General features: G+C 59.0%; 94 protein-coding genes (1 of these 94 running past the window's edge). 44 read left to right on the forward strand and 50 right to left on the reverse strand.

Features of this window, described 5'->3' with window-relative positions:
• The first annotated feature begins 160 nt into the window (after positions 1 to 160).
• Together rfaE2 and E8M77_RS00010 are read left to right on the forward strand one after the other, a co-directional pair.
• Positions 161 to 1,654, forward strand: a complete 1,494-nt coding sequence (gene rfaE2, locus E8M77_RS00005) for a D-glycero-beta-D-manno-heptose 1-phosphate adenylyltransferase (protein WP_137128557.1) — start codon at positions 161 to 163, stop codon at positions 1,652 to 1,654.
• Complete coding sequence (locus E8M77_RS00010) at positions 1,647 to 2,180, forward strand: HAD family hydrolase (protein ID WP_137128558.1); 534 nt, start codon at positions 1,647 to 1,649, stop codon at positions 2,178 to 2,180. Before rfaE2 ends, E8M77_RS00010 begins: the two co-directional genes overlap by 8 nt.
• Positions 2,181 to 2,198: 18 nt before the next feature.
• Here E8M77_RS00010 and E8M77_RS00015 read toward each other — a convergent pair whose 3' ends face one another.
• Positions 2,199 to 2,720, reverse strand: coding sequence for an invasion associated locus B family protein (locus tag E8M77_RS00015; RefSeq protein WP_137128559.1), 522 nt, complete (start codon positions 2,718 to 2,720; stop codon positions 2,199 to 2,201).
• Between the two features lie 472 nt (positions 2,721 to 3,192).
• Between E8M77_RS00015 and E8M77_RS23770 the strand changes: the two genes are divergently transcribed.
• The 7 genes from E8M77_RS23770 (at position 3,193) to E8M77_RS00050 (ending at position 23,831) form a co-directional block, all read left to right on the forward strand.
• Positions 3,193 to 13,371: a hypothetical protein gene (locus E8M77_RS23770; protein ID WP_170975682.1), complete on the forward strand. Its 10,179-nt coding sequence runs from the start codon at positions 3,193 to 3,195 to the stop codon at positions 13,369 to 13,371.
• Between the two features lie 202 nt (positions 13,372 to 13,573).
• The gene (locus tag E8M77_RS00025; RefSeq protein ID WP_246659067.1) at positions 13,574 to 15,325 is read left to right on the forward strand and encodes a tetratricopeptide repeat-containing sulfotransferase family protein; all 1,752 of its coding nucleotides are present in this window, start codon (positions 13,574 to 13,576) and stop codon (positions 15,323 to 15,325) included.
• Entirely contained in the window at positions 15,318 to 16,748 is a 1,431-nt protein-coding gene (locus E8M77_RS00030) for a tetratricopeptide repeat protein (RefSeq protein ID WP_137128560.1), read from the forward strand. Before E8M77_RS00025 ends, E8M77_RS00030 begins: the two co-directional genes overlap by 8 nt.
• A 228-nt stretch (positions 16,749 to 16,976) precedes the next feature.
• A complete protein-coding gene (locus E8M77_RS00035; RefSeq protein ID WP_170975683.1) occupies positions 16,977 to 17,681 on the forward strand; it encodes a class I SAM-dependent methyltransferase in 705 nt (234 codons plus the stop codon).
• A gap of 353 nt (positions 17,682 to 18,034) precedes the next feature.
• Positions 18,035 to 19,426: a hypothetical protein gene (locus tag E8M77_RS00040; RefSeq protein WP_137128562.1), complete on the forward strand. Its 1,392-nt coding sequence runs from the start codon at positions 18,035 to 18,037 to the stop codon at positions 19,424 to 19,426.
• An 8-nt stretch (positions 19,427 to 19,434) separates the two neighbouring features.
• The gene (locus tag E8M77_RS00045; RefSeq protein ID WP_137128563.1) at positions 19,435 to 22,071 is read left to right on the forward strand and encodes a hypothetical protein; all 2,637 of its coding nucleotides are present in this window, start codon (positions 19,435 to 19,437) and stop codon (positions 22,069 to 22,071) included.
• 5 nt (positions 22,072 to 22,076) lie between these two features.
• Positions 22,077 to 23,831 (forward strand): glycosyltransferase, encoded by a 1,755-nt coding sequence (locus tag E8M77_RS00050; protein ID WP_137128564.1) that lies wholly within the window; start codon positions 22,077 to 22,079, stop codon positions 23,829 to 23,831.
• 82 nt (positions 23,832 to 23,913) lie between these two features.
• On the opposite strand, the gene E8M77_RS00055 is transcribed toward E8M77_RS00050, so the two are convergent.
• Entirely contained in the window at positions 23,914 to 25,128 is a 1,215-nt protein-coding gene (locus E8M77_RS00055) for a LysR family transcriptional regulator (protein ID WP_205910433.1), read from the reverse strand.
• Positions 25,129 to 25,348: 220 nt separating this feature from the next.
• Here E8M77_RS00055 and E8M77_RS00060 point away from each other — a divergent pair, with 220 nt between their 5' ends.
• From E8M77_RS00060 to E8M77_RS00070, 3 genes are all read left to right on the forward strand, one after another.
• Positions 25,349 to 26,095, forward strand: coding sequence for a PIG-L deacetylase family protein (locus E8M77_RS00060; RefSeq protein WP_137128566.1), 747 nt, complete (start codon positions 25,349 to 25,351; stop codon positions 26,093 to 26,095).
• A gap of 102 nt (positions 26,096 to 26,197) precedes the next feature.
• Positions 26,198 to 26,869: a 4-carboxy-4-hydroxy-2-oxoadipate aldolase/oxaloacetate decarboxylase gene (locus tag E8M77_RS00065; RefSeq protein ID WP_137128567.1), complete on the forward strand. Its 672-nt coding sequence runs from the start codon at positions 26,198 to 26,200 to the stop codon at positions 26,867 to 26,869.
• Positions 26,862 to 27,926 (forward strand): 4-oxalomesaconate tautomerase, encoded by a 1,065-nt coding sequence (locus E8M77_RS00070; RefSeq protein WP_137128568.1) that lies wholly within the window; start codon positions 26,862 to 26,864, stop codon positions 27,924 to 27,926. The genes E8M77_RS00065 and E8M77_RS00070 overlap by 8 nt, the downstream gene beginning before the upstream one ends.
• 252 nt (positions 27,927 to 28,178) lie before the next feature.
• Here the strand turns inward: E8M77_RS00070 and E8M77_RS00075 are convergent, their stop codons facing one another.
• The 4 genes from E8M77_RS00075 to E8M77_RS00090 all read right to left on the reverse strand — a co-directional run bounded on the left by E8M77_RS00075 (position 28,179) and on the right by E8M77_RS00090 (position 32,024).
• Entirely contained in the window at positions 28,179 to 29,087 is a 909-nt protein-coding gene (locus tag E8M77_RS00075) for a transporter (RefSeq protein WP_205910434.1), read from the reverse strand.
• Positions 29,088 to 29,400: 313 nt separating this feature from the next.
• Positions 29,401 to 30,636, reverse strand: coding sequence for a styrene monooxygenase/indole monooxygenase family protein (locus E8M77_RS00080; protein ID WP_137128569.1), 1,236 nt, complete (start codon positions 30,634 to 30,636; stop codon positions 29,401 to 29,403).
• 32 nt (positions 30,637 to 30,668) lie between these two features.
• A complete protein-coding gene (locus E8M77_RS00085; RefSeq protein ID WP_137128570.1) occupies positions 30,669 to 31,448 on the reverse strand; it encodes an SDR family oxidoreductase in 780 nt (259 codons plus the stop codon).
• 36 nt (positions 31,449 to 31,484) lie between these two features.
• A complete protein-coding gene (locus E8M77_RS00090; protein WP_137128571.1) occupies positions 31,485 to 32,024 on the reverse strand; it encodes a flavin reductase family protein in 540 nt (179 codons plus the stop codon).
• Positions 32,025 to 32,204: 180 nt separating this feature from the next.
• Between E8M77_RS00090 and E8M77_RS00095 the strand changes: the two genes are divergently transcribed.
• On the forward strand, positions 32,205 to 33,194 hold the full coding sequence (locus E8M77_RS00095; protein WP_137128572.1) for an AraC family transcriptional regulator: 990 nt from the start codon (positions 32,205 to 32,207) through the stop codon (positions 33,192 to 33,194).
• 72 nt (positions 33,195 to 33,266) lie between these two features.
• Here E8M77_RS00095 and E8M77_RS00100 read toward each other — a convergent pair whose 3' ends face one another.
• The 7 genes from E8M77_RS00100 to E8M77_RS00130 all read right to left on the reverse strand — a co-directional run bounded on the left by E8M77_RS00100 (position 33,267) and on the right by E8M77_RS00130 (position 40,592).
• On the reverse strand, positions 33,267 to 34,838 hold the full coding sequence (locus E8M77_RS00100; protein WP_137128573.1) for an NAD(P)/FAD-dependent oxidoreductase: 1,572 nt from the start codon (positions 34,836 to 34,838) through the stop codon (positions 33,267 to 33,269).
• Between the two features lie 9 nt (positions 34,839 to 34,847).
• The gene (locus E8M77_RS00105; RefSeq protein WP_137128574.1) at positions 34,848 to 35,402 is read right to left on the reverse strand and encodes a VOC family protein; all 555 of its coding nucleotides are present in this window, start codon (positions 35,400 to 35,402) and stop codon (positions 34,848 to 34,850) included.
• On the reverse strand, positions 35,399 to 36,253 hold the full coding sequence (locus E8M77_RS00110; RefSeq protein ID WP_137128575.1) for an ATP-binding cassette domain-containing protein: 855 nt from the start codon (positions 36,251 to 36,253) through the stop codon (positions 35,399 to 35,401). Before E8M77_RS00110 ends, E8M77_RS00105 begins: the two co-directional genes overlap by 4 nt.
• Positions 36,246 to 37,118, reverse strand: a complete 873-nt coding sequence (locus E8M77_RS00115) for an ABC transporter ATP-binding protein (protein ID WP_137128576.1) — start codon at positions 37,116 to 37,118, stop codon at positions 36,246 to 36,248. The genes E8M77_RS00110 and E8M77_RS00115 overlap by 8 nt, the downstream gene beginning before the upstream one ends.
• Positions 37,115 to 37,972, reverse strand: a complete 858-nt coding sequence (locus E8M77_RS00120) for an ABC transporter permease (RefSeq protein ID WP_137128577.1) — start codon at positions 37,970 to 37,972, stop codon at positions 37,115 to 37,117. The genes E8M77_RS00115 and E8M77_RS00120 overlap by 4 nt, the downstream gene beginning before the upstream one ends.
• A complete protein-coding gene (locus E8M77_RS00125) occupies positions 37,965 to 38,972 on the reverse strand; it encodes an ABC transporter permease (protein ID WP_137128578.1) in 1,008 nt (335 codons plus the stop codon). The genes E8M77_RS00120 and E8M77_RS00125 overlap by 8 nt, the downstream gene beginning before the upstream one ends.
• A gap of 84 nt (positions 38,973 to 39,056) precedes the next feature.
• The gene (locus E8M77_RS00130) at positions 39,057 to 40,592 is read right to left on the reverse strand and encodes an ABC transporter substrate-binding protein (protein ID WP_170975684.1); all 1,536 of its coding nucleotides are present in this window, start codon (positions 40,590 to 40,592) and stop codon (positions 39,057 to 39,059) included.
• Between the two features lie 303 nt (positions 40,593 to 40,895).
• Here E8M77_RS00130 and E8M77_RS00135 point away from each other — a divergent pair, with 303 nt between their 5' ends.
• Together E8M77_RS00135 and E8M77_RS00140 are read left to right on the forward strand one after the other, a co-directional pair.
• Positions 40,896 to 43,049, forward strand: coding sequence for an indolepyruvate ferredoxin oxidoreductase subunit alpha (locus tag E8M77_RS00135; protein ID WP_137128579.1), 2,154 nt, complete (start codon positions 40,896 to 40,898; stop codon positions 43,047 to 43,049).
• A 12-nt stretch (positions 43,050 to 43,061) separates the two neighbouring features.
• Complete coding sequence (locus E8M77_RS00140) at positions 43,062 to 44,612, forward strand: indolepyruvate oxidoreductase subunit beta family protein (protein WP_137128580.1); 1,551 nt, start codon at positions 43,062 to 43,064, stop codon at positions 44,610 to 44,612.
• A 9-nt stretch (positions 44,613 to 44,621) separates the two neighbouring features.
• Here the strand turns inward: E8M77_RS00140 and E8M77_RS00145 are convergent, their stop codons facing one another.
• From E8M77_RS00145 to E8M77_RS00155, 3 genes are all read right to left on the reverse strand, one after another.
• Positions 44,622 to 45,125, reverse strand: coding sequence for a MarR family transcriptional regulator (locus E8M77_RS00145; RefSeq protein ID WP_137128581.1), 504 nt, complete (start codon positions 45,123 to 45,125; stop codon positions 44,622 to 44,624).
• Between the two features lie 71 nt (positions 45,126 to 45,196).
• Positions 45,197 to 46,783, reverse strand: a complete 1,587-nt coding sequence (locus E8M77_RS00150) for an NAD(P)/FAD-dependent oxidoreductase (RefSeq protein ID WP_137128582.1) — start codon at positions 46,781 to 46,783, stop codon at positions 45,197 to 45,199.
• A gap of 213 nt (positions 46,784 to 46,996) precedes the next feature.
• A complete protein-coding gene (locus E8M77_RS00155; RefSeq protein ID WP_137128583.1) occupies positions 46,997 to 47,779 on the reverse strand; it encodes a cyclase family protein in 783 nt (260 codons plus the stop codon).
• Between the two features lie 304 nt (positions 47,780 to 48,083).
• On the opposite strand from E8M77_RS00155, the gene E8M77_RS00160 reads away from it, so the two are divergent.
• The 6 genes from E8M77_RS00160 to E8M77_RS00185 all read left to right on the forward strand — a co-directional run bounded on the left by E8M77_RS00160 (position 48,084) and on the right by E8M77_RS00185 (position 53,535).
• Positions 48,084 to 49,436, forward strand: a complete 1,353-nt coding sequence (locus E8M77_RS00160; protein WP_170975685.1) for an amidase family protein — start codon at positions 48,084 to 48,086, stop codon at positions 49,434 to 49,436.
• Positions 49,437 to 49,445: 9 nt separating this feature from the next.
• On the forward strand, positions 49,446 to 50,279 hold the full coding sequence (locus tag E8M77_RS00165) for a LuxR family transcriptional regulator (RefSeq protein ID WP_137128585.1): 834 nt from the start codon (positions 49,446 to 49,448) through the stop codon (positions 50,277 to 50,279).
• A gap of 112 nt (positions 50,280 to 50,391) precedes the next feature.
• On the forward strand, positions 50,392 to 51,438 hold the full coding sequence (locus tag E8M77_RS00170; protein ID WP_170975686.1) for a nitronate monooxygenase: 1,047 nt from the start codon (positions 50,392 to 50,394) through the stop codon (positions 51,436 to 51,438).
• A complete protein-coding gene (locus E8M77_RS00175; protein ID WP_137128586.1) occupies positions 51,438 to 52,226 on the forward strand; it encodes an MOSC domain-containing protein in 789 nt (262 codons plus the stop codon). The genes E8M77_RS00170 and E8M77_RS00175 overlap by 1 nt, the downstream gene beginning before the upstream one ends.
• Positions 52,226 to 53,170, forward strand: a complete 945-nt coding sequence (locus E8M77_RS00180) for a PDR/VanB family oxidoreductase (protein ID WP_137128587.1) — start codon at positions 52,226 to 52,228, stop codon at positions 53,168 to 53,170. The genes E8M77_RS00175 and E8M77_RS00180 overlap by 1 nt, the downstream gene beginning before the upstream one ends.
• A gap of 26 nt (positions 53,171 to 53,196) precedes the next feature.
• On the forward strand, positions 53,197 to 53,535 hold the full coding sequence (locus E8M77_RS00185) for an SgcJ/EcaC family oxidoreductase (protein ID WP_137128588.1): 339 nt from the start codon (positions 53,197 to 53,199) through the stop codon (positions 53,533 to 53,535).
• A 61-nt stretch (positions 53,536 to 53,596) separates the two neighbouring features.
• Here E8M77_RS00185 and E8M77_RS00190 read toward each other — a convergent pair whose 3' ends face one another.
• Entirely contained in the window at positions 53,597 to 54,013 is a 417-nt protein-coding gene (locus E8M77_RS00190; RefSeq protein WP_137128589.1) for an Rrf2 family transcriptional regulator, read from the reverse strand.
• 389 nt (positions 54,014 to 54,402) lie between these two features.
• On the opposite strand from E8M77_RS00190, the gene hmpA reads away from it, so the two are divergent.
• Together hmpA and E8M77_RS00200 are read left to right on the forward strand one after the other, a co-directional pair.
• The gene (gene hmpA, locus E8M77_RS00195; RefSeq protein WP_137128590.1) at positions 54,403 to 55,572 is read left to right on the forward strand and encodes an NO-inducible flavohemoprotein; all 1,170 of its coding nucleotides are present in this window, start codon (positions 54,403 to 54,405) and stop codon (positions 55,570 to 55,572) included.
• A gap of 96 nt (positions 55,573 to 55,668) precedes the next feature.
• Positions 55,669 to 55,896 carry a hexameric tyrosine-coordinated heme protein gene (locus E8M77_RS00200; protein WP_137128591.1) on the forward strand — a complete coding sequence of 76 codons (228 nt, stop codon included), beginning with the start codon at positions 55,669 to 55,671 and terminating at the stop codon, positions 55,894 to 55,896.
• Position 55,897: 1 nt separating this feature from the next.
• Here the strand turns inward: E8M77_RS00200 and E8M77_RS00205 are convergent, their stop codons facing one another.
• The 6 genes from E8M77_RS00205 to E8M77_RS00230 all read right to left on the reverse strand — a co-directional run bounded on the left by E8M77_RS00205 (position 55,898) and on the right by E8M77_RS00230 (position 61,310).
• Positions 55,898 to 56,167, reverse strand: coding sequence for a hypothetical protein (locus E8M77_RS00205; RefSeq protein ID WP_137128592.1), 270 nt, complete (start codon positions 56,165 to 56,167; stop codon positions 55,898 to 55,900).
• A 162-nt stretch (positions 56,168 to 56,329) separates the two neighbouring features.
• The gene (locus E8M77_RS00210) at positions 56,330 to 57,061 is read right to left on the reverse strand and encodes a DUF1868 domain-containing protein (protein ID WP_170975687.1); all 732 of its coding nucleotides are present in this window, start codon (positions 57,059 to 57,061) and stop codon (positions 56,330 to 56,332) included.
• 10 nt (positions 57,062 to 57,071) lie between these two features.
• Positions 57,072 to 58,121: a sn-glycerol-3-phosphate ABC transporter ATP-binding protein UgpC gene (gene ugpC, locus E8M77_RS00215; RefSeq protein ID WP_137128594.1), complete on the reverse strand. Its 1,050-nt coding sequence runs from the start codon at positions 58,119 to 58,121 to the stop codon at positions 57,072 to 57,074.
• Positions 58,122 to 58,127: 6 nt separating this feature from the next.
• Positions 58,128 to 59,048: an ABC transporter permease subunit gene (locus tag E8M77_RS00220; RefSeq protein ID WP_137128595.1), complete on the reverse strand. Its 921-nt coding sequence runs from the start codon at positions 59,046 to 59,048 to the stop codon at positions 58,128 to 58,130.
• Positions 59,049 to 59,052: 4 nt separating this feature from the next.
• Positions 59,053 to 59,934, reverse strand: coding sequence for a sugar ABC transporter permease (locus E8M77_RS00225; protein WP_137128596.1), 882 nt, complete (start codon positions 59,932 to 59,934; stop codon positions 59,053 to 59,055).
• 71 nt (positions 59,935 to 60,005) lie between these two features.
• Positions 60,006 to 61,310 carry an extracellular solute-binding protein gene (locus tag E8M77_RS00230; protein WP_137128597.1) on the reverse strand — a complete coding sequence of 435 codons (1,305 nt, stop codon included), beginning with the start codon at positions 61,308 to 61,310 and terminating at the stop codon, positions 60,006 to 60,008.
• Positions 61,311 to 61,496: 186 nt separating this feature from the next.
• On the opposite strand from E8M77_RS00230, the gene E8M77_RS00235 reads away from it, so the two are divergent.
• From E8M77_RS00235 to E8M77_RS00280, 10 genes are all read left to right on the forward strand, one after another.
• Positions 61,497 to 62,657 (forward strand): ROK family transcriptional regulator, encoded by a 1,161-nt coding sequence (locus E8M77_RS00235; protein ID WP_137128598.1) that lies wholly within the window; start codon positions 61,497 to 61,499, stop codon positions 62,655 to 62,657.
• Between the two features lie 665 nt (positions 62,658 to 63,322).
• Positions 63,323 to 63,814, forward strand: a complete 492-nt coding sequence (locus E8M77_RS00240; protein ID WP_137128599.1) for a hypothetical protein — start codon at positions 63,323 to 63,325, stop codon at positions 63,812 to 63,814.
• Positions 63,815 to 63,971: 157 nt separating this feature from the next.
• Positions 63,972 to 65,345 (forward strand): radical SAM protein, encoded by a 1,374-nt coding sequence (locus E8M77_RS00245; RefSeq protein ID WP_281408166.1) that lies wholly within the window; start codon positions 63,972 to 63,974, stop codon positions 65,343 to 65,345.
• Complete coding sequence (locus E8M77_RS00250) at positions 65,342 to 66,421, forward strand: TOMM precursor leader peptide-binding protein (protein WP_137128601.1); 1,080 nt, start codon at positions 65,342 to 65,344, stop codon at positions 66,419 to 66,421. The genes E8M77_RS00245 and E8M77_RS00250 overlap by 4 nt, the downstream gene beginning before the upstream one ends.
• A gap of 1 nt (position 66,422) precedes the next feature.
• Positions 66,423 to 67,760, forward strand: a complete 1,338-nt coding sequence (locus tag E8M77_RS00255; RefSeq protein WP_137128602.1) for a YcaO-like family protein — start codon at positions 66,423 to 66,425, stop codon at positions 67,758 to 67,760.
• A 19-nt stretch (positions 67,761 to 67,779) separates the two neighbouring features.
• Complete coding sequence (locus E8M77_RS00260; protein WP_137128603.1) at positions 67,780 to 68,583, forward strand: SagB/ThcOx family dehydrogenase; 804 nt, start codon at positions 67,780 to 67,782, stop codon at positions 68,581 to 68,583.
• Complete coding sequence (locus tag E8M77_RS00265) at positions 68,583 to 70,742, forward strand: hypothetical protein (RefSeq protein ID WP_137128604.1); 2,160 nt, start codon at positions 68,583 to 68,585, stop codon at positions 70,740 to 70,742. The genes E8M77_RS00260 and E8M77_RS00265 overlap by 1 nt, the downstream gene beginning before the upstream one ends.
• Positions 70,743 to 71,005: 263 nt before the next feature.
• Positions 71,006 to 71,605: a hypothetical protein gene (locus E8M77_RS00270; protein WP_246659068.1), complete on the forward strand. Its 600-nt coding sequence runs from the start codon at positions 71,006 to 71,008 to the stop codon at positions 71,603 to 71,605.
• Positions 71,602 to 72,423 (forward strand): alpha/beta hydrolase, encoded by an 822-nt coding sequence (locus E8M77_RS00275; RefSeq protein WP_137128606.1) that lies wholly within the window; start codon positions 71,602 to 71,604, stop codon positions 72,421 to 72,423. The genes E8M77_RS00270 and E8M77_RS00275 overlap by 4 nt, the downstream gene beginning before the upstream one ends.
• Positions 72,413 to 73,201, forward strand: a complete 789-nt coding sequence (locus E8M77_RS00280) for a hypothetical protein (protein ID WP_137128607.1) — start codon at positions 72,413 to 72,415, stop codon at positions 73,199 to 73,201. Before E8M77_RS00275 ends, E8M77_RS00280 begins: the two co-directional genes overlap by 11 nt.
• 106 nt (positions 73,202 to 73,307) lie before the next feature.
• Here the strand turns inward: E8M77_RS00280 and E8M77_RS00285 are convergent, their stop codons facing one another.
• The 6 genes from E8M77_RS00285 to E8M77_RS00310 all read right to left on the reverse strand — a co-directional run bounded on the left by E8M77_RS00285 (position 73,308) and on the right by E8M77_RS00310 (position 77,958).
• On the reverse strand, positions 73,308 to 73,982 hold the full coding sequence (locus E8M77_RS00285; RefSeq protein ID WP_137128608.1) for a 4-carboxy-4-hydroxy-2-oxoadipate aldolase/oxaloacetate decarboxylase: 675 nt from the start codon (positions 73,980 to 73,982) through the stop codon (positions 73,308 to 73,310).
• A 105-nt stretch (positions 73,983 to 74,087) separates the two neighbouring features.
• A complete protein-coding gene (locus E8M77_RS00290; protein ID WP_137128609.1) occupies positions 74,088 to 74,924 on the reverse strand; it encodes an ABC transporter substrate-binding protein in 837 nt (278 codons plus the stop codon).
• A 31-nt stretch (positions 74,925 to 74,955) separates the two neighbouring features.
• Complete coding sequence (locus E8M77_RS00295; protein ID WP_137128610.1) at positions 74,956 to 75,723, reverse strand: amino acid ABC transporter ATP-binding protein; 768 nt, start codon at positions 75,721 to 75,723, stop codon at positions 74,956 to 74,958.
• Complete coding sequence (locus E8M77_RS00300; protein WP_137128611.1) at positions 75,720 to 76,475, reverse strand: amino acid ABC transporter permease; 756 nt, start codon at positions 76,473 to 76,475, stop codon at positions 75,720 to 75,722. The genes E8M77_RS00295 and E8M77_RS00300 overlap by 4 nt, the downstream gene beginning before the upstream one ends.
• Entirely contained in the window at positions 76,472 to 77,179 is a 708-nt protein-coding gene (locus tag E8M77_RS00305) for an amino acid ABC transporter permease (protein WP_137128612.1), read from the reverse strand. Before E8M77_RS00305 ends, E8M77_RS00300 begins: the two co-directional genes overlap by 4 nt.
• Positions 77,176 to 77,958, reverse strand: coding sequence for an SDR family oxidoreductase (locus tag E8M77_RS00310; RefSeq protein WP_137128613.1), 783 nt, complete (start codon positions 77,956 to 77,958; stop codon positions 77,176 to 77,178). Before E8M77_RS00310 ends, E8M77_RS00305 begins: the two co-directional genes overlap by 4 nt.
• Before the next feature lie 202 nt (positions 77,959 to 78,160).
• On the opposite strand from E8M77_RS00310, the gene nac reads away from it, so the two are divergent.
• Positions 78,161 to 79,066: a nitrogen assimilation transcriptional regulator NAC gene (nac, locus tag E8M77_RS00315; protein ID WP_137128614.1), complete on the forward strand. Its 906-nt coding sequence runs from the start codon at positions 78,161 to 78,163 to the stop codon at positions 79,064 to 79,066.
• Positions 79,067 to 79,090: 24 nt separating this feature from the next.
• On the opposite strand, the gene E8M77_RS00320 is transcribed toward nac, so the two are convergent.
• From E8M77_RS00320 to E8M77_RS00355, 8 genes are all read right to left on the reverse strand, one after another.
• Positions 79,091 to 80,296 carry a pyridoxal phosphate-dependent aminotransferase gene (locus E8M77_RS00320; protein ID WP_137128615.1) on the reverse strand — a complete coding sequence of 402 codons (1,206 nt, stop codon included), beginning with the start codon at positions 80,294 to 80,296 and terminating at the stop codon, positions 79,091 to 79,093.
• Positions 80,297 to 80,357: 61 nt separating this feature from the next.
• Positions 80,358 to 81,125 carry a 5-oxoprolinase subunit PxpA gene (locus E8M77_RS00325; protein WP_137128616.1) on the reverse strand — a complete coding sequence of 256 codons (768 nt, stop codon included), beginning with the start codon at positions 81,123 to 81,125 and terminating at the stop codon, positions 80,358 to 80,360.
• A gap of 35 nt (positions 81,126 to 81,160) precedes the next feature.
• Positions 81,161 to 82,156 (reverse strand): biotin-dependent carboxyltransferase family protein, encoded by a 996-nt coding sequence (locus E8M77_RS00330; RefSeq protein ID WP_137128617.1) that lies wholly within the window; start codon positions 82,154 to 82,156, stop codon positions 81,161 to 81,163.
• Positions 82,153 to 82,860 (reverse strand): 5-oxoprolinase subunit PxpB, encoded by a 708-nt coding sequence (pxpB, locus tag E8M77_RS00335; RefSeq protein ID WP_137128618.1) that lies wholly within the window; start codon positions 82,858 to 82,860, stop codon positions 82,153 to 82,155. Before pxpB ends, E8M77_RS00330 begins: the two co-directional genes overlap by 4 nt.
• Entirely contained in the window at positions 82,857 to 83,264 is a 408-nt protein-coding gene (locus tag E8M77_RS00340) for an acetyl-CoA carboxylase (protein WP_137128619.1), read from the reverse strand. The genes pxpB and E8M77_RS00340 overlap by 4 nt, the downstream gene beginning before the upstream one ends.
• Positions 83,261 to 84,658, reverse strand: a complete 1,398-nt coding sequence (locus E8M77_RS00345) for an acetyl-CoA carboxylase biotin carboxylase subunit (RefSeq protein WP_137128620.1) — start codon at positions 84,656 to 84,658, stop codon at positions 83,261 to 83,263. Before E8M77_RS00345 ends, E8M77_RS00340 begins: the two co-directional genes overlap by 4 nt.
• Complete coding sequence (locus E8M77_RS00350) at positions 84,658 to 85,089, reverse strand: acetyl-CoA carboxylase biotin carboxyl carrier protein subunit (RefSeq protein ID WP_137128745.1); 432 nt, start codon at positions 85,087 to 85,089, stop codon at positions 84,658 to 84,660. The genes E8M77_RS00345 and E8M77_RS00350 overlap by 1 nt, the downstream gene beginning before the upstream one ends.
• A 160-nt stretch (positions 85,090 to 85,249) precedes the next feature.
• Complete coding sequence (locus E8M77_RS00355; protein ID WP_137128621.1) at positions 85,250 to 86,164, reverse strand: helix-turn-helix domain-containing protein; 915 nt, start codon at positions 86,162 to 86,164, stop codon at positions 85,250 to 85,252.
• Between the two features lie 224 nt (positions 86,165 to 86,388).
• Here E8M77_RS00355 and E8M77_RS00360 point away from each other — a divergent pair, with 224 nt between their 5' ends.
• The 3 genes from E8M77_RS00360 (at position 86,389) to E8M77_RS00370 (ending at position 89,721) form a co-directional block, all read left to right on the forward strand.
• The gene (locus E8M77_RS00360) at positions 86,389 to 87,396 is read left to right on the forward strand and encodes a phenylacetaldoxime dehydratase family protein (RefSeq protein WP_137128622.1); all 1,008 of its coding nucleotides are present in this window, start codon (positions 86,389 to 86,391) and stop codon (positions 87,394 to 87,396) included.
• A 28-nt stretch (positions 87,397 to 87,424) separates the two neighbouring features.
• Positions 87,425 to 88,438 (forward strand): carbon-nitrogen hydrolase family protein, encoded by a 1,014-nt coding sequence (locus E8M77_RS00365; RefSeq protein ID WP_137128623.1) that lies wholly within the window; start codon positions 87,425 to 87,427, stop codon positions 88,436 to 88,438.
• Between the two features lie 374 nt (positions 88,439 to 88,812).
• Positions 88,813 to 89,721, forward strand: a complete 909-nt coding sequence (locus E8M77_RS00370; protein WP_205910435.1) for a transporter — start codon at positions 88,813 to 88,815, stop codon at positions 89,719 to 89,721.
• 677 nt (positions 89,722 to 90,398) lie between these two features.
• Here the strand turns inward: E8M77_RS00370 and E8M77_RS00375 are convergent.
• Positions 90,399 to 91,307, reverse strand: coding sequence for an FkbM family methyltransferase (locus E8M77_RS00375; protein ID WP_170975689.1), 909 nt, complete (start codon positions 91,305 to 91,307; stop codon positions 90,399 to 90,401).
• A 297-nt stretch (positions 91,308 to 91,604) separates the two neighbouring features.
• Here E8M77_RS00375 and E8M77_RS00380 point away from each other — a divergent pair, with 297 nt between their 5' ends.
• Entirely contained in the window at positions 91,605 to 91,814 is a 210-nt protein-coding gene (locus E8M77_RS00380; protein ID WP_137128625.1) for a hypothetical protein, read from the forward strand.
• 136 nt (positions 91,815 to 91,950) lie between these two features.
• On the opposite strand, the gene E8M77_RS00385 is transcribed toward E8M77_RS00380, so the two are convergent.
• A complete protein-coding gene (locus E8M77_RS00385; RefSeq protein ID WP_137128626.1) occupies positions 91,951 to 92,913 on the reverse strand; it encodes a helix-turn-helix domain-containing protein in 963 nt (320 codons plus the stop codon).
• Between the two features lie 125 nt (positions 92,914 to 93,038).
• Between E8M77_RS00385 and E8M77_RS00390 the strand changes: the two genes are divergently transcribed.
• Both E8M77_RS00390 and E8M77_RS00395 read left to right on the forward strand, forming a co-directional pair.
• Positions 93,039 to 93,890 carry an alpha/beta hydrolase gene (locus tag E8M77_RS00390; RefSeq protein WP_137128627.1) on the forward strand — a complete coding sequence of 284 codons (852 nt, stop codon included), beginning with the start codon at positions 93,039 to 93,041 and terminating at the stop codon, positions 93,888 to 93,890.
• A 391-nt stretch (positions 93,891 to 94,281) separates the two neighbouring features.
• Positions 94,282 to 95,343 carry an ROK family protein gene (locus E8M77_RS00395; protein WP_246659069.1) on the forward strand — a complete coding sequence of 354 codons (1,062 nt, stop codon included), beginning with the start codon at positions 94,282 to 94,284 and terminating at the stop codon, positions 95,341 to 95,343.
• Between the two features lie 17 nt (positions 95,344 to 95,360).
• Here the strand turns inward: E8M77_RS00395 and E8M77_RS00400 are convergent, their stop codons facing one another.
• Positions 95,361 to 96,092, reverse strand: coding sequence for a glucosamine-6-phosphate deaminase (locus E8M77_RS00400; RefSeq protein ID WP_137128628.1), 732 nt, complete (start codon positions 96,090 to 96,092; stop codon positions 95,361 to 95,363).
• 326 nt (positions 96,093 to 96,418) lie between these two features.
• Between E8M77_RS00400 and E8M77_RS00405 the strand changes: the two genes are divergently transcribed.
• On the forward strand, positions 96,419 to 97,636 hold the full coding sequence (locus E8M77_RS00405; protein WP_137128629.1) for an ROK family transcriptional regulator: 1,218 nt from the start codon (positions 96,419 to 96,421) through the stop codon (positions 97,634 to 97,636).
• Positions 97,637 to 97,695: 59 nt separating this feature from the next.
• On the opposite strand, the gene E8M77_RS00410 is transcribed toward E8M77_RS00405, so the two are convergent.
• A complete protein-coding gene (locus E8M77_RS00410; protein WP_137128630.1) occupies positions 97,696 to 97,944 on the reverse strand; it encodes a hypothetical protein in 249 nt (82 codons plus the stop codon).
• 119 nt (positions 97,945 to 98,063) lie between these two features.
• Here E8M77_RS00410 and E8M77_RS00415 point away from each other — a divergent pair, with 119 nt between their 5' ends.
• The gene (locus E8M77_RS00415; RefSeq protein ID WP_137128631.1) at positions 98,064 to 98,828 is read left to right on the forward strand and encodes a Crp/Fnr family transcriptional regulator; all 765 of its coding nucleotides are present in this window, start codon (positions 98,064 to 98,066) and stop codon (positions 98,826 to 98,828) included.
• Here the strand turns inward: E8M77_RS00415 and E8M77_RS00420 are convergent.
• The 4 genes from E8M77_RS00420 to E8M77_RS00435 are packed head-to-tail and all read right to left on the reverse strand — an operon-like array spanning position 98,804 to position 103,437.
• Positions 98,804 to 99,751: a carbamate kinase gene (locus E8M77_RS00420; protein ID WP_137128632.1), complete on the reverse strand. Its 948-nt coding sequence runs from the start codon at positions 99,749 to 99,751 to the stop codon at positions 98,804 to 98,806. The two genes, E8M77_RS00415 and E8M77_RS00420, sit on opposite strands and share 25 nt — an antisense overlap.
• 1 nt (position 99,752) lies before the next feature.
• Positions 99,753 to 100,754, reverse strand: coding sequence for an ornithine carbamoyltransferase (argF, locus tag E8M77_RS00425; RefSeq protein ID WP_137128633.1), 1,002 nt, complete (start codon positions 100,752 to 100,754; stop codon positions 99,753 to 99,755).
• 11 nt (positions 100,755 to 100,765) lie between these two features.
• The gene (gene arcA, locus E8M77_RS00430; protein ID WP_137128634.1) at positions 100,766 to 101,989 is read right to left on the reverse strand and encodes an arginine deiminase; all 1,224 of its coding nucleotides are present in this window, start codon (positions 101,987 to 101,989) and stop codon (positions 100,766 to 100,768) included.
• Entirely contained in the window at positions 101,986 to 103,437 is a 1,452-nt protein-coding gene (locus E8M77_RS00435; protein ID WP_137128635.1) for a YfcC family protein, read from the reverse strand. The genes arcA and E8M77_RS00435 overlap by 4 nt, the downstream gene beginning before the upstream one ends.
• 751 nt (positions 103,438 to 104,188) lie before the next feature.
• On the opposite strand from E8M77_RS00435, the gene E8M77_RS00440 reads away from it, so the two are divergent.
• On the forward strand, positions 104,189 to 105,445 hold the full coding sequence (locus E8M77_RS00440; protein WP_137128636.1) for a glycerate kinase: 1,257 nt from the start codon (positions 104,189 to 104,191) through the stop codon (positions 105,443 to 105,445).
• 131 nt (positions 105,446 to 105,576) lie between these two features.
• Here E8M77_RS00440 and E8M77_RS00445 read toward each other — a convergent pair whose 3' ends face one another.
• The 3 genes from E8M77_RS00445 to E8M77_RS00455 all read right to left on the reverse strand — a co-directional run bounded on the left by E8M77_RS00445 (position 105,577) and on the right by E8M77_RS00455 (position 109,729).
• A complete protein-coding gene (locus E8M77_RS00445) occupies positions 105,577 to 107,175 on the reverse strand; it encodes a bifunctional aspartate transaminase/aspartate 4-decarboxylase (protein WP_205910436.1) in 1,599 nt (532 codons plus the stop codon).
• Between the two features lie 18 nt (positions 107,176 to 107,193).
• On the reverse strand, positions 107,194 to 108,903 hold the full coding sequence (gene aspT, locus E8M77_RS00450) for an aspartate-alanine antiporter (protein ID WP_137128638.1): 1,710 nt from the start codon (positions 108,901 to 108,903) through the stop codon (positions 107,194 to 107,196).
• Positions 108,904 to 109,282: 379 nt separating this feature from the next.
• Entirely contained in the window at positions 109,283 to 109,729 is a 447-nt protein-coding gene (locus E8M77_RS00455; protein WP_246659070.1) for a response regulator, read from the reverse strand.
• Positions 109,730 to 110,046: 317 nt separating this feature from the next.
• On the opposite strand from E8M77_RS00455, the gene E8M77_RS00460 reads away from it, so the two are divergent.
• On the forward strand, positions 110,047 to 114,465 hold the full coding sequence (locus E8M77_RS00460; protein WP_137128639.1) for a CheR family methyltransferase: 4,419 nt from the start codon (positions 110,047 to 110,049) through the stop codon (positions 114,463 to 114,465).
• A gap of 164 nt (positions 114,466 to 114,629) precedes the next feature.
• On the opposite strand, the gene cydX is transcribed toward E8M77_RS00460, so the two are convergent.
• Positions 114,630 to 114,770 carry a cytochrome bd-I oxidase subunit CydX gene (gene cydX, locus E8M77_RS00465; protein ID WP_137128640.1) on the reverse strand — a complete coding sequence of 47 codons (141 nt, stop codon included), beginning with the start codon at positions 114,768 to 114,770 and terminating at the stop codon, positions 114,630 to 114,632.
• Positions 114,771 to 114,787: 17 nt separating this feature from the next.
• Positions 114,788 to 115,343 carry the final stretch of a cytochrome d ubiquinol oxidase subunit II gene (gene cydB, locus E8M77_RS00470; protein WP_137128641.1) on the reverse strand. 596 nt of this gene lie beyond the right edge of the window, so the window shows 556 of its 1,152 coding nt (coding positions 597-1,152); the start codon falls outside the window, past its right edge; the stop codon is at positions 114,788 to 114,790.

A 115,343-nucleotide genomic window follows, 5' to 3' on the forward strand; every position in this document is an offset into this window, starting at 1 on the left:
CTCCGGTTTGCAGTTCGCACCAGAGATTCTGATTCATTGCCGTTTGGGAAGCCCAAGAGTCGCAGTCAATGAGGACGCGTATTAGAGCACAATTTCAAAGGTTGCGTATATCAAGGGCCTGACGCAAGACTTCAGTCCGATCTTTTGATAAGGAAGACTCATGCTGACCGCCGCTGCCCCAGACCTTGCTACCCGTGTCAAGGCATTGACCTATTCGAGGGTCCTTTGTGTCGGCGATGTCATGATGGACCGCTATGTTGAGGGCCATGTCTCGCGCATATCGCCAGAAAGCGCAGCGCCCGTCTTTATCTATCGCGCGGAACATGTGCTGCCCGGCGGTGCTGCCAACGTAGCGCGCAATATCAGCGCCTTGGGTGGGCAATGCACCTTGATCGGCGTGATCGGTGATGATGTGGCTGCAACCACTTTGGTCGATTGCATCTCGAAATACGGCGACGTCAATTCGGTTATGGTGGTTAGTGATGACCGACCGACGACCGTGAAAACCCGATATGAAGTGCGGGGCCACCATTTACTGCGCGTCGATCACGAAGCCACATTCCCTGTTCCCAAAGCGTGTGAAGATGCCTGTATCGCAGCCATTGTCGAACATCTGCCCGCGCATGATGTCGTTGTTCTGTCGGATTATGACAAGGGTGTGCTCACCGAGCGATTGCTTGGCGAAGTCATGAAACGAGCACAGGCACTGAACAAACCAGTCATTGTGGATCCGAAATCATCCAATCTTGGCAAATATGCCGGTGCAAGCATCATGACTCCCAATGCCAATGAAACCAGGCAGGCTTGCGGAATCTATCCGGATACAGACGAAAAGGCAGAAGCTGCCGCCACGCTTTACATGGATGCCAGCCAGGCGCAGGCCGTGCTGATCACCCGTGGTGAACAAGGCATGACGCTCGTTTCGCGTGGCAAACCTGCCGTTCACATTTGCAGTCAGGTCAGCGAGGTTTTCGATGTGGTCGGCGCTGGTGACACAGTCGTGGCAACGCTGGGGGCCGCCATCGCGTGTGGCCATGATATCGGGACCGCGGCACAGTTTGCCAATGCAGCCGCAGGCATTGTTGTTGGCAAACGCGGAACAGCCACGACCTCGCCCGACGAACTTATGCTTGCACTGGAAAACCAGGGCGAACATCCTTCCCGTAAGGGAACGCCGATCATGCTGAAACGAGAGGAAGCTGCCCGCTATGCGCGGATCCGGCGGATGGAGGGTAAGATCGTCGGTTTCACAAACGGCTGCTTCGACATTCTGCACCCAGGCCATATCTCGCTGTTAAAGTTTGCCCGCGCCCATTGCGATTGCTTGATTGTCGGCTTGAACAGCGATGCCTCCGTCACGCGGCTGAAGGGGCCAAGCCGCCCCATCAACGTCGAATCAGACCGCTCTATCGTACTTTCCGCGCTGGGTACGGTGGATGCGGTGGTCATTTTTGAAGAGGAGACCCCCCTCGACCTCGTTAAGGCCGTCATGCCTGACATACTCATCAAAGGTGCAGATTACACCATTGAAACCGTCGTCGGTGCGGATGTCGTTTTGGCCAATGGTGGCAAGGTTTTGCTTGCGCCGCTCGTTCCCGGCAAGAACTCGACAACCACGATCGAAAGGCTGAAGCTTGCCCAATCGGATGCCTGAAGCAAGACCATGTGCCTTTCTCGATCGCGATGGGACGTTAATCGAGGAGTGCAACTATCTGTCTGACCCCGATCAGGTCGTACTCCTGCCCGGCGTCGTCGACGGCCTGAAGGCGCTGATGGAAAAAGGATTTCTTCTCGTCATACTCACCAATCAATCCGGCATAGGCCGTGGTTATTTCCCAGAAGCGGCGGCCCATGATGTAAACCAACGCATCATCGAGATGCTTGCGCTTGAGGGAATTGCCATTGCAGCCTGCTACATGTGCCCGCATGCGCCTGATGCGCAATGCCTGTGCCGCAAGCCGCTTGCGGGTTTGATAGACGAAGCCTTAAGCCGGTTCTCTGTCAACCTGACGTCTTCTATCGTCATAGGCGATAAGGACATTGACCTGCAGCTGGCGGGCAACCGAGGCCTGCGCGGGTTTCTGGTTACCACAGGGCACGCATCGGAGCACATTGACTGGGCACAAGACAACGGCTTTCCAGTCTTCCCGGATATTCTATCGATCGCCCGGCAATTGTGAGAATGCAGTGAGTGTCTTCTATTTGTCGTTCAGCGCTTTATAGGCATCGCGGATACCTTTCAGCGAGAGCGAGATTGATACGGGCGTCTGATTTGCGTCCTTGAAAACAAATGTCGCGGTTGTTGCCGAAAATAGCGCTTCGCGTTGCGGGTCGGTTAGCGGCGCACTGGCGAAACAGGATTGCAGGCAGCGTTTGAAGGTCAGGGCTGCGAAGTCTTTGTCGGCAATTTTGACTGAAACGCCGTCTGGCAGCCATACTCCTGCCGGCAGCTCGACGAGAACCCGATCCACTTTTTCGCCCTGTGGACGTCCGATCACGATCTGAGCAATATTGCCCTGCCCATTGCCGCCAGCGAAAGTCTGGGCCATTTCACAGGATCTGACATTCTCTTCACCACGCTTGGCACTCTCGCATCGTGCGACCCAATCTCCGTAATTCGCCGTCGTCCGGCTTGGCTCGGGTGCATTTTGCGCCTGAACAGCCGATAGGGGCGCGAAACCAATCAGTGTGGCTAGGAGAAGGATGCGACCAGACGTCAAAGCTGTCTCTCACTTAAAAATCAATTGCAGTTTATTGCCAAAATTTCCTGCCATAATTGTAAGTGCTCCGCAAGGATGAAGCGGGCGCGACGCTTTGTCTATCTCTACGCAAGCATCGATACTTGGTAAAAGCCGCCGATGCGGATGTCGGGGCCATCCGTGTGTAAGTCCTCTCAGCGAGAATCCTTAAATTGTTGCTAAATCGGCCAGTTTCGTTCTTGGGCCAGGGCCTTGCATTTGCGCTGTACTGGAAAGATTTCGGTTACAGGTTGTCTGTCTGGCTTGCCTTTTTATGACCCTTGTCTAAACATCTTTGCTGCGGTCTCTAGTAAATCGATTCACGCATAAGGTGTTGCTTGATGCGCTGGTTTTGGACTGGCGTGTCGATGTGTAGGGGGCCTCGGCGCATATGGTTTCGGCTTGGTGCAGTTTTCTGGAATTTAGCACCCGGAAATAGGTTTTGGCGGTAAAATTGAACATTCAGAACATGCCTGTGGCCGAGTTTGAGCGCCGCCGATTGTCCAGCCTGCTTCTGAGCAGTTGTTCAACGCTTGCCCTGATGCTGACACCGGTGGCGGTGACCTTGGGCGTTGCTCTGCCCAGCCCTACGCAGGCGCAGACCACAACGATCGGCAACACCAACTCAGGCTATGTGCTCGGGGCCTCGACCTCCGATAGCAGCTTCCTGGTTGTGAGTGGGACGACTATCAGCAATTCGGGCGTTGCCATCTCCGGCGATGGCTCGCGCTCCTGGACTGTTACTAATCAGGGAACCGTTGTCTCAACCGGGGGGGACACCGGCATTCTTGTGGACGACGGAACCGGCAATATCGGTTTGAATGTTATCAACAATGGCGATGCCAGCCACACCTCGGCCCTGATTCAGGGCCGTTATGGTGTTTACGTGAAGTATGGCTCTGCCACGATCACGAATTACGGTCAGATTACCGGAACCAGCTCAAAGGCCGCTTACATCTATGGCGGCGGCGGCGTGATTATCAATGCTGTTTCCGGCGTCATGTCCGGGGTGGGCGGTGGGGCCAACATCGGTGGCTCCTTTTCGGGTAATGCCACGCTCACCAACAGCGGCCGCATCATAACCACCGCAGGGTGGGGCGGTTCGATCAGCCAGGGGACGATCACCAATAACGCGCCGGGTACGGTTGCCGGCAGCGGGACCATTTCGGGTGGTGGCGGCGTGCAGCTGAGTGGCGGCACCGTCATCAACAGCGGCCTGATCATCGGCACAGATGCCGCCGGCACCGCCGTATTCGGGTTCTCGCCCGGCCCCCTCGCCGTGATCAATAACGCATCCGGCACGATCGTCAGCGCCACTTATGGCATCAATTTCGCCGCGGGTGGCACGCTCACCAACGCCGGCACCGTGTCCGCCACCGGCACGGCCGGCGTCGCCGTCAGGGTGAACGGTGCTGCCGCAATCTCCAACACCGGGGCGATCCTGGGCGGATCGTCGGGCACCGGCGTCTTTCTCGCCAATGGCGGAACCGTAACCAACAGCGCAGCGGCGGCGACCATCTCGGGCGGTTCGACGGGCATCGCCATCACGGGCGCGGCCGGCACGGTGGCCAATAGCGGCACGGTGAGCAGCAGTTCGGGCGTCGGCATCACCCTGTCGAATGGCGGTCGAGTGACCAATAGCGGCAGTGCCTCGGTCATTTCCGGCACCGTCGGCATCGTGAACTCCGGCGCCAGCGGCGCGGTGGTCAATTACGGTGCCATTATCGGTAACAGCGGCACCGCCATTCGCTTTGCCGGCAACTTCAACGATTCCGTGCAATTGCGGTCGGGCGCTGTGGTCACAGGCGTCATGGATGCCGGCGCCGGAACGGACGTCTTGCAGTTCACCGGCACCATAGCCGGCACCATTGCTAACCTGACCGCTACCAATTTCGAAACAGGCACCATCGCGACTGGAACGAACTGGACCTTTACCGGCTCCACCTCGCTGGGGTCGATCATCCTGACCAATTTAAGCCAGATGACGGTCGCTGGCACCTTCGCCAATAGCGGCACGCTGAACAATAGCGGCACCCTCACCGTGGCATCGGGCGGCCTGATCAACAACTCGGGCAGCTTTGCCAATGCTATCAGGCTCGTCATCGCCTCGGGCGGCTCGTTCACCAATACCGGAACCCTGACCAACAATACGACCCGGACGATTGCCAATGCCGGCCTGCTGACGATTACGTCCGGCACTTTCACCAATAATGGTCTGCTGACCAATACCGGCAGCATTTCCGGCACGGTGACGCTGACCTCTACCGGAACCTTGGACAACCAGCTCAGCGGCCGGATCTCCGCCACCGGCGCGGCGGTGGTGAACAGCGGCACCGTGGCGCCGACGCTCACCAACCTGGGCACCATCACCTCGTCCGGCGGCAGAGCCGTGACGCTGTCCAACGGCGGCAAGATCACCAACAGCGGCAGCGCCTCGTCCATCTCGGCCGCCATGTTCGGTGTGAACATCACCGGGGCCGTTGGGACGGTCATCAATGACGGCACCATCACCAGCACGGGCGGCTCTGCCTACGCCGCCGTCAACCTGGCGGGCGGCGGCAGCATCAGCAACACGGGCACCGCCAGCGTCATCGCCGGTGCCTATGGCATCTCTCTTAGCGGTGGCACGGGCACGCTGGTCAATCGCGGCACCATTTCGGGCACCACGGGGAATGCGGTGTTCTTCTCTAGCGGCGGCGCGGTCGCCAACCTCACCAATTACGGCACCATCATCAGCACGGGAGCCTCGGCCCTCTATCTACAGAGCGGCGGCGTGGTCACCAACGCGGCGGGTGCGACGATCGCTGGCAAGAGCGTCGGCGCCACCATCCTGAACGGTTATGGTGCCGGCTCCACCCTCACCAATGCCGGCACCATCATCGCAACCGATACGGCGTCTGGCATCGGCGTTTTCATCGATGTGTTCGGCCAGAGCAATACGGTGATCAACAGCGGCACCATCATCGGCAATGGTGGCACTGCGGTGCAGTTCGGCCGCAACACAGATGATGTGGTCAGGTTCCTGCCGGGCGGCGTCTTCACCGGCGTCGTGGATGGCGGCGGGGGCACCGACACGCTGGAGTTCGGCGGCACGGCGGCGACGAATTTCAACGGGCTCGGCGGCTCGGGCTTCGTCAATTTCGAGCGGGCCAGTGTGTTGTCCGGCGCCAACTGGACCTTCACGGGCGTCAATTCTGTTGCATCGTCCATGTCCATGACCAACAGCGGCAACATGATTGTTGCCGCTGCCGGCAGTTTCACCAATGCCGGCACCTTCATCAATGATGGCACGCTGACTGCCACTGGCACGATGCTCAACGCGGGCACCATGACCAATACCGGCAGCATTGCCGGCGCCGTGACGATCACCGGCACCGGCGTGCTGACGAACAGCGCGACTGGGACCATCACCGGCCCCGCGACTGGCGTGGGTGTGTTTGGTTTTGCGGGCGCCTCAGGCCCCGTCCAGAATTACGGGACGATCACCGGATACGAAGCCGTTTGGATGGATGGCAGCGGCATCGTCAATAATTTGGGGACCGGGTCGCAGCTTATCGGCTCATATATCGGTGTGGTCGGCTTCAGCGGCGCGGTCACCGTGACCAATGCCGGCACTATCCGGGCAACCACGCTGTCCTCTGTGGCCAGCCACGCCTACGGCATCTATGCGCGCGTGGGCGCAACCATCACCAATTCCGGCAGCGCGTCGTTGATCGCGTCAGTGGACCGTGGCATTCAGATTGCCACCGGCATCGGCGTCGTGAGCAACGCCGGCCAGATCACGGGCGCAAATTATGGCGTGCTGTTCGCCAGCGGCTCCTACAACAATACGCTGACCAACAGCGGCACCATCTCCGGCGGAACCAAGGCGGTGGCGTTCGGCTCCGGCAACGACCTCTTGACCCTGCGGGCGGGGGCCACCTTCATAGGCGTGGTGGATGGCGGCACCGGCACCAATACCATGGCCTTCGACGGCACCGGCGGCAGCTTCACCGGCCTCGGCAGTTCCAGCTTCACCAATTTCGGCATCGTCTCGGTCAACAGCGGCGCCAGCTGGACCTTCACCGGCGCCAACACCATTGCCTCTGGCATCACGTTTACCAACAGTGGCACCCTGGCCAATAGCGGCACGCTGACCAACAGCAGCACGCTCACCAACGCCGGCCTGCTGTCCAACAGCGGCACGCTGAACAATACCGGCCTGTTGACGGTGACCTCGGGCACCTTCCTCAACGGCGGGCTGCTGACCAATAGCGGCAGTCTTTCCGGCACCGTGACTCTGGCCAGCGGTGGAACGCTGGACAACCAGCTTACCGGCATCATGTCGGCTACGTCTTCGGTGGTGGTGAATGCCAGCGGCTTTGCGCCGACCCTCACCAATGCCGGCACCATTTCCTCATCCGGCGGCAGTGGTGTGTTATTGTCCGCCGGCGGCATGGTAACCAATAGTGGCACTGGAGCCAGGGTCACGGGTCTTGGCGGCGTCAAGATTTCCGGCGGTCTGGGCACTGTCGTCAATAGCGGCACCATCATCGCGACGGGCGCGTCTCCTGAAGCCGGCGTGGGGCTGGAAGGCGGGGGCACCGTCAGCAATTTGGGCAGCGCGAGCTTGATATCTGGCGTTCAGTTCGGCGTCCATGGTGGTGGTAGCGGCGTCGTCGTCAATTCCGGTACGATTACTGCAAATACCCAGGGTGTTCTGTTTACCTCCGGTGGAAATTACGGAACCATCACCAATTACGGCACCATTTCTGGCACCGGCACGTTCGGCACCGGCGTCTATCTGCAGAGCGGCGGCACCGTTACCAACGCTGTCGGCGCGGCGATGTCCGGCAAGCGTAATGGCATCTATGTGTATTCCGGCCCAGCGACCGGCAACACCATCACCAATGCGGGCACAATTTACGGCACGGATGCAGGATATGGCATCGGGATTGTCGTCAATGCGCCCGGCATTGCCAATGCACTGACCAATAGTGGCACTATCATCGGCAATAGTGGCACGGCGGTGCGGTTCGACGGCACCAGCGACGACAAGGTGCAGCTGCTGGCAGGTGCGGCGTTTACAGGCGTGGTGGATGCAGGCGCGGGCACAGACACCCTGGAATTCGGTGGTGCCGCGGCGACCAGCATCACCGGGTTGGGTGGCTCTGGCTTCATCAATTTCGAAGCGGCCAGCGTTGTAGCCGGGGCCAACTGGACCTTCACCGGCAGCAATACGGTGGTGTCCACGCTGTCCATGACCAACAGCGGCACCATGACCATTGCCTCTGGCGGCACCTTCACCAATTCTGGCACCTTCACCAATGCCGGCACGCTGACCGCCACCGGGACGCTGATCAACGGCGCCACCATGACCAATTCCGGCAGCATCGCGGGCACCGTGACCCTCACCGGTACCGGCGGGCTGACCAATCAGGCCGGCGGCATTATATCCGGCAGTGGTGTGGGCGTGATCGGTACCTTGAGCACCGGTAGTACGATCTTCAATGCGGGCACTATCACGGGTGCAGGTGGCACGGCGGTGCAATTCGGCACCGGCAATGATGTGCTGCAACTGGCTTCCGGTGCAAGTTTCGTCGGCCTCGTTGATGGCGGTGCTGGTGTTGACGCCGTGGAACTGGTGTCCGGCAACAGCATATTGAGCGGCTTCACCAATTTCGAAGCCTTGCAGATCAATTTGGGTGCCAGTTGGACTGCGACCGGCACAGAGACCTTTGCGACCATCACCAATGCTGGCACGTTGATCAATAGCGGTACGCTCGGCAATCTCGATGCCGTTCTCAATAATGGCACACTGCAAAACACTGGGCAGATCCTCAACACTGTGACTTTGTCAGGCTCTGGTGTGCTGACCAATGCTGCGGGTGCGCTGATTGAGGGGGCTACAGACGGCGTCACAGGCACTGGAGCCGTTGCGCGCAGTTTCACCAATTTCGGCACCATCACGGGCGCGAATGGTCGCGGTATTTATCTGTCCGCTGGCGGTGCCATCACCAATTCCGGCAGCGCTTCGCGCATTGGCGGGAGCGCAAGCGGCGTGCAGATCGCCGGCGGTTCCGGTACTGTGACAAACGGCGGCACGATCAGCGGCACCATCGGCATTGCTCTTTCCGGTAGCTTCAACAGCACCGTGACCAATAGCGGAACGATCATCGGCACTGGTGGCACGGCCGTGCAGCTTGGTGCTGGCAACGATGTGCTGAACGTGCTGTCAGGCGGTGTCTTCAACGGAGCCGCTGATGGTGGGGCCGGGACCAACACGCTGGCATTCGTGTCTGGCAGCGGCACATTGTCTGCGGCAAATTTCCAGTACGTGACCGTGGCGAGCGGCGCCGATTGGACGCTTGGCGGAAATCAGAACCTTACTGCGCTGACCAACAGCGGTAGCCTGACCAATTCTGGCACGATGTCTGTCAGCGGGACGCTGAGCAGTTCCGGCCAGTTGACCAATGGCGGCAGCATTGCCGGCACTGTGACGCTGACCAGCACCGGTCGTGTCACCAACCAAGCCGGCGCCAGCATCACCGGCACTCTTGCCGGCATCACGGGCGGTGGCGCGTCCGTGAGCAATGCTGGAGCCATCACCGCTACCGGCACGAATGGCACTGCCATTGCGCTCACTGGTGCGGCAAGCGTGAGCAATACCGGTGCTGCGTCCGTGGTATCTGGCGGTCTCTCCGCCATCTCACTGGGCGGGTTTGGAACCATTATCAATGCCGGCAGTCTTATTGGCGGGCTGGGTTATGGCGTGGCGTTGGCTGCGGGTGGCAGCCTTTCCAACAGCGGCAGAATCAGCGGCGCTGTGGCAGGTGTGCAGGTTGCCGATGGCACAGCAACAATCACCAATACCGGTACCATTGCGGGCACTGGCACATCTGGTGTCGGCGTGCTGTTTGCCGGTAGCGCCTCCGGCACGATTGATAATTTCGGGTTGATTTCGGGGGCAAGTGGTACGGCAATACAGTTTGCCGGCGGCACCAACCGCTTGATTCTACGAGGTGGCAGCACGCTCAGTGGCATTGCAGATGGCGTGCTCGGTGTGAACACGCTCGTGGTGCGCGACAATGCCATGCTTTCGGGTGTCAATGCGATTGGCTTCCAGTATGTCGGCTTTATCGATGCCACCAATGCGGTTGATGCCAATTCGACCATCACCAATCCCACTGTGATTGCCGGTACGCTGACCAATCAGGGCGTGCTCAACGGTATTGTGACGGTGGACGCGGGCGCGGTCCTGAATAGCAGCGGCATCGTCTCTGCAGGCGATAGTTCGACCAATTCTGGCACGATCGCAAACACCGGATCATTCTCGGTTCTGGCGGGGATGCTCAATCAGGGTACGTTGATCAGCACGGCATTTCTGCAAAATGACGGACAGCTTCTTAACGCCGGCAGCCTGAGTGCATCGGGTACGCTGATCAATAGTGGCATATTGACGAACAGCGCCAGCATGTCCAACAGCGGCAACATCAGCGGTTCAGGATCTTTTGCCAACAGCGGCAGCTTCACCAACAGCGGCAATGTCTCGATGACGGTGCATCTGAGCGGCTCCGGCAAGGTTGACAACCAGGTGAGTGGTCGTATCGGCGGTTTGCTTGCCGGAATCAGCGCCACCAGCGGCAGCAATGTCGTCACCAATGCGGGAACCATTGTTGCAAGCGGATCGACGGGGGCCGCTGTTTCTCTGAGCGCAGGCACAGTTGCAAATTCCAGCAGCACGGCGCTTATTCAGGGCGAGGTTGCTGGCGTCGCCATGACCTCAGCGGGCACCATTTCCAATTCAGGCACCATCACTGGCGTCAATGGTACAGGTCTGTTGCTCGGCGCTGGCGGTTCTGTCACCAATGCCGGGCTGCTCACCGGTGCCACGTCAGGCATAACCATTTCCGGCGGCACAGGGACACTGATTACCAATACTGGCACGATCTCCGGGACCGGCACGTCCGGTGTCGGCGTGCTTTTCACCGGCACTGCCTCCGGCACGATAGACAATTTCGGAGTGATTTCAGGAAGTAGCGACACGGCGATACAGTTTGCTGGCGGCACAAATAGGCTGATCCTGCAAGACGGCAGCACTCTGATTGGTGTTGCCGACGGCCGACTTGGAACCAACACGCTGATTGTCACCGGCAGCGCACAGTTGCAAAATGCCCGTGTCCTTGGTTTCAGCTATGTGGCATTCAGGGATGCCACCCAAACGGTTGGTTCCAGCACAACTCTTGGCAATGTCGCGGTTGTCGCTGGTACTCTGACCAACCAGGGTACGTTGAATGGCTCGCTCAGCGTGGATTCTGGCACGACACTCATCAATGGCGGTGTGGTTCTGGTGACAGATACTGCCACCAATACCGGCAATATCGTATCCAGTGGCCTCTTCACCAGTACATCGACACTGACCAGCAGCGGCTCTATCGACAATAGCGGCACACTGAGCAATTCTGGATCTCTGCGCAACAATGGCACGCTTACCAATTCTGGCAGCATGACCAACACTGGCGCTTTCTCCAACGCCGGCACTCTTTCCAATACCGGGACCATCAGCGGTTCGGGCACGTTTGAAAACAGCGGCAGCTTTTCTAACAGCGGTTCCGTTCTGGCAACGGACGTCGGTGTGATTGGCACCGGCATTATCAACAATAGTGGTACCATTATCGGAACTGCGGACACCGGTGTTAATCTCGGATCCGGAGGTGTCCTGATAAACACCATCAGCGGCTTTATTCAGGGTGGTATTTACGGCGTTCAGGTGGGAACCGGCGGCACCGTCATCAATGCGGGCACCATTCTTGATGATGACATTGCCGGTCTGGCGCTTGGCAGCAGTGCGTCATTGACCAATTCTGGTTCAATTGGCGGGGTTTTTGGTCTCATTTTCACCGGAACCGGTGCCAGTGCCACCAACAGTGGCACGATCACGGGGACGGGTGGGGTCGCCATACAGTTTGGCGGCGGAGTGAACAGTCTCACTCTGACCACGGGCTCGGTGCTGGACGGTGGCATCGACGGTGGATCAGGCGCCGGACGGATCACGCTTGATGGCACAGGTTCGCTCAACAGTACGATCGCCAACTTTGGCGCCGGCAGCAGCCTCACCATCGCAGCGGGTGCTGTCTGGACTACAACGGGTAACTGGACGATCGGTTCAGTTCGCAATGCCGGCCAACTTCAGCCGGGTGCAGCGGGCAGCGCCTTGCGGATTGCAGGTAACTTCACGCAGACCGCCAGCGGCACCATGCAGGTCGCTATCAATTCTGCGGGTCAGAGTTCGCAGCTTCTGGTATCAGGAACAGCGAGTATCGACGGAACTCTCTCTGTTCTGGCCGGTTCCGGTGGTTATCAGGCATCCACGGCCTATTCGATATTGACGAGCGATGCTCTTACCGGGCGGTTCAGCACGGTCACGACAGATCTTGCCTTCCTGACACCGGAAGTCAGCTATTCGACCCAGGGTGTTTCGTTAACATTCTCAACCGGGTCCCAACCGGTGAATTTCACCAGTGTGGCAGCGACGCCCAATCAATTTAACACTGCTTATGCTGTGCAAAGTGGCGGCGCTGGATCGGCACTCTATCAGGCTGTGCTCAGCCAAGGCGTAAGCGGCGCCCAGACCGCGTTCGACATGCTTTCGGGAGAGGCCTATGCCAGCGCAAGAACGGTGTTGCTGGATGATAGCCGACAGGTGCCGACATCGCTGATGGGCCGGTTGCGACAACATAAATATGGTGAGATGGATGGTCCTGCCATAGCGCTGGGTACGGGCACAGAGGCCATGCGCAGTGTCGCTGTTGATGGCGATGCCACGGGTGTGGTCGTCTGGGGCAATGCGTTCGGTGGAACGATTGAGATTGACAGTGATGGGAATGCGGCATCAGCCAGTTACGATCGCACCGGTTTCATGGTTGGCGTGGATGGCTGGGTTGACGAGGATTGGCGTGTCGGTCTGGCAGGGGGCTTCACCAATGCTAACCTCGCTATCTCGGATCGCGCCAGCTCTGCCGATATCATGACATACAGCTTTGGCCTTTATGCTGGTCGCACATTCGACAATTTCAATGTGCGGTTTGGGGCGGCCTATAGCTGGAGTGACGTGGACATGTACAGAAATGTGCTATTCCCCGGTTTTACGAACTCATTGACAAGCAGCTATCAAGCACAGACCACGCAGGTATTTGCCGAGGTTGGCTACGGATTGACCTGGAACAGCTTTGCGCTGGAACCATTCGGGGGTGTGTCCTATGTCCATCTGAATTCCGGCGCCTCTCAGGAGACAGGGGGAGCGGCGGCGCTGAATGTGCAGAGCCTCGCAACCGATACAGTGTATTCCACGGTTGGATTGCGGATGGGCACCAGCCTGACGATGGAGAATGGAACGACGGTCATGCCACGCATGATGGTGGGTTGGCAGCACGCTTTCGGAGACCTGAATCCGGCCATGCGCTCGACATTTGCCAGCACTGGTGTGAATTTTGATGTCTTTGGTGCACCGCTGGCAAGGGATGCTGCTTTGCTGGAACTGGGGGTGGACTGGAAGTTGACGGAGACCATGAAGTTGGGACTATCCTATCAGGGTACACTATCCAGTGATGCCAAGGATAACGCAGTGAAAGGCGTATTCTCCCTGAAATTCTGATGCTGCATAAACATCGGGCGCGCGGCGCAATGTGAACACGCTCGCTCGTGTGTGATGACCGATGCGCATTGATAGATTGGTATAAGACGTAAATACATTGTCGATTATTGGCATGAGGCATGCGTGAATGAACGGACTTCACCCCAGTTTTTGCACCTGTGGTAGCAGGCTTAGACCCGTGCGTTGCTGCCAACTGGACCTCATGACGCTTGGCCCTGCGGCTGCCAGCCGCCACCTTTTGCCATTGGTGGATCAGGCCATTGCCTTCCATGCCCGCGGTGAACTTGCTGAGGCCCAGCGGATATGCCTTGAGGTTCTCGAATTGGCGCCGGGGCAGGGCGGCGCTCTGGCCGTACTATACCAGATTCGCAAGGCCGAAGGTGTATTGCCGGCCGCCGAGGCGCTGGTGCGCAGGCTTGTTGCAATTGATCCGAACAATGTGTGGGCGACACAGGAACTTGCCTTGCTGCTTTTTGGCAAGGGGGATCATTTTGACGCTGAATTCCACGCCAGAAATGCCGTCCGTATTGCGCCGACAGATGCCCAGTCGCACAATCTGATGGGCATGATCATGACAGAGGCGAACCGACCGCAGATCGGTGAGTTTCATTATCGTAGAGCATTGGAACTTCTGGGACATCGGCAGCCCATTCTTCTTGCCAATCTTGCCTGGAATTTGAAAAATCAAGGCAAGATGACAGAATCCCGCGCTCTTTACGAAGAGTCAGCGGAACTGGCGCCCGATGTGCTGCAAACCCTTTTGGGGTGGGCGCGCATGGAGGAGACCGATCGCGATTTTGTGCGCGCCGACGCTATTCTGGATCAGGCTGACGCCCTGTTTCCGGGACATCCCAGTATCCTTCTGCATCGTGCTGTCATACGCGGTCGCGCCAAGGATTACGCCTCGGCGCTGGCACTTCTGGACCAACTGGAGCAACTGAATCAGGGCATGGGATTGGGGACCAATGAGCTTTTGGAAAAGGGGCGGTTACTCGACAAAATAGGCCGATATGACGAAGCATTTTCTGCCTTCACGGAAGGCAAGCGCAAAAATGTCGAGATGAGCGGCACGGTCTACATGTCTGATCATGCTGCGCAGCTTGCGCAAAGATTGAAAGCGTACTTCACGGCAAACCGGCTGCGTATTGTGCCGCGGGCAAAGCCGATAGAGAGCGGGCCTCGCCCCATTTTCATTCTCGGGTTTCCACGCTCTGGCACCACTATGGTGGAGCAGACCCTATCTGCCCATCCGAAGATTTCGGCGGGCGACGAACTGACATTCATTCACGATATTGCCAATTTGATGCCGCGCATGCTCAACAGCCCGCTGGCCTATCCGGAAGCGTTGGCGGACCTGTGGATGGGCGATCAATATGAAGGCCTCGACAATCTAAGGGATCATTACCTGCAGCGTGTGAAGCAACTGGGCATCATTGAAACGGGCTCCACCCGCTTTACCGATAAAATGCCGCTCAACGAGACACATATGGGTTTGATTGCCCTGATGTTCCCTCAGGCACCGCTCATCCATGTCCTGCGCCATCCGCTGGATATCGTGCTGTCAGTCTATTCCAATCATCTGACACACGGTTTCTACTGCGCCAATGCGTTGGAAACCATCGCCCAGCACTATCTCCTGGTGATGGACCTCGTCGATCACTACAGACGGGAGATGACACTGAAATACATGGCGGTGCGTTACGAAGATATCGTTGACGATCAGGAGGCTCATGTCCGTCGTATATTGTCCTTTATCGATCTGCCGTTCGACAAGCGTTGCCTGAAGTTCCACGAGAACAAGCGCTATGCCCGGACAGCCAGCTATGCGCAGGTCACGGAAAAGCTCTATGATGGATCGCGTTATCGCTACCGTCATTATCTGGAGCACCTTAGGCCGGTGATCCCCGTACTTGCGCCGACTATTCACCGGCTGGGTTATTCTATCGATGACTGAATATCTGCCGCTGAAATCCGGATCTGACCAGCCAGCCGTGACACTCAGTGTGGATGAGTGGATCGCTGAAGCGGTTGCGCATGAGCAGTCTGGCCGCCCCGATGAGGCGGAACAGATCATCGCATTTGTGATCGCTGAAAAACCCGATTACGTCCCGGCACTGTTTCAGGCGTCTATCCTGTCATACAAAAGAAAGCAGATGCAGGAAGCTATCGAGCGTCTGGAGCGGGCGCTGGCGCTTGCTCCAGACGAGCCGCTTCTTCATCGCAACATGTGTGAGCTTTGTCGCAGCCAATGGATGCTGGATAAGGCTGTCTTTCACGGAAGACGTGCTGTGGAGCTGGCGCCGGATGATGCCGCCGCCCACTACAATCTGGGTGTCCTGCATTATGACCGGATGGAAATCGAGGAGGCGATTGCCCATGCAAGGCGCGCTCTGGCTCTCGAACCAGCCATGGCATCAGCGCATTTCGAACTTGCTGAAGCTCTGCTCCTGAACGGTGAATTTGCGGAGGGTTGGCGAGAATACGAATGGCGGTTTGACATGCCCAATTCGCCTCGCCTTCTTCCGCCGACAGATCGGCCAGCATGGGACGGAAAACCGATGCCAAACGGTACCGTGATGCTGATTGGTGATCAGGGCTTTGGTGATACGATTCAATTTTGCCGCTACATTCCGGAGGTGGCGCGACGATGCCAGAATATCGTCATGGCCTGCAGTTCCGAAATGAAGCCAATCGTAATGCAGCAAAACAGTGCGATGCAGTATTTTGATCGCTGGGATCAGGTACCGGCATTTGATGCCTACTGCCCGCTTTCGGGTCTGCCACGCCTATTCCAGACTGATCTGAACTCGATTCCGGCGCCGATACCTTATGTCAGGCCTGATCCGGCCAAGCTCGCCTACTGGCGCAAGCGCCTGGAAGACCTCATACCGCGTGGGTATCAGTCCATTGGCATTGCCTGGGCGGGCAGACCAACCCATGGCAATGACTTTAACCGTTCGATGGCTTTGCGCGATCTTGCGCCACTCAGCCAGTTGCAGAACACGGTACTGGTGTCATTGCAAATGGGGCCCGCCATGGCCCAGATTTCGGACTATTATGGTGCCGCACCGCTGATCAATCTGGGCGCTGAGATTGCCGATTTTGCGGATACAACAGCAATCCTTGCGCTTATCGATCACGTTGTGGCTGTGGATACGTCGATTGTTCATCTGGCCGGTGCCATGGGGTGCCCCGTGTCGGTGCTCCTGCCTTTTGCGCCGGACTGGCGGTGGCTGCGGGACCGCAAAGATAGTCCTTGGTATCCCAGTGTTCAGTTGTTTCGTCAGACCAGAAGTGGTGTCTGGACCCAGCCGGTCAGTGCGGTTGCTTCAAATAGATCTTCTGTGGTTGAGCGACGAGCGCACTTGCGCACCTGAGTGTGTCTAGTCCATATTGTGCCACCAGTAATTGGGGCGATTGGCGTACATTGCTGCCCACGGCAAATCTGCGGTAGTGGGCGGCACGCATTTGCGTTCACTATCATGCACCGAGGTCTAATGATGCCCCCGCAAATCTCGATTGTTCCAGATAACATCCTGCGTTCGTCAGATCGGCAATCGCTTAATCGTATACCGAGCACATTCGACTGGGAAATCTGGGGGCCTATGTCCAATGTCATCGGAGAACTGCGAGATTCGCACGGCCTTCATCGAAAAGCCTGGGAATATGGGACTTGTGTGCTGGGGCTGAACAAGCTGGCCTCGCTGGATGAAGGATCATCCATTCTGGCCACAGGCGCCGGGTCTGACCGTCCGCTCTTCTACTACGCCAATCGTTGCAAGGCGGTTTTTGCAACTGATTTGTACGATGAATCTCAGTCCGAGGGCGCATCTCGGATGTTGACTGAGCCTCAGCGGTTTGCCCCATTCCCCTATGCCGAAGATCGTCTTCATGTCGAACGCATGTCTCCGTTAGATCTGAGATTTGAAGACAACAGCTTTCAGGCGGCATTCTGTTTGTCATCGATTGAGCAATTCGGCTCGCGCGATAACCAGAGATTGGCCATGCAGGAAATGGCCAGAGTTCTGAAGCCGGGAGGGATTGTCTGTATTGTTGTCGAACTGATATTGAACAATGAAAAACATCCAAAATATTTCCGGTTGGATGGGTTGGAAAAGGTGTTCTTTACCCATAAAAACCTGAAGCTTGTTGGCGGTGAGCTTGATCTGCGTGTTCAGAAAAGTCTATTTGACTACCCCTGCGATTTGAGAGATCCGAAGGGCCGAGACAAAAGTCCCCATATCGTGCTGACAGACGGATCAGTCATATGGACCTCTCTCTCAATGTTCTTGCAAAAGACAGGTGTCTGAGAGGCTAGACTTGCATAGCAAAAGTGCAAAGGTGCTTTCAGTTGAAGCGGCCAGTTTGTGGTGTTGTGCTGGCCTGGAATTGCCGGATGTCTGTGTTTCGATCGCGGATCGAATGTTCATACATAACGTGTCGGGCGTCATGGCAAAGAAAACCTTCACGCCGGAGACGGGATGATTGACGGGAGGCGTTTCCATGCGTCATCCTCACAGTCTAGAGTGGTATATAAAGAATTTGGGCGGGCAAGCTACCTAGTGGAATGAATTTGACATTTGATCGAAGAGCGTTCCGCAAACGGGTGTCAAATGTCAAATTGGTTCCACTAAGTCTCACCGACAGAGGCAGACTGAAGAATATGACATTTGATGCAGACGCTACGAAACTCGGGCGCATACTCTGGCTGGGAAACCGGCCGAATTCGACAGGGAATGAGCCCGCCCGCCTCCGTCACCTGGGTTTTGCCGTGACCGAATTGGCAGACGACGCGCTGGGTCAGTTCATGGTGGGAGGAGCGATGAGCGGTTCAGATCGCGCCTCTGTTCTGCCTTCGTCGGAAAAGCCGCAAGTGTCTACTGATGGTGCCCGCATACTGAACACCCGATTCGACACGATTGTCGTGGCCAATGATGCTGTTCGCACCAATGAAATACTGCGCGTTTTTGACGGGCGCGTGATCATCCGGGCGCATGGATGGCGGCGACCCATCGGTTCGGAACTCTTTCACCTGGGATGCTATCCAATCATCCAGCGACGTCACCAGACTTATCATGTCGTCACTGACGCGCAGACCGCCAAAGACGATCTTGCTATCGGAACACTGGCGATAGCTCCAGCCTGGCTCGATGAACGTCTCGATCGACTGAAGGGAACGTGGAACGGCATCGCATCGAAAGGTGCGGGGAAAGTTGTCGTCAGTCTGCCGGCAACGGATGTCGATCCTATCGATAGAAACTATTCCCTGTTCATCCGGCAACACTTCCCGGACACGATCTGTAACCATATGATCCATTTGGGCCTTCGCGACAGCGACAACTGGCAACGACAAAGGCAACGCATTGTCACGCTCCAGACGGCGGCCGCCTATCTGTATCCATATGTCGACAAGAATCACGTGGATATAACGCCGTTGGAAATGATGCTGATCGGCGGGCCGGTCGTATTCTTCGATGGCGGCTATCTGTCGGCTTTAATGCCGGCGGGGGCGCCCGGCCGCGCCCGGACAGTTGATGAGGCTCATCAGCTTTGCGACCGCCTACGTACGGGAGATCGCGTGCTTATCCGCGATATTCTGGCTTCGCAAGCTGCCTTGCTTGCCCGTTACGATGTGCGGGTAGCCGGCCCGCAATTTGACAGCACGTTTTCTGCTATCCTCAGTGAGCCCCAGATGAACCGTCCGGGTGTTTCGCGCTCAGGCATCACTTATACATGCGACCTTGCGGATCGTCAGATGCGCCGTTTGATGACGGCACTGACGTTCCAGCCAAGCGATGATGCGGTGGCTGCGGACTGGACGTCGAGGGATGTGATTACCGTCTTTTACCGAACGGTATTGGATTCGGCCCCGGATCCCGAAAATTCAAACGCGTATGTCGCCGCACTCGATGCCGGAGTGCGGCCCATTGAAGTGTTGAGGTTGATGATGAATCACAATTTGCATCTGCTCAGTGATCATCGAAACCGGTTCATTCGTACACTTCGTGTCGCCCCGAATGGGACGTCATCTCGTTTCAACCGGCCTTTGATATGAGATCAAGAATGAATATGATGCCATCCGCTGCTATAACGCAGAAGCCACTTCGCGGTCTTTTCATCAATACGGCCAAAGAGCAATGCAGCATCCACGAAAGCGGCAATATGGCGCTCAGTGCGCTCTTGGACGAGCCACGCATCCGGCTCGACTATGTGGAAATCCGGCGCGAAGATTATCATAGCCTCGATTCAAAGGATTTCCTGAAAAAGATCTCCAAGGATTACGGGACTGAAATCGATAGCGGAAGTTACGACTTCACTGTCGTCAACTATCACCATTTTACAATGGTTCCGTTCGTGGGAAAGCGCCAACTGGATGGCCTTCCGGGTGCAAAATACGCAATCGTGCTCGAGGTGGAACCGCATGATTGTCTGTCCTTCTGCCCCTACGGATGGTTCGACGGTTACATCGTTCTCGACCCCTCGGTCCGAGACGATCGACCCGAAGTCTTTGCATTCCCTCGGCCTATCGAAGACATGTTGCCAGGTAATCTTGAGCGGGTCGATGAGATACCCATCATCGGATCGTTTGGATTCGGAACACCGGGCAAGGGCTTCGAATTGCTTGTTGACGCGGTGAACCGGGAATTTGATCGTGCGCTTGTGCGCATCAATATCCCCTCGAACATCTACGCGGATGACGCGATGGCAAGTGTGCATGGCGAAAACTATGCGCGCTATCTTGCGAAAATCTGCAAACGCATTGCAAAGCCTGGCATTGACGTCGAGTTCACTTACGATTTTATGTCGAAGGATGAATTGATTGAATGGTGCGGTCGAAACACTCTGAACTGCTTCATGTACACGAGAAAGCAGTCGGGATTGGCGGCAACCACGGATCAGGCGATTGCCTCGGGGCGGCCATTGCTTGTATCGGGCAATCAAACCTTCCGCCACATCCATGATTACATGCGGCCGTATCCCGGCACGACGCTGCGTCAAGCGATTGAACATTCGGGACATGTCGTGAAGACTATCCAGAAGGATTGGAGTCCTCAGAGTTTCCGTGACCAGTTTATCAGGATGCTGAAACTGACGACCGGTGAAACCGAAAGCAAGGTTGATGTTTCCGTCAGCGGTTCCGGGGCGCCGCAGAAATCCAAACCGAAACCGGTCATGCTGGTCATTTCACCGACCATCATCGCCCGCAACGCCATCGATACTCTTGCTGCACGCGCCGTTTCTGCATTGAGTGACGCGTCACAGTTCCAGGTGATCAAGAGCGTTGCACAGACCGCTGATGGGTATGCCCGGACATGTTTCTGGTTGAGACCGGAAGTCGCTTGTTTTGTTGGCTGGACAACTGACCGAGTGCAGTCGGAAATCGCCAAGTTCCGCAGCGCTTATCCCGATTGCAAGATCGTGCTTCTTCCAGCGCCCGAAGCCGGGCAGGCGGAAGCCTGCATGCAGTCTCTCGCGCTTTTGGGGGCCGACGCCCGCTACATTCTGTCTGGCATCGCTCCTTTCAACACGCAATTGGTTGCGAAACAGCCGGGCCCGGCCTGGGTCGGTTTATATGGCTATGATGCGGAACTCGAGGCGGGAGAACTCGGCGCGCTCCTGGCGAAGATGGAGCGGGAAATCGGGGCCGCGCGGGTGTTCATCTACCAAACTAGGTCGGACGATTCTCTCACGCAGATTGCGTTGTCGGATCGCATTCGCATGCTGAAGAGACAGGTTTCGGCTTCGATAAACTTCGAGGTGAAGCCGCTTCCCTTGTCGGCGGCCGAACGAATTGATTGCCTGGCAAAGAATGCGTTGAATATCATTCGTTACCGAGCAGGCGATGCAGACACCCTCTTCGATATACGCGATCTGTCACTGACGACGGAACGGCCGCTGGTCTTCACGCGTTACGGAAAGTTCCCTGGCCAGCCTGATGGCAGCGTTTACGTCGAAGATGAGCGCCTGACCCATTTCATGCAGGCGGGCAACGGTGCCCATATAGCGGTCTTCAATACACTCGCCGAAGGTCGTTTTGTCGCGGAGGTCGAAGATCTTGCGCACAAGCTGATTGCCGGCAAGGACGAGGTTCCGTCACCCTCGCTCCGCGATGTCGTCAATGGGGAGGGATGGATTTCGCTCGATGCAAAGCCCGCCTTGCTCGTGGATCTTCACGATGACGCACCACGGGAAAAGTCTGCAACCGATGTAACTCAACGCGAAATACCGGTTGAGCAAACATGGCTGTATGACGCAGTTCGCACGACAATCGGATCCCGAAAGGATGCCCGGATCGCGGTCCTAGGCGATACGGAACTCCAGGCTGCGGCTAGTCTTCAAAAGGACGGCGTCGCATTCGAGATGACGAGCACGGCAGATATTGCATTCGTCTCCAATGTGATCGCGGGCAAGAAAGACCTGGAACTGAAACTGTCGCAGCTTTCGCGGCAACTCAATCCTGGTGGAACTGGGCTATTCCTCTGCTACCACGCGGAAAACTATCAAACTCCGTTCGTTCAGGAGGATGCAGATTTCAAGGTTGTGACGCCGGAGGAGTTCGACCAAGCGATGAGCGGGGACTTGAGCCTCACATGCATATTGAGGCCAGCCATCACATGCCGTCCCGTATGTATTTTTCCACCTGCCTTCACGTCACCACCCGTCGGTTTATACGTAGTTGAAAAACGCGAAGGAATTTGACCTCAATGTCTATCGTCGAAGGTCTTCTGGAATCAAAGCCGATGAACGAGAAAAATACCGGCCGAAAGCGTAGAATTTTCTGGCTAGGCGCGCATAAAATTCTGATCAAGACTGAATTGAAGCTTCTTCGTGACCTGGGATACGAGGTCTTTGTGCCATCGTACCTTTCCAATGTTGACGATCAGAGCGCGGTAACACAACTGCAGTCTGCAGACGCAAGTACATTGCCGAAGGACATCATCCTGAAGCTGTCCGAGTACAATTTCTTCTATAATTCTGTTGATCAGGAAATAGCCGAAATCTTGAACACCTATTTCGATGGGGCGATCGTCACGATCGTAGGCCGCTGGTGTGCGGAATTTCTGCGTGCCTTCGAAGGTCCGGTCCTATTTCGCGCCTACGGCCAGACAAGCCTTCTGTCCGAGGATTTCGAGCGGCTTGGCATGCGAGGCCTGCTGGAGGACAGACATAATGTTCACTTTCTGCCACATGCCGAGGAAACGGGAGAGTTCGAGGGTGAATGGCTGAAGCGGAAAATGCGCGTGGTGCCATACTCAATTGCGCCCGACATATTTGACCGTGAGGGAAGCTGGCGAGGCTCGACCGGCAATGATGGTTATATTCTGATTTCCGCACCCAACATCGCGAATATATTTCACCGCTTTCACTATCGCTTCCTGAAGAAGCATTTTTATCAAAGCCATTATCGCTATGTCGGCGTGCAGACCAAGCCGATCGACGATCCCCAAGTGCTGGGCACCTTGTCGCTTGACGAAGTCAAGGAGCAGTTCACGCGCGCAAGCGGCTACCTCTATACATATAGTGACCCCAGAGTGTGCTATCTTCCACCTATCGAGATGATGGCATATGGTGGCCCAGTGATCTATCTGAAGGGGTCTCTGCTCGCACGGTATTTCAACAATTGTGGGCCCGGCGAATGCCAGACCATTGAGGACGCTTACGATAAAAGCCAACTGCTTCTCCGGAACGACACGGCATTCGTCAGCGAACTGCAATCTGCTCAGGCCTCTGTGGTCGAACGATATCGGCCATCGCAGGTGGCACCTCGTGTGGAAGCCGCTGTCCGGGACCTGATCGGACCGCCGATGGCAACTGCGGAACCATTGCGCGCGCCCCATGCCTTGGCCGTCACGCGCTCGGCGATGACCCACAGCATCGGGAGGAGCATTATCGAGGCCCTGCTGCAAAACGAAGATCCCGAACGGGCATTGGCCATCGACAATCTTATTGACCAGGTCAGCACCGAATATTGCGATCAGTCCGGTACCTCGGCGAACAAGCACGCGCTGTCGGCATGGTGGCGCGAGGCGCCACCTGCTGAACTGGATGTCCAGTGGGGCGCGGTGGATGTCCTCAACCATCCTCAGGCAAGTGGTCTGATCGGGCGCTGGGTTATCGATCCTGGCACAGAGGAATATGCCCGTGAAGCGTCGGCTGGCGAAGCTGGCTATCTGACCTTCGGTCCTTATCTATCCGTGCAGTCAGGGCGGTATGCAGCGCGCTTCGCATTGGAAATCGAAGCATTCGACACGCCGGTCACTGTCACGGTCGACGTGGCGGACGCCGGCATTCAACATGCATCGCGTACGATCACCGTGGGCGAGGGATGCGTATCCAGCGTCGAGAGTCTGGATTGGTTGGTCGCGACAGGCATGAACTCGGTCGAATTCCGGGTCCTCACCAACGGCACTGGACGTGTACGGCTGACCTCCCTGACTTACGATCGGAAACCAGATTAACATTGGCGCAGCCTTTGCCTCTTTCTCTCGATCGAGTTGGAAGGCGGGTCCCTTCATAAGAAAAGGCTATAGATATAGTCGATCAATCTTGCTGCCGGGTGCCATCTTGTCCAGCTTGAAGGCCGAAAAAGCGGATATCCTCCATAAATTCCGCTTGTGCTTTTGTCGGAATCCAGGCTTTGCGGCAGGTCAGCCCGATCGGGCGGCTGGTTTCCTCTAGCGGGTGTGTCAGCGTCACCAGGAGCCCTGCCTGACGATCGGCACGAACCTGCAGGGCGGAGATGAAACCCAGATGGTCCGAATGGCGCAAGATTTCTCGCATCAGTACCAAGGAACCAGTTTCGACCAGGCTGTTCGGTGGCTCAACGCCATGTCGGGCAAACAGCGTATCAAAGAAGTGTCGTGCCGGTGACCCTTGTCCGGACACGACCCAGGGAAACTCGGCAAGGGATTGCAGGCACGGCTGCTGCTTGCCATGGAGCGGATGTCCGGGCCGGCACACCACGACCATCCTGTCGTGGAAGATTTCCTCTTGGGCGAAATCGGCCACGCTGTCGGGCGCGCGCAATGCACCAATCAGAAAATCGATGTCTCCGCGACGCATGCCGAGCGCCATGTCTTCGTAGGGTCCCTCGACGATCCGTAGGGCAAGGGTAGGCCTGCGCATACGGAAGCGGGCAATCGCTGGTCCAAGCAGAAAGGCGCGCGACAGCGGCATGGCACCGATAACGATCCGGCCCACTTCACGGCCGGCAATTTCTCCCAGATCAGCCCGCGCCTGCTCAAGCTCGGCAAAGGCCAGACGCGCTGCCACTGCCAGCGAGCGGGTCGGCCGTGAGGCTATCATTCCATGCGACGTGCGCTCAAACAGCGCCTGTCCCACCTCCTTTTCCATCTGGCTAATGGCCCGATGAACGGTGGGTTGCGAAAGGTTGAGACGGCGAGCTGCTTCCGAAAAGCTCTCGGCTTCCACAACGGCGATCAATGCATGAAGCTGTGCGCTGGTGACCGTCAGCTTGAGGCGCGGCGCGAGCTCGGCCATGGCCGGATCCAATAGGGCCAGCGCCCGCTCTATGCGGCGGCAGAGAACATCGCCCTCCGGGGTTACGAAGAAGCCCTGTGGTGTCCGCTCGAAGAGGGGTGTGCCAGCGGAGCGCTCCATCTTGCCAAGTGCCAGGGTCACAGCCGGCTGCGATACATGGCAACGTTCAGACGCCTTCGTCACGGATCGTGTTTCCTGAAGAGCCAGCAAGATCCGCAGATGCCTGAGATTACCGATCATTCCACGCGTTTCCATTGAGCGAAAGTGCCCGCTGCGTGCAGGACGGCAGATGCTGCCCTTTCAAAGCTCACCAATCCCGCCGTCATGACACCCTCCTGTTGTGTCGGTCCAGCATGTGGCGGAATGGACAGGCACGCCACCATCTATAGCATAAACTAATGACATGGACGGACTAGTGAATTGGCTGGGGGCGTGTTGGGGGTAATCATTCTGGTGAACGAGACAGGAGATCCAGATGTCCAGCCCGACGCCCGACGCAAAAACCGCACTTGTTATTTCCGCCCATGCCGCCGATTTCGTCTGGCGCTGCGGCGGCGCGATCGCGCTTCATGCCGCCTTGGGATACAAGGTCACAGTCGTTTGTCTGTCCTTTGGCGAACGGGGTGAATCGGCCAAGCTGTGGAAACAGCCCGGCATGACCCTTGAGCGGGTGAAGTCCGCACGCCGCGCAGAGGCTGAGAGGGCGGCGCAGGCGCTGGACGTGCATGACCTGATCAGCTTCGATCTCGGTGACTATCCCCTGCGTCTGAACGACGACGACAAGTATCGCCTTGTCGATGTCATTCGCGCTGTGCAGCCGTCTTTCATGCTCAGCCACTCGCAATATGACCCCTATAATACCGACCACATGTATGCCACGCAGGTTGCCCTCGAAGCGCGCATGATTGCCCAGGCCTGGGGACATAATCCCGGCCAGAAGGTGCTTGGTGCGCCGCAACTCTATTTATTTGAGCCGCATCAGACCGAGCAGATGGGCTGGAAGCCCGATGTCTTTCTCGACATTACATCTGTCTGGGACAAGAAGCGTGCCGCGATCGAGTGCATGGAAGGCCAGGAGCATCTCTGGGAGTTCTATAGCCGTGTCGCGGAAAATCGCGCCAATCACTTCATGCGCAATTCCGGTGGCCAATCGGGCGGTCGTGCGGCGAAATATGCGGAGGGTTTCCAGTCCGTCTTTCCGCGCACCGTCGATGAGCTTTGACATCGAGTGGGGCGGCCTTCCGGTTTCTCCGAGCCAGAAACCGAAAATCCCTCCGGCGCAACCGGTCTCTATCATCGATACTTGGTATGAGGAGCATTGAATATGGCTGTCGTCGTTCAGAGTATTGCACGCGTTTCGCAAGAGGTGATCGACAGGCTCGCCGCAGCCGGCGTTGCCACCGTGCATGAGGCGCAAGGCCGCAAGGGCATGCTGGCCAGCTATATGCGGCCGATCTTTGCCGGTGCCCAGATTGCCGGGTCGGCCGTCACCATCTCGGCGCCGCCCGGCGACAATTGGATGCTGCATGTGGCGATCGAGCAGCTCAAGACCGGTGACATCCTGGTTCTGGCGCCGACCAGCCCCTGTGACAACGGCTATTTCGGGGATCTTCTCGCCACATCGGCCAAGGCGCGTGGATGCCGGGGGCTGGTGATCGATGCCGGTGTGCGCGATATCCGCGATCTGACGGCGATGGGCTTTCCCGTCTGGTCCAAGGCGATCTCGGCGCAGGGCACAGTCAAGGAAACGCTTGGCTCGGTGAACATAGCGGTGGTCTGTGCCGGTTGCCATGTCGAGGCTGGGGATGTGATCGTCGCGGACGATGACGGTGTCTGCGTGGTCAAGCGTGACGAGGCCGAAACCGTTCTTGCTGCGGCGGAAAAGCGTCTCGCCAACGAGGATGCCAAACGGCAAAGGCTCGCAGCCGGCGAACTTGGCCTCGATATCTATGACATGCGGGGGGCTCTGGCGGCCAAGGGGCTGAAATATGTCTGACGAAAGCGGAATTCGCTGCCTTTGGATGCGGGGTGGCTCCTCAAAGGGGGCCTATTTTCTAAAGGAGGATCTGCCGGGCGATCCGGCCGAGCGGGATGACCTTTTGCTGCGGATCATGGGCTCTCCCGATCCACGCCAGATCGACGGTATCGGGGGCGCCGATCCCCTAACGTCAAAGGTTGCCATCCTGTCTCGATCGACTAGAGCAGACGCAGATGTCGACTACCTGTTCCTTCAGGTGTTTGTCGATCAGGCGCTGGTGAGTGATGCTCAGGGTTGCGGCAATATTCTTGCCGGTGTTGGCCCGGCCGCCATCGAGCGTGACCTGGTTTCCGTGGCAGGTCAGGAGACGGCTGTGCGCATCCATATGGTCAATACGGGCGAGGTGGCGCTCGCCAGGGTGCAGACGCCTGCGGGACGCGTATCCTATAGTGGTTCGAGTGAGATTGCAGGTGTTCCAGGCCGGCACGCGCCGGTGCCTCTGTTGTTCATGAATATTGCCGGCTCGATGTGTGGAGCCCTGCTGCCGACTGGGAACGCCATCGACCTGATCGATGGGGTCGAGGCCACCATGATCGACAATGGCATGCCCTGCGTGATCCTCAGAGCATCGGATTTTGGGCTGACTGGCAAGGAAAGCCGCGAGGAAATCGAGGCAGATCAGGGTCTCAAAGCCCGGATCGAGGCAATCCGCCTCAAGGCCGGCCCGCTGATGAACCTGGGTGATGTTGAAGAGGCTTCGGTGCCCAAGATGACGCTTGTATCGCCGCCGACAAGCGGTGGAGCGATCTCGACGCGCAGTTTCATTCCGCATCGCGTCCACGCATCCATTGGCGTGTTTGCCGCCATCACGGTTGCCACGGCAACAAGGCTCGGGCAGGGGCCGGCGGCGGCTATGGCGGACCCGCCAGGCGATGGTCAATATCTGATCGAGCATCCGACAGGCATGATGGACGTGTTTCTCGATATCGGCGAGGATGGTGCGATCAAGGGCGCCGGTTCCGTGCGCACAGCGCGTAAGCTGTTTGACGGGCTGGTTTTTCCAAAGGATTGCTGAGGCGCTGTTGTCTACACGCTGACCGGGCCGACAGCACAGGCAGCCAATGGCATTGCCAACCCAAAGGGAAACGAAGCCTGCTTTCGATTTACAAAGGCAGGCTCTCGCGGGACAGCAATACGATAGTCTCGCCTTGATCATACCGCGCACCTCCGAAGGTTCGGCTTCGGCTGGTGCGCGGTTGAACGGGGATGAAGCCTCCCGGCTTCCGGGCCGGATGGTCGTTTTGCAAGCCGGGCGGCTTGCCGCCATTTAGAAGATCTTCAAGACGCGGATCTGGGCAACGAGGTCCTGTTTGAAGCCACCTTCCACATTGATGTCCGTACCGACCATGCCCTGCAACTGAACGCTTTGGCTGACAAATGTATTGGCAAAGACGCGCAATTGGTCAGAGCGGGTCTTCAGGCCCGTCGCAACGTCATTGACCTGGTTGGTGCCACCGAAGATTCCGGCATAACCGAAGGATAGAGATGTTTTGTCGCTGACCTGATAGCGCAGATAGGTTTGCAGTTCAGTCGAAGGGTCGCGTGAAAAGGACAGGCCATCCTCCTTGTGATCTTTCCGGAATGCGACATCCAAGGCGGCATCGAGGAAAAAGCCGTTGCCCAGTCCCTGGATCAGACCGATCTGCGGTGTGAATGTCCAGGTGCCGGATCCGAGACTGACCCCGGTCGCATCGAAATTGCCCGTAGGCGCGGTCAGGAAGTTGGTGAGAGCGAGTGTCGTTCCGTAGTCCTTGTCGCTGGTGTTGATGGGCGTGACAGTAAAGCCGAGGGTAAGGTCACCAAGACCGTCAGAGGTCTGCTGGTCGATCCCGCCGATCCGCGCATTCGGAAGTGTGCCTATCGGCAGAATAGCCTGCATGGAGATCGGCACACCGGCAATGCTGTTATAATAGACACTGCGCAGCAAGGTCACGCCGAGATCCAGGCGGGAGCCGGGAATATCGCCAACTCCATCGAGATTCAGGCGGTCACTGGTGCTATACTGGAAATAGGTCAGAGCTAGGACCGTACCGTCCGGCAGAACGGCAAAATCACCCGGCGATATGTCGATTGCACTGGCACTGCCCGACGACAGGAGGACGCCAGCAAAGGCAGCCAGTCCGGCAATCGCGGCCTTGACCGTGGAAAGACGGCGACGTTCATTCATCTTTTTCATAAAGTTCCCCTTTTTTGATGGAATTCTGGATTGTGGCGCTGACAGCCTTTCGGCTGCCAGAAGTCTCCGGCATCGGCAGAAATGCCGACGCCGGAACACGGCAAAGCTGGCCCGCTGGGCCCCTTCAATGTTGGTATCCTGCAACAGCTTCCTTCCGCGCCTCGGTCCGATTGGCGATGAAGGCCGGCAAGACTATGATTTAATGAATTTTTCTTGATCCTTTGGTGCCGCTAAGAACGGCAAGAACTGTGCGCCCTGACCGGTGTGGCCCGCCCTGTCACGGGCCACACCATTGCGGTCAGTGCCCCGCCTATCAGGCGGCGAGCCTCTTCAAATAAGCGTCTGCCTCTTCCGGTACGGCAAACCAGGGGAAGAAGTCGCGCGGGTCGTCGAAGCCGTTGGCAATGCGCTTGGCAAGCTCGGGAAAGCCTTGGGCCGAGCCCATGATGTTGAGCACGTGCGGCGGCGGCGGCATCAGCAGTGCATTGGTCCAGCCCACGACGAACTGGGCATAGGACCAGTAGGTCTCGAAGGTGGCGACCATGAACTCCTCATCAAAGGCGCGGTCACCATGGGCGATGATTGCGTCGAGATAATATTTCGCCGCCTTCGAGGCATTGTTGGAGCCCTGGCCGGTCAGCGGATCGTTGAGGCAGACCGCATCGGCAAGGCCAAGGACCACGGCACCGGACGGCAGGCGGCCAATCGGCTTGCGCACCGTTGGCGCAAAGGCACCGGCCAGCCGGCCATTGTCATCCGTCAGCGCTATGTCGGTGCAGCGCTCGGCCTCCCAGGGCAGGAAGGTGTCGAGGATCCATTTCGATTTCGCCAGATGCTCGTCAGGTGTTTTCACATCCTTCCAGCAGTCCATCGCGCCGCCGGGAATGCCTTCAAACACCATGATATCGCAGGCCCCCGTGGTGGTCAGCGCCGGGAAGGTGAAATATTCGCCGACTGTCGGGATCAGGTTGAAATTGACCGCCGAATGGTCCGGGCGCTGCTTCATACCGGTCACATAGGTGAGTGCCAGTGCCCGTTGCGGCGCATCAAAGGCCGAGCGTACAGCGTCACGCTCGAACATCTTGGCGATTTCGCCTTTGCCGGCTGCCACGATGACGAGATCGCTCTCTCGCGCATAGGTCTCAAGGTCGGAAATGCCAGCATCCTGGATCGTCAGGCGGCCGCCGCGGCGTTCGAACTCCGCCATCCAGCGCGGAATCTTCACCCGCTGATCGACACTCATGGCGATCCTGTCGAGCTTGCCGTTCCAGTCGATCGCCTTGCCGGAGCCATCCGGCGCCGGGACCGTAAAGTTGATCGAGTCGGTGGTCGGGCAGTTGTCTTCCCAGAAGTTGAGGCCGAGGTCGCGTTCGTTCTCCAGGGCCTGGTCGAACATGCATTGGCTCGACATGACCCGGCCGGCGGCAATGTCGTCTGCGGTGCGGTTTTGCACCACATGCACCGCATGGCCTTCCGCGAGCAGGCCGCAGGCGAGTTGCAGGCCGGACTGGCCGCCGCCGACAATGGTGAAACGTCTTTCTGTGCTCATCGTCATTCCCCTTTTTTTAAGTATTGACGTTGTTAGTCCATCAGTTGCGGGATGGCCGAAATGGCCCTTTCAGGGCCCATCGCTGTGTAGCCGCCGTCAACGCAGAGATCGGTTCCGGTGACAAAGCTGGCATTGTCGGAAAGCAGGAAGGCAATCGCCTCGCCGACTTCTGCCGGATCGCCGGTGCGCCCGAGCATATGGAAAGGCTCGGCGACCTTGTCTGCCTTGGCGCGGGTGTCGTTGGTCAGCTGCAGCATGATGTTCGACCAGGTCCAGCCGGGCGACACCGCGTTGACGCGGATGCCGTCTGGCGCCAGATCCATGGCCTGGTTACGGGTCAGTTGCAGGATAGCGGCCTTGGACACAGGATAGACCCAACGGCCGATCTGGGCGACACGGGCGGAAATCGAGCCGAAATTGACGATGGCGCCCTTGTTCTTCGCCAGATGCGGTCGTGCCGCCTGCATCAGCATTACAGAGGAGACGATGTTGATATCGAGAGCCGTCAGCCAGTCGGCGCGGCTCGTTTCGGCGCCATTGTCCAGATAGGTGCAGGCGACGTTGACGATGAAATCGAGCCGCCCGGTCTTGTCGACTGCGGCCTTCACCAGCTCGGCAATCTCCTGGTCCTTGGTGATGTCGGTTTTGACGAAAATTGCGCCGCTGCGCGTTGCTGCGGCGTGCCCGGCCTCGTCGGCAATGTCGGCAATCACCACCTTCACGCCGTAACCGACAAGGATCTTTGCCGTCTCTTCGCCGATCAGCGTTGCGCCGCCCGAAATGATTGCTGTCTTGCCGTCCAGTCCACGCATGTTTGCGGTTCCCTCTTTTTTGTTGGAGTTTCGGTGTCAGGCCGTGGCGGAACGTGAGGCCTGATGGTCTCTTGCGAGATCCGCCATCAGGGGCCGGCTGCCTTTGAAGGCGCCGTTGCCATACAGCAGCGGACTGTCGGTTGAGCTGCCCAGATGGGTTTTGACGACGTCGCCGATCAGGATTAGGTGGGTGCCGAAAGGGCGCGCCTCGAGCAGCCTGCATTCGAAACTGGCGGCTGCGTCTGAAAGCACTGGCGCGCCGGTGAGCGATGTCATCCAAGAGCCGACGGTGAAACGGTCTTCGCGTGCCAAGCCTGCACGACCCGCAAAAGCCTCGGCCAGGGCGCGATGCGTGTCGGTGAGAACGTTGACGGCAAATACGGCCGAGTGCTCGATGAAGCGGGAGATGGAGGAGTTGAGGTTGACGCAGGCAATCAGCGCCGGGGGCTCTGTGGTCAGCGAGCAGACCGCCGTTGCCGTCAGGCCATAGCGTATGCCGTCGCCATCGATTGTGGTGATGATGTTGACGCCCGCTGTCAGCCGCCGCATCCCATCGCGGAATTGCTCATTGTCCATTTCAATGTTCCCGTGAGAATGGACGTGCCATTCATTTTATGTTTAAATTAATGTCATGTTCCGTCCGAACCGGAATGCCGGCAATCCGCATTGCGCAGCCGATTGTCCAGTTTCGGCAGGCGACGCGGAAATTTGCGTTTTGTCATGTTTTGCAGGATGATCTTTTTTGAGAGGTGAGCGATGCCGCATGCCCAGCCTGCTCCGCTTGAAAAATCCAGTCTGGTGGATACGCCGGATGTTGATGAAGCCCGCGATGCGATCGGTCGGATCTTCTGTCCGCATTTCCTGACTATGCGAGGGGGAGATCGAGGGCGGTTCCATGCCCGGCACAATAGCGTGCGCGAGCCTGGTTACTCGGTGAATTTTGTCTCCTATGGCGCCGAGGTGGAGATTGATCCGGGCGAATTATCCGGTTTCTTCCTGCTCCAAATTCCAACAGCCGGATCGGCGCAGGTCCGCTGCGGCTCGCTGGCTGTCGAGGCTGAGGCCGGGCGGATGGCAAGCCTTCTCTCCCCGACGCTTGCGACCCGCATGCGCTGGGCGGAAGGGTGCGAAAAGTTGATCGTGCTCCTGCGCCGGGATGCCATGGAACGGCTTGCGACCCAGATCCTCGACGATGTCGCACCGCTCGAGTTCGATACCGGCGTGGATCTGACCAGTCCGGTCGGGCAGGTGCTGCAGGCCCATGCGGGTCTGATGCTCGCCGGCGCGGAAAGCGAGCGGCCGCTGCCGGACGCCTACAAGGTCTCGCTTCGAGATGCGATCTCCACGCTGATGATCACTGGCCTGCGCCATAACCGGTCGGGCCGGCTGTCTTCGGCAATTCCCGAAGCAGGTCCACCGGCGGTTCGTCGTGCCCGTGCTTTCATCATGGAGAATGCCGACAAGCCGCTCTCCATGGCTGATATTTCCGAGGCGGCAGGGGTTCCGCTGCGCACGCTTCAGGACAGTTATCGCCGGGTCCATGGTATCACGCTGTCGGATGCCCTGACGCTTGCGCGCCTTGATCTCCTGCGTCTCAGTCTTCTCAATTCACACCACGATATTCATGTGGCGGATGCGGTCCTTGCGGCTGGCTTCGGGCATCTGGGCCGCGCTGCCGCCGCCTATCGGACACGCTTCGGCGAAAGCCCCTCCGAGACGCTTCGTCGTGCACAGCGCAAGAACTGACGCGGGGAAGCGGGCCTGCACCGCTTGTGGCCTGTGCCGGCTGCCAGGCAGGAGAGGCGTCACCGAACCGGTTCAGCGTGCCAGCATTTTTGCCAGAAGGAAGCCGGATCCGGCGCCCGTTCCAGCCCCCGGCCAGGTGGCTGCACCGCAGAGATAAAGGTTCTTCACTGGCATCTTGTAGCGCGACCAGCCGGGGAGCGGACGGAAAAGGAAGTTCTGGTCGAGTTGGTGTGAGCCGGAAAGCGAATCTCCGCCGATAAGGCTGGGGTTTTCCCGCTCAAGATCCAGCGGCGAATGCACGGTGCGGGCGCGGATCTTTTGCCTTGTGCCCGGCGCATAGGTTTCGATCAGCTCAATGACGCGATCGGCATAAGCCTCTTTTGCGCTATCCCAGTCACGCGCCGTAATTATGCCTGCGGCATCGCCGCGGATCTGCGCGGGCAGCACGCGCACCTGCACCCAGAGCACATGCTTGCCCTCGGGCGCGCGGCCTGGATCGAGCGCTGTGGGCTGGCCGACGACAAGCGCCGGCTCCACGGGCAGCAGGCCATCCTTTGCCTCGGCATAGACACGCGACATCATCTGCATGTCCGGGGCGATATGCACATAGGCATAGTGTTTCAAATGTGCGCCGGCGGTCCAGTCGGGCAGGGCATCCATCGACAGATGGATCATCATCGCACCCGGTCCGGGCCGGAAATCTTCGACGCCACGATTGAAGGCCTGCGGTGTCGCGCTTTCGGCCAGAAGCTTGCCGAAGACAAGCTTGGGATTGAGATTGGCAATCACTGCCTTGCGAGCGTAGAATCTGCGCCCATCCGCCAGTTCGACACCTTGCGCCACGCCGTTTTCGGTGATGATGCGGGCAACCTTTGCGCCGGTCAAAACTGTGCCGCCACGGGCGGACAGCAGCCCGGTCATCGCTGTAATGATTGTGTCGGCGCCGCCTTTGCCGATCACCATGCCGAAGGCCTGGTTGGCCATGGATTCAAGATAGGGGAACAGCGCGCCACCGGAAATGTCGGGGGCGAAATCCAGATGCAGGCCCCAGGCGGCCATCATCGCCTTCAGCTTGTCGCTTTCGAAATGTCCGTCGAGAAAGCCGCGCGGCGAGGCGACCAGCAGACGCGCCAGCGCGTAAAAGCGTGTGGTTCCCAGCGCGCGCCAGGCCCGCCAGACGGTGCGGACGGCTGAAAGCGAGGGCATCGGTGCGCCGAGAAGGGCAAAAAGATGCGGCGCCGTGTCGGAAAACTCCTTCAGCATTGCCTGCCAGGCCGCTGCATCCGTCTGCGAAAGGGCGGCGATGGCGGCGCTCGTCTCGGCAAGATCGGTCGATACACCAAGTGCGCTGCCATCCCGGAAGACGGAAGCAAAACAGTGTTTGGCCGGCACGAAGGACAGGCCATGGGCGGCAAGGTCTGCGCCATAGGTCTTGTGGAAGGCTGAGCCTGCAAACATCGAGAGGTTCATCGCCGCCAGATCGTGGCGGAAGCCGGGTTCGGTCAATTCGAGCGTCTTGACGGCGCCACCGGCTGTGGCGGCGGCTTCCGTGACCAGCACCTTCCAGCCGCGGCTTGCCAGATGCACGCCCGCTGCAAGGCCGTTATGCCCGGCACCGACGATGATCGCATCATAGGTGGTCATTGTGTTTCCTTACGCCGACGGCTTGTTCGGGTTCCACAGGATGGTTGTGGCGGTCTTTTCATAGGCCATGCCGCCCGGATAGCTGATCAGTTCCATGTCAAGGCCCCATGGCGCCTGGAAATAGAGGATCGACTGGCCGGCATTCGGTCCTTCACCGATCGGGATCGGCCCCAGACGGCAGGCGATCTGGTGGCTTTCCAGATAGGCCTTGGCTGCGTCAATATCGGTCACATACAGCGCCAGATGAAAGGCGCCGATGTCTGAATTCTTCGGCTGAAAGCGCTGCTGGTCGGGCGCTGCATATTCGAAAAGCTCGACATTCGAGCCGAAACCAATGCGCACGAGTGCGGCGCGCCGGATTTCGGCGCGCGGATGCACGCCAAGCGCCGCCGTCATGAAATCACCATCCGGATCGCGGATCGGCCCGAAACTATAGGCATGGCCGCAACCCAGCACGTTGACGAAAAAGTCGAGCGCCTGATCGAGATCCGGCACGGTGAGCCCGATATGGTCCTGGCCGACGAGGCCCGGCAATCCTGTGCCGTGAAGCTGTGTCTGGCTCATGCTCTCTCTCCTCGTTTCATGGTGCTGTCCTGACCACGGGCAAGCCAGCCCGGATCGATGTCCGGCAGCGGGATCGCGTCGAGCAGCAGTTTTGTATAATCCGATCTCGGCTGTTCGAAGAGGCTCGCGGATGGCCCTTCTTCCTCGATACGGCCAAGACGCATGACGTAGACGCGGTCGCAGACGGCGCGGATTACCGAGAGATCGTGGCTGATGAAGGCAACCGACAGGCCCATTTCGCGGCTGAGGTCCTTCAGAAGGGTCAAAGCCATGGCTTGGGTCGAAACGTCGAGGCCCGAGACAATCTCATCGGCCAGCACGAAATCGGGCTTTAGCAGAGCCGCACGGGCGATGCCGATGCGCTGGCGCTGGCCGCCGGAGAGTTCATGTGCAGAGCGGTCCAGCACAGTCTCCGGCAGCGAGACGCGGGCGAGAATGGCCGCTGCCTGCTCGTCCGCTTCACGCCGCGAGCTGGCAAGCCCGTGCAGGAAAAGCGGAGCCGTCAGGATGGTGCGGATCGACTGGCGCGGATTGAGCGAGGCCATCGGGTCCTGAAAGATCATCTGCATGCGCCGGCGCACCGGCCGCATCGCCTCATCCGACAGGGCGGAGATATCGCGTCCGTCAAAGCGGATCGAACCGGAAGAGATCGGCACCAGTTTGAGGAGCGCCCGGCCGAGCGTGGTTTTTCCAGACCCGGATTCGCCAACAATGCCGATGGTTTCGCCACGCTTTACCACAATATCGACGCCGTGCAGCACGCGAAGGGCAGGCTTGAGAGGCCCGAGCAGGCTGCGTCCGCCGCCATAGCTGACCTCTATGCCGCGGGCTTCGAGAAGGATGTCAGACATCGGCAGTCTCCCGTTGACCGATCTCTTTCCGCAGATCGGCAAAGACCCTCTCCGGCACCGGTTGAAGACCTTGTCCCGGACGGTCGTAACGGGGCCCGGCTGCGATCAGGGCACGGGTATAGGCATGGCGTGGCCGCTCGATCAGATCGGCTGTGGCGCCCTGTTCGATCACATGGCCGGAATAGAGCAGCGTGACACTGTCGCAGATCTTGGCCACCACGCCGAGATCATGGGTGACGAAGATCACTGCCGTGCCATGGGCCTCCTGCATGCGGCGCACCAGCCGCAGGATCTCCTTCTGCACGGTGACATCGAGCGCTGTCGTCGGTTCGTCGGCAATCACCAGCTTGGGATTGGGTGCGAAGGCCTGGGCGATCAGGATACGCTGGCGCATGCCGCCGGAAAGCTGATGCGGAAAACTGTCGAACACGCGGGCGGGATCGCGGATCTGCACCTCGTCCATCAGCTGGAAGGCGCGGGCGCGTGCGGATGCCGCGTTCATGCCAAGCTTCAGCCGCAGCCCGTCGGTCAGTTGCGCGCCGATCCGGCGCGCCGGGTTCAATGCCGTCTGCGGGTCTTGCGGGATCAGCGTGATGTCACGGCCGAGCAGGTTGCGCAGCACGGAGGGGCGTGCGGTCAAAAGATCGTCGCCCTCAAAGCGGATCCAGCCGCCGGCAATGCGAATGGTCGAGGGCAGGATGCCGAGCACGGCCTTGGCGATGGTCGATTTGCCGGCACCAGATTCACCGACCAGCCCGCGCACTTCGCCCGGCTGTAGCGTCAGGCTGACATCACTCAGCACATAGGTGCCGTTGCGGGCAGACAGCGCTGACAGGGCTTCCACGGAGAGAACGGGTTTTGTCATCGGCGCATCACCGGATCGAGGGCGCGGCGCAGGCCAGCGCCAAGCAGGTTGAAGGCAAGAACGGTGAGAAAGAGGGCAATCAGCGGAAAGACCAGCACCCACCAGCTTTCGTTGATCAACTGGCGGCCAGAGGCGATCATGCCGCCCCAGGTGGCGATATCGGAGGAAACCGACAGGCCGACAAAGGACAGGATCGCCTCGACGATGACGGAAATGCCCATTTGCAGGCTGATGAGGGCGATGATCACCGGTGCGACATTGGGCAGGATTTCACGCATCAGGATCTGGCCCTGCGGAAAGCCGATGGCGCGGGCGGACGTGACATAATCGAGCCCTGCCTGGGCCTGTGTTTCGGCCCTGACGACGCGGGCAAAGCGGGTCCAGTCGATGATGGCGATGGCGACGATCACCGAGGTGAGGCCCGAGCCGAGCACGGCGACCAGAAGCACCGAGAGCAGGACGGGCGGAAATGCCATCCATACATCGATCAGCCGCGAGATGATCCTGTCTGCCCATCCGCCATACCAGCCGGCGATCAGCCCGAGAGCCGAACCGATGGCAGCGGCAAAGAACGAGGCTGCGACGGCGACGATGAGCGCGATACGGGCGCCGAAGATGACGCGGGAGAAGATGTCGCGGCCAAGATCATCCGTGCCGAGCAGGAAGCCAGGCTCGGCACCGTCTATCCATGCCGGCGGTAGGGCAGATAGCATCAGGTCCTGTTCCAGCGGATCGCGAGGCGCCAGAGCGGGCGCGAAAATGGCCAGTGTCACAAGCAGGAGCAGAAAGCAGCAGGAGGTGGCGGCACGCGGTTCGCGCAGGATGGCGTTCAGGGTTTTTGACAGGTCAGCCATGGGTCTGCCTTGGGTTGAGCCGGTTGGACAGCGCATCGACGATAATGTTGATGGCGATGAACAGCGTGCCGAAGGCAAGGATGATGCCCTGGATCAGGGGCAGGTCCCGGTTGATCACCGCATCAATGGCCATCGAGCCAATGCCGGGAAACGAGAAGATGCGCTCGACGATCACGGTGCCGCCGATCATGAAGGTGAACTGTACGCCGGTGAGCGACAGCGTCGGGCCGACGGCGTTGCGCAGCGCTTCGCCCAGCACCAGGCGCATTTCCGACATGCCCTTCAGCCGGCCGAGCAGCACATAATCCTGCACCATGGCCTCGTTCAGCGCTTCCTTCAGTGTGCGGGCAATGATGGAGGCGAGCGGCAGTCCAAGCGCAAGAACGGGCATCGCCATATGGCCGAGAATGTCGAGCATGACGGCAAGGTTCAGCCGTATCATGCTCTCGATGAGGTAGAAGGGGGTGGCGAAATCGGTGGACACCGATGGGTCCATGCGGCCCGACAGCGGAAAGACCGGCCAGAGCACGCCAAACAGCAGGACAAGCGCCAGGGCCCAGATGAAATCAGGCACCGCAAGGAAAAGGCCGTTGATCAGATCGAGCAAGGGTTCAACTGGTGTCTTGCGCGACAGCGTACCGGCAACGGCGATCAGGCCGCCCGAGACCACGCCGAAGATCAGCGCTGCGAAGACAAGCTCAAGGCTTGCCGGCAGCCGCTCGCCGACCAATTCGACGACCGGGCGTTTCAGCGAGATCGACCGGCCGAAATCGCCTTGGGCAACATCACCGATCCAGATCACGAACTGCTCGAAGATGGACCGGTCAAGGCCGTAATGGGCGCGCAGCGCGGTAATATCGGCGGGCGTGGCGCTTGGCGAAATCATCATGGCGATGGGGTCGCCCGGCACCACGCGCAGAAGACAGAAGATCACCACGCCGACGCCAAACAGCGTCAGGAGTGCTGCCAAAAGGCGGCTTAGAAAGTCCGAGGCCGTCATGAACGCCTCCATTTATGCGAAATGGGAAAGGATGCGCCGGGCAACTGCCGCCGCCCGGATCTTGCGAGTGCTGGTCGTGGCCGATCAGGCCTTCGAGACCAGCGTCGGCTGAAGTGCGCTCGAGACGTTCGGCTGAACCTTCAGCGAGGACTTGAAGACGATCGGCTGCACATATTGCAGGAGCGGGATCACATAGCCCTGTTCGGCTATGTATTTGTCCGCGGCCTTCCAGCCGGCAATGCGCTTGGCCTCATCTTTTTCGCCCCAGAGCGGGCCGATCAGGGCGTCCACGTCATCGGATTTCCAACCCGAATGCGGTGACTTGCTGAACATGGCAAAGCCGGTCGAAGTGGTCGGATCGCCGATCGCATTGCCCCAGTTGTAAAAGGCGGCGGGTGCCAGTTTGTGGCCGGCGCGCAGTTCGAAATGCTTGGCGACCTCGTAGACTTCGATCTCGGCCTCGATGCCGACCTTGCGCCACATGCCGACGATCGCCTGGACCATCTCATAGTCCTTCGGCTTCAGGCCGCGCGTTGTCTGGATCTTGAAGGCAACCGGCTTGTCCTTGGAGTAACCGGAGGCGGCAAGCAGCTTCACGGCCTTGTCCGGGTCGTAGCCGACCCTGATCGAGGCGTCATAAGCGTCGTATTGCGGTGCCTCCAGCGTGTCGATCGGCACGCCATAGCCGCGCAGCAGTTTCTTGACGATGCCGGCCTTGTCGATGGCGTGATGGGCAGCAAGGCGGACATTCTTGTCCAGCATCGGCCCGACATTGGTGATGAAGATCATGCCGATATCGGAAATCGGGGTGGTGACGCCGGCCAGGCCCTTCTTCTTCGACAGGCGGTCATACTCCTCATAGGGAATTTCGAGCGTCACGTCGGACGAGCCGCTTTCGATTTCGGCCACGCGGCTTGTCGCATCGGTGACGAATTTGAAGACGACGGTGTCAAAGGCTGGCTTGCCGCCCCAATAGTCGGGATTGGCCTTCAGTCGCAGGAAGGAATTGCCCTCATAGGCATCAAACATGTAAGGGCCGGTGCCGATGGGCTGCTTTTCGAAGCCTTCCGCACCGACTTTTTCATAGTAAGCCTTGGGCAGCACATAGCCGGTCAGGAATGCCATCCACTTGAAGATGGTCGGATCGAAATTCTTGACGTCGCCTGTCACCTTGTTGCCGGAAACGGTGAAATTGCCGATGCTGGCCCAGACGCTGGCGACGGGATTGCCGGTTTCGGGCTTTGCAGCGCGCTCCAGAGACCAGATGACATCGCCCGGTGTCAGCGGCGTGCCGTCGTGCCATTTAACCCCTTCGCGCACGTCGAACCAGACCTTGGTCTTGTCGTCGTTCCAGCCCCAGGCGGTGATCAACCCCGGCTCTAGCGAAAGATCGGTCTTCTGGCCGATATACTGGTCGTAGATCGAACGATAGATGGCTTGGATGGCAGGGTTGACGCCGGAAAGCCCCGTTGTGCCATCGAAAGACGGAAGATTGGCGTTGAAGGCGATGGTGAGCGTGGAGGTGTCTGTACCCGCCAAGCTGACCTTGCCGGCCAGAATTGCGGACAGGAAGGCGCTAGCGCCGAGGCCCATGGCCTGGCGGCGTTTCAGTTCCATCATGATCTTGCTCCGTTGTTCCCCTGCCTCTTACCCAACACGGGGCGAGGTCTTTCTGGAATGATTGAAGTATAAATAAATCGGGATGGCCGACAAGATGGGTCTCGGTGATTTTCGCCAGAATTCGGGTGCTCAATCCGTTAAGTCCATGAAAATGCATCTTCATGTCGTTGCAAATTTTTATGCGAAGCTTTGTTAAGATGCCCTATAATGCAGAGGGTATAGAAATTGGTTGACAGATATTTTGAGCCTAAAGTATGCATATGCATATAATGCACCGGATCAACCGGGCACAGGGGAACGAATATGGCTGAACGATCTTTCGCCCGTGAGGTCGAAGACCTCAAGCTCGGGCAGGGTGATGTCTTCGTCGGTGAGGGCATCCTCGCCATCACCAAGGCTTTGCTGCAATCGGGTGTCTCCTATGTCGGCGGATACCAGGGTTCGCCGATCTCCCATCTGATGGATGTTCTGGCCGACGCCAAGGATGTGATGGAGGATCTCGGGATCCATTTCGAGACATCCGCTTCGGAGGCTGCCGCTGCCGCCATGCTTTCGGCCTCGGTCATGTATCCTGTGCGCGGAGCCGTCACCTGGAAGTCGACGGCCGGCACCAATGTTGCGTCCGACGCGCTCTCCAACCTGTCGTCTGGTGGCGTCACCGGCGGCGCGCTGATCATCATTGGCGAGGATTACGGCGAAGGCTCCTCGATCATGCAGGAGCGTAGCCACGCCTTTGCGATGAAATCGCAGATCTGGCTGCTGACGCCGCGCCCCGATCTGCCCTCGATCGTGGAAGCGGTGGAAAAGGGGTTCGAACTGTCGGAAGCCTCCTCCACGCCGGTCATGCTTCAGGTCGGCATCCGCAGCTGTCACGTGCATGGGCATTTCAACGCCAAGGACAACAAGCGACCGGATTATACCCTGCGCGAGGCGATGGAAAATCCGCGCCGCGATCTGAACCGCATCGTCCTGCCGCCGGCCTCCTTCCTGCATGAGAAGGACAAGCTGGAACGCCGCTGGCCTGCAGCCGTCGAGTTCGTCAAGCAGAACCGGCTGAACGAGTTTTTCGGCCCGGATGAGGGCGAGGTTGGCATCATCTTGCAGGGCGGCATCTATAATGGTGCCATGCGCGCGCTCGCCCAGCTCGGGCTTGCCGATATCTATGGCAATGCGCGGGTGCCGATCTATGTGATGAATGTCGCCTATCCGATGATCGACGATGAGGTGCTGGCCTTTGCTGAGGGCAAGAAGGCGCTTTTGATGGTGGAAGAAGGCGCACCGGAATATATCGAGCAGGCGCTGCACACGCTGTTTCGGCGTCGTGGCATCGAGACCGCATTGAACGGCAAGGACGTGCTGCCGCTTGGCGGGGAATATACGACACCGGTGCTGGTTAAGGGTCTTTCAGCATTCTTCGAGGCGCATGCGCCGCATCTGCTTGGCAACCGGCGCCCGGCGCCCGATCCGAGCGCGGTGCTGGCCGATGACCGCGTCAAGGCCCTGGCACAGGTCGTGCCGCCGCGCCCGGCCGGCTTTTGCACCGGCTGTCCGGAGCGGCCAATCTTTGCCGCCATGAAACTGGTGGAAAAGGAACTGGGCGTCCATCACGTCTCGGCAGATATCGGCTGCCACCTGTTTTCGATCCTGCCGCCCTTCAATATCGGCGGTACGACCATGGGTTATGGCCTCGGGCCGGCCTCGGCATCCGCCTTCAATGTCGAGGCAGACAAGCGCGCCATTTCGGTGATGGGCGATGGCGGCTTCTGGCACAATGGCCTTACCAGTTCGGTTGGCAATGCCGTCTTCAACAAGCAGGACGGTGTCACCATCATCGTCGACAATTTCTATTCCGCAGCGACGGGCGGGCAGGACATTCTGTCCTCGCGGGCAAGGAACGCGCGGCGCAAGACGAACAATTCGATCGTCAATGCCGTGAAGGGCATTGGCGCCGAATGGGTGCGTCAGATCGATCGCACCTATGATGTGGCAAAGATGCGCGACACATTGAGGGAGGCTTTGACCACCGACGCCAAGGGGCCAAAGATCATCGTCGCCTCCTCCGAATGCATGCTGAACAAGCAGCGACGGGTCAAACCTGAATTTGCCAAGGCGGTGAAGAGTGGCCAGCGCATGGTGAAGGAGCGTTTCGGCGTCGATGAAGATATCTGCACCGGCGACCACGCCTGCATCCGCTTGTCGGGATGTCCCTCGCTCTCGGTCAAGCATAGCGCGGATCCGCTGAAGGATGATCCGGTGGCGGCGATCGACAATTCCTGTGTCGGCTGCGGCAATTGCGGCGAGGTATCGGAGGCGGCCGTGCTCTGTCCGTCCTTCTACCGCGCCGATGTGATTTTCAATCCAACGGCCATGGACAGGCTGCTCAATCGTTTCCGCGCCGCCGTCATCGGCTGGTTGCAGGCGCGCCGGACCCGTTCGCGCATCGCCTTTGGCGCGTAAGGGAGAAAGGACATGAACAGCATGACCATTTCTCACACCCATATCCTGTCGGACGATCGGCCGATCTGCATCGCCATTCTTGCCATGGGCGGGCAGGGCGGCGGCGTTCTTGCCGACTGGATCGTGGCGCTGGCTGAAAACCAGGGCTGGGTGGCCCAGTCCACCTCTGTGCCCGGCGTTGCCCAGCGCACCGGTGCGACGATCTACTATATCGAAATCATCCGTGCGCCCAGCGGCGTACACCCGATCCTGGCCTTGATGCCGACACCCGGCGATGTGGATATCGTCATTGCGGCCGAACTGATGGAAGCGGGTCGCTCGGTCCTGCGCGGCCTTGTGACGCCGGACAAGACGGCACTGATTGCCTCCACCCACCGCGCCTATGCGGTGGGCGAGAAGGAGAAGCCCGGCGACGGCACGGGCAATCCGGTCACCGTCATCGACGCCACCGATTTTGCCGCCCGCAAGACCGTGGCCTTCGACATGGAACGGTTGGCAACCCGCAACGGCTCGGTGGTTTCCTCGGCACTCTTCGGTGCGCTGGCGGCATCCGGTGCGCTGCCTTTCGAAAAATCGGCCTATGAGGCCACCATTCGCTCCGGCGGCAAGGGTGTCGAGGCAAGCGTCAAGGCCTTCGATGCCGCCTTCGAGCGGACGCTGAAGGGCGAGAACGACAAGCTCTCTGCGCAGCCGGCCAAGAGTTTCGAGCCGCTGCCGGTGAAAGCCGGCCATCCGAAGCTTGATGCGCTCGTGGCGCGCATCCGCAATGAATTTCCCATCGATTGCCATGCCATGCTGTTTGCCGGTGTCAAAAAGGCTACGGATTTCCAGGATGCCGACTATGGCGACGAATACCTGACCCGCATGGCGGCGCTCCACAGGCTCGACCGTGCTGCCGGCGGCGAGGCACACGACTTTGCCTTCACCACCGAGGCGGCCAAGCATGTCGCGAACGCTTTCACCTATGATGATGTGATGCGGGTTGCCGATCTCAAGGTGCGGTCCAGCCGCTTCGAGCGCATCCGCAGCGAAGTGGGGGTGCGCGATGGCCAGATCCTGACGATGACCGAATATATGCATCCGCGTATGGAAGAAGTGTGCGGTACCCTGCCCAGCGGTCTCGGGGCCTGGATTGAAAACCACCCCTCGGTGTTTCATTGGCTTGATCTGCGCGTCAACAAGGGGCGGCGGGTGAAGACCGCGACGCTCGGCTGGTTCCTGATGCTTTACATGCTGTCAGGCTTGAAGGGCATTCGTCGCAAGAGCCTTCGCCACGGTCGCGAAATCGCGCATCGCGAGGATTGGCTTTTGAAGGCACAGAAGGCGCTGACGGAAAATTACGATCTCGCCGTCGAGGTGATCCGCTGTCGCCGGCTGGTCAAGGGATATTCCGATACCCATGCGCGCGGGCTGTCGAAGTTCGACCGAACGCTGGGGGCTCTGCCTCTGCTTTCCGGTCGCGATGATGCCGCCGATTGGCTGCGCCGGCTGCGCACGGCAGCCTTGGCCGACGAAGCAGGCGATGTCCTGGATGGGGCGATCATGACGGTCAAAAGCCTTTGATACTCTGTCTCAGAGGTCGTTCTGGCGGATGTTGCGCAGCATTTTCTGCAAGGTGGCGATGAAGCGGCGCTGTTCGTCCTCGCTGATGTCGCGGAACATCTGCTGCAAATGCAGATGCATGGTGGGCCAGATCTTGTCGAGCACGGCGCGCCCTTCGGCGGTGATGGAGATGTCGCGGATGCGCATGTCCTCTGCCCGCGACTGGCGCTGGATGAACCCCTGTTCCTCCAGTGAATCGAGTGTCCGGCTCATCGTCGATTGCTCGGTGACCGTATAGATCGACAGTTCGTTGACGGTGAGAGAGGAAAACACCGACAGCACGGCGAGCGCGCGCATCTTTGCCGTGGTGATGTCCTGTCGCTTCATGTCCTCGGCAAGATCGATATTCCAGCGCGCCATCACCCGGTTCATCAGATAGGGCGCGAAATTGTTGAGCCCGACCTCACCAAGGCTTGGAATCCGGCTTTCGGCTGAGGGCCGCTTTTCCGGTTCTGCGCTTTGCGCGTCTTTCATGCATCCTCACTCGTCGTTCGCGTGTCTGTCGCAGCGGTTGCCCATGCGACATTGCTCCCGGCGTCTTTTCTTCACAGCGACGAGGCCAGAAGATAGCCCGACCCGCCGCCCAGGCCCGGACCGGGATGGGTGGACGCGCCGATATGGTAGAGGCCGGGAATATGCGTCCCGTGATTATGGCTATTCTTGAAGGGACGCCAGATGAAAAACTGGTCCAGTCCACAAAAACCGCCATAGGGATCGCCACCAACCAGGTTTATGTTCATAGCTTCAAGGTCGGCGGGTGAATAGGTGCGGCGCTTGACGATGATATTGCGAAAGCCCGCAATGTGCCGGCAAAGCACGGCCTCGATGCGCTCGGCAAAGGCCTCGCGTGTTGCCTCGTCCCACTGTCCATCGGCCGGCGTATCGATGAGACCGGCGGCATCGCCTTTGAGGATGCGCGGCGCATCGGGGATCTGCAGCCAGAGAAGACCTGCGCCATCCGGCGCGCGGGATGGATCGAAGGAGGCCGGCTGGCCGACGCAGATCGTCGGTTCGGCCGGCAGGAGCCCGCGCTCGGCCTCGTTTGCCGAGCGTGACACGCCGTCAAGCCCCGGCGTCAGATGCAGGAGGGCAACCTTGGCAAGCTCGGGCGAGGCATGCCAGCGGGCCGGCTCCTTCAGCGCGTAATGGATCTGCATATTGCCTTTGCCGTAGCGATAGGAAGAGAGCCCCTGGGTGACAGTCTCCGGCAGGGCCGTCGGCCAGTTGCGCAACAGCCGGCCATAGAGCTGGTGCGGCGCAACCGAGGCGATGACGCCTCTGGACGCCGTGAAGCTGCGGCCATCGGCAAGCCGTATCCCCGAAGCACTGCCTTTTGCGCCGGCGATGATCTCGTCCACATCGGCACCCGTGACGATCTCGCCGCCCTGGTCGCGGATGAGCTTTTCGAAGGCTTTCACCAGGTTTTCCGCGCCGCCCTTGACGATGGGGCAGCCGGCCGCCTCGATGGCGAAACCGATCACGCGGGTCATTTCGGCCGAATAGGCGGCCTCCGGCGACAGGCCGCAATGCAGTGCCCAGGGCGCCCAGAGAGCCCGCATGGTTTCCGATTGATAGCGTGTCTCGAGATAGCCGCGGGCAGGCGCAAGCGCCTCGCCGAAAAAGGCTGCCATGCCCTTGATGCCGCGCTGCCAGGTCTGTTTGGCGAGAAGCTTCAGTGTTGCAGACGACCAGAGATGCCCGCCAAGCAGCCCGAAGACGAAACCGGCATTGCCGCCAAACCGGTTCATCTCGGCATCAAAGCGGTCGCCATCGCCGGCGCCAAGACTGTTGAACTGCGCAATATTGCGGGCACGGTCCATGGAGAGGACTGCGTTGCGTCCATCCGGCTGCAGGACGCCGGTCGGCGTCGGGCTGTGGCAGAATTCAAGCCCGCGGGCGGCAAGATCGCCACCGAGCGCTGCAAAGGCAGGCGAGGTGATGAACAGAACCATGGTGGTTGCCATCACATCATGGCGAAAGCCCGGTGCGGTGATCTCTTCGGTGCGCAGGCAGCCGCCAAGGCTGTCGTTTCGGTCCACGAGCAGGACTTTGCGGCCCTTCCTGCCGAGCATTGCAGCGGCCACCAGACCGTTGATGCCGCCGCCGATGATGATGTGATCATGAACCGACATGATAATCCCCCAACGCCAGCACGCGGCGCTTCTATCCTGCTTGCGTTTTTCAAAGAGGAGCAGGAGGCAGGAATGGTTGGGATCCCTGCCTCCAGGCGGGCCCTGCGTTTTCAAAAAACGCCCGGCAACGCGGTCATGTGTCCGTCTGGCGGGCTAAACGAACGCCGGGATGGGCCGGGTTCAGCGCGTCAAGCCGCCATTGTCAGGCGGATTTCAGCCGCCGATGAGTGCCAGTGCCCGAACCGGAGACCCGGTGCCCTTGACGAGTTTCAGCGGTGCGGCGATCAGGATTGCTCCCTTGGCCGGCAACTGGTCGAGGTTGGACAGGCTGGCAAGGCCATATTTATTGGCCTTGTGCATCAGGTTGTGGGCAGGGAAGGGCGGGTTCATGCCACCGGCGGAGCCGGCATCGGTGCCGATGGTTTCCTGGCCCCAGCCGATAATGCCCTTGCTCAGGAGATATTCGATGGCTTCCACCGTCGGACCCGGCGAATGCGGGCCGTTCTCGTCGGCATTGAGGAAGGTGTCGGTCGCGCCGTTGCGCTTGTACCAGTCGGTGCGCATCAAGACCCAGCTGCCGGCTCCGATTTCGCCGTGCTCGGCCTCCCAGGCCTTGATACTGTCGACGGTCAGGAGATAGTCCGGATCGGCATCGGCCTCCTTTGAGCGGTCGATGACATTGACGGGCGCGACGAAATTTTGCGGGGGGATCGTGTCGGTCGTGTTGCCCGGATGATCCTTGCCGGTAATCCAGTGGCAGGGTGCATCGAAATGCGTGCCGGTATGTTCACCAAGCTCCAGCCAGTTCCAGGCCCAGAAAGGACCGTCCTGATCATAGGCGGAGATGGTGTGGACCTTGACCTGCGGCGTGTTCTTGCCGAACTGTGGCGGCAGGTAGAGCACCGGTGTTTCAGGGCCAAGTGGTGCGGTCAGATCAACGACCTTTACGGCACCGGAAAGAAGCCCTGTTGCGAGCTTTGCAATAGCGTCAGACATGGAGTTCCCCATACGTTTCGGATGGATTTGGGCGCTGGTTTCTGCCGCGCCTCTTTGGGAAACATCTTAAGCTTCGAAATATGCATTTGCAAGTTTTTTCCAGAATCCGACCACGAGCGATGGTTTGGCTACCTCACGATCTGCGGCTTTGATCGACACCCTGAATTACCCGGTAGCGTATGATCTTTCCATGGACCGAACGTCTGCCGCATGGATTAGGTTACGTATCGACACTAATGCCGATGGCAATGCTGCTCGTCGCCTCTAAACTGGAGATGAGAGTTCTCCGATCCGGAATGCCATGATGCAGATCTTACCCAGGGCCGCTTTGACGCTGGCCGTTGCGCGAAACATTATCGAGAGCGATGGGCCTGAGGCCTTGCATGCGCTTGTACTGGAACGGGCAGGGAGCAGTGACGACAATTCCATTATCGGCGTGGATGCCGATGCAGGCTGGTCGATCGAGGGACCCTTGAGTGGCATTCCATTTGGCGTCAAGGACAATATCGACAGCCTGCCCTTTGCGACGACCGGCGGCTCGCCCGGCCTTACCGACTATTTTCCCGCCACCGATGCCCCGGCTGTGGCGCGGTTGAAAGCTGCTGGCGGTTATGTGCCGGTCAAGCTCAGCCTTCACGAACTTGCGTTCGGGATCACGTCCAATAACAGCCATGCCGGTCCAGTCAGAAATCCCTATGATCCTAAGCGGGTCGCCGGAGGGTCTTCCGGAGGGAATGCTGCGGCTGTGGCCCGGTCCGTCATCCCCTTTGCGCTGGGAACCGATACCGGCGGATCGACGCGTATCCCTGCTGCCTTTTGCGGTATTGCCGGCTTCCGTCCCTCCACCGGGCGCTATCCTTCAGGCGGGGTTCTGACCCTATCCACCACGCGCGATACGATCGGCCCGATGGCCGTCGATTGCTCCGATCTTCTGGAGATTGACGGGCTGATCGTGCCCGAAGAACAGGGCGTGCCCGTCATCGCACGACGCCTGCGGATAGGTCTCCTGAATGCGTCCGCCGGGCTGTCATTGCAAACCGATGCAGCTTTCGGCAAGGCCATCCTGGCCCTTGAAGCGGCAGGCGTCGCGGACTTCGTCCCCCTCGATGTGCCCGCATTCGCCGATCTCGATGAGCGGATGGGCCATGCCATCGTCTTCAACGAAGCGGCAGATGTCTGGGAACGCTTTTGTCGGGAAAAACGCGGTCTCTCTCTTTCCGCCTTTGCCGAACTGATTGCCAGCCCGGACGTGCGCCATGTCTTCGGCTCGCTGGAGCACCTGGCGCTAGAGACCCGGCCTGCCTTCGAGAGGGCCGTGCACGGCGGCCTGCTGGGTGCACTTCGCAAGGACTATGCCGATCTCTTTTCGGCAAATGGTCTCGACCTGATCGCCATGCCGACCAGTCCCGTACCGCCGCCATTCATCGGCGAGGACATGACCATGGCGACGGATCTGGGGCTGAAGTCCACGTTCGACACTGTGGCCCGAAATACCGCGCTCGCGACACTGACCGGCGCGCCATCGCTATCGATCCCTGCAGGCCTCGATGCGGGCGGTCTTCCCGTGGGTCTGATGATCGAGGGGCGTCCTGGAGAGGATCGTTTCGTGCTTGCTGCTGGTGCGCGTATCGAAAGCGTGTTGAAAGGCCTGATCTGATGCCAGTTGGTGCGAGTTTCAGCCTATCATGAAGACAAAACAACCTTTCTTCTTGTCAAACAACAAATAGCCCCTTTTACTCTCCCAAGAGGGAAAAAGACCATGGGAACCCAGGTTCGCGACATGACAGGCTCCGAGATCGAGATGCTCGCCGGCGTCGTGCGCGATCTTTGTTTGGGGCAAACGCGTGCGGACCCCCGGCCTTTCGTCGCCGACAGATTGAGGCGGTTGCTGCGGGCCGATACACTGGCCTCTTACACCTGGGATCCAAGACAGGAACGCTACGAACAGCCGGTGATCGTCAATCAGGATCCCACCAATGTCGCGCGCTATCTGGACAGTTTGCAGTTTGACGATCCCTTGACTGCGCGCATGCGATGCTATGAGCAGGCGACGATTGTGGAAACTGCCTTCCCCATGGCGGAATTGGGGAGCACCGGTTTCTACCAGGATTTTCTGAGGCCGGACGGCATGTATCACGGCATCAACATCTATCGCCCCGTGCGTGTCGGGCGCGTTATCGATTTTCGCATATGGCGACACAGGAGCCGTGAGGCATTCGAAGATCGTGACGTTGATCTGCTCAACACGATCATGACATTTGTTGTTTCAGCAAGCGATACGTTCTGCGCGACCACCGATCAGGATATCTTGACCGCCAGGGAGGTGGAAATTGCCCGCCTCGTGGCCCGTGGTTGCACCGACCGCGATATCGCCCGGATTCTGGGTATCAGCTTTTCCACCGTGCGCACCCATGTGAACCGGTGTTTCGAAAAACTCGGTTGCGCCAACCGCGCCGAGCTTGGTGCGCGCTTTTATGCCTCCTTGTCCAGCCAGGCCTGAGCAGGGCTGATCGTATCGGCATTACTGTCGATATCGGTTTCCTCCCGACTTCGCCACAATGAAGTCAAGAAACTGTCTCGGGCAAAGCCCGAGTGAAAAAAGGGAACCGACAATGCCGACCATCAAGACTCGTTTCACCGAGACATTCGCAACTCATCATCCCTTTGCGCAAGCGGGCATGGCCTTCGCTGGCGAGAAGAAGGAACTCGCCATTGCTGTCAGTCGTGCGGGCGGTGTCGGTGCGATCGGCGTTGGTTTCATGCCGCCGGAAATCCTGCGCCAGACCATCCGCGAGATACGCGAGGCGGGTGTCGAGATGTTCAATATCAACTTCATCACCTGTTTTGGCAACGAAGATCAGGTGAAGGTCGCGGCTGAAGAAAAGGTTCCGGTGGTCTCGTTTCACTGGGGCCATCCTCCCGCCCATCAGGTGTCCCTGCTGAAGGAGGCCGGGTGTTCGCTATGGGTGCAGATCGGTTCGGTGGCCGATGCGCTGACGGCCGTCGGCTATGGTGCCGACGTGATCATCGCACAGGGTCAGGAGGCAGGCGGTCACAATTATCAGGGTATTGGTGGCCTGAATCAGGCCGGGATGGGCGGGATCGCCTTGATCCCCGTCATTGTCGATGCGGTGGGAGACAAGGCGCTGGTGCTCGCCGCCGGCGGGATTGCCGATGGACGCGGGGTGGCTGCTGCGCTGGCGCTTGGCGCCGACGGCGTTTGGGTTGGTACACGGCTGGTTGCCTCTGAGGAGGCCTATGTTCATCCGGACCACCACCGTCGCCTCGTCGAGGCAGAAGGCACGGACACCATGTTTTCCGCTGTTTTCGGACCCGAAATGCCCTTCTTCAATCCGATGCGCCTTCACAAGAGCCGGGTTGTGGCGGAATGGACCGATCGGCTTGCCGAGGTGCCGACGGAGCGCGGTGATCTCGAGGTGATCGGTGAGACGGTGTTTCTGGGTCAGCCGCATACCAAGCGCAAGTTCGATGTGATCCTGCCGACGCCAGAGACCTCCGGGGACCTGGAAGAGATGGCCTGGCTGATGGGGCAGGGTGTCGGGCTTATCAAGTCTATCCGTCCGGCAGCTGCGATTGTCAGCGAGATGATGGATGAAGCGGCGGCAATCATTCGCAGCAAAGCTCAACGGATATCCTGATGATTGAGGGACGTATCGACAGCCTGTACCGCTATCCGGTCAAGGGGCTGACAGGCGAAATGCTGCAGCGGGTCTCACTCGTTGCGGGAGAAGGTTTTCCTGCCGACCGCCTCTTCGGCTTCGTCCGTCATGGCAGCGGGTTTGATCCGGCGCGGCCTCAGCCTCTGCCGAAGGATCGTTTCCTGATGCTGATGAAGGATGAGAGATTGGCGGGCCTTGAGGCCAGTTTCGATCCGGCAAACTGGCATTTTGATGTGCGCGTGCAGGGACATCTGGTGCATCGGGCCGATCTCTCGCGGCAGGATGGGCGTGATGCGACAGAGGCCTTCTTTGCCACGATGTTCGATATTCCACATGAGGAAATGCCGCGCTTCGTTCATGCCGCACCCCATCGATTTACCGATGTCTCTGTCGTCTCGTCCGGTCTGATGAACGCGGTGTCGCTCATCAACCTGGAAAGCCTGCGTGATTTCGAGATGCGCCTGGGCAAGGAGGTTTTGCCCGCACGGTTTCGAGCGAATATCTATTTCGACGGATGGCCCGCATTCAGTGAACTCGAACTGGTGGGACGGGAGATCATGATCGGTGAAGCCCGTGCGATCGTGACCCTGCGGACCCGCCGCTGCGCTGCAACCGAGGTCAATCCGCGAACCGCCCGGCGCGACATCCCGGTTCCACGGCTGCTGATGCAGCATTATGGCCATTCTGACCTTGGAATCTATGCGGAGATCCAGGATGACGCGGTGATCGAGCCAGGCAGCCGCATTTCCGTCATGGGGGCAAACTGATGCAGGCAAATCTTTCCCTGAGATTGTCGCAAAAGCGCGATCTGACGGCGGATATTTGTGAATTCACATTCGTCGCGGCCGATGGCGCGCCCTTGCCGCGCTTCGAAGCCGGCGCGCATCTGACGATCGAGACCCCGTCTGGGGCGTGGCGCAGCTATTCGCTGAACAATGACGATGGTGAAACCTCGCGATATGTAATTGCCGTCAAGCGTGAGGAGCAGGGGCGCGGGGGATCGCTGTCTTTGCACCGGCAACTTCACGTCGATCAGCTCGTGCACGCACGTGCGCCGCACAACGGCTTTGCCCTTGTATCGGCGCCCCGCTACCTGCTGATCGCGGGCGGGATAGGCATCACGCCGATGCTGTCCATGTTGCGACGGCTGCGACGGCAGGGTTGTGATGTCCACATGGTCTATCTGACGCGTTCTCGCGACATGGCTGCCTATGCGGATCTTCTGGAATCTCCTGAATTCAGTGGCCTTGTGACGCTACACCATGACCATGGCGATCCGAAGCGGACCTATGACTTCTGGCCGTTGTTTGCGACACCCGATGATCGACATATCTATTTTTGCGGCCCTCCCGCCTTGATGAATGCAATCTATCTGCGCACCATCCATTGGCCGCGCCGGCAGATCCATTCGGAATCCTTCTCCGGTGTGGATGCGCAAGATGGGCAGGCAAGTGCCTTCCGATTGCGGCGAGCCTCCACGGGCGAAACTTTCGACATTGCCGCCGACAAGAGCATTCTCGATGTCCTGCGCGATCGCAGGATCGCCTTTGCGAGCTCTTGTGAAAGCGGTACATGTGGGACCTGCAAAGTGCCCCTCGTGGCCGGCGAGCCGGATCACCGCGACCTGTGTCTCAGCGAGGAGGAACGGCAATCCGCGTTCATCCCTTGTGTCTCCCGTGCGCTTTCGGATGAAATCACGCTGGATATCTGACGCGAGAGGACCGACAGCGCATTCTCATGAACCTGATCGATCAATGGGTGGGTGCGATCAATCGAAGCGATGCAGGAGCTGTTGCCGCGCTGTTTGGTGCAAACGCCTTGTTCATGGGTTCGCAGCCGGCACCACTTGTTTCACGGGCTTCGATTGAGGACTATTATCTTGGCATTCCGCGAGGATTGAAGGTCAAGGCCACTTTGGTCGAGGCGCAGGCTCCATCGCCTGACCTGATCGTTGCCACGATCGCCGCGACCTTTTCCGTTCCGGATCAGGACGAGAGGATCGCAATGATCGCACTTGCCGTTCGGCGTGACGACGAGGATTGGTTGATCGCGCTTTACCAGTTGCGATGGATGTGATGCACCCAGGGTCAAGGGGAGGCATAGAGGTCACGCAGGCGGTCGTCTTGTTCAATCGTCTTCATTCATCGCGATTGAGGAATGACCGTCCACCGTCGGCGACAACATCCGCCAGCGTGTAGCGCTCCAGCACATCGAAGAAGGCCGACAAGGCAAGATCCAATGGTCCTGGAAGCCTGCAAAATCCAAGCAGCTTGCAATTTGCGCATTCCACCAGATCTATCTTGCCTTCCGTCTGGCGAATGAGACGCCCGATATTGATCTCCTCTGGCTGCAATGCCAGCCGGATCCCGCCATTTCGACCGCGCAGGGCTGTTACATAGCCGCGCGCCGAGAGCTCGCTGACAACCTTCATAAGGTGGTTCTGCGATATCTCATAGGTGGTGGCAATTTCTCCGATCGAGCTGATCCGATCCCTGTGCGTTGCCAGGAAGAGGAGAACACGAATGGAATAGTCTGAAAAACGGCTCAATCGCATGGCTTAAAAGATGTATTTCATTTGCACATTATGTCGGTTGGCGATATATAGCATTTCAGATGCATGTTTCGAAGCGAATTAATCGGCTCGAATGGCAAGCTGGTGCTCTCTACCGGGCTGACGAGGTCTCAGGTGAAGGTTTCATCTGAGAACTGGGCCAGGCTTTGCCCTTCGCGCTACGCATTCCTGCGCGGCATCTGGCGCTGTTGGAAACCGGGTCGGCCTTCTGGGCTTTGACCCATCCACTCCACGGCGCACATCAGCTGGCAACGACGCCGGCCGATGCTCAGCCATACACATCAGGGTGAAGCACGGATGCCCGCATGCCGTGGCATCTTCATGCGCCCTGCGTGTTTCACTTAAACTCGTTTGCACGAAAGGCAGGCTCAATGTTGACGCCGGAACAGACCCGCATCGTTAAAGCTACGGTCCCAATTCTCGAGACTGGTGGCGAGGCCCTGACGACGCATTTTTACAAGATCATGCTTGATGAGTATCCCGAAGTTCGGCCGCTCTTCAATCAGGCGCATCAGATCCACGGTTCGCAACCGAGGGCTCTTGCCAATGCGATTCTGCAATATGCACGTCATATCGACGATCTGGGCGCGCTTGGTAGCCTGCCGGCACGCATCATCCAAAAGCATGTCGCGCTGCAAATTCTGCCGGAACACTATCCCGTCGTCGGGACCTGCTTATTGCGTGCCATCCGCGAGGTGCTCGGTGCGGAAACTGCAACCGATGCGGTCCTGGATGCCTGGGGGGAAGCCTATTGGCAACTCGCCAACATCCTGATTGGTGCGGAAGGCTCTGAATACAATCGTTTGGCAGAGACGCATGGCGGTTGGCGTGGTGGTCGCCTCTTTCGCGTTGCAGACAAGTGTATCGAGAGTGCAGAGATCGTGTCGCTCTACCTGTCTCCTGTTGATGGCGCTGCTGTCCTTTCGCACGAGCCGGGCCAATATCTGGGCCTTAAGCTGCTCATCGACGGGCAGGAGGTGCGTCGCAACTATTCCATCTCGCAGGCCGCCAATGGCGAGCAGTTACGCATCAGTGTCAAGCGCGAGCCTGGCGGTTTGGTTTCGAACCATCTGCACGACAAGGTGCAGATCGGCAGCGAACTGGAAATCTTCCCGCCTGCTGGCCTGTTCGTCTTGAAGAAAGGTGCAGGGCCTCTGGCGCTGATCAGTGGTGGTGTTGGTATTACGCCTTTGCTGGCCATGGCAGAAGCCGCGCTTGCCGAGGGTATGCGCGACATTGTCTTCATTCACTATGCTCGCAATCGGGATGTCCATGCCTTTGCCGGTACGGTGGAAAACTGGGCTCGCGACTATCCAAACTTTACCGCGCATATCGTCTACGAAGAGGCAGGGCAGGGCGACGCCTACTCTGGCCGTCCGTCGCTTGAGCACTTGCGAAACTGGGTGCCCGCAAATGCAGACGCGTATTTTCTGGGGCCAAAGCCATTTATGTCATTCATTGACAAGGCGCTGACCGAAATCGGCATCCCGGCTGAGCGTCGAGAATTCGAGTTTTTCGGTCCAACAGAAGCACTGGATTGAATGTCGATTCGTGCCAGGCAGGCAGCGGAGGAAATCCCTCTCAGCACGACGTGCCGATAACGCCAAGAATATTTACGCTACAAAGGACGCCAAACGATGACAGAGCCATGGCTCAAGACATTGATCACCGCGACGCCCCAAGAAGGCTTCGAGCTTGCCGTCACCTTGAGCAGGCGTGGCGTGAGGACCACGCAACCTGACGTCAATGTGCTGAAGGAATTGCGGCCCGTCTATGCAAATGATGCAGATTCCTTGACGGCTGCGTCGCATGTGGTCGCGGTTAACTTTCAGACGGTCGCGGCTGCAAACAACTACTGGCGCTGAGCTATCGATCGATCTGACGAGACGACTTGTCCCCCCTCCGGCAGAGCGACTGGTCGATGAAGGATCGTACGAAGGCGGTGGGTGACTGAGGGTAGAGTGTGTGCGGATCGGCGAGCGGGTCGATCCGCGCATGGTGCATGTCCGCCACTCCGTCGGACATGGTCAGCGCTTCTTCTTGGTCGTGCGTTAGAAAGAACGTTGTCGCGCCGATCTGTGACAACCGATGGCGAAGCTTGATTTGTATTGCCTCGCAAGGCTTGCGATCCAACATGGACAGGGCCTCTTCGAAGTGGATGTTGCCCGGCTCGACGGCAAGGGCGCACGCGAGGTCCCATTCAATGGCTTCCTGTCATCCATACACGGTACCAGCCGACAGGGTTGTGGGAGCAACAGGCGCCGCCTGGCACGTAAGGGCAAGATTTTGAGACGGTCTTCAGACCAGTTCCCTCAATGGCTCGAAATGATGCATGGTGTCGAAGCGGCAGAATTCCACGGGACCGAGCGTGATCTCGCCGATCAGCGGACGGTAATGATCGCTCAGCTGCGCGCTATAGGCCACTATTTCGCGGGCTAGCGGCTCGGATACCCAATCGATCTGATAGGCGAGCGAGATGTGGAAGACATAGCTGTCAAAATCGGCCTGCGGCATGCGCGTTGCACCGCCAAGGACCCGTCGCTCAGCGCGCAATGCGTCTTCTTCCGGCTCTGTTGCTCCTGCCACTGTCAGACTATGGGCGGCGAAGAGGTCGATGACGCGGATGCGATGTGTTTGAGACAGCTTGACATGCTCGATACGGTTGAGGATTTCTGCGGAAACCGTGTCGCGTTCCATTGGCCAGGCTATGCCGTCCGGCCAGCCTTCACCGGGCCGCGTGGCCGGTGAGATGCCCTGGAAGACGGTCATGTGGAAGCTGGAAGGCGGCAGGAAGGTAAAGAAGCGATTGAACTGGCTGCGCTTGATCTCTTCCTGCAATGCCCGGATTGCCTCGAAAGCCCGAGAGCCGCGGTCGATATGGCATATGAATGTATTGCCCGGCCAATGTTGAACACTACCATCGGAATGAAACTTGCCGCCGCCGCCTGGCAGCGAAATACCGCCGGGGCGCGGTTGGTCGGAAAGCTTGCCGGTCAGGTGGGCAACGGCGTCTGGACGGGTCGGTGTCATGAATGTTCTTTCAGGTATCGGCGCGATGGCCGGTCTTTTGATCGAAGAGATGGATCTGGTCGGCGGGGAAATCAAAACGGATTTCATCCAGAGCGCCAATTTCAGTGCCGAAGGGCGAGGCGATCTGGATTGTCTGGCCGCCTGGAAGCCGAACCAGAAGCGACGAATGCGAGCCCAGGTCCTCTCGGTAGAGGAGCTTTGCCGTGAGCGCGCCGCGACCGGTTGCTATCTTTTCCGGCCGGATACCAAGTGTTACGGGACCCCGGTGCGCATGGTGTGCCAGCACGGTTCCATCCGGCAGGCAAAGCGTGGCTCCGTCGCCTTCCACGGCCATCAGGTTCATCGGCGGGGCGCCGATGAAGCCGGCGACGAAGGTGGTGGCCGGCCGGTGATAGAGATCATGCGGCGTGGCAAACTGCTCGATCCGCCCTGCATTCAGCAGCATCACCCGGTCGGCCAGGGTCATCGCTTCGATCTGGTCATGGGTGACGAAGATGCTTGTTGCCCCGATACGGCGATGCAATTGGCTCAGTTCCATGCGCATGCCGTGGCGAAGCTTGGCATCGAGATTGGAAAGCGGCTCGTCGAACAGCAGCACTTTCGGCTCGCGCACAATGGCACGGGCAATCGCCACGCGCTGGCGCTGGCCGCCGGACAGGGCCGACGGGCGGCGATCAAGATAATCGCCGAGCTCCACGATTCTTGCCGCTTCGACGATCCGCCGCTCGCGCTCCAGCTTCGGCACACCCGCCACCTTGAGCGCATAGCCGATATTGTCCCTGACCGCCATATGCGGATAGAGCGCATAATTCTGGAACACCATCGCGCAGCCACGATCCTTGGGGGGGCTATCCTGCACCTGCGCGCCGCCGATCAGAATGCGTCCGGCGCTAACGCGCTCCAGACCGGCGATCATGTTCAGCATCGTGGATTTGCCGCAGCCGGATGGCCCGAGAATTGCGACGAATTCACCATCTTCGAAGGCTGCCGATAGGCTATCAATAACGGTTTTCCCGTCAAAGGCTTTGCTGACCTGATCGAGTTCGATCGTATTGCCCATTGTGGTTCACTTCTCTGATAGATTGAGGCCCTTGACGATACGCCTCTGCATGACGGCGATCAGAACAACGGGGAGGAAAGAGACAAACAGCGCACCTGCCATCAGCATCGGCACTTCGGGAATGCGGTCCTGTTCACTGGTGGCCAGACGCGAAAGCCCTACAATGGCCGGCTGCATGTCGCTGGACGAGGCTGCCACCAGCGGCCAGAGGTAGCTTGTCCAGCCGCCGATGAACCAGAAGATGAAGGTAGCAATCAGTGGCGTCTTGGACAGCGGCAGAAGGATGTCGATGAGGAAGCGGATCGGGCCTGCGCCATCCATGGCGGCGGCCCGCGGCAGGTCGCGCGGCAGGCTTAGGAAAAACTGCCGATAGATGAAGACGGATGTCGATGACGTGGCAATGGGTGCCGCGATGCCGACATAGGTGTCGAGTAGGTTCCATTCCAGATGCGGCGCAACCCCGCCAAGCCTCTCCATCAGAAATCCAAGGCCGGTGAGATCGACCAGCCAGTTGAACGGCATGGCGACATTGGCGACCACTTGATAGGTCGTGACAACAATCAGTTCGAGCGGCAGCATGACGGTGGCAATTGTCAGCGCGAAGATGAGCTTGCTCCAGCGGCAATCGAAGAAGACCAGCGCGAAAGTTGCCGTAAATGCAAAGGCGCATTTGATTGCGGAAACGCTGGTTGCGATGATGATGGAACTCAGCACTTGGCGCGGCAGGTTCGTTTCCAATGCGATATGGGCGATATTGTCTATGAGGTGCCGGCCGGGTATCAGGCTGATGCCGCCCGCAGCCACGAAATCCTCATAGGACTGAGTCGCGACAAGCAGCGCGATCGCCAGTGGCGAAAGAATGAAGATTATTCCGGCAATCAGGATGATGCTTGCCGTGCGGTTTATGCCGCCGTTGGTTTCGATCATGGCATCACCGCTCATATTTCACACGTTTTTCCAGACGGAACTGCACCAGAACCATGCCGATCACAAAGAGCATCAGCAGCACTGTCTGGCTGGCGGCGCCTGAAAGGTCATAGGCTTGAAAGCCGTCGGTATAGATTTTGTAGATCAGCAGCGTCGTTGAATCCCCAGGTCCGCCGCCGGTCATCGTGTCGATCAGGCCGAAGGGATCCACTGCCGTGCCGACGAATTCCAGGATGAATGTCAGAAACAGCTGCGGGGTGAGGAGCGGCAGCTGGATATCCCGAATACGCCGCCAGGGGCCGGCGCCATCCATGGCCGCCGCCTTGACCAGGGTATCGGGAATGGTCTGCAGGCCCGACAGGAGAATGATGAAATTAAAGGGAATTCCGTTCCAAACCTGCGCAATCACCACGGTCGCAAACGCATGCATGCCGTCGATGCGCGGGTTCCAGATGCCGGGAACGAGATCGTTCAGCGGCGCGAAAATGCCCAGGAACGGGTTGAAGATGAAGGTAAAGACAATGCCGATCGAAGCGCCCGCTATGGCTTTTGGCCAGATCAGCACATTGCGGGCAATCCGGCTTGTGCGGATGCCACGATCGGCGGCCAGCGCCAGGATCAGCGCCAGAAAAATGCCGAAGCCTGCCGCCAGCACCATGAACAGGAATGTGCGCCCGATCGACGACCAGAAAGCGGCATCGGAGAGGATGCGTGCAAAGTTCTCAAAGCCGACGAATTGGGATCCGCCGCCGAAAGGCTGTTCCAGAAAGAACGACCAGTAGAAGGCAAGCCCGACCGGCAGGTAGAAGAAAATGCCAATGAGGATAAGGATCGGTGCCACCAGCGCGGCATAGAGCCATCCTGCGGAATAAAAAGTCTGTCGCATCTCGGCTTCCAGAAAGCGTGAAGGGAGCCGGGCAGGCTGCCCGGCTCTGCGGTTCTGCGTCTGTGCCGCGCTTACTGGTTGGCCGCGCCGTTATAGGTTTTCTCGAAGCGGCGCAGCAGTTCATTGCCCTGGGAGGCCGCATCATCCAGCGCCTGCTGCATGGGTTTTTCGCCGTTGAAGGCCTTTTGGGTCTCCTTCATGAAGATATCGCGGAACTGCACATAGAAGCCGAGCCTGACGCCACGGCTATCCTCATTGGCGGGTTGATTGAGAGAGGCGACGCCGAGTTCAGCCGTTGCAAACTGCGGATCATTTGCCTTGGCCGATGCCTTGAGGGCTAGAAGTGCGGTTTCTGTCATCGGCAGATAGCCGGTCTTGCCGGCAAATTCGATCTGTTGGTCGTCGCGACGCAGGAAGTCCAGAAACGCCTTGGCCGCCGCCACTTCGTCTTTGCTGTGACCCTTCATGATCCAGATCGAGGCGCCGCCGATCAGCGTGTTATGGCGCGTCTGGCCTTCATACATCGGCGCCAAGCCGACCATCACCTTGTCGCCCAGCGCCTTGTAAGCGGCTCCGTAGCCGGCGCTAGAGTTTTCCATCATCGCGCATTCAGCCGTGTTGAATGCGGCGTCAAACTTGCCGGCTTTCGTATCCTGCGCCAGGCGCAGCAAGCCATCGTCGCGCCAGGTCTTCAGGTTCTGCATATGCGTGGCGACCGGCCCCTTGTTGAAGCTATAGATCGCATCCAGCCCGTCATAGCCATTGTGTCGGGTGGCGATGGCCGTTCCATGGCGTGCCGCGAACTGCTCCAAAACACGCCAGGGATGACCGTCGGTCGTAAAGGGGCACTCGATGCCGGCGGCCTTCAGCTGCTTGGCATCGGCGACCAGTTCTTCATAGGTGGTCGGAAGCTTGTCGATGCCGGCCTTGGCAAGCATGTCCCGGTTTCCATACATCAGCAGTGTGGAGCCGTTATAGGGTTGCGACAAAAGCTCGCCCTTGGCTGTTTCATAATATGAACGCGCACCCTGGAGATAGTCCTTCCAGTTGACCTGCGGAAGAACGGCGCTCACAGGCTCGGCCGCACCTGACAGCATCAGGTCCAGTGTGCCTGCATCGAAAAACTGCATGAGTACTGGCGCCTTCTTGGCGCGATAGGCAGCGATTGCCTTTTGCATGGCGACTTCATAGCTGCCCTGACCAAGGCAGTTGACCTTGTTCTGTGTCTGGCTGGCATTGAAAGTACTGCAGGCATCCTGGATGGCCGTTTCGATGACACCGGTATTGCCATACCAGAAATCGATCTCGGCGGCCCTGGCTGCCGGGACGGCGCTTGCCATGGCAAGGGCAGATGCAATCAGGTACTTCACTTTCATGGCAGTCCTCGTTTGGGTTCGGGAGCGTGTGAAGTAATTTATACACTTTAAGTGTGACATGTATTTAAAGGCCTGTTGCCTTTCGTTTTGAGGGTTCAAGCCATTGATTTTCCGTGGAGTGACCGACAAGATGGTCAATGTTGCACACCGTTGAGGTCCGCTCCCGCCTGCCATTTGAAGATTGCCATGCCCGCCGAATATGATCCCCATTTGCTGATCGATGACCGTTATCGTCGCGAAGGACCGGCAACGCCGGTGGTCTCCAGCAATGAGCGCGCCATTCTCTCCATGCTGTGGGACCGCCGACAATTGACGCGCTCTGCGCTCGGATCAAGGCTCGATCTCACGCAACAGTCGATCCATCGCATCGTCACGCAGTTGGAGGGGCGCGGTCTCATCCGTCTGGGGCCGCTCGAGCCGCCAAGCTACAAGGGCAAGCCAAGCCCGCAACTGTTGCTCAATGCGCGTCACGCCTGCACTATCGGCATTGCGATCAATACCGATAGCGCCGGTGTCTGCGTCATGGATTTTGCCGGCGCCTTCGAGACCATGTCGCTGCCCATTGATGGCTTGGCGATGGAAACTGTCCTTTGCAATATCGAGGCAGTCATTCCATCCCTTCTCGGCCGGATGGGGTTTCGCTTGGCCGATGTTTTCGCCATCGGTTTTGCCATATCCGGCTTCCTGGTGGGGGGTACGCGCTACAATCCGCCCGAACCATTGATCGAGTGGTCGGAACTGCAATTGGGACCTTATCTAGCCGAGCGATTTGGGCGTCCGGTCTGGACTGAAAACGGCGCGAACATGAGCACGCTGTGCGAGCGGATGCTGGGCGTTGGGCGTAGTGTTGCCAACTTCGCCTATCTTTCGTTCAACTATGGTTTTGGCGGCGGCATCGTGTTGAACGGCAATCTGGTGCGCGGCGGCTTCGGCAATGCCGGCGAATTCAGCGGTGCCTTTCGCGAGGACGAAATGGCCAATCGCCCGACCTTGGCGGGGCTCTTGCGGATCCTTGCGGGCCATGGCGTCAAGGTCACCACGATCTCGGAACTTGGTCGCAAGTTTGATCCCGCCTGGCCGGGTGTGGAGGAGTGGATAGATCTCGTCGCGCCAAACCACACCCGTATCATCAACGTGCTCTCTGCCGTGATTGATCCGGAAGTTGTAGTTCTGGGTGGGCAAATACCGACACAGCTTGCTGAAGCGCTGATTGAGCGCACGACATTTTATAGCAAACCTCGGCATGGAATCATGCGCCGCATGCCTCGCCTTGCACCATCGCAGATCACGGGTGAAACCTCCGCCATCGGCGCAGCCAGCCTGCCGCTGAAGGAAACCTACTTCTGAAACTGCCGGCTAGAGCGTGTTTCGACCTGATTGGATCAGTTCTGTTGGCCCAAACCCGCTCTAAACAAAATATGGTTCGGTTTGCGGCCTGGGGGTGCAAGTCGATCCGGTAGCCAACCGGCCTTGGCGATGAAATACGTTTCGTGCCGGGCGCGAGATTCGTCGAATGACTTGAACATCGAGGGCCGTTTGCAGAGCGCCCCTTGAATAAATTTTGCACGTGAAAAACCAATGAAATCATAATCCTGATCGTGTTTTCTATAGAGCCGTGACCCCGCGGGCTGCGCTAAGACCTGCCAAGATCGCAATTGGGCATGAGAATGGCGATCACTCATCGGCCGATGTGGCGGAAACTCTAACTGGACCCGCAAGGGCTTGCTAAAATAAACATTGCTTGGGTGGTTGCGATTTATTAATTTTTAGTAAATAATACTCGTAATGAGGGTGTCGAAGTATTTTCCTGCGTATGTATCTACGATTTTTCCTATTTTTCCAGCTGCGTGAGGAAGTTTTAAATAATATCGCCTTGAAACAGCAACATATTGTGGTGCTGTAAAATATTTTATTGGCGATTTTTTGATTTATTTTCAAATCGATGCCTCCAGAATTGATTGCGTTTGGTGATGCTGTCTTGATCGAAAACCTATCAAAGGGGAGTGATATCGATGAATGAACAATTCAATCGCCGCAAATTCTTGAAAACGGTCGGCTTCGGCGCGGTGGTGACCTCGGCCGGGTCGGCCATTGTGACATCGGCGGCGCATGCGCAGACGAAGATGAACTTGGCAGATGCGAAACTGCTGAAAATCGACCCGAAGATGCTTGAACTAAAGCTTAGCGATCCGCGAGCAGTGAAGGTTATCAAGCTTGATGCGCGGCTGCCCACGACGACGCCGATCACGCAGATGGGCCTCGACAGATCGGGGATGGCGGCGCTCACGCCGGCTGCCAAGGAACTGACCAAAGCCGACCTCCAGGCCATGGCCGAGGGGAAAATCCCGGCGCGCGCCCAGAACCTGACTGTCGCTGACATCAGTTCCATCAAGGTTGCCTTCGGATCCGGCTACAAGGTTCCCGGCAATTTGGCGGCAGATATTTCCTGCTGTTGCTGCACGCCATGCTGCTGTGCGGCAGCGGTCGAGTCGATCGCCGCCTAACGGTCAGTCAAATGCACCCGCTCATTGATCGGGCGGGTGCTGCGACTGACACTTCTTATGCCTCGTCCAGATCCGGATTTCTCGGTTCCTTGAAAAGGGAGGCAGGACTTTGCCTATTCGCTGCTTATTGATCTGGCCAAACTCGCGCAACGAGGTTTTGGGCTGGGGGGATCTGGGCGCCATCGCCGAGCCCTTGGCATTGGAATACCTTGCTGCTGCGCTGGGTGAGGATGGACATGTGTGTCGCATCCTTGATCTGAGATTGCATCCGGACGCGCTTGAAGCGACGCTTGAAACATTCCGTCCGGACCTTGTCGGGATCACGGCCTTCAGCATGCATGTCCGCCGTGCCAAGGCGATCGCCAGCGTGGCGAAATCCTGTCTGCCGCACATCCGCACCATTGTCGGCGGGCATCACGCCACTTTCCTGCCCGATGATTTCTTCGAGCCGGCCATCGACTATGTCGTCAGCGGTGACGGGATCGGCCTGATCCGGTCCGTCGCCCATGCTCTCGACAGTGGCACGGAACTGCAATTGGAACCCGGTCTCTATGTCCGTGATGGGCAAACCGGCAGCTTCGCCGGTGCCGGCCGCAGCGTACCGGGCGTCGCGGAATTCCGCGATGCGCCTTTGCCCGACCGACGCCTGACGGCTGCCGACAGGTCGCGTTATTTCATCGATAACATGAAGCCGGTGGCCCTGATGCGCACGACGGCCGGCTGTCCCTATCGTTGTACCTTCTGCTCTATCTGGCACACGCTGGATGGCCAGTATTATATCCGGGACATCGGGCGGGTCGTCGATGAGATCGCCGCTATCGAGGAGGAGAATATTTTCCTGGTCGATGACGAGGCCTTTATCAATCAGCGACGCATGATCGCCCTGGCCTCTGCCATCCGCGAAAGGGGACTGCGCAAGAAATACTTCACCTATTGCCGCATTGATACGCTTTTGCGCAACCAGGAGGCGATAAAGGCGTGGCGTGACATCGGTCTTACACGCCTGTTCATTGGTATAGATGCCATTTCGGAGCTGGATCTCGTCAGCTATCGGAAGAAATGCTCCGTCACGCAGATCGAACAAGGCCTGGAACTTGCGCGCAAGCTTGGCATCGACATCTTTGCCCAGTTCGTCGTCGCACCCACCGCGAGTGCGCGCACCTTCAAGAATCTTGTGCGCTTCATCGAGCACCAGGGTGTCGACTATCCGTCATTTACGGTGCTGACGCCCCTTCCTGGCACGGAGTTGCTCGAGAATTTTGATTCCGTCACTGAACGCCAGCCCGACGGTCGGCCCGATTGGGACCTCTTCGACTGTCAGAACGCGGTGACGCAAACGGCATTGCCGCCGGATGTCTTCCGCAAGGAATATCGCAATCTCTACAAGGTCTTCAAAGGTGCCTATACGCGCTACCGCGAGCACAATTCGATCATTCACGAGCTTGACGCAAGGGACGCTCTGGCCAGCGGGCATCCGACCAGCGCGGTCCATCTGGTCGCCAAACATCAAACCCGGAGATCCGTCATATGACTATAGAACTCGGAGCCGAACTGGACAAACGTTTCCGACTTATCGGCGTGCAGGCCGTTGCCAAGGATGATGGCATCATTCTGCGCCGCGGCCGCACCCGCGTGTTTCTGGCCGGCGATGGTTTGATCGAGGTGCTCGACAGGTTGGTGGATGACAGTCTGGAGGGCGGTATCAGCGAGACTCGGCTGAAAGCCAGGATGCCGCCGGAAACCTGGGGAATGCTGGAGGATGTATTGCAGGCCCTGTCGAGCCGGCGGCTTCTGGTGCGTGCCGACGACATGCCGGGGCCAAGCGCGGCCAAGGCGTTCGAAACACCGGAAGATATCTACTACTGGGAGCTGGGCACCTCTTCTGAACAGGTGCATGGGCGACTTGCAGATCGGCAGGTGCCGATACTCGGCGACAATCTGATCTCTCGTCATCTGCTTCGCATGTTGCACAGTTGCGGTGTTGCCAACGCCTATCTGGTCGATCATCCGTCGTTCCGGAGCATGAACGACGTGCCCGCGGACGAGCGTTGTCTCACCATTGATTTCGCCGAATGGGCCGATTCCGATCGGCCCGACGAAGCCGATATCTTTGTGGTCTGTTCGGACTTTGGCGGAATGACCTTGATGCGGGAATGGAACGAATATTGCGTGGGCGCCGGCATCGCTTTCTTTCCGGTGGTGTTGCAGGATCACGTTGCCTATCTCGGGCCAATTGTCACGCCTGATGGCTCGCCTTGCTTTGAGTGCTTCTGGGCGCGCCAGAATTCCAACATCGAGGATCCGGCGAATGCGCGCGCCACGGAGCGGTCCGCTTTCCTTGGCCAGCATGTCAACGGTTACCTGCCGCCGATGGCCTATGCGGCGGCGGAATTTGCCGCCATGGAACTGGTCAAATATCTGACCCAGCTTTTGCCTGGAGGCACGATCGGAACGCTGACGGAAATAGATCTCGAGGCGCCCCTGTTGCAAACCCGCAAGGTGCTGAAGGTGCCGTATTGCCCCGTATGTTCCACGGCGGCCTCCCATCCCATGCCGGCAGCCGATCACATGGTCTTCATGCCTGGCAACAGTCAGACTGGGCATTGATATGGCGGATCTTGCCCAATTTGCGCCGATGGGCGTGCTATACGACAACCTGGAAATTCTGCTGGATCGCAGTGTCGGCATCATCAACCGGCTTGAGGAAACGCCGGTACCGCCGGGAGAGCCTCAGTTCTTTCATTTTGCCGCACGTGCCTGCAATACGCGGGTCTTCGTTGAAAACCGCAACTTCTTCAATACCGGCGGCGCTTCTACCAACAGGGTCACCGCGCTGACCAAGGCAATGGGCGAGGCGGTCGAGCGCTATTCAGCGGCGATATATGTCCGTGACAAGTTGCGTCTCGGCTCTGCCAGGGATGCGCGTTTCCGTGTCATCCCTCCGGGTGATTTCACACTGCATGCGCCGGAGCAGTATGATCATCCAGGCTTTCCCTGGGTCCCCTTCGATGTCACGACGATCCAGCGCTGGACCCCGGTCGCCAATCTTGGCGACGGGTCGCAGACCCATGCACCCGCCGCATTCGTCTGGATACCCTATGTCTATGACCGGGCCGCAGGCGAAGCGCCGATAGGGCAACCGATCTCCACCGGGCTTGCATGCCACCAGTCCTATGAGAAAGCCTGCCTCTCGTCCTTGTCCGAAGTTATCGAGCGCGACGCGTTCTCGATCTTCTGGCTGGCGATGATTTCGCCGCCGCAGATCCGGATCGAGACGCTGCCGGACGACAGTTACGACATCGTGCGGCGCTTCGAAGCGACCGGTGATCGGGTCGTCATCCTCGATATCACCACCGACAATGAAATCCCATGCTTCCTGTCGGTGCTGGTGTCGATGCAGGAGGAGCGCCCCGCCTTCGTCTTTGCGGCATCCTGCGACCTGGATCCCGCCGTTGCCGTGCGCAAGGCGCTTGAAGAACTTGCCCATACCCGCCGCTACAGCCAGCAGATCAAGGCCCATTTGCCACCGGTATCTGGCGACAATGACTGGCGCGCGGTGACCGGGCAGCTCGAGCACCTCAATCTTGCCGCCGACCACGCTAACCGTGCCTATTTCGACTTCGTCTTTGCCAGCCGCAAGCGGATTGATTTCGATACTTTTGTCTCCCTTGCAAGCGGTGATGCCAAGCGCGACCTTGCAACGGCCGTGGCACGCGTCGAGGCGACAGGACAAAGCGTCTATGCGGCCGATCTGACCTCCAGCGATATCGCGTCGCTGGGGCTGTGCGTGACGCGCGTCCTGGTGCCGGGATACCACCCGCTGTTCATGGGCCACAATATCCGCGCTCTGGGGGGAGACCGACTTTACCAAGTGCCACAACGGCTTGGCCATGCCGGTATCACGGCGGCCTCTATGAGCAATCCATTTCCGCATCCCTATCCGTAACAAACCATGAAGGTGCCCCATGGACCGGACGCTGCGACAGATCCTCAATCCTGAGACCGTCTCGCTGGACGAGATGTGGCGTACCTACCATGAGAACTCGAAGACGGAGCGTTTCCACCGTCCGCCAAGCGAGGCTCAGGTTCGCGCGCGTATGGCGGAGCTCAAGCCCTCGCTGGACTATTCCGGCTATCCGAAAATTGTGCTGCCGGCGCCAGACCCGCTTGCGATGCCGCTGGGCGAGGCCATGCTTGCGCGCAAGACTTGCCGCGACATGGAGGCCTGCACGATCACCCTCGACCAGCTTTCGACCTTGCTCTTTGCCAGCTATGGCGAGACGCGAAGCAATGTGGGCACTGAGTTCCCCCGGCCGTTTCGCACAGTCCCTTCGGGTGGGGCGCTCTACCCACTGGAAATCTACTTCCATACGGCGCGCGTTGAAGGGCTAGAGGCGGGTCTCTATCACTACAATCCCCAGCGCCATTGCGTGGCCGAGCTCTCGCGCGGCGATCTCTCCCATCGGCTGAGCGGTGCTCTTGTGCAGGCCGACATGCCTTTGAAATCCGCAATCCAGGTTTTCGTGACCGGTATGTTCGAGCGTTCGTCGTTCAAATATGCTGAAAGGAGCTATCGTTTCGTTCTGCTCGAGGCCGGACATCTGATGCAAAATCTGGCGCTGGCTGCAACCGCGCTCGGATTGGGACAAACCTGCGTCGGCGGCTATTTCGATCGCGAGATCGATGACATTCTCGGCCTTGATGGCGTCCGCCGTAGCACTGTCTATATCGGCTTGTTGGGCCGTGAGAGCGCAAGGCCTCTGCTGTGATGCGCGGCGATCCCGGCAGTCTGTCAACCGCCCCGTGGGATGACCTTGAGGGGTTGGATTTCATCGTCGATCTGTCTATGGGAGCTTGGCGTGCGCGAGATGTAGCCCTGCAATTGGCCGAGGCGACAGATGCCGTACTGCCTCCTGTCGAACAGCTCCACCAGGATGACGATCCGGAAATCATAGCCCAGGGGGTGGATGCCGAAGCGCGCGGTTCGCTGCCGGTGCTGGTCGCGGTGCAGGATGCTCTGGCGTTATCGCAGGCTCTGGCACCGGCCTCATCCATCGGTGTGCTGTGCGCAAGTCCTCAGGGGCTGGCGGACGAGAATCTGTGGACCCTCGTTTTTCTGCGCCGCCTGGGTCACCGGATCACCCGGCTGGTGCCGCCCGCGGGGGAGCGCCAGCGAGAAGACTTGATAGCTGGCCTGGATGAAGAGCAGCGGCATATGTTGCTTTTTCCGGGCCCGCTGCCCCTTGATCTGGCGGCGAAAAGCGGGCTTTCCGGCTCTGCCAATGTTTTCCTTCCTCGGTTTCCGCATGTTGTCCGGCCGCAATTGCGCCTGGCGCTCCCCGATATCCGGCCTGGTCTTCTGGCGCCACTTGCCCGTTTCGACGCTGAGGATGCCCGTATCCGGCTGATGACCCAAATCCTGGGACCTGCCTATTACGCCGACGCCGAATGGCTGACCGATACGGGCATGCAGCTCTTGCGATTGGGTGCCCACCGGCTTGCGCTTTGCGCCCTGAAACGGGCCTGTGACATTGCATCGGACACAATGGTACGCGCCAGGGCCGAGCTCAATCTCCAGGGCGTTCGGATTTTCGCGCATCTGTTCGCCGATGCCTCTGCCCATCCAGATAGCGGAACGGCCTTGCCGGCCGCTGTGCGAGAGCAACTCACGCTCCTGCGCGGTTGGTCGGAAATTGCCGGAGCGGATCCGTCGCGCGGGTTGCAGCGCATTGCCTGCACAATGCGGGCTGCCGAAGCAGCGACGCCGAAAAGCGTTAATGACCTGTTCGTCCTCAATATTGCTGCCCTTGGCCATTTGCGAAGCGGCGAGATCGAAATGGCGCTCGATACAGAGCGGCTGATCGAGAAGGAACTCACGTCATCCGGTGACCGGATCGATTACCGCGCCGAATTTATCAACGCCCTGAACCTTTCGCGCCTCTATCGCCGTAGCGGTGAAACGGAGCGCTATCGCCAGCAACTCGATCGCGCCCTCGCTACATCCGAAGGGCTTCGCAATCTCAGCGACATTATCCAGATGAACCTGATGCGTGCCGAAGCGGGTGGCTCTGAAGACGAGCCCGCCAGTCACGTTCTGCGCGCAGTACTTGCCTGGTTGGCCTTGTCGCCGCCGGAGGCGATTGCGGCGCGGGCTCTGCGCCAGACGGGTGCGAACCCGACAGAGGCAGCTGCGATTGATGGCACGGTCTGCGAAGCCTTGCTCGCAAGATTGGAAGCCGCATTTCCGGGGCTAGTACCTGGACGTCCGGCCGGGGCCGTGGCTGTGGAGGGGTGTGTGCCACGCGGTAGCGCCGTGTTCGCGACACGTGCGGCAGCGCTTCTGTTGCTGCCGGAAAGCGGGTGGAGGCCCGGTCTCTCCCCGGCGTCGACGGCGCGTAGTCGGCTGAACGCTCTAGCGCTTGCCGCGCTTGAGATTGATTGCCCGGCACTATGCAGTCACCCGGCACCGCTGATCGGCGTCGATACAGATTTCGGCACAGACATCCCGTGTGGCTGGTCTGGCCTGATCCGTCTTGCAGTCCTGCATGGCCTTGAACGCTGTTTGTGGCGCGACCGGCGCTTCGAACTTGCGGCGACTGATCAGGATCATTTGCCTCTGTCTGCCAGCGTCACGCTGTCGCGTGGCGTGGCCGGACTGGAGTCTGTCACTTCGGGTGTCCGTGTGTTCTTCAAACGCTATCGCCGCCCTGCGACATTGACCGGTGCCGAATCCGTGTTCCTCAGGCAGGTCGAGGCTTCCCCCGGTCGCACGGTCGAGGTGGCCAGCCGTGCGATCGGCCTCGACCCTGTGGCCGGGGCTTTCATTGCTGCTTCCCTGCAGAAAAGACGCGTTCTCAGACTGGAGTATAGCCTATGCATGATGGATGGTATCAGGTCGCCTTCTCTCGCGATGTCCGCGCACCTCTGACGGAAGTTCATCTCGCGGGTGAGCCCATCGCCCTTGTGCGGAGGAATGAAGGGTCTCTGGCTGCGGTATCCGCCTGGTGTCCCCATCGCGGCGCCAATCTTTGTCGTGGCGGACTGCTGGATGGCGATGCGATCATCTGCCCGTTCCACGGCGTGAGGGTCAACCTGCAAGGAGAAGGCCGGTTTCAGGCGCGGCACCTTGATGTGGCGGAAATCGGGGGTCTTATCTTTGTCAAGCAGCCCGGTGGAGAGGACGCCGGATTGATGCGGACATTGCAGGCCATGGAGAAGCAGGCGCAGTTCGTGCCGGGCTTTGAACTGGCATTGCGTGCCGAAGCTGAGCTTGTGGTTGAGAACGCCTTCGACCAAAGCCATTTCCGCCCGGTCCACCGGGTGGAAAACCTGCCGAGGTTTCGTCGCGAGGACCATCCCGATGGCGCATATGCCGTGAGCGGCAGCTTCACCTTGCCAACTTCCCCATGGCAGAAGGGCAGGCGCGGTGATCTCGTCGATGTACCGTTTCGTGCTACGGCCTACAGTCCGACGATCGTACTCTCGAACCTGGGCGGCGATCACCCCTACAGCATGATCACCACCGCCATGCCGATCTCCCCGACGGAAACCATTGCGCGCCTGTCACTGATCATGCCGGGAAGCCCAAGTCGCGAGGACTGTCTCTATCTGCTGGAACAGGCCAAGGCCGGCCTGATGCAAGACGCATTCATCTGGGAGGGCATGCGCCGGCCCGAAACCATCGACCCGGTCGAAAGCGATGCGATCATCCTCGGCTTCCGCGTTTTTTCCGATGGCTTTCGAACCATTGGGCAAGGAGCTGTAGCAGGTGCCGGGATCGGCGTGTCATGACCGCCGCAGGGCTTTTCGTGCACCGTTTGCCGGCGCGAAGCGCGCCGTCATCTGGCTGTGTTCTGTGGGTCCATGGCTATACGCTGGACGGCACAGTCTGGGCCCCGCTGTGGCAATTCCTGCCTGAATTTGACCATATCGCACCGGATCTGCCCGGACATGGCCAATCACGGCCCTTTGCAGGCGACGAAACCTTGCCCGGTCTGGCCGATGGCCTTCTGGCTCTCGCAGAGGCTGAGGCAGCGCGAACTGTCGTCGGCATGTCATTCGGCGGTTCGATCGTCTTGGAGGCTGCAATCCGGGCGCCGCGGCTCTTTGCAGCGATTGTCCTCGCCGCGCCGGGGCTCGCCGGCGGTCCACAGGATCCAGAGGCGGCGACCTGTAATCAGGAGCTTATCCGGCTTGCCGAACAAAGAGGTGTCGGCCCATGGCTGTCAGAGCGGTGGATGTCGGTTCCGCCAGGCGTCTTTGCCGGCCTGTCAGGAAGGCCCGCACTGAGACGCGCGCTCGCTGAAATTGTCGGGCGGCACCCATGGCAGGAACTTTTCCAGCCGGTGATGCGCAACCTGATGGCGCGACCGCAAACCACGGCCGAGATTGCTGCCATTGCCGGCGATATTCTGCTTCTCGTCGGCGAAGACGACATGCCTGCCTTCCTGCGCTGTGCCGAACTCATCCGCCGCTCCGCCCGGCAGGCGCAGCGCAGCACAATCGCGGGCGCTGCGCATCTGTGCCTGCTGGAACAGCCCTCCATGGCAGCCGATCTGATCCGCAAGCATCTGCTGCCGCACTGCCTGAGAATGACACATGGGGCATGACCTGGATCGCCCTGATACCCTGATATGGCTGTGCTATTTGAGCGCCATTTACACCTGCTGTGTCCTGGCAACGCTTGTGATCCACGAACTCGGGCACGCACTTGCCGCACACTGGCTGGGCGTCGAGTATTCCATGTCGCTGACGAGTGTGATCAGTGATGGCGGAACCGATGTCCGACGCGCAATGATTGCGGCGGCCGGACCAATGCTGTCTCTACTGCAGGGCGTGCTTGCTCTGGTCTTCCTGCTGCTGGCCGCACGCAATTCGGCGCTGCTGGCGCAATTTGGCCTGGTGATGGCCGCACTCGGCTTTTCGACTGCCTTCGGCTACCTGTTGACCACGCCATTCATCAGCACGGGCGACCTGGGAAAGGTGGCGAACTTGTTGCAGTTTCCGCTATGGCTGCGGATCCTGTTGGGCGTCGTGGGCGCACTTGCATTGACGGTGCTGGCGCGTTGGAGCGGCCATGCTCAACTGGCTCTGCTGCCGCCCGATTGGCGCGGCATGCCTGCATCGACCGCTTTTCTGCTGGGCGGCGTGGTTCCCTGGCTGGTTTCAATACCGGTGGTTCTGGCCCTGATGTGGCCTCCGCCTGCATTGCTTTCTCTGCTGTTCCCGTTTTTTGCCGGCTACTATCTGTTGATTGCCTGGTTCGACGGGCCAGTTTGGGCACGTGTGCCCAAACTGCCGGTGGCGCTGGAACCGCATCTTGCCGTCAGCCTTGGTGTTTCAAGCGCCATGATTATGCTGGCGGTTGTGCTGCGCTGGCGGGCCTGAATGCTGGCGCGGCAGGCGTGCTGGGAAATGATCGCTCGCCTGTTGTCTCGTGACGGATGAACGCGTCCGCTCTGAGTCAATAAGGTCCTGTTGCTGATAATCGACGTCAGATATCGACGACCAATCCCTTCATCTTCAGCACGGCTTCCAGATTGCTGACTTCGATGACCGATTTGCCCTGTTTATAGGCTTCGATGAAGCCGGCTTCTGCATCTTCTCTCGCCTGCGACAGCTTCGCAGCCTCCTGAGCTTCCCCGCGGCGCACAACCACAAGGCCATCGGCATCGCCGACGATGATGTCGCCCGGATGAATGATCTCGCCGCCGACGACGATGGAATCGTTGACCGCCGCAATGGTTTCCTTGACGGTGCCCTTGATGCAGACGCTCAGCGAAAAGACCGGGAAGCCGAGATCGCGCAGCTGCATCGTGTCGCGCACGCCGGTATCGGTCACCAGGCCACCAATGCCTTTGGCAAGGCAGGCATTGGCCAGCACGTCGCCGAAAGAGCCGGCCTCTTCGTATTCACCGGCCGATACGACGATGATATCGCCGGGCTTGGCATAGTTGATGGCCAGCTGCAGCATGAGATTGTCGCGCGGTGCGCATTTGACCGTGAAGGCCGGACCGCACAGCTTCATGCGGTAATCGACTGGCTTCAGGCGCGAGGACAGAGCGCCGCGACGCCCCTGGGCTTCGTGGATCGTGGCCGGCGAGAATTTGGCGAGCGCCTCGATATCGGCTTTTGCAGGCCGTTCGGCGATGTCTTTAATATGGATCACTGGAATTCCTCCCACGGTTGGACCGGCGGCGGGAACGTCCCGCCGCCTTCTGTCACGCATATTGTTCTTGGATGGAGATGGCGGCGGGGCGAGAGCCCGGCGGCATCAGGGGATCGGGTCGAACTTCAGTTCGGAGAGCGGCACGACCTTGTCGGCGCGTGTCATCTTGTATTCAGTGTTCGGGCCAAGCCACTTGTCCCAGATCTTGTTGATCTCACCCGACGTGTCGAGCTTGCGCAGTACTTCGTTGATCTTGGCGGTTAGCGCCGGATTGTCCTTGGCCATGCCAATGCCAATCGGCTGGAACAGCATCGGATCCATGATCATCCGCATTTCCTTGCCCTTGGTCTTGGATTCGTTGACGAACTTGGTCGTCGTCATGGTGTTGGCCACCATGCCGCGTGCCTTGCCCTGCTGGACGGCGAGATAGGCAGAGGCGGTGTCCTGGAAGGTCAGCGGCTCGGACTTATTGAGCTTGATCGACATTTCCGAGGTCGAACCCTTGGTCGAGGCGATGCGCTGGCCTTCGAAATCGGACTTCTTCTGGCCGGCATCATCGGCGGGAACGATCAGCATTTCCTTGGCCAGGTAATAGGGGTCGCTGAACTGGATCTGCTCGGCGCGGCTCAGCGTATAGGCAAGGTTGGCAACGGTGATATCCACACGGCCGAGCTTGACTTCCGGCACGCGGGCCTCGACGGAGACCGGCTTGACCTCGGCCTTCACGCCGATTTCCTTGGCAATGGCATTGCACAGGTCGACGTCGAAGCCGGCCATTTCGCGGGTCTTCGGATCGGGCGAAGCAAACGGCGGCACATCGGCAAATGTTGCGCAGCGCAGGGTCTTGGATGACAGTATGGTATCGAGCTGATCGGCCTTGGCCGGCGAGATTGCCGCGACACCGGCGAGTGCTGCCGAAAGAGTGATGCATTTCCAGTTCATTGCTGTTCTCCTTTGTTATTCTTCATGAATCTCAGTGACGCAGATCGGCCAGAAACCGCTGGGCACGGGGATGGCGGGGATTGTTGAAAAAGGTTTCCGGCGGCGCCGTTTCGATGATTTCGCCGGCATCGATGAACCAGATGCGGTCGGCCACATCGCGGGCAAAACCCATTTCATGCGTCACGCAGAGCATGGTCATGCCCTCGGCCGCCAGGCTCTTCATCACGGCCAGCACCTCGCCGACCATTTCGGGATCAAGCGCGCTGGTCGGTTCGTCAAACAGCATGACCGGCGGCTCCATGGCGAGCGCACGGGCAATCGCCACACGCTGCTGCTGGCCACCCGAGAGCTGGGCCGGATAGGCCTTGGCCTTGTCGGCGAGACCGACGCGATCAAGCAGCCTCAAGGCCTTGTCATAGGCAACATCCGGCGCCACGCCCTTGACACGCACGGGCGACATGGAGACGTTGTCGACCACCGACAGATGCGGAAAGAGATTGAAATTCTGGAAGACGAAACCGATGCGGCTGCGCAGAAGATTAAGCGCCTTCGTCGGCATCGGAGCGTGGATGTTCTGGCCATCAAAGGTGATCGAGCCGCTGCTGATTTCTTCCAGCCGGTTGATGGTTCGGATGAGGGTCGATTTTCCCGAACCCGATGGGCCGCAGATGACCACGACTTCGCCTCGGGCCACTTGCGCATCGATATTCTTCAGGACGGGATGGTCGCCATAGCTTTTGCAGACATTCGACAGCCGGATTGCCGGGAGCAATTCAGGCGATGTGGCGGACTGGGTCATGGCTGCTCCAAGGCGATTGGGCGGGGTTCTGCCGGCACGGCAGGACCGCGTGTTTCGCCGGCACGCCGGCGGGTGATCCGTCGCTCGATGATGTTGGCGACCTGCGTCAGGCTCCAGCAGATGGCGTAGTAGACGATCGCCAGAATGAGGAAGACCTGGAAGGGTTGTGTGAGCAGCTGGTTGTTCACCTGGTTTGCCGCAAAGGTCAGGTCCGGCACGTTGATGACGTAGCCGAGCGTCGTATCCTTGATCGTCGAGACAAAGGTGGAGATGATGCTGGGGATCATGTTGTAGAGCGCCTGCGGCAGGATGATGAAGCGCATGGCACCGAGATAGCTGTGTCCCAGCGCCTTGGCGGCCTCCATCTGGCCATGGCCGAGCGCCACGATGCCGCCGCGAACGACCTCGCTGAGGAAGGCGCCCTGATAGACGACGAGCGTTGTCAGCATGGTCACGAAGCTTGGAACATCCGCGCCGGTCAAAAGCGGCACGAGGAAATAGCTCCAGAGGATCAGCATCAGAAGCGGTACGCCACGGGTTATGTAGACCAGCGCCGTCACCGGCCACCGCAGCATCCGCCATTTCGACAGTCGCGCCAGCGCAAACAGGATGCTGACCGGGAAGGCCAGCGCAATGCTGAGCGCAGACAGGATGAGCGTGTTGGCAAGACCGCCAAGGGGGCCGTTCGGATATTGACCGATCAGCAGCAGAAGCCAGTGGTCGCTGATGATTGCGATCATGTCATTGATCATCGGGCTGCTCCCCGAAGTGGATCGGCGCGCATCGACAGATAGGCGCCGGCGGCCATGATGAGCAGCGAGAAGAAGAGATAGAGCACGGTGCCGATTACATAGATCTCAAAGGTGCGGAAGCTGAGGTTTTCGACTTCCTTCACCGCATGCGTCAGTTCCGGCGCACCGATGACAATGGCGATACTGCTGTTCTTGAACAGGGAGACACTGTGATTGATGAGCGGGGGAAGCGCGTTGCGCACGCCCTGTGGCAGGATGACGAAGCGCATCGCAGACAGATAGCTGTGGCCGAGCGCCTTGGAGGCCTCCATCTGGCCGGTGCTCACCGAGCGCAGACCTGAGCGCAGATCCTCGCTGAAATAGGCTGCCTGGCAGAGGCCAAGGCCAAGGATGGCAAAGATGGTTTCGGCATTGTGCGCAACAAGCCAGGAGGTCATCCAGTCCGGCAGAAGCGTGAAAATACCGAAATACCAGAGCATCAGCTGCACGAGCGTCGGGACGTTGCGATGGTAGGAGACATAGCCCGCCACCAGCCTGTCACCGAAGCGGAAGGGAGAAAACCGGATGCAGAGAAGGGAGAAAGCCAGCGCCATGGCCAGAAGCCAGGAGCCGATATAGATCACGAATGTCATTTCGATGCCGTGCAGCAGCATCGCGGTATAGTCGGCATTGTTGAGGATGGCCCAGAGATCGAACCCTTTCACGGCTTCGGCTCCCCGCTTTCGCCCGTTGCCTCCGGTGCCGGTTGCGGACGGGCCGTCTGCAGGCCACCCATGACCTGAAGCGTCGGGGTGATCTCCATGTGGCCGATATTCATCGATACCGGTGCGGCGATGGCAAAGGCGATGGCCTCGGCAATATCGCTGGCCTGCGGCAGTTCGAACCCATCGATGAACCGCTCGCGGATGCTCGGATCATTGCCGTGGACATGGGTGAAAATGTCGGTTGCCACGCGGCCGGGGCAGATTTCCGTCACCCGCACGCGCTTGCCGAAGGCATCGATCCGCAGCTGGTTGGACAGCATGGCCACACCGGCCTTGACGGCGTGATAGGTGGAGTTGCCGCCGAAATTGTAATTGCCGGCAATCGAGGAAATGTTGATGACATGTCCGCGATCGCGCGCCACCATGCCCGGAACGATCAGGCGGCAGATATGCAGCACGGCCCGCAGGTTGACGTCGACCAGAAGGTCGATATCGCCTTCGTCTGCTTCGAGGAATTTCTTCGGCCGATCGACGCCGGCATTGTTGACGAGAATGTCGAAGGGAACACGGCCTGCCAGCTCGGCAATGGCCGCGCGATCCGTCACGTCGATGACATGCGGAATGCAGCCGGTGCGGGCTGCCAGTTGCTGAAGCGCATCGCCGCTGCGGGCAATTGCGTGAACTTCGATGTTCTCGCGACGAAACCGTTCCACCACGGCAGCGCCGATACCGGAGGATGCACCGGTCACCAATGCAGTCTTGTAATCGGAGAAAGGCATTCTTGTTCCCTTGTTGTTGTTTGAAACACTAGCGAAGCTTCAATTGCTTGCCTAAGACCGATTATCTCTGGAGCAATAAGCAACTTGTATGGAGCCTCGACGACCGAAGTGTCGTAAGCTTCCGCCACGCGGCCCGGCGCGTTGCAAATGGTGCATGTCTCTGTAAACATGCGCCCGTGCAGATCAACAGCATACGGTCCCCATGGACATCAGGCGTCTCAAATCATTCATCGTCATCGTCGATAGCGGCAGTATCACCCGCGCCGCCGATCTGTTGCACATCGCCCAGCCGGCGCTCAGCCAGCAATTGGCAGCCCTTGAGGAGCATTTCGGTCAGAAGCTGCTGATCCGCAGCCAGCAGGGTGTCAGCATGACGGATGCCGGCCATGCGGTGTATCGCCATTCGCAGATCATTCTTCGCCAGATGGACCAGGCCCAGGCCGATGCATCGGCCGCCGGCAATTCCCTGGCCGGGCGCGTGTCGGTCGGACTTGTGCCCTTCAGCAGTGCTGCGACGCTTTCCGTCGAACTTCTGGCTGAAACCCGCCGCCGCCATCCGGGCATCCTGCTGCATCTGACCGAAAGCGTCGGCCAGACCTATAGCCAGATGATCATGAATGGCCGGCTGGAAATGGCGCTGATCCACGGAACCGGACCGATCAAAGGCGTGCGCTTCGATCCTATCCTCAGCGAAGAATTCTATCTCGTCGCCCATCGCGACTTTGCCATCGAGGCAGATACCAAGCCGGTGCCGCTGGCAGCACTCGACGGCATGCCGCTTCTGTTGCCGCCGGCCTATAATTTCGTGCGCCGCGCCGTGGATACGGCGTTCACGCGCACACGCAACAATATGAAAATCGTAGGGGAAGTCGAAATCGTGCGCACGCTCGCCCGCTCTGTTGCGGCGGGCCTTGGTGCTACCATCATGCCCAAGGCGATTGCCGACCGCATCGTGACGGAAACCAGCGAACCGCTGATCTGCCGGATCATCTCGCCGCGGATCGAGGAGACGCTGTCGCTGTGCGTCTCCGATCAGAATCCGCTATCGGAGCCAGCACTTGCGGTCAGGGACATTCTCGTCGAACTGACCGAGGGGCTGAAGACCTAAGTTTTATCAGCCCCCCAAAAAAGCTCAGCGCATGGAATTGCAGAATTCGGCAATCCGCGTGCAGCCCTCATTCAGCATCTCCATGCTTGTCGCATAGGAAATGCGGAAATGCGGGCTCATGCCATAGGCGGCACCTTGAACGGTGGCGACATGGTGCTCTTCGACAAGCGCCATGACGAAATCCACATCCGAGGTGATCTTGCGCCCGCCTTTGGTGGTCTTGCCGATCAGGCCGGCCATATTGGGATAGAGGTAGAAGGCGCCTTCCGGCTTGTGGCAGCGCAGGCCCTCGATCTCGGACAGACGGGCCACGACGAAATCGCGTCTCTCCCGATAGATGGCCGCGCGTTCCTTGAGCAGATCCTGCGGGCCGTCGAGCGCTGCAATGGCTGCGGCCTGGGTCAGGGTCGAGATGCCGCCGCCATTCTGGCCGTTGACATTGCTGATGGCAGCCATCAGCTCCTTCGAACCGCTGGCGCAGAAACCAAGCCGCCAGCCGGTCATGGCATAGGCCTTGGAGACGCCGTTCATCGTCAGCACCCGGTCCTTAAGTCGCGGCTCGACCTCGGCAATCGTGCAGAACTCGAAATCGTCATAGACCAGATGTTCGTAGATATCGTCCGTCAGGATGAACACATGCGGATGGCGCAGCATTACATCGGCAATCGCCGCCATTTCGGCGCGCGAGCAGGCGGCGCCTGTCGGGTTGTTGGGAAAATTCAGGAAAAGCCACTTGGTGCGGGGCGTGATGGCGGCTTCCAGATCCTCCGGCTTCAGCTTGAAGCCTGACGTTTCATAGCAGGGAACCGACACAGGCACCCCGCCGGCGAATTTGACGATATCGGCATAGCTGACCCAGGATGGGGTCGGAATGACGACCTCATCGCCGGGATTGCAGGTGGCCAGCATGGCATTGAAGATCACCTGCTTGCCGCCGCCCGACACAACGATCTGGCTTGCATCATAGTCGAGATTGTTGTCGCGCTTGAATTTCCGGCTGATTGCCGCCTTCAGCGCTGCCGTGCCGTCCATCGGCGGATATTTCGTATCGCCCTTCAGCGCCGCCGCATGGGCCGCCTCTATGGCATGGGCTGGCGTTGGAAAGTCCGGCTCCCCGGAGGAGAGGCTGACAACCTTGATGCCTTGCGCTGCCAGTTCACGGGCGCGTTGGGTCATGGCGGCAGAGGCGGAGATGGAGACATTCTTCAGACGGTCGGCTGTAACGGACATCAACGGGATCTTTCGATGGCAGAGGGAAAAAGGGGTGTGCCGTGGCGCGGTAGTGCCTGCGTCAGCTGGCGAGTTCGCAGGCCGGTGCAAGTGTGGCACCGGCTGCTTCAATTTCGCTGCGCACTATGCGCGCCAGTTCCAGCGCGCCGGGCGTATCGCTGTGAACCAGGATGGAGCGTGCCGGCATGGCGATGAGAGTGCCGTCAATGGCCTCGACACTGCCATCGACGAGGAAGCGCTTTACACGTGTCCGAACCGACGCCTCGTCCTTGACGAGGGCCCCCGGCAGGCCGCGCGGAACAAGGGCCGCGCTTGCATCATAGGCGCGGTCCGCCAGGAACAGAGCCAGCGTCTTCAGGCCTGCGCGCTTTGCCGCCTTTTCGATCTCGCTGCCGGCCGTCCCGAAAATCACCAGTCCGGGATCGACGGCGGCGATGGCCGCCATCATCATGTCGGCAAGCGCCGGGTCGCGGTTGACCATATTGCCCATTGCCGCATGGAAGCTGAAATGGCCGACCGACACGCCCTCGCTTTTCGCAATCGCGGTGAGGGCGCCCAACTGGTAGAGCATCTGCTGTCGCAATTCGTCCGGCTGGAACGGCATTTCGCGGCGGCCAAAGCCTGTGCGATCCGGCAGGCCGGGATGGGCGCCGATGCCAACGCCGTTCGCCTTGGCCAGCCGCACCATGCGCGCCATCGTATCAGGATCGCCGCCATGGAAGCCGCAGGCGATATTGGCCGAAGAGACGACCTTCATCATCGCTTCGTCGTCGCACAAGCGGTAGGGGCCAAATCCTTCGCCCATATCCGAATTCAGATCGATCTTCATCCTGCCCTCCCTTGGGCTTTGGTCTGCAAGCATGGCTAGGCAAACGCCTTCAGCGCGCGCTTGACCATTCCGGACGTCACTTTCACGTCCTCGATATAGCGGGCAACGGCCTGTTCCACCGCACGCGCTTGCGCATGGGTGGAGCGCACGAAACGCAAGCGGCTGCCAATTCTCGCCTGGCCCAGACGCCACAGATCGCATTCGATGACGCCGGCGATCTTCGGATATCCGCCTGCCGTGTTGGCGTCGCTCATCTGCACGATGGGTTCGCCCCCCGGCGGAACCTGGATAACCCCCGGCACGACGCCATGCGAGCGCATTTCAACCACGTCCGTCGGCATGATCGGATCACCGGACAGCCGATAGCCGGTGCGGTCGCTGCGCGCGGAAATCCGCCAGGTCTGGTTCCAGAATGCGGCGCCATCCTCGGCAAAAAGACCATGCTCACCAGCCGGCAGAGCCCGCACCAGAACGGCACCGTCAGTCGATTGCGGAAAGACATCGGCGAGCGCCACGAGCGGTTCCACCACGGCAAGGCCGGATGGCGGCACTGCCAGTAGGCTTGCATCATCGCCGATGGCAATCCGATCGCCCTTTTGCAGCGGTCGTCCGGCATGGCCACCAAAGCCGCCACGAAGCGATGTGCTGCGCGAGCCCATGACCGGCGCAATATCCAGGCCGCCCGCGATGCAGACATAGGCGCGCGCCAGCTTCGGCGGCTGCCTCAATTCCAGAACCTGGCCCGCTTCGGCATGATGAGCGCACCAGGAGAGCTTTTCGATGCCGTCGAGCAGCGGAGCGCCATCACTTCCGGAAACGATGAAAACCGCGCGCCGATCAAAGCGCAGGCAGAAGGGAAAGGTCTGGATTTCCAGAACCGCAGCACCTTCGTCATTGCCGAGGAGACTATTGCCGATCCTGACGGCCAGCGGGTCCATGGCGCCGCTGGCGGATACGCCAATATCACGGTAGCCCGGTCGTCCAAGATCCTGCACGGTGTTGAACGGGCCGGTTTCGATGATCTCGATCATAGCTCGATCCTTTCGGGCACGAAGCGTACGGTATCGCCCGGCGCCATCATGGCCGGCATCGGCGACAGCGGATCGAACATCTGCAATTCGGCAAAACCGATGGAATTCCAGCCGTTCGGACCTGTCAGCATGGCAACGCCTGTCTGCATGCCACCGATCGTGACGCAGCCCTTCTCCATTTTCAGCGAGGGCACCGTTTTGCGCGGCATGTAGAGACGCGGATCCAGCCCGTGGAGATAGCCGAAGCCCGGCGCACTGCCGAGCGCAAAGACCCTATAGGTACCCTGATGGTGGAGACGGATCACTTCTTGGTCGGTAAGCCCGGAAAGATCACATAATGCGGCAAGATCCACGGCAAATTCCCCGCCATAGTGAACCGGGATTTCGATGGTCTTGCCCGAAAGATCGATGCTCTGTGCGGCGTCCCAGGCGGCGCAAAGCCGGTCGATGATCTGTTCAGGCTCTTCCGGCGTCTCGCGGAAAATCGCCAGAAGATTGGTCATGCCGGGAATTATTTCCGCCAGATCGGCCCAACCCTTCAGCGTTTGCGACAGCGCCCAGATGCGGCGTTGTGATGCAAGGTCGAAATCGCCGGGTGCTTCCAGAAGAAAGGACCGTGCGCCTATGGAGGAGATGCGGGCACGGTTCTGGCCCAGAGGCACAATCTGGTGGCGGGGTACGTGTTTGTTCGGCGTGGCAATCATGACTGGGGTTCGATCTGAAACAGGGTGTCACCAAAACCAACCAGCGCGCCGGCCTCGACGAATTGTCTGGTCAACAGACCGGCCTTTGGCGCGGCAAGAGGCAGGAGCACGGGACCAAGGCGCAGGAAGCCGAGCGCCTGGCCAGCGGCAACCGTTCGCGGAAGGTCTGCTGGTACCTCTGAGGAGCCAGGGCGTGGCGGACAAAAAATCCCTGCCATCGGCGCTTTGATGCTCAGGGCAGGCGAGGGCGCCGGCGCTGCGTGGCTGACCTTCTCCTCTGCGGACATGATGATGCGAAGCGTGCCGGACGGTCCCGAAATTTCCACACCATCGACGCCGGCCGTCGTCAGTGCGTCGGTCAGAAAGGCGATGGTCTGCGGGTCAGTGAGATCGATGGAAGTCATGGCTTGCTCCGCAGTTTCAGCCATTGTTCGAGATAATGGATATCCGTCTCGCCCTTGGCAAAAGCCTCATCCTGAAACAGGGCCTGCAGAAATGCGATATTGGTGGAGATCCCATCGATGCGGGTATCGCCCAGCGCCCGGCGCATTGTTTCCATCGCCTGCGCCCGCGTTGGCGCATGGACGATCACCTTGGCAATCAGTGAATCGTAATAGGGCGATACCTTGTAGCCGGCATGGATATGCGTATCGACACGGATACCGTGGCCTTGCGGCAGGTTAAGGCCGGTGATGACGCCGGCGGACGACAGGAAGCTTTCCGGGTCCTCGGCATTGATGCGGCATTCGAAGGAATGGCCGTTGCAGCTCACATCCGCCTGAGTGATCGCGAGTGCAACACCTTGTGCTGCGCGGATCTGTTCCTGGACGATGTCGAGGCCGCTGGTCATTTCGGTGACCGGATGTTCGACCTGCAGGCGGGTATTCATCTCGATGAAATAGAAAGCGCCATCCTCATAGAGAAATTCGAAAGTGCCCACACCGCGATAGCCGATCTGCTGGCAGGCCTTCACGCAGGCCTCGCCAACCGGTGCGATGATTGCCTCGGCAATACCCGGCGCTGGCGCCTCTTCCACCACTTTCTGGTGGCGGCGCTGCATCGAGCAGTCGCGATGGCCGAGCCAGACTGCATTGCCATGGCTGTCGCACAGCACCTGGATTTCGATATGGCGGGGATGCCGGAGAAACTTTTCCATATAGAGTTCTGCCGAGCCGAAGGCCTGGCGTGCCTCTTCCCGCGTCAGGGCAATCGCATCGTGCAGCTGTTCAGCCTGTGCGACAACCCGCATGCCGCGCCCGCCGCCGCCGGCTGTCGCCTTGATGATGACTGGGTAACCGATCTCGAGCGCGATCTGTGCGACCGCCGATGGATCATCGGGAAGTGCCGTATCTGGACCGGGAACGCAGGGAACGCCAGCTGCGATCATCGCCCGCTTGGCGGAAATCTTGTCACCCATGATGGCGATCGAGCGGGCGTCGGGGCCGATGAACACCAGCCCCGCCTTCTCCACGGCCTCGGCAAAAGCGGCATTTTCCGACAGGAAACCATAGCCGGGATGGATTGCGCCCGCGCCGGTCAAGCGAGCGGCGAGAAGCAGGGCATCCTTGTTCAGGTAGCTTTTCGTTGCACTGGACGGGCCGATGCAGAGAAAACTGTCGGCGGTCTTGCCATAGGCTGCGTCGCGATCAGCTTCCGAACAGACGCAGACCGTCTTCAGGTCCAGAGCGCGGCACGCCGCCTGGATGCGGGCGGCGATCTCGCCTCTATTGGCAATCAATACGCTGTCGAAGCGCAGTTTGGTTGCTGATGCCTCGGGGACTGGAACTGCAACCGGCATCAGGCGATCTCCGCCAGGATGTCGCCGGTCTCAACCTCGCCACCATCAATATCGGTGAGGAAGGTGATGCGGCCGGCGCGCTGCGCAGAAATGGAATTGAACACCTTCATGGCTTCAATGACAAACAGGGTCTGGCCTTCTTCCACCTCGTCGCCAAGCGTGACGAAGGGCGCCTCTCCGGGCGCCGGTGTTCGATGCAGCACGCCAAAGACAGGCGCCTTGACCGGAAAGGTCGAAGGCTTGGCCGCAAGAGCAGCAGCAACTGGTGCGCCAGGTACGGTTCCGGAGGCGGCAGGCGCCGTTGAGATCGTGGATTGGCTGGCCGCGTTGCGGAAAATCCGAACAGTCACGTCCTTTTCGGTCACCGACAGTTCGGTGATCTTCGATCGTCCGACAAAATCGATCAGCGTCTTTATTTTCGACAGGTCCATAAGCGTGCCCGGCATTTCAGGATCATGGCCACCCTCCCGACATGTATCGGGCATGGTGCCGCTGACGTGATCCGTAACATGGACGCTTGGACGATGGGGTCAGACGAAGTTTTGATGGAGCGGGCCTGGGCTCCCGTTTGACTCCCGCCTGCGGGATTTTTTACTGGCGCGCTGACCGCATCGTCTTGGGGCTCACACCAAACTTTGCCTTGAAGGCGCGGTTGAAGCTCGAGAGATCATTGAATCCCCAGGAAAAGGCGATTTCCGTGATGGAGCGTGATTTCAGCGAAGCCGACCGGAGATCGTCTGCCACGCCTTCCAGTCGTTGATCGAGGATCCATTTGCCCGGCGTAACCCCGTGGATCTGGAACAATCTGTGCAAGGTTCTGAGCGACATACCCTCCATTTCCGCAAGCTCCCGGAAATCGGGTATGGAACTGCGGATATACCGCAGGATACGCGCTTGCAGGCGCTCGAACCTCAGAAGATCGGCGTCATCAACGCCGGATGTTTCAAACTGGATGGCATTGGCAATCAGCTCGGCTGCCGAATTGGTGAATATATCAAGTCCCTTGGTGCCGAGGGTTTCGGCATTCTGCGCAAGCTGAAACACAAAGCCGGCAGCCAGTGCGACCGAACCGGTCTGACCATTGAATCGTCGCGCCGTCTGACGCGAAAGGCTCGGCAGGCGCCGTTCCAATATCTGCCGCGGCATCCGGAAAATCAGCTGATCAAAGGGCTTGTCGAACGACAGTCTATAGGGGCGCGTGGCTTCGTAGATTGCGAAATCGCCTTTTTCTAGCCTGGCCTGCCGGCCGTCCTGTTCGACAAAACCATAACCCGATGCCTGCACCGCAAAGATCACGACGTCCTGCGGGTCGCTCTTGATGTTGGCGGACGTGCGCGATGTCAGCTGGCGGGTGGATTGGACGAAGGACAGCGTATTGGAGCCTGGCAAGGCTTCGCGCACATGGCCGTAAAAACAGGGGTCATCAGTCCTGCTTTCCAGTCGAACATAGGTTGACCAGAGCCTTTCTCGCCAATGCTCGAACATTTTTGGATCGAGCTGCGTCATCTGCTCCTCCAGGATGATTGGGCCTGCTCATCGGGGTTCATATTTTTTGCTCGGATGTCAATGCCATGGCCCATGGAGCTCTATGACCTCACTGTGGCACTGAAAGCCTGTTTTATTGGCATTGTCAACGGTGCGCAATTTATGTGCAGCGATAGGTTGGTCTGCATAGGGACCGCTTAAACGGCTCCACACCTTATGAAGCCCTGTCCGTTCGGAGAACCGCCATGAAACCTGAAAAGCCAGTCTCTGCAATGCCGGAGAATTGGGAGCCGCCGGTGCCTGCCTGGTCTGCCCTGCCGCGGGCCGGGAAAACCACGATCGCCTATCTTGCGGCACAGCATGGTGACAAAGCGATGGCGCTGCAGGGTCTATCCGCCATCCGGAATTTCCTGGAGGTGCAGGGAGGGCCATACCATGTCGATTATGCGCTCTCGACGATCGGTGCCGATGTGACCGATGCATTTGCCGTCGCCTATTTCCACGGCCCGGAGCATTTTGCGGCCTGGAGCGAGCAATCCGGCTTTGGCGCCTGGTGGAGCAGTGATGCGCGGCTGAGCGATGCCTCGGGCTATTGGCAGGAGCGCCTGACCCTGCCGGCCGAGCGCATGGAAAGTCTGCACTCTTCCAACGTGCCGGATGGCCATGCTCATGGTGTCGATCTGCGCGGACCCATCCGCGAGCACAATTACTGGGGCGGCATGCGTGATCGTATCGAACTGTCCAAGGATGACTGGCTGGAAACCCCGCTTAGCCAGGTCCTGGACCGTCAGGTGATCACACCGGCCAGCCGTGTCGTGGTGAAGGCGCCGTTGAACTTCTGCATCATCCGCTCCGGTCAGGATCTCAGCGATTCCGGCGAGGAAGAGCGTGCGGTCTATGCCGAGATCGTCAAACCCAACCTGATCGCCGGCATGGATTTCCTGGCGCAGCAGGGGCTGGAGATCGGCTGTGCCGCCGCCCGTTATGCCGTTGAAATCACGCCGGATGGAACGCCGCTTGCCCGCACGTTCGGCAACTGTCTTTTCGTCAGCATGAAGCACCTGGAAGATTGGTCCAAGAGCCACCCGACCCATCTCTCCATCTTTGGCAGTTTCTTCAAGATGCTGAAGGCCCGCAACAATCAGATCAGCCTGCGGCTCTGGCACGAGGTCGTCGTCCTGCCGAATGACGAGCAGCATTTTGAATATCTGAACTGCCATCCCAGAACCGGCCTGTCCGGCCTGTTTCAATAATATCTCAAGCCAAAAGGGAACTCTGATCATGAAGCCCATCAAAGCGGCGGCCGTGCAGGCCGCACCTGTCTACATGAACCTCAATGCATCGATCACGAAGGCCGAGACGATCGTTGCGGAAGCCGCATCCCATGGCGCAAAGCTCGTTGCCTTTCCGGAAACCTGGCTTCCGGGCTATCCCTGGTTCATCTGGCTCGGCGCGCCGGCGGAAGGCATGCAGTTCATTCCGCCCTATCATGACAACAGCATGGAACTGCGCTCGCCTGAAATGAAGCGTCTGCAGAAGATCGCGGCAAAATACGAAGTGACGCTCGTCATGGGCTATTCCGAGCGCGATGGCGGCAGTCGCTACATGTCGCAGGTCATCATCGGTGAAGAGGGTGAGATCCTGCTCAACCGTCGCAAGCTGAAGCCGACACATGTGGAACGGACGATCTATGGCGATGGCGACGGCTCCGATATCAAGGTTGTCGATTCAGCCTTTGGCCGCCTCGGCGCGCTCAACTGCTGGGAGCACATGCAGCCGCTCGTCAAGATGGCGATGTATGCCCAGCACGAGGAAGTGCATGTCGCCGGCTGGCCGAGCTTCTGCGTCTATCGCGACATGGCCTATGCGCTTGGGCCGGAAGTCAATCTGGGCGCCAGCCGCCAGTATGCGGTGGAAGGCAGCGCCTATGTGATTGCACCTTGCGCCATCGTCAGCCAGGAGATGTTTGATATGCTGGCCGACACGCCCCAGAAGGCGATGTATCTCAACCCGCAGACTTCCAAGCCCGGTGGCGGCTTTGCGCAGATCTTCGGCCCCGACGGTCGTGCGCTCTGCGAGCCGATCCCGGAAGATCAGGAAGGCATTCTCTATGCCGATCTCGATCCGGCGATGATTGCCATTGCCAAGGCGGCAGCCGATCCGGCCGGTCATTATTCCCGCGCCGATGCCGTCAAGCTGGTGATCAACCGCGAAAAGCGCCAGGTGATGGAAGAGCGCAAGGTGCCGGAAAAACCCTCCTTCGAGGTCATCCCGCTTGAGGCCGAAGACGCCTGAGTAAACCATGTGGACTGTAACGGCATCCCTCCGCGTCTTGCGCGGGGGGATACCTACCGGTCCAGCAAGCGCGGAGCAGCGCCGAGCCTATACCGTCGCAGGTCGGCGGAATGAACCGGACATTTGGTGTCCGCTTCCGACGCGCTCAAAGCGCAACCGAAAATAAAATGAAATCATAACCTTGCTGGTTCTTCCGCCATTCAGACCCGTGCGCGGGAGGGGCAGTTGAGGGATAGGCCTATTGAAGAGGTCAAGCGGGCCGGCCTTGCCGCGTTCTGGCGTCGGCATTTCTGTCGATGCCGGATGCTTTTGGCAGCCGATAGGCTGCCAGCGCCACGATCCATGTGGAAATCCATCAAAAAAAGGGGAACTTTATGAAGAAGATTATTGAGCGTTGCAGTCTTTCCGCGGCCAAAGCCATGATTGCCGGGATGACGGCCCTTGCAGGCATTACCCTGTCGTCGGGCAGTGCCAGTGCAATCGACATGTCGCCGGCCGATTATACCGTGCTTCCGGACGGTACTGTGCTGGCGCTGACCTATTTCCAGTATTCCACCAGTGACCGCCTGAATGTCGATGGTGTTGGCGATATTCCCGGCTCCCGCCTGGATGTTGGCGTTACCTTGCTGCGTGGCGTCTACTATTCAAGCATCGACGGTGTGCCGGTCTCTATGCAGGCAATCCTGCCGGTTGGAACATTTCCGAATGCGACCATCGGCGGTACCGATCAGCAGACCTCTGACGGTTTTGGTGACCTTACCCTTGGCTTTACCGTCACGCCCGTCAACACCAGCGATAAGGACTATGGGACGACGATTGGTATTACCACCTTCCTGACCACACCGACCGGCAATTTCGACACGACCGGGGTCAGCCTCGGATCTGGCACCTGGACACTCACGCCACAGATCGGCCTGATGCAGGGACTGGGCAACGGTTTCTTCTTCGATGCCGCCGTCGATGTCGCCTTCCAGAAGGATCACAAGGAGGATGGCCTGTCCTTTTCGCGCAATCCTTCGACTGAACTGCAAACCTATCTGCGCTATCAGGTCAGCGAAAAGACGTCTGTCTCCTTCGGCTATGCAGGCTTCTTCGGTGGCGCAAGCAAGGTCGACGACGTTGCGACGGGTCTGAAGACCCGCTCGGATCAACTGCGCATCTTTGCCAATACATTTGTCACCCCAAGCGTCCAGCTGCAGGGCATGCTCGGCACCGACATCAATGTCGAAGGTGGCTTCAAACAGGACCTCGTTGCCCAGATCCGCGTCTTGAAGATCTTCTAAATGGCGGCAAGCCGCCCGGCTTGCAAAACGACCATCCGGCCCGGAAACCGGAAGGCTGCATCCCCGTTCAACCGCGTACTAGCCGAAGCCGATCCGTCGGCGGTGCGCGGTATGACCAATGTAGTCGGACGTTTAGAAAAACGGGGTTCGTATCCGGCATAAGCGCCTGCTGTCTGAGATGGCATCGTTGACGAAGTCCGGGTTCCAGCGTTTGTTGGGACGTAACGGCTGAGCCAGCAGACGTCTCGTCCCCAAGGCCCGCTTTCGGCTGCCATGCTTGCGTACCGTCAGCTTCTCCTCCCGGTGGAGACGCCGAAGCTTCCTCAGGTCTATGACGTTCCGTGATGATCGAGGATGATGTGGATACGGTGGTAACCGAAGCGCCAACGTTAAGATGCCACCTTCTTCATCACCTCCCGGATTGACGCTTCGTCATGTGGCTGGCGTAGCGAGCCGTTCGCCGGGCATATTGTCGGCGGGTGAATTTGGTCCTGGCCATTGTATTCCCCATCGAATTCGGAAATCCGAGAGAATCATAATCTATTGAATTAAAATGTATCTGTGAGGTGCCTCTTCGGTATTCCAGCCTTGGAATTGCGGGTACTCGTGTTGCCGAGCGAACTTATACGGTGTGTGGGCCGCTTTTTGCGTCACCGCTTGGGACAGGTATGGGCAGGTCAGGTACGGCGAAAGCGCGGGCCCTTGCGCAGTACCAAATCAACGAAGTCATTGCTCTCAATGATTTCCGGTATTGCGTCAAGGTGGAAAGGGCTTTCCGTCCCATCTCTCCCGAGATTGACGATTGAGAACCCACACGAGAGGATTTCCTGAATGAATTGAGCGGGATCTTGTCCTGCTGCCACGTATCGGCTCGGCGAAAATTCCATGATTACGATAAGGTCCGCCGTCGATGCGATCGTCTTTTGCATTCCACGCCACACAGAGTATTCGAACCCTTCGACGTCGATCTTTATCATCGAGGGGATGATCCGCCTGCCAGTGGCCTCCTGCACGTCCGCAAGGGCGATATCGAGTGGGGCGACCGCGACATGAATCGCCGGTCGGCTACCGTCGCCAAAGCCTGGAGCCAGGGATGACGAACCGCTGGAATTCGCGACATGACCTAAGATCCCGATCTCCTCGCGCTCTCCGATCGCAATGGATCGCACACACGAAATCGGCCTGTAGGCGTTCATTTCGAGGCTGTGCCGTACGAACTCGGCCAGCTTAGGCTGGGGCTCGAAAGCAACCACGAAACCATCAGCTTGGACAGCCCTAGATGCAAGGAGCGAGAAATAGCCGATATTGGCGCCGACATCGACAAACACGTCGCCTTCACACAGATTATCAATTATGAACCGGGTGACAGGTGGTTCCCATATGCCATTTCGGATGATGGATGCCGACATTTGCAGGTCACAGGCATCTAAAAATATGCCATCCCCATACCACAATTCAGATAGTACCGTGTCATTGCCGATATAATTGCTGACTGGTTGAAATCGATTTGCGGGATACGGCGTAATATAGCCTGATCTTATCCGGTCTTTAGATGTTCTTTGAAATAATTTACTAATAGATGACATCTTAAGCCCCATATATAACAAAAACCAATGTCACCGGCGGAGCTTGAGATTGCTGACCCGCTGCTTGGCACCCCGCCTGCGCCCACCCACCGATTGTACTCTACAGTACGAGATTCTGCGCGCCAGCGCCATGACACTCCGGTCACCCCGTTGCTACCACGCGGCGGGATTAAACACCTATCAGGCTGTTGAAAAAGCCCCTCGCTTCATTCGCCTCCCCATGATTCACTGAGCCCGATGGGATTCGGAGATAGTTGATGCGCGGCGGCGACGTTAAGACGGCTGAGCTTTTCAGCTATGTCGATCTTGAGGATCGGGTTCAAGTCTTTCACCAATATCGGCGCAAACCGGAATACCAACACCGTCATGGTCGCGTATATGGCTCAGGTCGGTCCCGGCGCCTTTGCCTCGCTGGGTGTGAGCTATACCGACAACCCGAGCATCAGCTATTTCGACGGGCAGGGGGCCTCGTTCAATATTGTCGCAAGCCCGTTCACGGCGTTCTGAACCTTGCCGCAAGCCGCGTCCCCGCAGGGCGTTTGCCTTGCAGGGATATTTCGATTGCCGATCGTTGTGCGACAGTCGTGACATCGGACAACAATGGAGCGGTCATGGAAATGGGCGGTCCTGAAACCGATCGGCCCTAGCGGTTCTCCGCACGGCGCAGGGTCTCGGACGGTAGTTCGCCAAACAGATCCCTGTATTGGGCAGCAAAGCGGCTGAGATGCCAGATGCCGAAACGCGCGGTCACATCGCCGATAAGGCCCTCCCGTCTGGCAAGCGCTTGGCGAACGGCATTCAGGCGCAGGCGCTGGATATAGTGGGCCGGACCAAAGCCAACCTCTTCGTGAAAGGCATATTCGAGCGCGCGCCGGCTGACGCCGACCTCTCTGGCCAGTCGCGAGATCGGTAAGTCCCGATCGAGATTGGCTTGGGCGATACGCCGGGCCTGTGCGAAGACCTGCCGTGGAGGTGGGCTTTTGCTGGCGTCCAGACCGCATGTCGGCGGGCCGGAAAGAATGCTCAGCACTTCCTCCTCAAAGCGGAGGCGAAGATGGTCAGCATATGGTGCGATGGTGAATTCCGGGCGATCCTTCAAGGTGGGGATCAAATGGGCCGCAGCCGATGCGATGGCTGGAATTGGGCTTTGGCCCGGTCGCACGAGCAGGCTCTGGCCATTTTGCAGGCGTTGTCCTGCAGCGGGAAGCCTTGCCGCAAGCCGGTCCAGTGAAAGTGATACCACACAAACAACGGTATCGAGCGCATTGCTGAACTGAATTTCGGCTCCTTCACCGAATAGCGCCATGTCCCCGAGAGCAAAGTCGAGGTTGCCGAGGCGACAGAGAGCCTGACCTGAGAGAAGAAAGATTGCAGCCACTTGGCCGCGCGGAACGGCGGCCGCCTGCTCTATCACCTGATTGACACGCTCCACGTGAACGCCGTCTTTCGCCGTCAGCATCAGCGAGGAAAAGGTACCCGAAAAGCGCCCCTTGCTCATCTGCCGATAAGACTGGTCATATCCGGACAGTTCGGCAGCCTGGCGATCAATATCGCCGAAACTTCCGTCTCGGACACATATGTTCGCATGGTTGATGTCACCAGACATGCGCGCTTCCCTCTTTGCGCAAAACGGCTAACCAGCCGGTGATCGGTATGCCTAATCTCCGAGGCGGGCCAGCATGAAGTGAGCCCGAAGATGCCGCTTGGCGCAAGAGCAAGAGGGGACTTTCGATGGATCTGACACATTGGGTGAGAGCGGCGTTCGTCGCCGGGGCAATTCTATTGACGGGTTCAGCCGAAGCCGAGGAACGCTGGCAGACGCTCCCGGACGCGCCTCCAATGCCGGTCGCCACACAGAGCGGCAAGGCGCCCGTCAATGGGATTGAGATGTACTACGCAGTCTATGGAACCGGCAAACCGGTGCTGCTGATACATGGCGGTCTTGGCTATGCCGACATCTGGGCCAACCAGGTCGCCGATCTCTCCAAGGATCATATGGTGATTGTTGCCGATAGCCGTGGGCATGGACGGTCTACGCGCACCGATGCCCGCTTCGGATATGACCTGATCGCGTCGGACTATCTTGCTTTGATGGATTTCCTGAAGGTCGACAAGGTTGCGCTTGTGGGCTGGAGCGACGGTGGCATTATCGGCCTCGATATCGCCATGAAACATCCCGAGCGGCTGACGCGTCTGTTTGCCCAGGCGGCGAATTCCAGGACCGATGGCGTCAAGCCGGACGTGATGGAGAACAAGACGTTTGCCGCCTATGTAGAGAATAGTGCCAAGGTCTATGCGAAAATTTCTCCCACTCCAGACCAGTTCGATGCCTTCGTGACGCAGATCGGTGAAATGTGGTCGACCGAGCCCAACTGGACAGATGAGCAGTTGAAGTCGATCGAGACGGAGACCGCGATTGTCCTCGGTGACCATGACGAGGCCATCACGCGCGAACATACCGATTATCTCGCCAAGATGATCCCGGCGGCAAAACTCTTGATCCTGAAGGACGCAAGCCATTTTGCCATGCTGCAGGATCCTGCCGGCTACAATACGGCGATCCGGGATTTCATTGATAGGTGAACTGGCCTCATGAACATTGGAGCGCCGATCTGGATCGGCGCACTTGTCATGGAACTTCACTCAAACAATAAACTTTCTAGCGCGTCTCTTGGCTCCGCCAGTGGCCCGCGAGTGTGCTGCAAACGGAAGTAAATGTCGGAATCGATCGCGCACTGTTGTGAATGGCGGCGCCCAACGGCTGGCGCCGGCAGCGTTTCTGGCTGCGTTGCAATATTTCCAGTTTCTTGCGCTTCATCCTGATTGGCTCGGGCCTGTATATCTCGCTACACGAAACTGTGCTGGCGACGCGCGCGCGGCAGCCTGAGATGCCATGCAAGGCCGAACTTGACACCAGAACTCCGGCGCCTGATAAGTTCGTCAGTGTGCCGAACAAATAAAGGAATAGCCTTTGGTGTCGATCGATCTCTTGACAGGAGCTGATGCAGCGATTGATGCAAAGGCGCAGAGCGCCCAAACGGATGACCGGGGTCACGCAAGTGTTCTCCGAAATACGGGCTTTGGCGCTAGACCAACCCATGTGATCGGCGTGGATCTGGGGGGAACGAAGCTTCTTGGCGGCCTTGCCGATGCGAAAGGCTGTCTTCTGGCAACGCTGGAAGAACCCACGCGCCATGGCAGGGATGCCCCTGTGATCGCCCAGATCGGCGAGATGGCGCGAGCCTTGGTGCAGCGGGCCGGTCTTGGGTCCGAGGCCGTCCTGTCCATGGTGATCGGCGTCCCGAGTGCTGTTTCACCTGCCAGCGGCCTTGCCTCGCTTTCACCCAATCTGGCGCTACCGGAAGATCGACCGCTGGCAGACCTGGTGGCCGAGCAGGTGCCGTTTGCCGTGCAGGTGGAGAACGATGTGAACCTTGCCGCTTTTGGTGAGGCTATGGCCGAAGGGTCTGGTTTTGAGGGTCCGTTGGTCTTTGTCTCTTTCGGAACCGGCGTGGGCATGGGGCTGGTCATCAATCACCAGTTGGTGCGTGGCGCCTTTGGCCGGGCGGGCGAAATCGCCTATCTGCCGATCGGTGCCACGCCGCATGTCGATGCTGTAACGTCTGAAAACGGACTTTACGAGGATCGCGTCGGCACCGGCGGCATCCTGAAGGTCTTGGCCAGGCCTGGCGAAACCGTAGCTGGGTTGTTCTTGCGCGCCGAAGCAGGGCAGGCCGATGCACTGGAAGCAATCGATCACCTGGCACGCAGTGCATCGATCGGTATTGCCTGTGTCCAGTCCCTCATCGATCCTGTGCAGATCGTCATTGGCGGTGGCATCGGTTCTCAAACCCTGTTCATGGAGCGTCTGCGCCACCATGTCGGGCCGCTTTTGCCTTTTGACTGCCGTATGGCGCCCAGCCGGTTCGGCACGCAAGCGGGTCTCGTTGGCGCCGTCATGTATGCGATGCATCTTGCCGGCGGCACCGTCACGCCAGGCGGTTTGGCATCCGCTGGCCGCTTGCCCGACATGTGAGGGCTGCGCGCCTATTTCTACGCCGCTCTCGTGGCCGATGCCGCATTATCATCGAGATACCAGGACACGTCGCCATGCTCTGAAAGGGCGGAAGCCGGGCAATCGGCATCGAAATGGCCGGCAAGGGAGCGGGCGATAGCGGCCTGCTTGGCGGTGCCCGTCGCCAGAACCACAATGCTTCTGGCCGACAGAATGCCGGCAATACCCATGGTGATGGCCTGACGCGGCACGGCGCCATCGGCAAAGAAGGCCCGGTTCGCTTGCAGCGTCTCGGCATGCAGTTCCACCAACCGCGTGCGGCTGTTGAGGCTGGAACCCGGCTCGTTGAAGCCGATATGGCCGTTGCGGCCGATGCCAAGCAGTTGCAGGTCGATCGGGCCGGATGTTGCAATCAGCGCCTCATAGGCGGCTGCCGCCCGGTGCGGATCGCTGTCCAGCCCGTTCGGCACATGGGTGCGTGCGGGATCAATGTCGATGTGATCAAACAGCAGCCGATTCATTGTCGAGCGATAGGAAGCCGGATGCTGCGCCGGCAAGCCGACATATTCATCGAGATTGAAGCTCGCAGCGCGCGAGAAACTCACGCGGCCCATGCGGTGGGCGGTGACGAGGGCCGCATAGACCGGCTCCATTGTGGCGCCGGTTGCAAGGCCAAGCACTGCATGCGGCCTCTGGCCAAGTAGCGTGACAATGCGTTCGCTGACGGCCATGGCCGCCTCACTCGCATCCTTGAAAACGTAACGTGTCATGAACATGCCCTACGTGAATAGAAGAATGGGCGGCAAGCGGCCTCCATCGAACGCCTTTATGTCATCGAAGCGCCGGCGCGATGCAGGAGCATCCCTGGTAGCGTCATATGTCTGGAAGTTTTTTTATAATTCGTCAAGGTGCCGAATTATTGTGTGAAGCCCCAATTTGGCGCAGAGCCAAGGCTGAGCTGCGGGATAGGCAAGTGGGCGCCGGATGGGCTTGCAATCGTTTGTCAGATAGCCGAACTCTGTGGCACGCTTTACGGCTTGGATAAGAGTTCGAGCCACACAAAGCCCCTCCGTTTGTCTTACCGCTTGAGCATCCCATGACATTTCGTCTCGGCCAACCCGCCATTCTCCGACAGCCGCCGGTATTGCGTCAGATATCCGTTCGGGTGGCCATGGATGTTCTTTTGCAGGAAGGGCCGACATCACGTGCGGCGCTTGCCAAGAAAACCGGGCTTTCCAAGCAAACCATGTCCGAGGTTATCCGCACGCTGGAAGAGGCAGGCTGGGTACGGGCGAAAGGCATTGTCAGCGGCAAGGTGGGACGCAGCGCTGTGACCTACGAGGTCGCCGATGATGCCGGTTATGCCGTCGGCATCGATCTTGGGGTGACGACCATTCGCATTGCCATCGTTTCCATTGCCGGGAACATCGTGCATGAAGGCGAACATGCCGCCGAAGGACGTATCGGTGATAAGCTCATCGCCCATATGCAGGATCTGGTGGAAATGAGCCTGCGTGGTGCCGCGATTCCATTCGATAAGGTGTTGCTTGGCGCCGTCGCCACGCCCGGCGTCATCGATCCGGCAAGCGGCACGCTGACGCTTGCGCCGAACATGACCGAAACCGGTGATCTCGATGTGGTGAGCCGGCTGGCCGAGGCCCTTGGCTGTGACGTGGTGATCGAAAACGACGTGAATGCCGCGGTCCTCGGAGAAAGCTGGAAAGGATGTAGCGCCGGCCTTGAGACAGCGGCCTTCATTTCGCTTGGTACGGGTGTTGGCCTTGGCATGCTGATCAATGGCAGGCTTGCCAGGGGCGCCAAGGGCGCGGCAGGTGAGGTTGCCTATCTGCCATTCGGCGCGGACCCATACAGCCATGACAGTCTGGAGCGCGGCGCATTGGAAAGTGCTCTTGGTGCGCAGGGCATTCTGCGCCGCTACAGGCAATTGGGTGGCGAAAGAGGCGGTGTGCGCGCCCTCGTCGAAGCGGCGCAAACAGGCGAGGCGGCGGCACTCACTGTTATGCGCGAAACGGCGCAGTTGGCCAGCCTGCTCATCGTTTCGGTCAATGCAATGCTCGATCCGGATATCATCGTGCTTGGCGGTAATATTGGGCGCCACCCGCTGATGCTCTCCTTCGTGCGCGAAGAGCTTCCGCGCCTGACGCGCAGTGCCATCCGCCTGGAACCGAGCCGGCTCGGGGCTCGTGCCACGCTGATCGGTTCCATTGCCATTGCGCTGAACCAGGCTCACAAGGCCCTATTTTCCCCGCAGGATCTTCCAAGCGAAATGCGCTTGCCGCAAGACCGTTCCTGATCGTGTTCTTCACCTGAGATGCATGCCGTTCGACATGCGATCCACCGTGAATGTCGCACTCACTGTGGCCTTCGGACCGAGTTCCCCCCTGAGATGATGCGATTGATCAGCTTTGCGACAGCGCCATGCATTTCTGCATCTGCATCTGCATCTGCTGGCTCTGCTGCGTTTTCATGGGAGGCCGCTGCATCCTGCAAAATGCCGATGATCTCTCTTTCAGGAAGGATCTTGGCATCGTTGAGCGCCAGAAGCAGTGCCTCGCAAATCGAAAGCGCCGCTATTCCGGAATAAGTGTCGTTTGTAGACATGTCGAGATGGCCCTTCCTGGTCTGCGCGCCTGCCGACAGGAGCCATACGGCGCAACAGGGACCTTTTCAGACTGTCGGTTTCTGTGACCTGATCGAGATCAGTTGCCGGACCCATTTCCATGCTAGGTATTGGGCATCACACGAAGATTGGTCTGCATTTGGAAAAAACACCGCTCGCCCTTAAACTTGGCGCTTTCGTTGCCCTGTCCCGCACAGAAATGTCCGTCTTAGACGCGCTGCACAAGCGGCGTCGCACCTTCATTGCGGGCTGTGATCTCGTGCGCCAGGGGCAATCAAATCAGTCCGCCTATATTCTGATGTCTGGTTGGGCCTGTTCTTACAAGCTTCTCCAGGATGGGCAGAGACAGATTGTCGATTTCCAGATTCCCGGTGATTTTCTCGGCCTGCGCAGTGTGTTGTTGCACATGTCGGACCACAGCATCGAGCCGATCACCGACATAGAGGTGACGGAGGTGACTGTGACCGACCTGCTTGAGGCATTTTCACAAACGCCTCGTTTGGCAACGGCAGTCTTTTGGGCAGCCTCGCGTGACGAAGCGATGGTGGTCGAACATCTGATCGATATCGGGCGCCGCAACGCGGCCGAGCGCATGGCCCATTTCCTGCTCGAACTCGGAGCTAGACTCGCACTGGTCGGCTTGGGGAGCAAGGCTGGCTTTGCCTGTCCACTATCGCAATATCTTCTCGCCGACGCGCTTGGGCTGAGTGCCGTGCATGTCAACAGGGTGCTGCGAACCCTGCGGGAAGCCGGAATGGCCACATTTCGCGACGGTTTGGTTACCTTCGATTCCTATCGACGGTTGACTGAGTTTGCGGACTTCGATCCGACCTATCTGGATCAAATCGGACCAATTCTCAGGTAAGTGGAACCGCTGGCATCCGGAAGAATGCGCGTTCCAGCGTCGCCCTCAAGGATGGCGCGGGCGTCATTCAATCGGCCGATGCCGGCAAGCTTGCCGCTTTTTCTCGCAAAGTCGGATGCGGCTGCAACCTTCGGTCCCATCGAGCCCATGGCCAAATCAAGACCATCCAGCGCATCCGCCGTTGTCGCGCCGATCGCACGCTGGTCGGGGCCGCCATAGTCCTCAAATACGGCTGCCACATCCGTGAGTAGCAGAAGTGCGTCTGCCTCAAGGTGCAGGGCCAGCAGGGCCGCCGTTCGATCCTTATCGATCACCGCCTCCACGCCCTCCATTTTGCCCTGTGCATTTTTCACCACCGGAATGCCCCCGCCTCCGGCGCAGATGACGACGTGGCGAGCGGCAAGCAGGACCTTGATTGCCTCGATCCCTATTATCCTGCGTGGCAGGGGGGAGGGAACCACGCGACGAACGCCGCCAGTGACTTCGGTGACGAGTGCCCAGCCGTGCTGTTGTTTCGTTTGTGCGGCGTCTTCCACGGAGTAGACAGGACCGATGGGCTTGCTCGGCGTCTTGAAGGCAGGGTCTGCCGGGTCCACTTCGACCCGACTGAGCAGCGTGGCGCAGTGTGAACCCGCTGGCAGTGCGTTCATCAACTCCTGTTCGACCATATAACCGATCATGCCCTCTGTTTCGGCGCCCAGAACATCCAGCGGCCAGGGTTTGGACGGCTCATAGGCCGCACCCTGAAGGGCCAGCAACCCGACCTGCGGGCCATTGCCATGGGCGATCACAATCTGGTGGTCGCGGGCCAGATCGGCCAGCGCAACAGCCGCAATCTTTACATTGGCGATTTGTGCGGCGGTCGTCATCGGCTCCCCACGCCGGAGGAGAGCGTTGCCGCCTAAAGCCACGACGATCCTCATCTCAGGACCCTATCGTTGCCACGAGGACGGCCTTGATCGTATGCATTCGGTTCTCGGCCTGATCAAAGACGACCGAAGCGTGGGATTCGAAGACGTCTTCTGTCACCTCCATGCAGTCTATGCCGAATTTCTGGAAGGTGGCTTCGCCAACTTCGGTATCGCGATTGTGGAATGCCGGAAGGCAATGCATGAACTTGGCATAGGGGTTCCCGGTCTTTTCCATCATCGCTGTCGTAACCTGATAGGGTGACAAAAGCGCGATGCGCTCTTCCCAGATCTCGTCTGACTCGCCCATGGAAACCCAGACATCGGTATAGACGAAGTCCGCTCCCTCAAGCCCTTCGGCGTGCTTTTCTGTCAGGGTGATCCGCGCACCTGTCGTTTCGGCGATGGCCCTGCATTGTGTGACAAGGTCATGATCCGGCCAGCAGCTTTGTGGGGCGCACAAACGGATATCCATGCCCATCAGCGCACCACCTATCATTAAGGACGCGCCCATGTTGTTGCCTGCGTCTCCCATGAAGCAAAACGCGATGTCGGACAAATGCTTGTGGGTGAATTCGCGCATCGTCATCAGATCGGCGAGGACCTGGGTTGGATGGAAATCGTCGGTCAATCCGTTGAAAACCGGCACACCCGAATATCGCGCCAGCACCTCGGCGTTCGTCTGCCCAAATCCGCGATACTCGATGCCATCATAGAAACGGCCCAGAACGCGCGCGGTATCCTTCATCGATTCCTTGTGGCCGATATGGCTGCCCGAAGGACCGATATAGGTGACATGCGCTCCTTGATCGAAGGCCGCCACTTCAAAGCCGCTGCGGGTTCGGGTGCTGTCCTTCTCGAAGATCAGGGCGATATTCTTGCCCTGGAGTCGTGGCGCCTCGAAGCCGCCTCTCTTGGCCGTCTTGAGGCTTGCAGCCAATTGTAGCAGATGACGGATTTCGTCAGGCGAAAAATCGAGCAGTTTCAAAAAGCTACGGCCGTGTAGGTTCTGTGGCATGCGCGTGTTCCTTATATGCTGTCTCGGATTAGGGGGCAGGTCATGCAATGCGATCCACCGCGTCCACGTCCAAGTTCGGAGCCTGGAATGGTGATGACCTCGATGCCGGCCTTGCGCAGCAGGGTGTTGGAATAGACGTTGCGCTCATATCCAACGACGACGCCGGGTTCGAGGCACAGGAGATTGTTGGCGTCGTCCCACTGCTCGCGCGCCGATTCATAGGCATCGCCACCTGTCGGGACTGTCCGAAGCGCCTTGATGCCCAGTGCCTTGGCAACAACCTCAAGGAACGGCTTTGTTTCTGTCTCCACCACGATATCGGTCCCATCGCCGGGCCGCAGGCTGTAGCAGCGGATGGCGTCGGTCACTTCGGCAAATACTGTCACCAGATCGCGATCGCAGAAGGTAAAGACCGTATCGAGGTGCATGGAACCCCTGGAACGGGGAAACTGGCAGGCAATGACCCGCGTGGCGCCGCCGCCGGCAAACAGATTACGGGCAATCTGGCCCACCGCCTGGGGCGTGGTGCGCTCGCCCATGCCAATGAGAACGGCACCGTGACCGATCGGCATGACATCGCCGCCTTCAACCGTTGCGGGTCCGTGATCCTGCAACGGATCGCCCCACCAGATGGGAAAGCCGGCATCCTTGAAATCGGGATGAAAGCGATAGATTGCCGCCACGTTCAATGTTTCGAGCCGCCGCGCGGGCCAATGCATCGGGTTGATCGTCACACCACCATAGATCCAGCAGGTCGTGTCGCGGGTGAAAATATGATTGGGCAGGGGTGGCAGGATGAAATCCGCAGGCTCCAGCATCGGGGCAAGAACGCCCTTGGGAGCAACTGGCAATTCCGCGCGGCTCATGCCGCCAATCAGGATTGTCGAGAGAAGATCTGCGTTGATCTCCATCAGATGAGCCAGAAGATCACCGGCAAGGCCGACGCCAACGGTGTTGTCGTTGATGCGCGCCTCAAGAAGCCAGCGGCGGGCTTCCATATTGGCCAATGTCTCGGCCAGCAATTCTCGCAGATACACAACCTCGACGCCGCGGTTGCGCATTGCATCGACAAAGGTCATGTGCTCGATCCGGGCCTGTTTGACCCAGATGACGTCATCAAACAGCAGTTCGGCGCAGTTGGCGGGTGTCAGCCGGGCCATGGCTGCGCCAGGCTTGTGGACCAGGACGCGGCGCAACTTGCCCGCCTCGGAATGGACGCCATAGGGAATGCTCATGTCGCGGTTCCTTGCAGAAGGACGCCAATGCTCAGGGCGCCCATGATTGTGATGGTCAGGACCAGAAGGACCGGCCAGATGAAACGCAGCCAGCGATCATAGGGAACGCGAGCGATAGCGAGACCGCCCATGACGACGGCGGATGTGGGGGTAACAAGATTGACGAGCCCGGCAGCCGACTGAAACGCAGTGACGATCAGGTTGCGCTCTACGCCAGCGAAATCGCCGACAGGGGCTAAGATCGGCATAGACAGAACGGCAAGGCCTGAGGTCGAGGGCACGAAGAAGGAGAGGGCGACTTCAATCCAATACATGACGTTGATGAAGACGATCCGGTTCAGGCCGGCAATGCTCGCTTCGGCCCAATGCAGGATGGTGTCGGTGATGTGACCGGCGTCCATGATCACGACGATGCCGCGCGCCAGCCCGATGATCAGCGCCACCCCCAGAAGATCGCGCGCGCCGCCAACGAAGGCCTCTGTCAGTCCCTTTTCGCCCAAGCGCCCAACCAGGCCGATGCTGATGCCCGCAAACAGGAATAGTCCGCTCATCTCGGCCATCCACCAGCCGCCTAGCGAAACACCCCAGATCATCACCGCGAACGTTAACCCAAACAGCAGCAGGACGATCTTGTGCAAGCCGGTAAAGTCGGTCGCGGTCGCCTGGCTTGAACTGAGGAAATGTGCCTCGTTCTCGGCCTTGCGGTCGAAAATGATCGAACAGGACGGGTCGGCTTTGACCCGCGCTGCATAACGCATCACGTAGGCGGTGGTTGCGGCGAAAGTGACGGCCAGAAGGGCTAGTCGAAGCAGAAGCCCGTCCGTGAATGGTACACCGGCGGCATTCGAGGCAATCACCGTCGAAAACGCGTTGACGGTTGAGCCGAGCACGCCAACGCCTGCGCCAAGCAACACGACCGCGACGGCGGTTAGCGCGTCATAGCCTGCAGCGATCATCACAGGGGTCAAAAGGACGTAAAACGGGAGTGTCTCTTCCGCCATGCCTTCCGTGGTGCCGCCGATCGCGAAAAGCCCCATCAGGATCGGGATCATCCATTTTTCCTGTCCCTGCAGCTTGGTCATGGCGCGTTTGATGCCCGCGTCTATCGCGCCGGTGGCCGTTACCACGCCAATGAACCCCCCAATCATCAGCACGAACAGCGCAACATCAATGGCATTGGCCATGCCGCTTGTCGGGTCGTAGAACCCGTTGATCGGGGCGAGGATGACAGCGAGGAAACCCTGCGGGTTGGCATCGGTCGCAGCATAGGTTCCAGCGATCGGGATGTCCTTGCCCAGCAGTTCGGATGCCACGCGCTCGTACCTGCCGGCAGGGACGATCCAGGTCATTGCGGCAACCAAAGCGATCAGTGCCAGGAGAATCGTATAGGCTGTGGGGAAATTGAAGCGTGTCGTTTGTTCGGTTGGAGACGAAGCTGTCGGGGCCATGGATGTATCCTTTGCCTGCCGGACCATCAACGTTCGCGCAGAAAGGCTACCCTAGTGCAGGACGTCAGAGGGCGGACTGATCAAGGTTAGGCTCATCCGCATTCGAGGGCTTGTTCCGCTCTTCTTCTGCTGCTTCCTGCTGAAGTTACTCGCCAACCTCAAAAACCCGGCGATTTCGGCCCGATCCCCGACCTTTAAAGAGCCCGCTTCATGATGGCTTCTCATTGTTCCCCACCAACCCGATGGGCACTTTCCTTCTGGCGAGCGGTGTCATCTGCGTCGTCGTCGCAATGCGGCCCTCGATCCGTTCCGAGCGCAATCAGGTGTTCGTGGAAGAGGTTTGATATACGCCGACGGGGATACGACTGGTGGGAGACGGCGATCTTCGCCAGGGAAATGAATTTGACATTTGATACCCTCTTGCGAAACGGACCATCAATCAAGTGTTTGAATTTATAAAAGCTAACATAATCATAATCTTGTAGGTCTATTCTTGACTCCGATCTTTCCTGGCGAGAGTCCTGTAACGAATGTCGGTGTCGACATCGAACCGGTAGAAGCGATTGCGCCGGAGCGATTGAGGTGTCCGGCAGCGTTGCGATCCTTGACCGATGCGGGCAGCATCTGTTTTCGGTTGAACGCCTTCTGTCCCCCACATTAAAGTCACGGTGTAGACACGTGGTATCAATCGCTGTCAGATCCGAATTCCACGTCCGCCACCGCACCCGAGACCCCACCGTCAAGGCATGTCATGAAGCATCGCGATCTTTTGGAGAAACTCTTCCGGGCAGCCGTCACGGCGGCGGACCCTTTGACCGGAATAGCCAAATATCTGCCAGCGCCACCTGCGAAGGGCCGCACGGTAGTGATCGGTGCCGGCAAGGGGGCGGCTCAAATGGCGGCCGCGCTCGAAAGCCTGTGGGCCGGGCCGCTGGAAGGCCTTGTCGTGACCCGCTACGGTTATGGTTGCCCGACGCGCTCCATCGAGATTGTCGAGGCTGCGCATCCGGTGCCGGATGCGGCAGGCCTTGTTGCGGCCAAACGGCTTCTCGACAGGGTATCGGTACTCGGCCCAGACGATCTGGTGATTGCCCTCATCTGCGGCGGCGGCTCGGCATTGTTGCCGGCTCCGCCAGGGGGATTGAAGCTGGAGGATGAAATCGCGCTCAACGAAATACTGCTTGCCTCCGGGGCGCCGATTGCGGCCATGAATGTGGTGCGCAAGCATTTGTCCACCATCAAGGGCGGACGATTGGCTGCCGCGACGAAAGCCCGCGTCGTCAGCCTCATCGTCTCGGATATCCCCGGTGACAATCCGGCTTTCGTGGCTTCCGGCCCGACGGTTGCCTGCTCATCGACGCGTCATGATGCGCTCGCCATCATCGACAATTACCGGCTGGAGCTACCGGCGGCCATGATGGCGCATTTGAACTCACCGGCAGCCGATGCGCCACGTCCGAATGATCCGGCACTAGCCCGCAACGAACATCATGTGATCGCCTCGGCCGGCGTGTCACTGGCCGCCTGCGCCGAAGTGGCGCGCTCCCATGGTGTTGCGCCTTACATTCTTTCTGATGCGATCGAGGGCGAGAGCCGTGATGTCGCTTGGGTGCATGCCGCCATGGCACGCGAGGTTTTTTTGAAGGACCAGCCGTTCCGCAAGCCCGCCGTATTGCTGTCGGGGGGCGAAACCACGGTTACTCTGCGCGGCAGGGGCGGCAAGGGCGGGCGTAGTAGCGAATTCGCTCTGGCTTTCGCTCTGGCTGCCGATGGCTGCGAGGTGAGCGCACTTGCCGCCGATACGGATGGTATTGATGGTGCAGGCACTCATGCCGGCGCCTTTGCGGATGGCACGACAGTGCAACGGTTGCGCGCCGCGGGCCATGATGGGCGTCAGCTTTTGGCCCGCAATGACAGCTATAGCGGTTTCGAGGCGATCGGTGACCTCTTCGTCACCGGTCCGACTGGCACCAATGTCAACGACTTCAGGGCAATCGTCATCGGCTGACGGGCGCGCCGGATTTTCAACCGTCGCGCCGCGCATCCCGTGTGTTTTGGCAAATCGCAATGCTTTAAACAGGCATGTCGCATTCCAGTCCCGGCATGGGCTGAAGGCGACAGCCTTTGGCTTCGCCCTTGCTAAGCAGCGACCTGTGCTTGGAAATCGGCGAAGCACTCGTCCAGTACCTGCCGGGTGAAACGGCCGATCGCGGCATATTCAATCTCCGTCAGATTGGCAAGCGAGACGCGCGCCGATGTATCCACCACTTCGAAGCCCTTGCCGGGCAGTAGCACCACGCCGGTTTCCGTGGCCAGGCGAAACAGGAAGCTGAGGCCAAGATCACTCTTGATGAACCAGGCCTTGAAGTCCGGTCCATACAGAGTGCCGCCAATTTCCTGCAGATCGATGAGGGAATAGTAGTTCACGTCATTGATCTGATGATCCGACTTTACGCGCATATGGGCATAGAGCGTCTTGTAGCGTTTGCGGATCAGCTCCTTTGCGGCATTCTTATAGCGATGCTCGCGGTCCATCAGCCCATTGAGCGCAAAGAGTGCCATCTGCAACTGCTGCGGCACCGAAAGACCTGCCGTGTGGTTCAAGGCCACGGCGCGACTGTCCGCGACCAGGCGATCGATAAAGAGAAGATCGCGCGGTGTTGTCGTCAGGGAAGAATAGCGCTTGTCCAGCTTGACTTTCTGGTCTTCCGGAAGCTTGGCCAGTGCTTCATCGAAAATATTGTCATTGTGAAGCGCCATGGCGCCGAGCCGCCAGCCGGTTGCCCCGAAGAATTTCGAAAACGAATAGACGCACAGCGTGTTGTGCGGGCATTTGGCAAACAGTGACACGAAGTCATCGGCAAAGGTGCCGTAGACATCATCGGTGACGATGAACAGGTCCGGCCGCTTGTCCGTGACAAGTTTTGCCAATTGATCAAGGACGAGATCGGACAGTTTTGACGAAGGCGGGTTGCTCGGGTTGACGAGGCAGAAAATCTTGACCGCTGGATCGAGAAGTTTTGCGATCTCGGATTCCGGCAACTGCCAGTCCGTCTCTTGATCCATGCGGATGTCGACAATCTCCATGCCATATTCGGCAAGCACCGGGATTTCCAGATAGGGCGAGAAAATCGGCGTGGCGATGGCGATCTTGTCACCGGGCTTCACCAGGCCGTTGATGCGCAATGTTTGAAAGATATAGGTCATGGCCGCTGTGCCGCCTTCGGTGGCGAAAACCGAAAAATCACCGGCACGTGGCTCTTCGCCAAACATTTCCTGCGCGAGGTAGGCTTTGACGATTTCCTGCGTGTGCATCAAAATGCGCGGCGGTGTCGGGTAATTGCAGCCGAGGAAAGCAGACACCATTTCCATGAGGAAGGCATCCTGCTTGAGACCAAGCTGGTCCTTGACATAGGAGAGGGCCGAGCGAAGGAAGCGCACGCCATCGGCGGTTCGGTGATGATTGGCATAGGCATCGAAGCGCTGCACAATGCCTTCACGTTCCGGCAGGCCGCCGAAACCGCTGTCCAGGTAGGAATAGGATCGCTCGGATTCGCGCATGGCGAAATCGCCAAGGCTTAAGAATGCCCATCGCGGCAGGGTTGCCAGAAAGTTGGGATTGCCCCGTCCGGCATTCAGCATCAGCCTTTGCGCATCGGACGATGCGATGGTGATCAACTGGTCCTTCAGTTCAAACGGGCTGAGTTTGGAAAATTTCTGATAATCTTGATTTTGCACAATATACCTCGTGATGAATTAAGGGGTGACATTCTTGGTGACGACACCGACGATGACCGGCCCCCAAAGGGTGAGGAAGACATTGGCCACGGCATAGGTGACCGTGAACGAGACGACCGGTGTGGCGTTTCCGGCCTTTGACAGAAGCGCTGCAAAGGCGGGATTGGCGCTGCGTCCGCCTGCCACGCAGGCCAGCGCTTCAATCGGGTTCTGGATGCGCAGGACATAATAGGAAAAGAAGAAGCCGATCACCTGCGGTACGAGCGTGACCGCGACCCCGAGCAGCAGGATGGTAAAGCCATATTGCTGGATGGCGACCAGCGCCTGCGGCCCGGCTGAAATTCCGACAATGCCGACAAAGACAGCCAGTCCGAAATCCCTTAAGAAATTGGATGCCCCGACCGGCATGGCCGAAAAATGGGGATGGACGCTGCGAAGCCAGCCAAAGAACAGGCCGGACAGCAAGCAGCCGCCGCCATTGCCGATGGAAATCGGAATGCCCCAGATCCTGAATTCGATCATGCCGATCAACATGCCGACGAACATGCCGATACCGAAGAAGACGAAATCCGTGACGGCAGCCGCGGTAATCTTGTAGCCGATCTTTGACTGCACGCGGTCCAGATCAGCGGAACTGCCGGTGAAGTGCATTTCGTCGCCGCTTTTCAGCTCCAGTTTCGGCAGGATGGGCAGGTTGAGGCCCATCCGCTTGACCGAGGTGAGAAAGACGCCGCGCCGGGTCTCTATGTTGACGTGGTCGTGAATCTCGCCGATCTGCCGACCGCTGAGCGCGCGGTTGGTCAAGATCAGCTCGCGGCTTTCCTCGGCCAGCACCAGTCCCGCTGGCGCCACGACTTCAGGCCCGAGCAGGGAGTAGGCGGATTTGATCACATGCGTCATCCCGGTGATCGCCACCTGGTCGCCGGCCTGAATGAGGGTTGTGGCGGTAAGTTCCACTGCCTTGCCAGCGCGGAAGACGGCTTCGACGGCGGCATCCGACAGAAGCGTGTCGATTTCCAATGTCGTCTTGCCGGCGCAAGTGCTGTCGGCTGAAATCTCGAACATCCGTGTATCGATGGGGCGGATCGCGTTGAACTGGCCCGGATCCAGTTCCGCTTGGCCGCCCGACAGCGTCTTGGCCAGTTTCACGGCCTCGGCGCGGATGTTCCATTTCATGATCATCGGCAGGAACCAGGTGACCATGATGATCGGGCCCAGCGAGCCGAAAATATAGCAAATCGCATAACCAACAGCGACATTGGTCTGCATCATCTTGGTGATTTCGGGCGAAAGGCCAAGCTTGCCGATGGCGTCTCCGGCTGTCCCGATAATGGCCGACTGGGTCAATCCACCAGCTGCAAGGCCTGCTGCCATTCCCCGATCGAGATCAAAGGCCCATGCTGCGGTCAATACGCAGAGAAGGCCTGTCAGGCACATGACGAATGCCGATATCAGCTGGTTCAAGGAGCGCCGATTGAGCGCATGGAAGAATTGCGGCCCGCCCTGATAGCCGACCGCATAAATGAACAGGGCGAAGAATATGCCCTTGATGCCATTGTCGATGGTGATGCCGAATTGTCCGATCAGGACGCCAACGAGCAATGTGCCGGCAATTCCGCCGAGGACGAAACTGCCTATTTTGAGTTTTCCGGCAAAATAGCCGAGCGCAATGGTCAAGAAGAGCGCGAGCAGCGGCTCTCTCGTAATGAGATCGTAGACGAATTGCATGGTTGAATTTCCAAGTCAGCTTGCGCAGTTGGGTTTCAAAGAGCTTGGCATGGGCAAACATTTGCCGGTCAAGGCGACAGCCACCATGGCCGGCTCTCGTGATCCACACCGTATGGAGAGAGATACCGGCGCGGTAGCGTCGGAAACTACTCAGACTGAACGATCCGTCCTCAGTAAGGTGGGGACCGTCAGGGTGAGGTCGGCGCCTTACGGCGATGGCCGGTTGTGCAGGCCAAGGGACCTGCGCATGGCGAGAGGCTCGCCATGTCAGCGGTTAACCGTGTTGGTTATACTCAGGGTTTGGTCTTTTGCGGCATCGGCTGCCCCAGATCATCAAGGCCGGCTGCCTGGACATGCAGGTCTTTCGACCGCTCTTGGGTCAATAACGACGCGCCGGCCCCGTGCTGATCGCCTTGGCAATGGCAGCGGTCAGATCATCGTCGAGGAATGGCTTTTTCAGGATGACAGCTGCGGGGTGAAGCGCCTGTCCGCGCAAGTCCCCGCCGGTCATGAAGATATGCGGGACAAACGCATTTTTCAGAATGTCTGCCATGGCCTTTATTCCACAGCCTTTGCGCAAGCGGCAATCGACGATCATCAGATCGGGGCTTTCCCTCAAAAACGCCGCGATGGCGTTTTCCTGCGTCGATTCCGTGGCGCAGACGTGATGGCCCATGTCTGTCAGGAGATCTTCAAGCAGAACGGCAATCAGAGCCTCGTCTTCAACGAGGACAATCCGAAGGTTCAGCACTTTTGCAGGTCCGCCATCCGCGGCGCTGGAATGCGCCGACCTCTGCGGTGGAAGAGTGTTTAGCGTGGACGTCATGTCAGGCTCCCCAATCAATGTGCCGGGCAGGCTTGTCGTGCGGTCAAGGCCCCTGATGGGCGATGCCGTAGGCTGACGACAAGGTCATCGCATGACCGGCTTTTTCAGGATGGAACCATGCATTCTTTTTGAGAAGCCTCGGAATCTACGCATGCCGCGCATGGGCGGTACTGTTCTGCGACAGTCTATCCGATCTGTTGCCTGGTCGGTTGCAAATCGTGCTATACACTTGATCTGGATCATTGACTGCTGTGCAACCCGGCGCAATTGTCTGCCAAGAAGCCTTCCTCTGGAAGGACGTACAGAGAAATGCAACGATGAACGCAAGCCGCCCACTTGATGTGAACGCGGCCGCGCCGCGACCGGTTTCTCGCACAGATGAGGTGTATGGACACCCTCACGGGGTCGGCCCAATACCCATTGTTGCCATTGGTGCTTCCGCTGGCGGTCTTGATGCGTGCCGCGCCTTTCTCAAGGCGCTTGTGCCCAAGACGGGCATGGCCTTCATATTTGTCCAGCACCTCGATCCGACGCACCGCAGCCTGATCGTCGATCTTTTGGTCGGTCATACCAGCTTGACGGTATCGGAAGCGGCAGACGGCACACTTATCGAGCGGGACCATTTCTATGTCATTGCGCCGGGTACCTATCTGACGGTTGAAGGCGGAATGCTACGCGTGTCGCGACCGGATGGCCGCCAACGTGTTCGCATGCCCTTCGACGTTCTTTTACGTTCGCTGGCAAAGGATGCCGGTCCGGATGCCATGTGTGTGGTGCTTTCGGGCACCGGCGCAGACGGAAGTTCGGGGCTTGTCGACATTAGGCAGAAGGATGGCTTTATTGTCGTCCAGTCACCCGAAGATGCAGCCTATGACGGGATGCCGCACAATGCCGTGCTGACGGGCCTGGCCGACGACATATTGCCGGTTGCCGATATAGCGCCCCGTCTGGTCCAGCAGGCGGAGGCCCGTGCCGCAAGGCATGTATCCGAGACTTCGGGTGTGCCATCGTCCCTGCCGCTTGCCTCATCGCCTCTGTCGTCGATCATCGACCTCGTTCTGGCCAAGACGGGCCATGATTTCCGGCTCTACAAGCAAGGCACATTGAGGCGGCGCGTGGCTAGGCGCATGGGTCTTGCGGAGCTTTCGCCCACCGATTTTGCCTCCTATCTGGAGCTGTTGGCCAAGGATCAGAATGAGGTTGAATGCCTGGCCAAGGATCTCCTGATCAATGTGACCAACTTCTTCCGTGACAAGGCGATCTTCGACCTTCTGGGTACGAAGACTATTCCGGACCTGGTGGCGGCGCATTCGCAGAACCATCCGATCCGTGTCTGGGTGGCCGGCTGCAGTTCCGGCGAAGAGGCCTATTCCATCGCGATGTTGTTTCGGGAGGCGATCGTGGCCACCAAGGCCAATGTTAAGCTTCAGGTCTTTGCATCAGACGTGGATGCCGATGCTATCGCCACTGCGCGCGAGGGTGTCTATCCGGCAACCATTGCCGATGACGTCTCGGAAGACAGGCTGGCACGGTTCTTTTCCAAGGAAGAGCATGGATATCGCGTCCTGCCGCAACTGCGCGCGCTGGTGGTGTTTACCGAACACGACGTGCTGGGTGATCCGCCATTTTCCCGCATCGATATGATTTCCTGCCGCAATCTTCTGATTTATCTCGGCCCGCAAGCACAGACCAAAGTCATTTCTCTGTTTCACTTTGCCTTGCGCGATGGCGGCACCCTGCTTTTGGGCAGTTCGGAGACTGTTGGCAAATCCGACGGACGCTTCGAGACGATTTCCAAACCGGAACGTCTCTATCGTCACATCGGTCGTAGCCGTCCGGGCGAACTGATGTTTTCCCTGAGCCCGGCAGAGGGCAACCGAACGCTGTCAAGATCGGGCTCGACCCCGTCACCGTCACCCGACGCCATTTATGCCGATCTTTGCCGACAGGTGGTCATGGAAAGCTTTGCGCCGGCTGCCGTCCTTATCAATACCAGGCACGAATGCCTGTACACGCAGGGCGCCATCCATCGCTATCTGGTTGTGCCGCAGGGGCGCCAGACCGCCGATATTTTCTCCATGCTGCCCAGAGTGCTGCAGACGAAACTGCGCTCTGCCATCCAGCGCTCGATCCAGCAGAAAAAGCGCATTGTCAGCACCGGTGCCGAACTCAAGATCGACGGTGTTTTGAAGACGTTCGGCATTCACGTCGAGCCCGTCAACCATGATGGACAGGATCTCTTCCTGATCTGCTTTGTCGATGAGCCACCGGGCAAACGGCCGCGCAAGGGCGAAGCCGATACCCCGGAGGATGCCAGCCGGATTGTCGAACTCGAGAATGAACTCGCAGTGACGAAAACGGAACTGAATGGCGCCATCCGCAATCTCGAAATTTCCGGCGAAGAGCAGAAGGCGATCAACGAAGAGGGAGCCTCCTTCAACGAGGAGTACCAAACGACGAATGAAGAGCTGTTGACCTCCAAGGAGGAGCTCCAGTCGCTGAACGAGGAACTGTCCGCTTTGAACGGGCAGTTGCAGGAGACGCTCGAGCGGCAGCGGACCACAGCTGACGACCTGAAAAAGGTTCTCTACAGCACCGCCGTCGCGACGCTGTTTCTCGACGAGCATCTGAACATCCGATTTTTCACACCGGCTACCAAGTCTATATTCAAAGTCATTCCCGGCGATATCGGCCGTCCGCTTGCCGATCTGAATTCCCTGGCGATGGATCCGGCCCTTTTGAGCGACGCAGCTCTGGTGCTGAGAACCCATAGTCCGATCGAGCAGGAAATCGAGTTACACACGGGCGCCTGGTATATGCGCCGCATCCTGCCCTATCTGAGCGAGAATAAAAGCGTCGAAGGCGTGGTCATCACCTTTGTCGATGTGACGGAACAGCGCCGTATCGGAGACGCCTTGCAGGTGGCCAAACGACAGGCAGATCTTGCCAATGCCGCCAAATCCCGCTTTCTGGCGGCCGCCAGCCACGATCTGCGCCAGCCGCTTCAGACGCTGAGCCTGCTGCAGGGTCTTCTGGTCCGCAATGTTGCAGGCGAAAAACCGCAAAAACTGCTTGCCCGGTTCGGCGATACGCTGGGCTCCATGGCAAGCATGCTGAATGCGCTTCTGGATATCAACCAGATCGAAGCCGGCATCGTCAAAGCCGAAATCAGAGACATTCCCATTCAGCATCTCCTGTCTGAAATGCGCGGTGAGTTCGAGATTGCTGCTCAAGCCAAGGGCCTGACACTGCGGGTGGTCAATTGCAGTCTGGTTGTCCAGAGCGATCCGCAGCTGTTGCGGCAGATGGTTCGCAATCTTCTGTCCAATGCACTGAAATATACCAAGACCGGCAAGGTGTTGTTGGGGTGCCGAAGGCGTGGTGATGGCGTTGTCATCGAAGTCTTGGATACCGGTATCGGTATTGCCACGACCGAGCTTCAGTCGATCTTCGATGAGTATCACCAGTTGGACAATGAAGCGCGCGAACGCAGCAAGGGCTTGGGCCTCGGGCTTTCGATCGTCCAGCGGCTGGGCACGTTGCTCGGCCACAAAATCCGCGTCAAATCAAACCCTTCCAAAGGCTCGGTTTTCTCCATTGAAACCAGGCAGGCAAAGGGAAGCCCTGCAGCGGTTCCCCACCTTCAGACGCCGCTTCCGGTGGACAAGCCCGCCGCTGCTGTTCGTTCAGCGATCTCCATTCTGGTGGTCGAGGATGACGCGGAACTGCGGGATCTGCTCGACCAGCTTTTGACGGATGAGGGGCATTTTGTGACCACGGCGCCGGATGGACCGGCGGCGCTTGAACTCGTTGGTAAACTGGAACTGGTGCCCGATCTGGTCCTGGCCGATTACAACATGCCGGGTGGCATGACAGGCATGCAGACCTTGGCCAAATTGCGCGACCAGCTCGGCCAGGCACTCCCGGCGATTATCCTGACTGGCGATATTTCCAGAAAAGCGCTGAGCGATGTGACAGGGGAAAACCTCGTGCGCCTGTCAAAGCCGGTGCAGATGGTCGATGTGGAAGAGGCAATCCGCACGCTGTTGCTGGCAAGGGCCGAGCATGCCGCACTGTTGCCGGAACAGACGCAAAAAAGAATGGCCGCACCCAATACCGTGCACGTGGTGGATGATGATGACGACCTTCTGCAAGCCTTGAGACTGGTGCTTGAAAAACATGGTTTTACGGTCGAGACCTATCAAAGCTGTGAGGATTTTCTGAAGGACAGTCATCCGGGCGATCACGGATGCCTGCTTGTCGATGCCTATCTTCCGGGCATGAACGGCCTCGATCTGCTCCAGCTCTTGCAAAAGAAGGGATGTCACCTGCAATCCATTCTGATGACCGGCAATAGTGATGTGTCGATGGCGGTCGCCGCCATGAAGGCCGGTGCAACCGATTTCATCGAAAAGCCCATCCGCCATGCCGAGCTTGTCGAGAGTATCGAACGGGCGTTGGAGCAATCATCCGGTGACAGCCGGCGCATCGAACGGCAATTGGAGGCGGCGAAACTTGTGGCATCGCTGACGGCACGCCAGAAGCAGATCATGATCTTGGTGCTTGCCGGCCAGCCGAGCAAGAACATCGCGGCGGACCTGCGCATCAGCCAGCGCACCGTCGAGAATCACCGCGCCTCGATCATGTCCAAGACGGGCACGAAATCGCTGCCGGAGCTTGCGCGTCTGGCCTTGGTAGCTCAGGCTGATGCCGAGGCATCAGACGATCGGTCCTAGGCGTTCTGGCGATCGATGTGTGTTGGCCATACGCAGAAATCCTGTGTAACGGCGCCGGGATTTGTGCCGCTACACGTTGTTCTATGATGTTGACGCGCGCCGCCATGCGCCTTGCCGGCTGAACCTCAGCGTCCCCGCTTGGTTCATCTCATCGAGGCCTGGTCTCAGTCGGTGGAGCGGCGGCGATCGGAGGTATTGGCATTGTCGATCAGGTCGCGATCACTTTGCATCTCAAGCCACATGGCGTTGACGACAGCAAGCAGCGCAGCCAGGGGCAGTCCGAGTAACCAGGCAAAATACCACATTGGTTTGACTTTCTTTTTTAGTAGACCGAGCTTTCATTGTCGTTGATGGCCTTCGCCGTCACCTTGCCCCACATGACCTTGTAGACCCAGGCAGTATAGGCAAGGATGATCGGCACGAAGATCACGGCGGCGACGAGCATGACGAACAAAGTCAGGTGCGACGAGGACGAGTTCCACACCGTGAGCGACGACTTCGGGTCGATCGAGGACGGCAGGATGAACGGGAACATGGTCAGTCCCACCGAGGATATGATCCCGATGATGGCCAGCTTGGAATAGAGCAGCGTTGCCACATCCTTGCCGGCGCGCAGGCCGAGGAAGGCGAGTATGGCACCGATAAAGCCCGCAGCCGGTGCAACCGCAATCCATGGGCGTTCGGCAAAGGCCGAGAACCATCCGGCTGTGCGCAGGGTGTCGCTCAACAGGGGATTCGACGGTCCATCTGTGATGATGGTACCGGTCAAGGCATAGCCCTTGATGCCAAGGGCAAGCCAGACGCCGGCCAGTGCATAGGTTGCGATGGTGACAAGGGCTGCGACGGCGCCGATAGCCCTGGCCCGTTCACGCACGGCA

Origin of the sequence: Rhizobium sp. FY34, from assembly GCF_005222845.1 — a bacterium.
Taxonomy (GTDB): Bacteria; Pseudomonadota; Alphaproteobacteria; order Rhizobiales; family Rhizobiaceae; genus Neorhizobium.

What these genes read in the sequence shown, in the direction of transcription:
- E8M77_RS00180 (WP_137128587.1), top strand. Translation starts at nt 52,226, where the DNA reads ATGCAGGCAAATCTTTCCCTGAGATTGTCGCAAAAGCGCGATCTGACG.
- arcA (WP_137128634.1), bottom strand. Translation starts at nt 101,989, where the DNA reads ATGAGCATTCCCTATGGCGTCCATTCCGAGGCGGGCAAGTTGCGCCGC.
- E8M77_RS00295 (WP_137128610.1), bottom strand. Translation starts at nt 75,723, where the DNA reads ATGACCCAGTCCGCCACATCGCCTGAATTGCTCCCGGCAATCCGGCTG.
- E8M77_RS00260 (WP_137128603.1), top strand. Translation starts at nt 67,780, where the DNA reads ATGGACCGGACGCTGCGACAGATCCTCAATCCTGAGACCGTCTCGCTG.
- E8M77_RS00120 (WP_137128577.1), bottom strand. Translation starts at nt 37,972, where the DNA reads ATGGCTGACCTGTCAAAAACCCTGAACGCCATCCTGCGCGAACCGCGT.
- E8M77_RS00320 (WP_137128615.1), bottom strand. Translation starts at nt 80,296, where the DNA reads ATGTCCGTTACAGCCGACCGTCTGAAGAATGTCTCCATCTCCGCCTCT.
- E8M77_RS00140 (WP_137128580.1), top strand. Translation starts at nt 43,062, where the DNA reads ATGAACAGCATGACCATTTCTCACACCCATATCCTGTCGGACGATCGG.
- nac (WP_137128614.1), top strand. Translation starts at nt 78,161, where the DNA reads ATGGACATCAGGCGTCTCAAATCATTCATCGTCATCGTCGATAGCGGC.
- E8M77_RS00035 (WP_170975683.1), top strand. Translation starts at nt 16,977, where the DNA reads ATGTCCAATGTCATCGGAGAACTGCGAGATTCGCACGGCCTTCATCGA.
- E8M77_RS00110 (WP_137128575.1), bottom strand. Translation starts at nt 36,253, where the DNA reads ATGTCTGACATCCTTCTCGAAGCCCGCGGCATAGAGGTCAGCTATGGC.
- E8M77_RS00225 (WP_137128596.1), bottom strand. Translation starts at nt 59,934, where the DNA reads ATGCGACAGACTTTTTATTCCGCAGGATGGCTCTATGCCGCGCTGGTG.
- E8M77_RS00080 (WP_137128569.1), bottom strand. Translation starts at nt 30,636, where the DNA reads ATGAGCACAGAAAGACGTTTCACCATTGTCGGCGGCGGCCAGTCCGGC.
- E8M77_RS00220 (WP_137128595.1), bottom strand. Translation starts at nt 59,048, where the DNA reads ATGATCGAAACCAACGGCGGCATAAACCGCACGGCAAGCATCATCCTG.
- E8M77_RS00460 (WP_137128639.1), top strand. Translation starts at nt 110,047, where the DNA reads ATGAACGCAAGCCGCCCACTTGATGTGAACGCGGCCGCGCCGCGACCG.
- E8M77_RS00130 (WP_170975684.1), bottom strand. Translation starts at nt 40,592, where the DNA reads ATGATGGAACTGAAACGCCGCCAGGCCATGGGCCTCGGCGCTAGCGCC.
- E8M77_RS00455 (WP_246659070.1), bottom strand. Translation starts at nt 109,729, where the DNA reads ATGACGTCCACGCTAAACACTCTTCCACCGCAGAGGTCGGCGCATTCC.
- E8M77_RS00350 (WP_137128745.1), bottom strand. Translation starts at nt 85,089, where the DNA reads ATGGACCTGTCGAAAATAAAGACGCTGATCGATTTTGTCGGACGATCG.
- E8M77_RS00405 (WP_137128629.1), top strand. Translation starts at nt 96,419, where the DNA reads ATGACATTTCGTCTCGGCCAACCCGCCATTCTCCGACAGCCGCCGGTA.
- ugpC (WP_137128594.1), bottom strand. Translation starts at nt 58,121, where the DNA reads ATGGGCAATACGATCGAACTCGATCAGGTCAGCAAAGCCTTTGACGGG.
- E8M77_RS00040 (WP_137128562.1), top strand. Translation starts at nt 18,035, where the DNA reads ATGACATTTGATGCAGACGCTACGAAACTCGGGCGCATACTCTGGCTG.
- E8M77_RS00370 (WP_205910435.1), top strand. Translation starts at nt 88,813, where the DNA reads ATGAAGAAGATTATTGAGCGTTGCAGTCTTTCCGCGGCCAAAGCCATG.
- E8M77_RS00385 (WP_137128626.1), bottom strand. Translation starts at nt 92,913, where the DNA reads ATGTCTGGTGACATCAACCATGCGAACATATGTGTCCGAGACGGAAGT.
- E8M77_RS00255 (WP_137128602.1), top strand. Translation starts at nt 66,423, where the DNA reads ATGGCGGATCTTGCCCAATTTGCGCCGATGGGCGTGCTATACGACAAC.
- E8M77_RS00060 (WP_137128566.1), top strand. Translation starts at nt 25,349, where the DNA reads ATGTCCAGCCCGACGCCCGACGCAAAAACCGCACTTGTTATTTCCGCC.
- E8M77_RS00075 (WP_205910434.1), bottom strand. Translation starts at nt 29,087, where the DNA reads ATGAAAAAGATGAATGAACGTCGCCGTCTTTCCACGGTCAAGGCCGCG.
- E8M77_RS00055 (WP_205910433.1), bottom strand. Translation starts at nt 25,128, where the DNA reads ATGGAAACGCGTGGAATGATCGGTAATCTCAGGCATCTGCGGATCTTG.
- E8M77_RS00205 (WP_137128592.1), bottom strand. Translation starts at nt 56,167, where the DNA reads ATGTTGGATCGCAAGCCTTGCGAGGCAATACAAATCAAGCTTCGCCAT.
- E8M77_RS00090 (WP_137128571.1), bottom strand. Translation starts at nt 32,024, where the DNA reads ATGGACAATGAGCAATTCCGCGATGGGATGCGGCGGCTGACAGCGGGC.
- E8M77_RS00115 (WP_137128576.1), bottom strand. Translation starts at nt 37,118, where the DNA reads ATGACAAAACCCGTTCTCTCCGTGGAAGCCCTGTCAGCGCTGTCTGCC.
- E8M77_RS00145 (WP_137128581.1), bottom strand. Translation starts at nt 45,125, where the DNA reads ATGAAAGACGCGCAAAGCGCAGAACCGGAAAAGCGGCCCTCAGCCGAA.
- E8M77_RS00230 (WP_137128597.1), bottom strand. Translation starts at nt 61,310, where the DNA reads ATGAAAGTGAAGTACCTGATTGCATCTGCCCTTGCCATGGCAAGCGCC.
- E8M77_RS00325 (WP_137128616.1), bottom strand. Translation starts at nt 81,125, where the DNA reads ATGAAGATCGATCTGAATTCGGATATGGGCGAAGGATTTGGCCCCTAC.
- E8M77_RS00340 (WP_137128619.1), bottom strand. Translation starts at nt 83,264, where the DNA reads ATGACTTCCATCGATCTCACTGACCCGCAGACCATCGCCTTTCTGACC.
- E8M77_RS00375 (WP_170975689.1), bottom strand. Translation starts at nt 91,307, where the DNA reads ATGTCATCTATTAGTAAATTATTTCAAAGAACATCTAAAGACCGGATA.
- E8M77_RS00160 (WP_170975685.1), top strand. Translation starts at nt 48,084, where the DNA reads ATGCAGATCTTACCCAGGGCCGCTTTGACGCTGGCCGTTGCGCGAAAC.
- argF (WP_137128633.1), bottom strand. Translation starts at nt 100,754, where the DNA reads ATGCCACAGAACCTACACGGCCGTAGCTTTTTGAAACTGCTCGATTTT.
- E8M77_RS00365 (WP_137128623.1), top strand. Translation starts at nt 87,425, where the DNA reads ATGAAGCCCATCAAAGCGGCGGCCGTGCAGGCCGCACCTGTCTACATG.
- E8M77_RS00150 (WP_137128582.1), bottom strand. Translation starts at nt 46,783, where the DNA reads ATGTCGGTTCATGATCACATCATCATCGGCGGCGGCATCAACGGTCTG.
- E8M77_RS00045 (WP_137128563.1), top strand. Translation starts at nt 19,435, where the DNA reads ATGAATATGATGCCATCCGCTGCTATAACGCAGAAGCCACTTCGCGGT.
- E8M77_RS00275 (WP_137128606.1), top strand. Translation starts at nt 71,602, where the DNA reads ATGACCGCCGCAGGGCTTTTCGTGCACCGTTTGCCGGCGCGAAGCGCG.
- E8M77_RS00100 (WP_137128573.1), bottom strand. Translation starts at nt 34,838, where the DNA reads ATGACCACCTATGATGCGATCATCGTCGGTGCCGGGCATAACGGCCTT.
- E8M77_RS00290 (WP_137128609.1), bottom strand. Translation starts at nt 74,924, where the DNA reads ATGAACTGGAAATGCATCACTCTTTCGGCAGCACTCGCCGGTGTCGCG.
- E8M77_RS00185 (WP_137128588.1), top strand. Translation starts at nt 53,197, where the DNA reads ATGAACCTGATCGATCAATGGGTGGGTGCGATCAATCGAAGCGATGCA.
- E8M77_RS00050 (WP_137128564.1), top strand. Translation starts at nt 22,077, where the DNA reads ATGTCTATCGTCGAAGGTCTTCTGGAATCAAAGCCGATGAACGAGAAA.
- E8M77_RS00250 (WP_137128601.1), top strand. Translation starts at nt 65,342, where the DNA reads ATGACTATAGAACTCGGAGCCGAACTGGACAAACGTTTCCGACTTATC.
- E8M77_RS00135 (WP_137128579.1), top strand. Translation starts at nt 40,896, where the DNA reads ATGGCTGAACGATCTTTCGCCCGTGAGGTCGAAGACCTCAAGCTCGGG.
- E8M77_RS00360 (WP_137128622.1), top strand. Translation starts at nt 86,389, where the DNA reads ATGAAACCTGAAAAGCCAGTCTCTGCAATGCCGGAGAATTGGGAGCCG.
- E8M77_RS00030 (WP_137128560.1), top strand. Translation starts at nt 15,318, where the DNA reads ATGACTGAATATCTGCCGCTGAAATCCGGATCTGACCAGCCAGCCGTG.
- E8M77_RS00175 (WP_137128586.1), top strand. Translation starts at nt 51,438, where the DNA reads ATGATTGAGGGACGTATCGACAGCCTGTACCGCTATCCGGTCAAGGGG.
- E8M77_RS00190 (WP_137128589.1), bottom strand. Translation starts at nt 54,013, where the DNA reads ATGCGATTGAGCCGTTTTTCAGACTATTCCATTCGTGTTCTCCTCTTC.
- E8M77_RS00270 (WP_246659068.1), top strand. Translation starts at nt 71,006, where the DNA reads ATGCGGACATTGCAGGCCATGGAGAAGCAGGCGCAGTTCGTGCCGGGC.
- E8M77_RS00330 (WP_137128617.1), bottom strand. Translation starts at nt 82,156, where the DNA reads ATGATCGAGATCATCGAAACCGGCCCGTTCAACACCGTGCAGGATCTT.
- E8M77_RS00155 (WP_137128583.1), bottom strand. Translation starts at nt 47,779, where the DNA reads ATGTCTGACGCTATTGCAAAGCTCGCAACAGGGCTTCTTTCCGGTGCC.
- hmpA (WP_137128590.1), top strand. Translation starts at nt 54,403, where the DNA reads ATGTTGACGCCGGAACAGACCCGCATCGTTAAAGCTACGGTCCCAATT.
- E8M77_RS00065 (WP_137128567.1), top strand. Translation starts at nt 26,198, where the DNA reads ATGGCTGTCGTCGTTCAGAGTATTGCACGCGTTTCGCAAGAGGTGATC.
- E8M77_RS00240 (WP_137128599.1), top strand. Translation starts at nt 63,323, where the DNA reads ATGAATGAACAATTCAATCGCCGCAAATTCTTGAAAACGGTCGGCTTC.
- E8M77_RS00435 (WP_137128635.1), bottom strand. Translation starts at nt 103,437, where the DNA reads ATGGCCCCGACAGCTTCGTCTCCAACCGAACAAACGACACGCTTCAAT.
- E8M77_RS00345 (WP_137128620.1), bottom strand. Translation starts at nt 84,658, where the DNA reads ATGCCGGTTGCAGTTCCAGTCCCCGAGGCATCAGCAACCAAACTGCGC.
- aspT (WP_137128638.1), bottom strand. Translation starts at nt 108,903, where the DNA reads ATGCAATTCGTCTACGATCTCATTACGAGAGAGCCGCTGCTCGCGCTC.
- E8M77_RS00415 (WP_137128631.1), top strand. Translation starts at nt 98,064, where the DNA reads ATGCTAGGTATTGGGCATCACACGAAGATTGGTCTGCATTTGGAAAAA.
- E8M77_RS00410 (WP_137128630.1), bottom strand. Translation starts at nt 97,944, where the DNA reads ATGTCTACAAACGACACTTATTCCGGAATAGCGGCGCTTTCGATTTGC.
- E8M77_RS00380 (WP_137128625.1), top strand. Translation starts at nt 91,605, where the DNA reads ATGTCGATCTTGAGGATCGGGTTCAAGTCTTTCACCAATATCGGCGCA.
- E8M77_RS00280 (WP_137128607.1), top strand. Translation starts at nt 72,413, where the DNA reads ATGGGGCATGACCTGGATCGCCCTGATACCCTGATATGGCTGTGCTAT.
- E8M77_RS00235 (WP_137128598.1), top strand. Translation starts at nt 61,497, where the DNA reads ATGCCCGCCGAATATGATCCCCATTTGCTGATCGATGACCGTTATCGT.
- E8M77_RS00125 (WP_137128578.1), bottom strand. Translation starts at nt 38,972, where the DNA reads ATGACGGCCTCGGACTTTCTAAGCCGCCTTTTGGCAGCACTCCTGACG.
- pxpB (WP_137128618.1), bottom strand. Translation starts at nt 82,860, where the DNA reads ATGATTGCCACGCCGAACAAACACGTACCCCGCCACCAGATTGTGCCT.
- E8M77_RS00440 (WP_137128636.1), top strand. Translation starts at nt 104,189, where the DNA reads ATGAAGCATCGCGATCTTTTGGAGAAACTCTTCCGGGCAGCCGTCACG.
- E8M77_RS00085 (WP_137128570.1), bottom strand. Translation starts at nt 31,448, where the DNA reads ATGCGTGGACTGGACGGCAAGACAGCAATCATTTCGGGCGGCGCAACG.
- cydX (WP_137128640.1), bottom strand. Translation starts at nt 114,770, where the DNA reads ATGTGGTATTTTGCCTGGTTACTCGGACTGCCCCTGGCTGCGCTGCTT.
- E8M77_RS00300 (WP_137128611.1), bottom strand. Translation starts at nt 76,475, where the DNA reads ATGATCAATGACATGATCGCAATCATCAGCGACCACTGGCTTCTGCTG.
- E8M77_RS00070 (WP_137128568.1), top strand. Translation starts at nt 26,862, where the DNA reads ATGTCTGACGAAAGCGGAATTCGCTGCCTTTGGATGCGGGGTGGCTCC.
- E8M77_RS00170 (WP_170975686.1), top strand. Translation starts at nt 50,392, where the DNA reads ATGCCGACCATCAAGACTCGTTTCACCGAGACATTCGCAACTCATCAT.
- E8M77_RS00355 (WP_137128621.1), bottom strand. Translation starts at nt 86,164, where the DNA reads ATGACGCAGCTCGATCCAAAAATGTTCGAGCATTGGCGAGAAAGGCTC.
- E8M77_RS00210 (WP_170975687.1), bottom strand. Translation starts at nt 57,061, where the DNA reads ATGACACCGACCCGTCCAGACGCCGTTGCCCACCTGACCGGCAAGCTT.
- E8M77_RS00390 (WP_137128627.1), top strand. Translation starts at nt 93,039, where the DNA reads ATGGATCTGACACATTGGGTGAGAGCGGCGTTCGTCGCCGGGGCAATT.
- E8M77_RS00010 (WP_137128558.1), top strand. Translation starts at nt 1,647, where the DNA reads ATGCCTGAAGCAAGACCATGTGCCTTTCTCGATCGCGATGGGACGTTA.
- E8M77_RS00265 (WP_137128604.1), top strand. Translation starts at nt 68,583, where the DNA reads ATGCGCGGCGATCCCGGCAGTCTGTCAACCGCCCCGTGGGATGACCTT.
- E8M77_RS00025 (WP_246659067.1), top strand. Translation starts at nt 13,574, where the DNA reads ATGACGCTTGGCCCTGCGGCTGCCAGCCGCCACCTTTTGCCATTGGTG.
- rfaE2 (WP_137128557.1), top strand. Translation starts at nt 161, where the DNA reads ATGCTGACCGCCGCTGCCCCAGACCTTGCTACCCGTGTCAAGGCATTG.
- E8M77_RS00105 (WP_137128574.1), bottom strand. Translation starts at nt 35,402, where the DNA reads ATGAGCCAGACACAGCTTCACGGCACAGGATTGCCGGGCCTCGTCGGC.
- E8M77_RS00200 (WP_137128591.1), top strand. Translation starts at nt 55,669, where the DNA reads ATGACAGAGCCATGGCTCAAGACATTGATCACCGCGACGCCCCAAGAA.
- E8M77_RS00095 (WP_137128572.1), top strand. Translation starts at nt 32,205, where the DNA reads ATGCCGCATGCCCAGCCTGCTCCGCTTGAAAAATCCAGTCTGGTGGAT.
- E8M77_RS00400 (WP_137128628.1), bottom strand. Translation starts at nt 96,092, where the DNA reads ATGACACGTTACGTTTTCAAGGATGCGAGTGAGGCGGCCATGGCCGTC.
- E8M77_RS00310 (WP_137128613.1), bottom strand. Translation starts at nt 77,958, where the DNA reads ATGCCTTTCTCCGATTACAAGACTGCATTGGTGACCGGTGCATCCTCC.
- E8M77_RS00420 (WP_137128632.1), bottom strand. Translation starts at nt 99,751, where the DNA reads ATGAGGATCGTCGTGGCTTTAGGCGGCAACGCTCTCCTCCGGCGTGGG.